The organism is Burkholderia sp. Bp9031 (genome assembly GCF_003857965.1).
Classification (GTDB): Bacteria; Pseudomonadota; Gammaproteobacteria; order Burkholderiales; family Burkholderiaceae; genus Burkholderia; species Burkholderia ambifaria_A.
Genome location: NZ_QTPW01000019.1, coordinates 1 through 113,199 on the forward strand (window position 1 = coordinate 1; position 113,199 = coordinate 113,199).

Consider the following 113,199-nt stretch of genomic DNA (forward strand, 5'->3'; position numbering starts at 1 on the left):
GACAGGTTCGCGTCGTCGAGCACGAGCAGTTCGCCCTGCGTCTTGTTGAAGCCGCGGTTCACGTGCTCGACGCGCAGGATTTCCTCGCCGAGGCGCGGCGGCTGGGACGTCTGGACGGGGGCGTTTACAGCATTCGGATTGTGCATCGCGTTTCGCTCTCAATCGGTCTCAGTCGAGCCGCAGCTTCGCTTCGGCGAAGGCATACAGCGGGCGCCACAGCAGGCGGTTGAACAGGGTAACGAACAGGGACATCACGGCGATGCCCAGGATGATCTTCGGGAAGTCGCCGGCGGCTGTGGTCTGTGCGATATACGCGCCGAGGCCGTGCGCCTCGATCTTGGTCGTGCCCCACTGCACTGCTTCCGACACGATGCTCGCGTTCCACGCGCCGCCCGACGCGGTGATCGCGCCGGTCACGTAATACGGGAAGATGCCGGGCAGGATCGCCTGGCGCCACCACTGCCAGCCGCGGATCCGGAAATTCGTCGCGGCTTCGCGGTAATCGTTCGGATAGGACGTCGCGCCGGCAATCACGTTGAACAGGATATACCACTGCGTGCCGAGCACAATCAGCGGCGACAGCCAGATGTCTGCGTTCAGGTGGAAGCGCGCGATCACGATCACGAACACCGGGAACAGCAGGTTGGCCGGGAACGCGGCGAGGAACTGCGCGAGCGGCTGCAGCTTCTCGGCGAGCTTCGGGCGCAGCCCGATCCACACGCCGACCGGCACCCAGATCACCGATGCGATCGTGATCAGCACGACCACGCGCAGCAGCGTGATGAGCCCGAGCATGATCACATGGCCGACCTCGGCCATCGTCACGCCGGTCGACACGAAGCTGACGACGCGCCACACGATATAGGCTGTGCCGAGCAGCACGAGCGCCGCCCACGCGATGTCGACCGTGCGCGACGCCTTCTTCTCGACTTTGGGCAGCGTGAAGCGCATCGCGCCCGACAGCGGCAGGCGCAACGGAATCCGCGCGGCCTTCGCGAAGAACCAGCCGGCCGGCACAAGCAGCTGATGGATCAGGCGCGTACGGCGCACGAGGTCGAGCAGCCAGGATTGCGGCGCATCGCCCGACGCGGTGTTCTCCATCCGGAACTTGTCGGCCCACGCGATCAGCGGGCGGAACAGGAACTGGTCGTACGCGAGGATCACGACCGTCATCGTGAGGATCACCCAGCCGATCGCGCCGAAGTTCTTGTCCGAGATCGCTTGCGCGAGATACGCGCCGATCCCCGGCAGCGTGATCGTCTGGTTGCCGACGGTAATGGCCTCCGATGCGACGACGAAGAACCAGCCGCCCGACATCGACATCATCATGTTCCAGATCAGCCCGGGCATCGAGAACGGCACCTCGAGCTTCCAGAAGCGCTGCCACGACGTCAGGTGAAAGCCGCGCGACACTTCGTCCAGGTCGCGCGGCACCGTGCGCAGCGACTGGTAGAAGCTGAACGTCATGTTCCACGCCTGGCTCGTGAAGATCGCGAAGATCGCGGCGAGCTCGGCGCCGAGCACGCGGCTCGGGAACAGCGCGAGGAAGAACGTGACCGTAAACGAGATGAAGCCGAGCACCGGCACCGACTGCAGGATGTCGAGGATCGGGATCAGCACCATGCCGGCGCGGCGGCTTTTCGCGGCGAGCGTGCCGTAGACCAGCGTGAACGCGAGCGACGCGACCATCGCGGCGAGCATCCGCAGCGTGGTGCGCAACGCGTATTCGGGCAGGTTCGACGGATCGAGCGAGATCTTCTGGGTCTGAAGGGTCCCGATCGGCGCCATCGTTTCATGAAAGCCGACGACCGCCATCGCGATCAGGCAGATGATCAGCGGAAACGCGATGAAATCCCACCGGTTCGGCAGGACGCGCCACGCGGACGCGTTGGCGGTCCGGTTCGGATTGAAGAATCCGACGTCCATCAGGCGCCCTCCCCGGTAAGGCCGAACGAAGCCGGCAGACGATGTTGATTCATGGCAAAGCGCACGGGCGCGGTAATTCGACGCGGTAATTCGATTGATTCACGATCTCACGCCGGCGCGATACGCCGTGCGTGCAAGCTGCGGCCCGGCGCGGCGAGTCGAACCGCGACGGCACGACACTACACCAACCTGTATTTCAGGCTCAACCGTCCGGGGCCGGTGCGGCGCCGCGCGACGCGTGGGCGGTGCACGGATCGTGCCCGGCGCGCGGGCGGACGGCGGGCGCGGTGCGGAGCAAGCCCGGCCGCAGTCGTTCGGCCGGCGTGCAGGCCCCGAATTATGCCGTGATCCGGGCCGGCCGGGAACCCGCCAGCCGCATACGGGCGCAAACCATGCCGGACGTCAGCGGACGATTGCGGCGAAGCAGGTATGATCGGGGCTAGCCCCCGGGGTCTGCCGACAAACAGCCCCCGGGGATCGACCGACCAGCGGGAGGAAGGGAATGGCAGGAAACTTGGTGATCGTCTGCCGCGATCAGGACGCCGATGCGTTCTACGAGCTGATGCAGGAGTACGGGTCGTTCCAGACCCGCCTGTCGTCGACGGCGTGGTACCTGAACATGAACGTCGTGCCGGAATCGCTGCAGGAGGAAATCCTGGAGCGCCTCGGCCGCTATACGACCGTCTATATCTTCGAGGCCACGAGCGTGACCTACAACACCATCGACAGCAACGCCGCCGAGACGCTCGGCACGCTGTTCGGCGAATGATGCCGCGCGGCGCCTGCCCGGCAGGCGCCGCACGCGCCGCTTACGCGGCCTGTGCGTGAAGTTCGTCCTTCGGCACCACGTCGAACGGGAACGTCATCGCCACGCGCAGGCCGCCCTCGGGACGGTTGCCGATCTCGCACGCCCCGCCCAGCCTCAGCACGAGCCGCTCGACGATCGCGAGCCCCAGCCCGCTGTGGCCGTTCCCGCCGCGCGCGGGGTCGAGCCGCACGAACGGCCGCGTCGCGGCCGCCAGGTCGCGCGGCGCAATCCCGCCGCCACTGTCGCTGACCGCCAGCACGTAACCGGTCGGCGTACGCGCCGTCTCGACCAGCACGGGCGGCGCGCCGTATGCATGCGCATTGTCCAGCAGGTTCGACAGGATCCGGTCGAGCGTCGCGGTCGGCAGGCGGAAGCCTTCGTCGGCCGCGAGATGCGTCTGGACCGTCGGCGCGTTCGGTGCGACCGCACGATAGCTGCGCGCGATCCGCTCGCAGGTCTGGTCGACCGGCACGGGCTCGCTGCGGTCCGCCCCGCCGTGCGCAAACACGAGGAATTGGTCGACGATGTGCGACATCGAGTCGACATCGCGCACCACGCCGTCGCGCAGCCGCGCGTCGTCCATCATTTCAGCGCGCAGGCGCATCCGCGCGAGCGGCGTGCGCAGGTCGTGCGCGACGCCGGCCAGCATCACCGCGCGATCGTTTTCGGCCTGCGACACCTGTTCCACCATCTGGTTGAAGCCGTGCGTGAGCTGGCGCAGCTCGCGCGGGCCGCGCTCGCGCACCGGCGGCACCGGCTGGCCGCGGCCGAAGCGCGCGACCGCACGCGCCAGCGAGCGCAGCGGCTGCTGCAGTTGCCAGGCCGCGAACAGCGCGGCGATCACGCCGGCCGAGAAGATCGTGCCGAGCCACAGCAGCATTCGGTCGAGCGAGCGCGGCGGGCGCAGCGGCTGGACCGGCACCACGATCCAGTTGCGGTCGGTCGGCTCCTTGACCCACAGCACCGGCGGATGGCCCGGCGCGCCGATCTCGACCTGAGTGCCGGCCGGCATCCGGTCGCTCACGTCGTCGCGAAAACGCTTGAGCGGCGCCGGCAGGTTCGTCTCGGCGCCCTTCGGCACGTCGGGACTGTCCGGCGACACGAGCCGCACCCGCGACGGCAGCGGCTGATCGGGCGTGCGCTCGACGTGCTGGCGCACCGCGTCGACGAGGAACGCGGCCTCCTCGACCGCGTAACGCGTCTGCATCTGGCTGCGCTCCAGGCGCATCGCGAAAAACCACGCGAAGTGCGACAGGAGCAGGACGCCGATGACGAGCAGCGCCAGCCGCCCGAACAGTGAATCAATGGGTTTGCGCATGGGCCTCGCCGTCGGGCACGAACACGTAGCCGCGCCCGCGGACCGTCTGGATGAAGCGCGGCGTCGACGGGTCCGTTTCCAGGATGCGGCGCAGGCGCCACACCTGGACGTCGATGCCGCGGTCGGTGCCGTCGTACTCGGGCCCGTGCAGCAGCTCGAGCAGCCGCTCGCGCGTGAGCGTGCGCAGCGCATGGTTCACGAAGATCTTCAGCAGCGCGAATTCGCTGCTCGACAGCGTCGCGGGCTTGCCGTCGACCGACAGCGTGCGCGCCTGGAAGTCGAGCAGGAAGCGGCCAAACGCGAACGGCTCGCGCTGCTCGGGCGCAGCCGCCGACGGCGTCGCGCGACGGCGGCGCAGCACGGCCTGCACGCGCGCGAGCAGCTCGCGCGGGTTGAACGGCTTGCCGAGGTAGTCGTCCGCGCCGAGCTCGAGCCCGACGATGCGGTCAACATCGTCCGCGCGCGCGGTCAGCATGATCACGGGGATGTCGTCGCCGGCCGCGCGCAGCTGGCGCAGCGCGGTCAGGCCGTCCACGCCCGGCATCATCAGGTCCAGCACGATCAGGTCGGGCCGCTCGCGCTCGAGGCGCTTCTCGAGCGTCGCCGCGTCGTGCAGCACGGACACTTCCATCCCCTGGCGCACGAGATAGTCGCGCAGCAGGTCTCGGAGTTCTTGGTCGTCGTCGACGATGAGGATCTGGGTAGTCATGGCTCGAAGTTTACCGCGCGAGCGCGGAGTCGCAGAACGATACAAAGGGACGAAAGGGTTACTGCGGGTTACGGCGCAAGGGAACTGTAATGCGCCGTAACCCGGCCGCCTCCCCGCGTAACACCGGCCGGAGCACGCGCCGCTAACCTGCGTCTTACCGGATGCGGCACACGGATCACCCCGCGCACCGCATCGCCGGACCTTTTGGATACAAGGAGTTTCTGAAATGTATAAGAAGACTTCCCGCGTGGCCATTGCGGCCGCCACCGTGCTCGCTCTCGCATTCGGCACCGCGCATGCGGCGCAACCCAACGACATGCCGCCGCCGGGCGGCCCCGGCATGCACCACATGCACGGCAGCCATGACGGCGGCCCGTTCGGCGCGATCATGAAGCTGCACGACCAGCTGAAGCTCAACGCGTCGCAGGAACAGCAATGGCAGACGGCCGTCAATACGATGAAGCAGAACCATGAAGCGATGCGCAAGAGCCACGAGCAGATGCGCGAGCAGTTCAAGGCGCAGCAGAACCAGCCGATCCTCGACCTGAACGCGATGCACGCCGCCCGCCAGCAGGCCGAGCAGCAGAATGCGCAGCTGCGCGAGCAGAGCTCGGCCGCCTGGCTCGCGTTCTACAACGGGCTGAACGACCAGCAGAAGACGACGGTCAGCACCGCACTGAAGCAGCAGTTCGCGAGGATGGAACAGCGTCACGAGAAGATGAAGGAACGCTGGCAGCAGCACCGCGCGGCCAAGGGCGCGTCGGCGCCGGCGCAGTAAGCCGGCAGGCCGCCTCGCCGGGCGGCATCACGGGGGACGCGGGCATCCGGCCCGCGTCCCCTGTTTCATTTCAGGCGACGTCGAACAGCAGCACCTCGGCCGCCCGGCCGCGTGCGAACGCGACCGCGTCCGCACCCGCGATGCGCGCGCCGTCGCCCGCGGCCAGCGCGTGGCCGTTGACCTCCACCTCGCCGCGGGCCACATGCACGTACGTGCCGCGTCCGGCCGGCACGCCGAAGGTCGCCTCCTCGTCGCCGTCGATCAGCCCCGCGAAGATCCGCGCGTCCGCACGGATCGACAACGCGCCGTCGTCCCCGTCCGGCGCTGCGACGAGCCGCAGGCGGCCGCGCCTCTCGTCGTCGGCGAAACGCCGCTGCGCATAGCCGGGCCGCCCACCGCGCTCGGCCGGCTGCAACCAGATCTGCAGCAGATGCAGCGCCCGGTCGCGCGACGCATTGGTTTCGCTGTGCATGAGCCCCGTGCCGGCGCTCATCCGCTGGACGCCGCCGGCGCGCACGATCGCGCCGTTGCCGAGGCTGTCGCGATGCGCGAGCGCGCCGTCCAGCACGTAGGTGACGATTTCGACGTCGCGGCGCGCCTGCATCCCGAAACCGCGCGTCGGCGCGATCCGGTCCTCGCTCAGCACACGCAGCGCACCGAGCGGCGCAGGCGCGGCCCCGGCATGGCCGGCAAGCGGAAAGCTGTGGCTCGACTCGAGCCAGCCCTGATGCGTGTGGCAGCGGTCGGCGGCGCGGCGAATCTGGAACATGGGGCGGGCACTCCGGCAGGCAGATCTTCTTTCTCGGGGTTTACCTGCACTGTAGAGGCGCGCCGGGCGCGCCACAATCCGGCGCCCGCGCACCGCATCGTTGCGCCCACGAACCCAATCGACGCAATACTCGTTGCGAATACCGCGATTGTCGCAACGCCCGGTTCGAGGAATCGATCGGTCGCGCCGGATTGCCGTTTTCCGGGTATCGCGTTCGGGTAAAATACCGCCCTTTTGGCGTTCGCCCGTCCGGCGAGCGCCGTTGCCAGGGCGCCGAAACACGAATTTTGGCCGTCTAGAATACGCCCGGCCCGACCGGCCGCGAGCGTCTCCCGGAAGTGAGCGACAAAAGGATGGAAATGAAGAAGGCCGCCCTGTGCGCCGCCCTCGCCCTCGTGGCGGGCAGCGCCTTCGCGAAAGAGTGGAAGACCGTGCGGATCGGTGTCGATGCCAGCTACCCGCCGTTCGAGTCGACCGCGCCGAGCGGCGAGATCGTCGGTTTCGACGTCGATCTCACCAAGGAAATCTGCAAGCGGATCAACGTGAAGTGCGTGTGGGTCGCGCAGGATCTCGACGGGATCATTCCCGCGCTGAAGGCGAAAAAGTACGACGTCATCGTGTCGTCGCTGACCGTCACGGACAAGCGCCGCGAGCAGATCGACTTCTCCGACAAGGTATACGACGCACCCGCACGGATGATCGCGAAGGCCGGCTCGCCGCTGCTGCCGACGGTCGCGTCGCTCAAGGGCAAGCACGTCGGCGTCGAACAGGGCTCGACGCAGGAATCCTACGCGAAGGCGTACTGGGAACCGCAAGGCGTGACGATCATTCCTTACCAGAACCAGGACCAGGTCTATGCCGATCTCGGCTCGGGCCGCCTCGACGCGACGCTGCAGGATGAACTGCAGGCCGACTACGGCTTCCTGCGCACGCCGCGCGGCAAGGGCTTCGCGTTCGCCGGGCCGGAAGTGAAGGATCCGAAGACGATTGGCGACGGCACCGCGATCGGCCTGCACAAGGAAGACACGGACCTGAAGCTCAAGATCAACAAGGCGCTGGCCGACATGCACAAGGACGGCACGTACGACCGGCTGTCGCACAAGTATTTCTCGTTCAGCGTCTACTCGGCTCGCTGAGCGCCGACAATGACGGGAAACGGATGCGGGGCAGCCCCGCGTCCGGCGGTACAGGCAGTCAACCACACGCCGCCCGCCCCCTCGCCCGCCGCTCGCGCGACGGGCTGGCCCGGCACCGTTGCCGGGGCGGACGGTCATGATATGCACGGGGCGTTCCGCGCAACTTGGCGGGCGCGTCTTTCGCGGCGCACCGCGTGCGCCCTCAGGGACCACACCAGGGACCACATATGTTTCTAGAAGGCTACGGCCCGCTGATCCTCGCAGGCACCTGGCAAACCGTCAAACTGGCGGTGCTTTCGCTCGCGCTGTCGTTCCTGCTCGGCCTGCTCGGCGCGGGTGCGAAGCTGTCGCGCAACCGCTTCACGAACGGCGTCGGCACCGTCTACACGACGTTGATCCGCGGCGTGCCCGACCTCGTGCTGATGCTGCTGCTGTTCTACAGCCTGCAGATCTGGCTGAACTCCGCGACCGACGCGCTCGGCTGGGACCAGATCGACATCGACCCGTTCCTCGCCGGCGTACTCGTGCTCGGCTTCATCTACGGCGCGTACTTCACCGAGACCTTCCGCGGCGCGTTCCTGTCGGTGCCGCGCGGCCAGCTCGAGGCCGGCAGCGCGTACGGGATGACCAACTGGCAGGTGTTCACGCGGATCATGTTCCCGCAGATGATGCGCTTCGCGCTGCCGGGCATCGGCAACAACTGGCAGGTGCTCGTGAAGTCGACCGCGCTCGTGTCGATCATCGGCCTCGCGGACGTCGTGAAGGCGTCGCAGGACGCCGGCAAGGGCACGCTGCGGTTCTTCTTCTTCACGCTGATCGCCGGTGCGGTCTACCTCGCCATCACGACGATCTCGAACTTCGTGCTGATGTGGCTCGAAAAGCGCTACTCGACCGGTGTCCGCAAGGCTGACCTATGATCGAACTCATCCAAGAATACTGGCGCAACTATCTCTACACCGACGGCTTCCGGATCACCGGCGTCGCGATCACGCTGTGGCTGCTGGTCGTGTCGATCGGCCTCGGCTTCTGCCTGTCGGTGCCGCTCGCGGTAGCCCGCGTGTCGAAGAAGAAGTGGCTGTCGGGTGCCGTGTGGCTCTACACGTACGTGTTCCGCGGCACGCCGCTCTACGTGCAGCTGCTGCTCTGCTACACCGGCCTCTACAGCCTGCAGGTCGTGCGCGGCACGCCGCTGCTCGACGCGTTCTTCCGCGACGGGATGCACTGCACGCTGCTGGCGTTCACGCTGAACACCTGCGCGTACACCACCGAGATCTTCGCGGGCGCGATCAAGGCGACGTCGTACGGCGAAATCGAGGCCGCGCGCGCGTACGGGATGTCCACGTTCACGATGTATCGCCGCGTGATCCTGCCGTCGGCGCTGCGCCGCGCGCTGCCGCTGTACAGCAACGAAGTGATCCTGATGCTGCACGCGACCACCGTTGCGTTCACCGCGACCGTGCCGGACATCCTGAAGATCGCCCGCGACGTGAACTCGGCGACCTACATGTCGTTCCATGCGTTCGGCATCGCCGCCCTGCTCTACCTCGTGATCTCGTTCACGCTCGTATGGCTGTTCCGCCAGGCCGAGCGTCGCTGGCTCGCGTATCTGCGCCCGCAAGGCAAGTAAGTTTTCGCAGGACTATATGAATTCCCAGACTCAGAAGCTTTTCGTCGACGATCTGCACAAGCGGTACGGCGACAACGAGGTGCTCAAGGGCGTGTCGCTGAAGGCGAACTCGGGCGACGTGATCAGCGTGATCGGCTCGTCCGGTTCCGGCAAGAGCACGATGCTGCGCTGTATCAACTTCCTCGAGCAGCCGAACGCGGGCCGCATCGTCGTCGACGGCGAGGAAGTGCGCACTACCCCCGACAAGACGGGCGCGCTGCGCGCGGCCGATTCGAAGCAGCTGCAGCGCGTGCGCACCAAGCTGTCGATGGTGTTCCAGCACTTCAACCTCTGGTCGCACATGAACGTGATCGAGAACGTGATGGAAGCGCCCGTCAACGTGCTCGGCATCCCGAAGAAGGAAGCCGAGGATCGCGCGCGCGAATATCTCGAGAAGGTCGGCCTCGCGCCGCGCGTCGAGAAGCAGTATCCGTCGCACCTGTCGGGCGGCCAGCAGCAGCGCGTGGCCATTGCTCGCGCACTGGCGATGCATCCGGACGTGATGCTGTTCGACGAGCCGACGTCGGCGCTCGACCCGGAGCTCGTCGGCGAAGTGCTGAAGGTGATGCAGAAGCTGGCCGAGGAAGGTCGCACGATGATTGTCGTCACGCACGAGATGGGCTTCGCGCGCAACGTGTCGAATCACGTGATGTTCCTGCACCAGGGGCGCGTCGAGGAAGAAGGCGTGCCGTCCGAGGTGTTCGCGAACCCGAAAAGCGAACGCCTGCGCGGGTTCCTGTCGGGCAGCCTCAAGTAACGCGCGCGACGCGTTACGACACGCGAACGGGCGCCATGCGGCGCCCGTTTTGCGTTTACGCGGCGTCCACCGGCGCGCCGTCCGCGAACGCGCGCAGCGCATCGCCCGCGAGCCGGTAGCGCACCCATTCGCTCTGCGGTGCCGCGCCGACGCTTTCGTAGAAGCGGATCGCCGGCTCGTTCCAGTCGAGCACGCTCCACTCGAACCGCCCGCAGCCGGTGTCCACCGCGATGCGCGCGAGCGCCTTGAGCAGCCGCAGCCCGGCACCCGCACCGCGAAAGCGCGGCGATACGTACAGGTCCTCGAGATACAGCCCCTGGCGGCCAAGCCACGTCGAATACGAGAAGAAATACACGGCGAAGCCGGCCGGCTCGCCGTCGACCTCGCAGATCAGCGCGCGCGCCGGCGTGTCTTCGCCGAACAGGCTGCGCTCGAGCGACGCGGGCGTCGCGACCACTTCATGCTCCGCCTTTTCGTAGATGGCCAGCTCGGTGATGAAACGCAGGATCTGCGGCACGTCGGCGACGGTGGCGGAACGGATGTCGATTTGCACGGTAGGGAGCCCTCCTTCGGCCCGGACTGGAAACGGCATGCTGCGGCGCCCGCGCGAATGCACGTGGCGCCGCTCAGATCGACATGCTACGTTCAGCGTTCAACTGCAGGAAGTGCAGTTTCTTCATCCGGACATGAACATGATGCATCCAGACCTGCGCCGTCTCGACCTGAACCTGCTGCTCGCGTTCGACGCGCTGTACCGGCACCGGTCGGTCGCCGCGGCCGCGCACGAGCTGGCGATGAGCCCGTCCGCGCTGAGCCACGCGCTCGCGCGGCTGCGCGAAGCGATCGGCGATGCGCTGTTCGTGCGGCTCGGCAACGAGATGCAGCCGACCGTGCGCGCCGACGACATCGCCACCTGGGCCGGCGACGCGCTCGACGCGATGTCGAAGGGGCTCGCCCGCGCGCGCCGCTTCGATCCCGTGCAAAGCGACCGCACGTTCGTGTTCGCCGCGAGCGACTACACGGCGTTCGCCGTCTTGCCGGCATTGCTCGCGCGCATCGAGCAGGTCGCGCCGCGTCTGCGGATCCGCGTCGTGCACTCCGACCGAAAGATCTCGATCGACGAGCTCGCGGCCGGCCGCATCGATTTCGCGCTCGGCTATCACGAGGAGTCGGCCGCCGACGCGCCGGGCATCGAGGATTTCGACTGGTTCTCGGACGACTACGTGGTGATCGCGAGCGCCACGCATCCCGACATCCGCCGGCGGCTGACGCTCGACCAGTATCTCGCGGCGCGCCACGTGGTCGTCACGCCGTGGAACGAGTCGCGCGGCGTCGTCGACTACGTGCTCGACCGGCTCGGCCTCGCGCGGCAGGTCGCCGTGCAGTTGCCGAGCGTGCTGGCCGCGCCGTTCGTGATCGCGGAATCGGCGCTGCTGATGACAGTACCGAACCGCGCCGCGCAGGCATTGCGCCACGCGGCGCCGATCCGCGTCTTCCCCGCCCCGTTCGAGATCCCGCGCTACACGGTGAAGGTGTACTCGCACGCGAAGCACGCACGCACCGACGCGCACCGGTGGCTTCGCGCACAGCTGCTCGAAGCCCGACCGGCGCCCGGTTGATCCGGGCGCGCTTGCCCGGAGGTCACGGCGCCTTGTCGCACAAGCATTTCGGGCTCGGCCCGGCGACGGTGAATCGCCGCCAATTCATTACGAAATACTTACCAATTTCACCTCTTCGGCGCCTACGCTTGCGCTTCGACAACGTCAATAGTGGCAATCCTTGACCCACGGCCTCCGAATCCGTGTCTCCCTTGCCGGAGAAGGGTTTTACCGGAATCGGCTGCGCCTTGGGCACTCGCTGCGCACTCTGTTGCATGGCAATTTGGCGACACGTGTTAGTCAAACAACGATTTCCGTCGCCACAAAATTGTATTTTTGCTAAATTAGTAACCAAAGTAGCAAAACGAAGTTCGTGAAATGTAGTTTAGCTTCACGACACAACAAGGAGACCCGCAAGCCGACCCGGCAGCGCGGGACCGCTCAACGGTGTTCCGTCCGCTTGCCCGCGTGCCACGCTTACCGGCCCTGCACGAGGTCTCCCTGGTTATCCCGCTTTTCGCTTTTGCCCGGCGCTCGCCGCTCCGGGCATCTCGTGCAGTCTGGGTTGACTTTTTGACAGGATATGGAGGAGATGATGAAGAAAGCTTTGGTCGCGGCCGCGCTGATGGCTGCTGGGGTGGTTACGGCGCACGCGCAGAGCAGCGTCACGCTGTATGGTCGCCTGGATGCCGGCCTTGAGTACCTGAACGGCCTGCAGAACGGCCACCAAGTGCGCGCGGAAAGCGGCGACTGGGGCACGAGCCTGTGGGGCTTGAAGGGCAGCGAAGACATCGGCGGCGGCAACAAGGTCCTGTTCCACCTGGAAGGCGCGTTCAACACGATGAACGGCGGGCTCGGCACGAGCGGCTCGATCTGGGATCGTTTCGCGACCGTCGGTATCTCGAACGACCACTACGGTACGCTGCTGCTGGGTCGCGAACTCGCGATCGCGAACGGCGTGTGGGACTTCGATCCGCTGGGCCAGTCGAGCTGGTCGTCGGCATCGCTGGTACGCGGCCGCAACTGGAACAAGACCAGCAACAACGTGTCGTACCAGTCGCCGCAGTTCTACGGCCTCGACTTCTACGGCCAGTTCGCATTCTCGAACTCGACCAGCTTCAACGGCAACACGACGGCCGGCCAGCCGGGTCGTGCAGCCGGCGCACAGATCACGTACACGAACTCGCTGTTCCAGTTGCGCGGCATCTACGACGAGACGCGCGACAGCAACGGCCGCTTCTCCGACGTGTTCAACTACTCGCGTGAATACTTCGCCGGCGCGAACGTGTTCCTCGGCCAGTTCAAGCTGCAGGCCGCCTATCAGGCGTCGCACGCGGACGGCAGCGGCGGCCCGGCCGTCAACAACGGCATCACCGGCACCCAGCAGGTCTGGGGCGGCGTGACGTGGCAGGCAACGCCGGCAGCAGCGCTGATCGCGGCCGTCTATCACGTGAACGCGAACCACGGCGGCGGCAACGCGAACATCTATACGGTCGGCGGTTCGTACAACATCTCGAAGCGCACGCTGTTCGACGTGCAGGTCGCGACGGTGCGCAACAGCAAGACCGCGAACTTCGGCCTGAACGCGAACGGTGCCGGCACCGCCGTGTCGACGGGCAACCCGCATCCGGGCGGCAGCCAGACCGGCGTCTACGCCGGCATCCAGCACCTGTTCTGATCAGGCGCCGTCCAGAGAACGATTCGACAACACTTTCCACGCTGCTGCGAGAGGCGCGTATCGGTGCGGTACCCATCCGGGTATCCGCACCGTTTTTTATTGGCGGGCGGAAATCGTGCGACTCCGGCCCGACCGACCGGATCGGCCGGGTGCGGCGCTCAGACCGCCGCTTCGTTCTCTTCGCCGGTGCGGATGCGGATCACGCGCTCGACGTCCGACACGAAGATCTTGCCGTCGCCGATCTTGCCCGTGCGCGCCGCGCCGATCACCGCGTCGATCACCTGGTCGACCTGCGCTTCCGCGACAACCACCTCGATCTTCATCTTCGGCAGGAAATCGACGACGTATTCGGCGCCGCGGTACAGCTCGGTATGCCCCTTCTGGCGGCCGAAGCCCTTCACTTCCGTCACGGTCAGGCCGGTGAGGCCGACTTCGGCGAGCGCTTCGCGGACTTCGTCCAGCTTGAACGGCTTGATGATGGCGGTGATGCGTTTCATGATGGTTGTCCCTCAATGCTCGTTTGGATGCAAAATCGCGATCCCGATTGTAAGCCGGCCGGTCGCGTACGGCCCAGCACGGCTCAGTCGAGACGTTCGGTAAAGCGTGACGTGATCGGATAGCGCCAGTCGCGCCCGAACGCGCGATGCGTGACGCGAATGCCGATCGGCGCCTGGCGGCGCTTGTATTCGTTGATCTTGATGAGCCGCGTCACGCGTGCGACGTCGGCCTCCGCATACCCGGCCGCGACGATCTCCGCGAGCGGCCGGTCCTCCTCCATGTACATCCGCATGATCGCGTCGAGCACGTCGTATGGCGGCAGGCTGTCCTGGTCCGTCTGGTTCTCGCGCAACTCGGCCGACGGCGCGCGTGTCAGGATCCGCTCGGGGATCACGTCGCGCAGCCCATAGTCGGCGCTCGCATTGCGATAGCGGCACAGCCGGTAGACCAGCGTTTTCGCGATGTCCTTGATCACCGCGAAGCCGCCGGCCATGTCGCCGTACAGCGTGCAGTAGCCGACCGCCATCTCGCTCTTGTTGCCGGTCGTCAGCACGATCGAGCCGAACTTGTTCGACAACGCCATCAGCAGCGTGCCGCGGATGCGCGCCTGGATGTTCTCTTCCGTCGCGTCCTCCGCGCGGCCCGCGAATTCGCCCGCGAGCGCCGCCCGGAACGCGTCGAACATCGGCGCGATCGCGATCTCGTCGTATTGCACGCCGACGCGCCGCGCCATTTCCGCCGCGTCGGTGGTCGAGATGTCGGCCGTGTAGCGCGACGGCATCATCACCGCGCGCACGCGTTCGGGCCCGAGCGCGTCGCATGCGACCGCGAGCACCAGCGCCGAATCGACGCCGCCCGACAGCCCGATCAGCACGCCGGGAAAGCCGTTCTTGCCGATATAGTCGCGCACGCCGGTCACGAGCGCGCGATAGACCTGCGCGTCGACCGGCAGCTCGGGCGCGATCGCGCCGGGCAGCGGGCACGCCCCGTCGAATTCGACGATCGCGTGCCCTTCGTCGAACTGCGGCATCCTGGCGACGAGCGTGCCCTGCGCATCGAGCACGAACGAGCCGCCGTCGAACACGAGTTCGTCCTGCCCGCCGACGAGGTTCACGTACACCATCGGCAGCCCGGTTTCGCGGATCCGCGCGCGCAGGATGTCGATGCGCAGCGCTTCCTTGTTCATGTGGTACGGCGACCCGTTCGGGATCAGCAGCACCTGCGCGCCCGCGGCCTTCGCGATCTGCGCGGCCGACGCATGCCATGCGTCCTCGCAGATGATCACGCCGAATTTCACGCCGTTCAGCTCGAACACGAGCGGTTGGGTGTCGGTCGCGAAATAGCGTTTCTCGTCGAACACGTCGGCATTCGGCAGGTCCTGCTTGCGGTAGGTGCCGACGATCTCGCCGCCGACGATCAGCGACACCGCGTTGTAGGTGTCGGTCGGCGGCACGCCGCGCTCGATCGGGCGGTTTGCATTACCATCGACGGCTGGCGCGTGCGCATCGCCGGCAGCGCTGCTGCCCGCACCGCGCAACGGATGGCCGACCAGCACCGCGAGCCCGTCGAACGCGCGCAGCGCATCGGCGAGCGCGTCGAGCGCGGCGGCCGCCGCCGTGTAGAACGCAGGCCGCAGCAGCAGGTCTTCCGGCGGATAGCCGGACAGAGCGAGTTCGGGGGCGATCATCAGCTGCGCACCATCGTTGTGCGCGGCGCGAGCGGCCGCGACGATCCGCGCGACGTTGCCGGCGAAATCGCCGACGGTGACATTGATCTGGGCGAGAGCGAGTCGGGTCTTCATGACGGGATCGGCGCAGCCCGGCGGCACGCCCTGAACGGCTGACGAAATCGCCCCGGACGCGGGCCACGACGGCACGCATCCGGCGGCATCCAACAGTACGGATTCACGCTTGAAACACGAACGCATCGATTATCGCACGGGCATCCTGTCGTCCCCCGCCGAGGTGCCGGCCGACGAATGGAACGCGCTGCTCGAGCTCGACGCGCAGCCGACACCGTTCCTGCGCCACGAATTCCTCGACGCGCTGCACGTCGCGCGCTGCGCGGTCGACGATACCGGCTGGTCGCCGCACTTCGTCACGCTGGCCGATGCGCGCACGGGCCGGCTCGCGGCGGCCGCCCCCGTCTATGCGAAGCAGCATTCGTACGGCGAATACGTGTTCGACTGGGCATGGGCCGACGCGTATCAGCGCAACGGCCTGTCCTACTACCCGAAGCTGCTGTGCGCCGTGCCGTTCACGCCCGTGCAGGGCACGCGCCTCCTCGCGGCCGACGACGACGCGCGTCGCCGGCTCGCGGCGACGCTGCTCGCGTTCGCCGAGCAGAGCGACGTGTCGTCGCTGCACGTGCTGTTCCCGACTGGCGACGAAGCGCGGCTGCTCGAATCGATGGGGATGATGCTGCGCGAAGGCGTGCAGTTCCACTGGCTCAACGACGGCTACCGCGACTTCGACGACTTCCTCGGCACGCTCGAGCAGAAGAAGCGCAAGAACATCCGCGCGGAACGGCGCAAGGTGCGCGATGCCGGCGTCACGTTCCGGCGGCTCACCGGCGACCGGATCACCGATGCCGACTGGCGCTTCTTCTCGCGCTGCTACCGGCAGACCTACCGCGAGCACTATTCGAGCCCGTACCTGAATCTCGACTTCTTCCGCACGATCGGCGCGACGATGCCGGAGAACCTGCTGCTCGTGATCGCCGAAGCCGACGGCCAGCCGATCGCGAGCTCGCTCGCCGTCTACCGGCGCGGCGCAAACGGCGGCGGCACGCTGTACGGCCGCTACTGGGGTGCACTCGAACACGTGCCCTGCCTGCATTTCGAAACGGCGTACTACCAGCTGCTCGAGTTCTGCATCGAAGCCGGGCTCGACACGTTCGAGGGCGGCGCGCAGGGCGAACACAAGCTCGCGCGCGGCTTCCTGCCGACCGTCACGCATTCCGCGCACTGGCTCGCGCATCCGGCGTTCTCCGATGCGGTCGCGCACTTTCTCGCACGCGAGACCGAGCATATCCACGCGTACGTCGACGAGTTGCGCGAGCACGACCCGTTCCGGCGCAGCACGTGACGACGCTCGCGCATCGCGTCTTTCGCGGCGGCCGCCGCCATTTCTGAGACACTGGCGGCTTCGCATCCCGCCGCCTTCCCATGTCCTGGTTTCTGTATCTGATCGAGTGCGCCGACGATAGCGTCTACACGGGGATCACGACCGACGTCGCCGCGCGCTTCGACGAGCACGCATCCGGCAAGGGCGCGCGCTATACGCGCTCGCGCAAGCCGCGCGCGGTGCTCGCGTCGTTCCCGCTGCCCGACCGGTCGATCGCATCGCGTGCCGAGTACTGGGTGAAGCGGCTCACGGCCGCGCAGAAGCGCGAGCTGGCGGCCGGGATCCGGACGCTCGAGTCGGTGTTGCCGGCCGGCATGTCGATCGACGGGAGTGTGGAGGCGACCGGCGCGCAGGGCGGCTCGCGCGGGCGGAAGAAGACGAAGGGGAAGGAAAAACCCGCCGACGATGCGACGCAGCCTGCCGAAACGGAACGGCCCGTCAGGAAAGCCGCGAAGTCCGGTCGCGACGGGAAAGCGTCCGGATCGGCCAGGACCATGAAGTCGGGACAAGCCGCGCAGCAGGCGCCGGCGAAGGCCAAGGCCGCGCCCGCCAGCAAGCGTGCAAGGACCAGCGATGCTGCCGAAGTGAAGAAGACCGCATCGCGCGGCAAGTCGGCCACGAACGCGGCGCCGCAACGGAAAACACCGGCTCCAGGCGGGAAGTCCGTTACGGCCGGACGCACCGACACCACTTCCGCACCGGCGCGCGGCCGAGCATCGACAAGCAAGGGCGCCGTCGAAGCCGTCGAAGCCGTCGACGCCGCAGCGGCGAGCGTCGCCGCTCCACGCCGCGCAACCGGCGCGAAATGGGCGAAGTCCGCACCGCGCGCTGCCGCCCTGCCCGCCCCCGCTCGAAAGAAAGCCGCCGCACGCGCCGCACCGCGCACAAAACAAAACCGCGCGGCCTCCTGAGGAGACACGCGCGGTTTCCGTTCCGAACGAACCGGCGCGAGGCCGGCCAGCCGGCTTACTTCTTGTAGTTCGCGGCGCCGTCGGCAATTTCCTTGTGCGCGGCATCGATGCCGGCCCAGCCTTCGACCTTCACCCACTTGCCCTTCTCGAGCGCCTTGTACTGCTCGAAGAAGTGCTTGATCTGATCCTTCAGGTATTCGGGCACGTCGTCGATCGACTTCAGGTTCGCCGTCATCGGGCAGACCTTATCGTGCGGGACGGCGACGAGCTTCGCGTCGACGCCCGATTCGTCGGTCATCTGCAGCATGCCAAGCACGCGCGAACGCACGATCGAGCCGGCCAGCAGCGGGAACGGCGTGATCACCAGCACGTCGACCGGATCGCCGTCGCCCGACAGCGTCTGCGGAATGTAGCCGTAGTTCACCGGGTAGCGCATGCCGGTACCGATGAAGCGGTCGACGACGAGGAGACCCAGCTCCTTGTCTGCCTCGTACTTCACCGGATCGCTCTGCGCGGGGATCTCGATGATCACGTTGAAATCGTGCGGCAGGTCCTTGCCGGCCGGAACATGATTGAAGCTCATAGCGCTCTCTGTTGGTCGATGGGAATTCGGGACAGGGCACCCGCGCCGATGCACCGCCGCGGGCGTCCCCGCAGGGAATGCGCCATTATAGCCAATCGACCGGTGGCGTCCGGATGACGATCGGCGCGATAATCGTTCCGGATGTCCGGCCACCGAACCACGGGCGACGTTGCATGTCGACCGCGAAGCATGGGACCCGAGTAAGCGCTAAAGCGCTAACTCGGGGTCGACCGCGAAGCATGGGACCCGAGTAAGCGCTAAAGCGCTAACTCGGGGTCGACAGGAGCAGGCATGGAAGAAGCGAAGCACTTCATCGCGGGCGAATGGACGTTGCCCGTGCAACTGGAGACGATCCCGGTCGTCGATCCCTCCGACGGCCAGCCGTTCGCGACGATCGCACGCGGCACGGCGCCCGACATCGAGCGCGCGGTCGCCGCGGCCCGCGACGCATTCGCAGGCCCGTGGGGCGCGGCGAGCGCCGCCGAGCGCGGTCGCGTGCTGATGCGGCTGTCGGCGCGCATCGCCGACCATCTCGAGGAACTCGCGACGATCGAGGCGCGCGACACCGGCAAACCGCTGAAGCAGGCGCGCGCCGACGACGCCGCGCTCGCACGCTACTTCGAGTTCTACGCGGGCGCCGCCGACAAGCTGCACGGCGAGACCCTCCCCTATCAGGCCGGCTATACGGTGCTGACCGTGCGCGAGCCGCACGGCGTCACCGGCCACATCGTGCCGTGGAACTACCCGATGCAGATCTTCGGGCGCAGCGTCGGCGCGGCGCTCGCGGCGGGCAACGCATGCGTCGTGAAGCCGGCCGAGGATGCATGCCTGTCGGTGCTGCGCGTCGCCGAGCTGGCCGCCGAAGCCGGGCTGCCGGCCGGTGCGCTGAATATCGTCACCGGCTACGGCCATGAAGCGGGCGCCGCGCTCGCGCGCCATCCCGGCATCGACCACATCTCGTTTACGGGCTCGCCCGCGACCGGCAAGCTGGTCACGCAGATGGCCGCCGAGAACCACGTGCCCGTCACGCTCGAGCTCGGCGGCAAGTCGCCGCAGATCGTGTTCGCCGACGCCGACCTCGAAGCGGCGCTGCCCGTGCTCGTGTCGGCGATCGTGCAGAACGGCGGGCAGACCTGCTCGGCCGGCAGCCGCGTGCTGATCGAACGCGCGGTCTACGAGCCGCTCGTCGAACGGCTCGCCACCGCCTTCAACGGGCTGCGGGTCGGCCCGAGCCGCGCGGATCTCGACTGCGGCCCGCTGATCAACGCGAAGCAGCAGCAGCGCGTGTGGGATTTCCTGTCCGACGCGCAGCACGACGGCATTCCGATGGCCGCGCACGGCCAGGTCGTCGCCGATGCGCCCGAGAGCGGCTTCTACCAGGCGCCCGCGCTGCTGCGCGACGTGCCGCCGTCGCACCGGCTCGCGCAGGAAGAAGTGTTCGGCCCGGTGCTCGCCGCGATGCGGTTCGTCGACGAAGACGAAGCGGTCGCGCTCGCGAACGGCACACCGTACGGCCTCGTCGCGGGCATCTGGACCCGCGACGGCGCTCGCCAGCTGCGTCTCGCGCGGCGCCTGCGCGCAGGGCAGGTGTTCATCAACAATTACGGCGCGGGCGGCGGCGTCGAGCTGCCGTTCGGCGGCGTCGGCCACTCGGGCCACGGCCGCGAGAAAGGCTTCGAGGCGCTGTACGGCTTCACCGCGCTGAAGACGATCGCGATCCGGCACGGCTGAACCAGGCGAACCCGGCCGGCAACCGCCGGCCGCGCGCCGAAACACCATGCACTCTTCCAACACAGGAGACACACCATGCGGTTGAGCGGCAAGACGGCCATCGTCACGGGCGGCGGTTCGGGCTTCGGCGAAGGCATCGCGAAGACCTATGCGCGCGAAGGCGCGAACGTCGTCGTCAACGATCTGAACGGCGCGGCGGCCGAGCGCGTCGCGAGCGAGATCGCGCTGGCAGGCGGCAAGGCGATCGCGGTCGCGGGCGACGTGTCGAAGGACGCCGACTGGCGCGCGCTGCTACAGGCCGCGCTCGACGATTTCCATTCGGTGCAGATCGTCGTGAACAACGCGGGCACCACGCACCGCAACAAGCCGGTGCTCGACGTGACGGAAGCCGAGTTCGATCGCGTGTACGCCGTCAACATGAAGAGCCTGTTCTGGAGCGTGCAGACCTTCGTTCCGTATTTCCGCTCGCAGGGCGGCGGCGTGTTCGTGAACGTCGCGTCGACGGCCGGCGTGCGGCCGCGCCCGGGCCTCGTCTGGTACAACAGCACGAAGGGCGCGATGATCACCGCGAGCAAGTCGCTCGCGGCCGAGCTCGGCGCCGACCGGATCCGCGTGAACTGCATCAACCCGGTGCTCGGCGAGACGGGCCTGATGACCGAGTTCATGGGCTGCGAGGACACGCCGGAGAATCGCCGACGGTTCCTGGCGACGATTCCGCTCGGCCGCTTCTCGACGCCGCAGGACATCGCGAACGCGGCCCTTTACCTCGCATCCGACGACGCCGAGTTCATCACCGGCGTCTGCCTCGAAGTCGACGGCGGGCGCTGCATCTAGCCGCACGACCGCAATCGCGCCGCGCCGGCATCGCCGGCCGGCGCCGCATCCACGCATCGGCATTGCTCGCACGACACCGGATCGGGCGCCTGCGCATCCGCTCCGGCCCATGACAAGACAAGATATAAGGAGACAACATGGCAACATCGACGCAATCGCTGCCGGGCTCGTCCGGCGCATTCGAGGAAGCGACCTACCGCAAGGTGTCGTGGCGGCTCACGCCGCTCCTGTTGCTGTGCTACGTGGTCGCGTATCTCGACCGCGTGAACGTCGGCTTCGCGAAGCTGCAGATGGCGAGCGACCTGAATCTCAGCGACACCGTCTACGGGCTCGGCGCCGGGATCTTCTTCTTCGGCTACTTCCTGTTCGAAGTCCCGAGCAACATCATCCTGCACAAGGTCGGCGCGCGCGTGTGGATCGCGCGGATCATGGCGACGTGGGGCGTGATCTCGATCCTGACGATGTTCGTCACGACGCCCGCGATGTTCTACGTGATGCGCTTCCTGCTCGGCGTCGCCGAAGCCGGCTTCTTCCCCGGCGTGATCCTGTACCTCACGTACTGGTATCCCGCGCACCGGCGCGGCCGGATGACGACGTTCTTCATGACCGCCGTCGCGCTGTCCGGCGTGATCGGCGGACCGATCTCGGGCTTCATCCTGAAGGCGTTCAACGGCGTGAGCGGCTGGCACGGCTGGCAATGGCTGTTCCTGCTCGAAGGAATCCCGTCGGTGCTGGCCGGCGTGCTCGTGTTCTTCTCGCTCGACGACCGGATCTCGAAAGCGAATTGGCTCACCAACGAAGAAAAGGCGCTGCTCGCGCGCAACGTCGACGCCGAGGAAGCGACCAAGGAAGACCTGCCGCTCGGCGCGGTGATGGCGAGCCCGCGCGTGTGGCTGATGGCGCTCATCTATTTCTCGTTCGTGATGGGGCTGTACGGCGTCGGCTTCTGGCTGCCGACGATCATCAAGGCAACCGGCGTGACCGATACGTTCACGATCGGCCTGCTGTCCGCGATTCCGTATGCGGCGGCCGTGGTCGCAATGATCCTGATCGCGCGCAGCGCGGACAAGCGGCGCGAGAGACGCTGGCACCTTGCGATTCCGGCCGCGTTCGGTGCGCTCGGGCTCGTGCTGTCGGTGATCTGGGCGCACCAGACGGCGCTCGCGATGCTCGGCCTCACACTCGCGACGATGGGCATCCTGACGACGCTGCCGCTGTTCTGGAGCCTGCCGACCGCGTTCCTCGGCGGCGCGGCGGCCGCGGCCGGCATCGCGATGATCAACTCGATCGGCAACCTCGCAGGCTTCCTGAGCCCGTACATGATGGGCTGGCTCAAGCAGGCGACGGGCGCCAACGACGCGGGCATGTACATGCTCGCCGGTTTCCTCGTGCTCGGCGGGCTGCTCGCGCTGTCGGTGCCGAAGCGGCTCGTCGACAAGTGACGCGACGCACCGCGATGTCGTTCTTCGCGAGCGAGGACGACCTGCGCCGGCTCGGCGCGTAGCGCATCCGGGCCGGCCAGCAAGGCTGGCATCGGACAAAAAAATGCCCCGAAGGCCATCCGGCGTTCGGGGCATTTCCGCGTGCGGCGCACGAGCGCCGCCGCGTCAGACCACGGTGATCGCGAGCGCGCTTTCGCGGTAGTGCTTCGCCGCCTTGTCGGTTTCGCCGAGATGCTCGAACAGGCGTGCGAGCGCGCGATGCGCACGCACCTTCAGCGCCTCGTTGTCGGCCTGCTTCAGCGCCGCCTCGAGGAACGACTGCGCCTTGCCCCACAGCTGCTGCTGCTGGCAGAGGCGACCGAGCGCGAACAGCAGGTCGGCATCTTCCGGGTGATCCTTCTTCCACCCCTCGGCCTTCTGGATCAGCGGCAGCGCATCGCCGCCGGCCGTATCCGGATAGCGGCGCAGCAGCCGCGCATCCCAGTTGTGCGCGAGCGCTTCCTCGACGATGCGGCGCGCTTCGGTGCGGCGCTCGAGCGGCACCAGCAGCTCGGCCGCGAGATCGGCGAGGCGCGGCGACTGCCGCTCGAGCGGCGACAACGACTGCCACACCTCGAGCAGCGCGTCCGGGTCGTGCCGGCGTTCGCGCAGCAGGTTCTCCGCCGCCTGCTGGCGCAGCCGCACGGCCGCGGCCGGATGCAGCGCCTCGCGCTTCTCGAGCGCCTTCGCGAGCTTCAGCACCTCGGCCCAGTTCTTCAACTGCTGCTGCGCACGCAGTGCGACCTGCTGCGCATGGATGCGCTTGCCGCCCGCCTGCAGGTCGGCCAGCGCGGCGAGCGCGCCGTCGGCATCGCGTGCATCCGCGCGCATGTCGGCCGCGGCAAGCAGCCGGGCATCCTGCCATTCGGGCGCGTCGACCTTCGACAGCCAGTCGTCGCGGCGCGTGTACTCGTGCATCCGGTGCGCAGCGGTCGCCGCGACGAGACTCGCGGCGCCCTGGTTCGCATCGACCGCGAGCGCGTCGCGCGCGGCCTTCTCGGCGCGCGAGAAACGCCCTGCGTACAGGTTCGCGATCGCATCGCGCAGCGACGCCTGCGCCTTCTCGTTGCGCGAACGCGCACGATACGCGGCGACCCGCTGCGGCATGCGCCAGATGTTGCGCATGATGCGCAGCAGCGCGTACATGACGATGAACAGCACGACGATGGCGATCACGAACAGGTTCAGCGACACGTCGATCCGGTACGGCGGATAGACGAGCAGCACCTGCCCCGCGTCGAAACGGCCCACGGTGGCGAGTCCCGCGGCGATCGCGAACAGGATCGCGAGCCAGACGATTCCTCGAAGCGTCATCGTTACCCCCGGCTCTTGAACTGCTGAACGGCGTTCAGGCTCGTGTTCAGGTTCGGCACCGCGACCGTCAGCGATGCGCCGTCGACCTGCTTGAGCAGATCCTCGACGGACTGCGTGTCCTTCGAGGCCTGGTCGAAATACTTGCCGAGCGAGGCCTGCGCGGCGTGCAGGTCGGCCTTCATCGCGCCGTCGTTGCGCGCGAGCAGCGACAGCCGTGCGGTAAGCAGGCGCAGCTTCACGTTCTCACGCACGAAGTAGCCCTGGTCGGGCGATGCGAGCATCGCGTCGGCATTGTCGATCCGGCGCACCTGCACGAGGCCCTTCAGCTGCTGGCCGAGGCCGGCCGAAAAGTCATGCCACCACACCTTCCAGCGCGGCTCGCCAGCCGTGGCCGCAGCCGACGACGCGGCGGCATCGGGCTCGGCCTTCGGCGCCGCGTGCGGAACGATCGCCTCGCCCGACAGCGGCAGCGCGTCGATCTTCGCGATCGCGTCGTCGAGCTTGATCGCGAGGCCGGTGAGATCGGCCGACGGTGCGGCCTTCAGCTTCTCGATGTCCTGCGCGAGCGCCTTGCGCACCGTGACGGCCTGCGCGCTCTGCGACGTCGCGAGGCGCGCGTCGGCATTCTGCAGCGCGATCAGCGCGAGCTGCGTGTTGCCGGTCAGCTGCAGCTGCTGGCTCGCGCTCGACAGCATCTGGTCGACTTCCTCGAGCATCCACGCGTCGCGGTTGCGCGACAGGTCCTGGTATTGCTGCTGCAGCGCCTGCTGCGCGCTTTGCGCGTCGGCGAGCTTGCCGTCGAGCTGCGCGAGCTGCGTGTCGACCTGATGCGTGCTCGCGAGCGCCTGCTCGGTCTTCATGCGGGTTTCGGCCGTTTGCGCGTCGAGCGCCTTCTGGCGCGCGACGAACGAATCGTCGAGCCGGTCGACCTTGCGGTTCAGCGCGTAGCCGCCGACGCCCGCCGCGCAGCCGAGCACGACGACGACGAACCACAGCACCGCGCTGCCGCCGCGGCGCGCGGGCGGTTCGGACGCCATGTAGGCGGGGCGGGACGGCGGTGCGGATGCAGCGGCCGGCTGGGAAGCGACGCTTTTGGAATCGTTGGTATCTGTCATGCGTTTAGTCACCGGTGCGGCTGTCGCCGGTTGGACGGCCTCGTCGGCCATCGTTCGAAACGCGCGGACGATGCGCTCATCGCCCGCGCCGGTCAGCGTAATCCTATCAAAACCCAATGCGCGCGCGGTCTGCTCGATGCGCGGGTGCGGCGTCACGAGCGGCGCATGCTTGAGCGCTTCGATCTCGGCGTCGTTCAGGTGCGTGCGTGCGAGTTCGTGCAGGTTGCGCACGCCTTCCGAGCTCGTGACGAGCCACGCGTGCGGCGCGCCGGCGAGCAGCGCGTGCACGCGCTCCCACGTGCCGACGCGCGGCTCGGGCACGACGCGCCGGTACGCGGCGACCAGCGTGACGTCTGCGCCGGCTTCGCGCAGCCGCTCGGCGAGCCATTCGCGCCCGCCGTCGCCGCGCACGATCAGCACGCGCTTGGCCGCAAGCGCCTGCGCGCCGCCGAACGCGGCCTCGATGCTCGCGAACAGGTTTTCCGAATCGTAATGCGGGACGCCGCCGTCGGCGGGCGCCTGCGGCGCGATCACGCGATACGCGGGCGCCGCGATCCCGTGGCGCTCGAGCGCCGCGACGCTGCCGGGACCGACGACGCCGACCGGCAGCGCATTCGGCCAGATCGCGCCGTACAGCGCGAGCGCGCGGTCGATCGCGTTCGGCGACACGAAGATCACGAGCGCGTAATCCGCGAGCGCAGCGAATGCGGCGTCGAGCGGCGCCGGATCGTCGACCGGCGCGATGTCGATCAGCGGGAATTCGAGCACGTCGCAACCAGCCTCGGCCAGCTGCGCCGCGAGCGCGGCCGACTGGCCGTCCGGGCGCGTCAGGACAGCGGTGAACGCGCGCGCGCGGCCCGCCATCAGGCGTCGCCCTTGCCGGCCCGCGAGCCGGCGAGCAGGGCGTTGACGATGTCGAGCGCGCCCTGCGCCTCGAGCTCGTCGGACACCGCACGGCCGAGCGCGAGCGCATCGGCGACGGTGACGACGGCAGCGCACTCCTCGGCCGTCAGCACGCGCTGGCCGTCGGTCGTCGACACGCGGCCCGTCAGGTACAGCTCGCCTGCACGCCACACCGCGTGCGCGGCGAGCGGCACCTCGCAGCTGCCGCCGAGCGCGCGCGACACCATCCGCTCGGCTTCGACCGCGAGCGCGGTCTGCGAATCGTGCAGCGGCGCGAGCCACGCGGCGACGTCCGCGCGGTGCGCGGCGATTTCGATGCCGAGCGCGCCCTGGCCGGCGGCCGGCGGGCTGTCCTCGACGTCGATCAGTGCACGGATTCGCGTTTCGAGACCGAGGCGCTTCAGGCCGGCGGCCGCGAGTATGATCGCCGCGTAGTCGCCGCGATCGAGCTTCGACAGGCGCGTGTCGAGGTTGCCGCGCAGCGGCAGCACGTTCAGGTGCGGATAACGCGCGCGCAGCATCGCCTCGCGACGCAGGCTCGACGTGCCGACGACGGCGCCGGCCGGCAGCGCGTCGAGCGACGCATAGTCGTTCGACACGAACGCGTCGCGCGGATCCTCGCGCTCCATGATCGCGGCAAGCGCGAAGCCGTCGGGCAGCGCCATCGGCACGTCCTTCAGCGAATGCACGGCCAGGTCGGCGCGGCCGTCGGCGAGCGCATTCTCCAGCTCCTTGACGAACAGGCCCTTGCCGCCGACCTTCGACAGCGTACGATCGAGAATCTGATCGCCACGGGTCGTCATCCCGAGGATTTTCACGTCACAAGCTGGATATAATTTGCGCAGCGCATCACACACATGTTCGGCTTGCCACATCGCCAGGCGGCTCTCGCGCGAAGCAATCGTCAGCGTAACGGGGGCTTGTGCCGAACGCGGCCCGGCCGAAAAGGTCTCGGAATTCATTGCTGGAACATCGAAGGACGGGATTGAAGATCGAACAATGGTAGCACGCACGCTTCGGCCCGCCCCGGCCCGGAGCCTGCTCCCGCCGCGCTTTCGCGCGGGCGGCGATACCGGTGCGCGGATGTGCCGCACGTAGCTGGTTGCTTGAACGCAGTTCCCGTAGTCCCCGCAGTCCCTTTTGACTCGAGCTTTCCCAAGGAAACCCATCGTGAAGTCTTCCGGATCGGCGCGTACGACGCGCCGCAATGCTGCCTTGCCCTCCTCCGACGCCCAGACGGGCACCCTCGCCACCGCCGCGAACGGCCGTGCGAAAACGGCAACGAAACCGAAAGACCCGATACGCCAGACAAAACGCGCGACCAAGACCGCCGGCCCGGCTGCCCGCACGGCCGGTGCATCGAAGCCCGGCGCACGCACGCGCGAGGACAAGGACGGCCCGCTGTTCGAGGACATCCGCTTCCTCGGCCGCCTGCTCGGCGACGTGGTGCGCGAACAGGAAGGCGACACCGTGTTCGACGTCGTCGAAACGATCCGCCAGACCGCGGTGAAGTTTCGCCGCGAGGACGACAGCGAAGCCGCGCAGACGCTCGAGAAGAAGCTGCGCAAGCTGACGCCGGAGCAGACGGTGAGCGTCGTGCGCGCGTTCAGCTATTTCTCGCACCTCGCGAACATCGCGGAAGACCGCCACCACAACCGTCGCCGCCGCATCCACGCGCTGGCCGGCTCCGCGTCGCAGCCCGGCACCGTCGCGTACGCGCTCGAACAGCTGAAGACGACCGGCAACGCGTCGAAGCGCCTGCTGCAGCGCTTCTTCGACGATGCGCTGATCGTGCCGGTGCTGACCGCGCACCCGACCGAAGTGCAGCGCAAGAGCATCCTCGACGCGCAGCACGACATCGCGCGCCTGCTCGCCGAACGCGACCAGCCGCTGACCGCGCGCGAACGCTCGTACAACGAATCGATGCTGCGTGCGCGCGTGACCGCGCTGTGGCAGACCCGCATGCTGCGCGACTCGCGCCTGACGGTCGGCGACGAGATCGAGAACGCGCTGTCGTACTACCGCGCGACGTTCCTCGACGAGCTGCCGGCGCTGTACGGCGACATCGAGGCGGCGCTCGCCGAACACGGCCTGTCCGCGCGCGTGCCGGCGTTCTTCCAGATGGGCAGCTGGATCGGCGGCGATCGCGACGGCAACCCGAACGTGACCGCCCCGACGCTCGAAGAAGCGATCAACCGTCAGGCCGCGGTGATCTTCGAACACTATCTGGAACAGGTGCACAAGCTCGGCGCCGAGCTGTCGGTGTCGAACCTGCTGGTCGGCGCGAACGACGCGGTGAAGGCACTCGCCGCCGCATCGCCCGACCAGTCGCCGCACCGCGTCGACGAACCGTATCGCCGCGCGCTGATCGGCATCTACACGCGGCTGGCCGCAAGCGCGCGCGTGCGGCTCGGCGAAGGCACGGTGCCGGTGCGCAGCGCGGGCCGCGGCGCACCGCCCGTGCGGGCGATTCCGTATGCGGATTCCGAAGCGTTCGTCGCGGACCTGAAGGTATTGACCGCGTCGCTCGAAGAGCACCACGGCGCGTCGCTTGCCGCACCGCGCCTCACGCCGCTCGTGCGCGCGGCCGAGGTGTTCGGCTTCCATCTCGCGAGCATCGACCTGCGCCAGAGCTCCGACATCCACGAGGCCGTGGTCGCCGAACTGTTCGCGCGCGCCGGCGTACAGGCCGACTATGCCTCGCTCTCCGAGGACGACAAGCTGATCGCGCTGCTTGCCGCGCTTGCCGATCCGCGCCCGCTGCGCTCGCCGTACATCGAGTACTCGGCACTCGCGCAAAGCGAGCTCGGCGTGTTCGAGAAGGCACGCGAGGTGCGGGCGCAATTCGGCCCGCGTGCGGTGCGCAACTACATCATTTCGCACACCGAGACGGTCAGCGACCTCGTCGAAGTGCTGCTGCTGCAGAAGGAAACGGGCCTGCTCGAAGGCGCGCTCGGCAGCAATGCGAAGAACGGCCTGATGGTGATCCCGCTGTTCGAGACGATTCCCGACCTGCGCGACGCCGCTCGCATCATGCGCGAATACTTCGCGCTGCCGGGCATCGACGCGCTGATCGCGCACCAGGGCGCCGAGCAGGAAGTGATGCTCGGCTACTCGGACAGCAACAAGGACGGCGGCTTCCTGACGTCGAACTGGGAGCTGTATCGCGCCGAACTCGCGCTCGTCGACCTGTTTCGCGAACGCAAGATCACGCTGCGCCTGTTCCACGGCCGCGGCGGCACGGTCGGCCGCGGGGGTGGCCCGACCTACCAGGCGATCCTGTCGCAGCCGCCGGGCACCGTGAACGGCCAGATCCGCCTGACCGAACAGGGCGAGGTGATCGCCAGCAAGTTCGCGAACCCCGAGATCGGCCGTCGCAACCTCGAGACGGTGGTCGCCGCGACGCTCGAAGCGTCGCTGCTGCCGCAGTCGAACGCGCCCGCGCAACTGCCCGCGTTCGAGGCCGCGATGCAGACGCTGTCCGACGCCGCGATGGCGTCGTATCGCGCGCTCGTCTATGAAACGCCCGGCTTCACCGACTACTTCTTCTCGTCGACGCCGATCACCGAGATCGCCGAGCTGAACATCGGCAGCCGCCCGGCCTCGCGCAAGCTGCAGGATCCGAAGAACCGCAAGATCGAAGACCTGCGCGCGATTCCGTGGGGCTTCTCGTGGGGTCAGTGCCGGCTGCTGCTGACGGGCTGGTACGGCTTCGGCAGCGCGGTGAGCGCGTATCTCGACGGCGCGCAGGACGCGGCCGAACGCACGAAGCGCGTGACGCTGCTCAGGAAGATGAACAAGACCTGGCCGTTCTTCGCGCACCTGCTGTCGAACATGGACATGGTGCTCGCGAAGACCGATCTCGCGGTTGCGTCGCGCTATGCGCAGCTGGTCGCCGACCGCAAGCTGCGCAAGCACGTGTTCGAGCGGATCGTCGCCGAATGGGAGCGTACGTCGCAGGCGCTCGCGGAAATCACCGGGCACGAAGGCCGCCTCGCGACCAACCCGCTGCTCGCGCGCTCGATCAAGAACCGCTTCCCGTATCTCGATCCGCTGAACCACCTGCAGGTCGAGCTGATCAAGCGTCACCGCGCGGGCGATACGAACGCGCGGCTGCGCCGCGGGATTCACCTGACCATCAACGGGATCGCGGCCGGCCTGCGCAACACGGGCTGATCCGCACGCGGCGCGGGGCTGCCCCGCGCCGCGCCGGCATCGCAAAACGAAAGCCGTGAAACGAAAGCCGCGATACGCAATTCATGCGTATCGCGGCTTTTTTCATCGAGAGGAGCGAAAGCAGCGGCCGACGCGCCGCATGCTCACTGCGCGTCGATCAGCAACGCGTCATGCTCGAACGACCCGTCCGGCTGCACCGCGTAGTAGCCGCGTACCTCGTCGGGTGCATGCGCCCACAGCGCGCGGATGCCCGCGACGCTGTCGGCCGGCGTGCGGATCCGCTCGACCCACGTATCGAAATCGATCGGCAGGCGCCAGCGGCGCTGCACCTTCGCGTCGAACCCGGCGCCGCGGAACATCGCGAGCCATTCGTCGGCGCGGTAGTCGCGCACGTGCGACGCGTCGCGCAGCACTTCCGCGGCCTGCAGATACGTGTCGAGCAGCGGGTGGTCGTTGCCCGCGATGTCGATCATCAGCACGCGGCCGCCCGGCTTCAGCACGCGGCGCACTTCGGCGAGCGCCGCGCGCACGTCGTGCCAGTGGTGCGCGCTCATCCGGCTGACCACCCAGTCGAAGGTGCCTGCGTCGAATGGCAGCCGCTCGGCCGGGCCTTGCTGCGTGCGGATGTTCGCAAGCCCGCGCTCGCGCGCGGCGGCGTCGACGGTCGCGAGCATCGGCGCGGCGAGATCGTAGGCGACCACGTCGCGCACGTGCGGCGCGACCGCGAAGCTCGCGTGGCCCGCGCCGCAGCCGAGATCGAGCACCGCGCCGTCGGGCGTCGCGCGCACGGCGTCGCCCAGCGCCTGCAGGTCGGCGCCCGTCGCATGGACCGTGCTCGTCAGGTAGGCGGCGGCCGTCGTGCCGAATGCGTCGGCGACCTGGTCGTGGTGTTTCATCGTTCGCTCCTTCGTTGGGTGGGGCGCTCGCTGCCTGCCAGCGCGCGAATCGCTACAATAGGGCCGCGCTTGTACCAGTACAAGTCAAGCAGTTATTCTGGTATTTGTTACACCTGCCTGATCGCTGCCCCGATCCGTGTCGTGCATCCCGTGCATCCCGCGCGTCCTTTTTTGTCGTTTCAGCCGTTTTCGCATGAACCAGCCGTCTTCCGCCCCCACCCCGCCGCTCGACGCCACGCCCGCCCGCGCGCTCGGCGAATTCATCCGCGCGCACCGCGAACGGCTGTCGCCGCAGGCCGTCGGCCTGCCGCCCGGCCCGCGCCGCCGCACGCCGGGCCTGCGGCGCGAGGAAGTCGCGCAGCTGTGCGGAGTCAGCCCGACCTGGTACACGTGGATCGAACAGGGTCGCCCGGTGTCGGCGTCGGCCGACGCGCTCGCGCGGATCGCCGTCGCGCTGCAGCTGTCGAAGGCCGAACGCGCGTACCTGTTCGAGCTGGCCGCGCAGCGTGATCCGGCCGAGCCCGACGTCGCGGCCGGCGACTTGCCGCCGACGCTCGCGGCAACCGTCGCCGCGATCGCCACGCCCGCTTACGTGCTCGACCGGCAATGGAACGCGCTCGCGTGGAACGCACCGGCCGCCGCGCTGTTCGCGGGCTGGCTCGACGGCGAGCACGACCGCAATCTGCTGCGCTTCACGTTCATGGCACCGGCCGCGCGCACGCTGATCGTCGACTGGGAAACCCGCGCGCGGCGGCTCGCGGCCGAATTCCGCGCGGACTCGATCCGCCACCTCGCCGACGCGCCGACCCGCGCGCTGATCGACGCGCTGATGGCCGGCAGCGACGCGTTCGCGCAATACTGGGCGTCACAGGACGTGTTCGAGCGCGAAGGCGGCCTGCGCGAGTTCGACCATCCGGCCGACGGCCGCCTCGTGTACCAGCAGATCACGCTGAAACCCGCGCACCGCGAGGACCTGAAGCTCGTCGTACTCGTGCGCGACTAGGGCCCGTTCCCGCCGGTAACGGGGACAGGCGCCGCGGACGGCCCGCGCCGGCGAAGGCCGGCGGCCGGGCCCGCGAATGTTAGAATCGCGGGATTCCCTCGGCGGCGTACGCCGCCCAACTCCCCTTCGAAGAATCGCCATGACGTCCCAACTGCACAAAAAGGGCGAGGCCTGGTCGGCCCGCTTCTCGGAACCGATGTCGGAGCTGGTCAAGCGCTACACGTCGTCGGTGTTTTTCGACAAGCGCCTCGCGCTCGTCGATATCGCCGGCTCGCTCGCGCACGCGAGCATGCTCGCGGCGCAGAAGATCATCAGCGCCGACGACCTCGCCGCGATCGAACGCGGGATGACGCAGATCAAGGGCGAGATCGAGCGCGGCGAATTCGAATGGCAGCTGGATCTCGAGGACGTCCACCTGAACATCGAGGCGCGCCTGACCGCGCTGATCGGCGACGCCGGCAAGCGCCTGCACACGGGCCGCTCGCGCAACGACCAGGTCGCGACCGACATCCGTCTGTGGCTGCGCGGCGAAATCGACCGCATCGGCGGCCTGCTGAACGACCTGCGCGGCGCGCTGGTCGACCTCGCGGAAAAGAACGCGGACACGATCATGCCGGGCTTCACGCACCTGCAGGTCGCGCAGCCGGTCACGTTCGGCCATCACCTGCTCGCGTACGTCGAGATGTTCACGCGCGACGCGGAACGCATGCGCGACTGCCGCACCCGCGTGAACCGCCTGCCGCTCGGCGCGGCCGCGCTCGCGGGCACCAGCTACCCGATCGACCGTCACGCGGTGGCGAAGACGCTCGGCTTCGACGGCATCTGCGCGAACTCGCTCGACGCGGTGTCGGATCGCGACTTCGCGATCGAGTTCACGGCCGCGTCCGCGCTCGTGATGACGCACGTGTCGCGCTTCTCCGAGGAACTCGTGCTGTGGATGAGCCCGCGCGTCGGCTTCATCGACATCGCCGACCGCTTCTGCACCGGCAGCTCGATCATGCCGCAGAAGAAGAACCCGGACGTGCCCGAGCTCGCGCGCGGCAAGACGGGCCGCGTGAACGGCCACCTGATGGCGCTCCTCACGCTGATGAAGGGCCAGCCGCTCGCGTACAACAAGGACAACCAGGAAGACAAGGAACCGCTGTTCGACACGGTCGACACCGTTGCCGACACGCTGCGGATCTTCGCCGAGATGGTCGCCGGCATCACCGTGAAGCCGGACGCGATGCGCGCGGCCGCGCTGCAGGGCTTCTCGACCGCCACCGACCTCGCCGACTACCTCGTGAAGCGCGGGCTGCCGTTCCGCGACGCGCACGAAGCCGTCGCGCACGCAGTGAAGATCTGCGACGACCGCGGCATCGACCTGGCCGACCTGACGCTCGACGAAATGAAGCAGGAACTGCCGAACGTCGCGCATCTGATCGGCGACGACGTGTTCGGCTACCTGACGCTCGAAGGTTCGGTCGCAAGCCGCAACCACCCGGGCGGCACCGCGCCCGATCAAGTGCGTGCGGCCATCAAGGCTGCCCGCGCCGCGCTCGGCAAGTAAGCCTGCCGTCACGGACGGACACCTTCGGCGTCCGTTGTTCATTCGTTCATTCGGGCGGCCGCCGTGCCGCCCGTCGCCTTCCCCGCATCCCGGATACCGCCGATGACCTTCTCCGCCGCGCTCTTCGACATGGACGGCCTGCTCGTCGATTCCGAGCGGACCATCATGAACACGTGGATCGACGTGTCGAACGCACACGGCGTCACGTTGACCGAGATCGACTACCTGCAGATCGTCGGCCGCTCGTTCGCCGAAGGCCAGGTGATTCTCGCGCGGCTGATCGGCGACGCCGACACGTTCGACGCCGTGCGCATCCGCGTGCGCGAGCACCTCGCCGCGCCCGAACCCCATCCGAAGTTTCCGCTGAAGTCCGGCGCGCTTGCGCTGCTCGAGGCGCTCGCGCAGGCCGGCATTCCGTGCGCGGTCGCGTCGTCGTCCGCGCAGGACGTGATCCGTGCGCGGCTCGACGCGGTCGGCGTGCTGCCGTTCTTCCGCGCGATCGCGGGCGGTGACGAAGTCGCGCGCGGCAAACCCGACCCGGCCGTGTACCGGCTCGCGGCCGAACGCCTCGGCGTGCCGGCGCGCGCGTGCGTCGCGTTCGAGGACAGCGACTTCGGCGCGCAGTCGGCCGCCGGCGCCGGCGCATCGGTCGTCACCGTGCCCGACCTGAAGGCACCGACGCCCGAGATCGTCGCGCTGAGCCTGCACGTGCTCGCGTCGCTCGACGATGCGGTCGCGCTTGTGCCGTCGTGGTTCGGCCGTCTGGACACGCAGCAACCCGCGTAAGCGCCGCACGCGGCGCACCCAATGCAAACGGGCACCCGAGGGTGCCCGTTTTGCGTTGCCGCGCCGGATGACCGGCGTCGCGGCGATCCCTACTTGTTGCCGGCCGTCTCCGACAGCCGCTTCATCGTCGCGATGCGCGCGCCGATCAGGTCGACGCGTCCGTCCTCGCCGACGAGCGGCGCCGTCGCATCGCGGAACGCGACCCACGCGCGTTGCGCGCGCGCGAGCGTCGCGGCCGAATGAGCGGGCATCTTGCGACGCAGCTTCTGGTAGTAGCGGTTCAGATCGAACAGCGCATGCTCACACGCGGCATCCTGCACGCACGGCCGCACGCGGCCGATCGCCGGATCGCGCGGTGCGGCGCTCGCCGATTTCGCGCCGGCAGCGGCGGCCGCGCCCGGCGCCGCATTCGCGCCGCCCTGGGCACCACCCTGCGCACCGCTCGTGGCCGCGACCGGCACGGCGACAGGCGGCGGCGCATAGCGGTCGGCCGCCGCGCGCAGCGCCAGCGCGCGATCGCGCACCGGCTGCAGTTGCATGTCGGCGCTCGACATCGCGTACGAGGTGCCGCGCGTCGTGTCGTACACGGCCTTCAGTAGCTGAATTTCATCCTTGCGCCACGTGACCCAGTGGCGCTGGCTGTCCTGCCAGCCGCGCTTCGCATCGGCCGGCGCATTGTTCGACAGGCGCTGGTACGCGCCGTCCATCACCGCCTGCCACTGCTGCTGCGTCTCGCCCATGCACTGGATCTGGCCGGCCGGCGACGACCGGTCGCGCCGCGCGAGGCACTGCCGCATCGCGACGTCGATCGGGTCGGCCGCCGCCACTTCCGCATGCGCGACATTCAGCCCCGCCGGCCCTGCCGACCAGCTCGCCCAGACGACGAGCGCGGCCAGCGCCGTGCGCATCGCCCGGATTCGTCTCTGCGTCGCCATCAGTCGCGCACGCAATCGACGAAGTACTCGACGCGACCGTTCACTTCTTCCGCGACGAGACCGTGGATGTCGGTATGGAAACCCGGGAAGCGCTCGTTGAAGTCGCGCGCGAACCGCAGGTAGTTCACGATCGTCTTGTTGAAGCGCTCGCCCGGGATCAAGAGCGGAATGCCCGGCGGGTACGGCGTCAGCAGGATGCTCGTCACGCGGCCTTCGAGCTCGTCGAGCGGCACGCGGTCGATCTTGCGGTGCGCGAGCTTCGCGAACGCGTCCGACGGCTTCATCGCCGGCTCCATGTCCGACAGGTACATCTCCGTCGTCAGGCGCGCGATGTCGTTCGCACGGTACACGTCGTGGATCTGTGTGCACAGGTCGCGCAGGCCGACGCGCTCGTAGCGCGGATGCTGCGCGACGAATTCCGGCAGCACGCGCCACAGCGGCTGGTTGTTGTCGTAGTCGTCCTTGAACTGCTGCAGCTCGGTCACCATCGAGTTCCAGCGGCCCTTCGTGATGCCGATCGTGAACATGATGAAGAACGAGTACAGGCCGGTCTTCTCGACGATGATCCCGTGCTCGGCCAGGTACTTCGTGACGATCGCGGCCGGAATGCCCGTCTCGCCGAACTCGCCGTCGACGTCGAGCCCCGGCGTGATGATCGTCGCCTTGATCGGGTCGAGCATGTTGAAACCTTCCGCCAGCGGGCCGAAGCCGTGCCAGTGGTCGTTCGGCTTCAGCATCCAGGCCTCGCGCGAGCCGATGCCCTCTTCCGACAGTTCGTCCGGGCCCCACACGCTGAAGAACCAGTCGTCGCCGTACTCGGCGTCGACCTTGCGCATCGCGCGGCGGAAGTCGATCGCCTCGGCGATCGATTCCTCGACGAGCGCGGTGCCGCCCGGCGGCTCCATCATCGCGGCCGCGACGTCGCACGACGCGATGATCGCGTACTGCGGGCTCGTCGACGTGTGCATCAGGTACGCCTCGTTGAAGCGGTGCTTGTCGAACGTGCGGTTCTCGGAATCCTGCACGACGATCTGCGACGCCTGCGAGATGCCCGCGAGCAGCTTGTGCGTCGAGTGCGTCGCGAACACCAGCGCGCCCGTGCGCGGACGGCCGTCGCCGATCGCGTGCATGTCGCGGTAGAAATCGTGGAACGTCGCGTGCGGCAGCCACGCTTCGTCGAAGTGCAGCGTGTCGAGCAGGTCGCCGAGCAGATCCTTGATCATCTCGACGTTGTAGACGACGCCGTCGTACGTGCTCTGCGTGATCGTCAGGATCCGCGGCTTCATCTCCGGGTTCTGGCGCATTGCCTCGCGCGCGAACGGGTTCGCCTCGATCTTCTTGCGGATGTTCTCCGGCTTGAATTCATCGCGCGGGATCGGGCCGATGATGCCGAAGTGGTTGCGCGTCGGCGTGAGGAACACCGGGATCGCGCCCGTCATCGTGATCGCGTGCAGGATCGACTTGTGGCAGTTGCGGTCGACCAGCACGATGTCGCCGGGCGCGACCGTCGCGTGCCAGACGATCTTGTTCGACGTCGACGTGCCGTTGGTCACGAAGAACAGGTGGTCCGCGCTGAAGATGCGCGCCGCATTGCGCTCGGACGCCGCGACCGGGCCCGTGTGATCGAGCAGCTGGCCGAGTTCGTCGACCGCGTTGCAGACGTCCGCGCGCAGCATGTTCTCGCCGAAGAACTGGTGGAACATCTGGCCGAGCGGGTTCTTCAGGAACGCGACGCCGCCCGAGTGGCCCGGGCAGTGCCACGAGTACGAGCCTTCGTCCGCGTACTTGACCAACTCCTTGAAGAACGGCGGCGCGAGCGAGTCGAGATAGACCTTCGCCTCGCGGATGATGTGGCGCGCGACGAACTCCGGCGTGTCCTCGAACATGTGGATGAAGCCGTGCAGTTCGCGCAGGATGTCGTTCGGCAGGTGGCGCGACGTGCGCGTCTCGCCGTACAGGAAGATCGGGATGTCCGCGTTGCGGCGGCGCACTTCGGTGACGAACGCGCGCAGCTCGATGATCGCGGTCGCGAGCTCGGGCAGCTCGCCGTCCGGACCCGTTTCGCCGAGCATGAGTTCGTCGTCGTCGATCGACAGGATGAAGCACGACGCGCGGCTCGACTGCTGCGCGAACGACGTCAGATCGCCGTAGCTCGTGAGGCCGAGGACTTCGACGCCCTCCTTCTCGATCGCTTCGGCCAACGCCCGGATGCCGGAGCCCGAGATGTTCTCGGAGCGGAAATCTTCGTCGATGATGACGACGGGGAAACGAAACTTCATGGGCGATTCTCCAAAAAGAACGACCGCGGCGCGTCACGCGCAGCGGTCACCCGGAAACTGGTGAGACGTTATGCAACCAGATCAGGTTTTCGGCAGCGTGACACCGCGCTGACCCTGATACTTGCCGCCGCGATCGGCGTACGACACGTCGCACACTTCGTCGCTTTCGAAGAACAGCACCTGCGCGACACCTTCGTTCGCGTAGATCTTCGCGGGCAGCGGCGTGGTATTCGAGAACTCCAGCGTGACGTAGCCTTCCCACTCGGGTTCGAACGGCGTCACGTTGACGATGATCCCGCAGCGCGCGTACGTCGACTTGCCGAGGCAGACCGTCAGCACGGTGCGCGGGATGCGGAAATATTCGACGGTGCGGGCCAGCGCGAACGAGTTCGGCGGGATGATGCACACGTCGCCCTTGAAATCGACAAACGAACCCTCGTCGAAGTTCTTCGGATCGACGATCGTCGAGTTGATGTTCGTGAAGATCTTGAATTCGTCCGCGCAGCGGATGTCGTAGCCGTAGCTCGACGTGCCGTAGCTGACGATCCTGCGACCGTCCTCGGACGCGCGAACCTGATCGGGCACGAACGGCTCGATCATCTTGTGCTCTTCGGCCATGCGCCGAATCCACTTGTCGGACTTGATACTCATGCCAGCCTCCGCCGGGCCGTCCCAAGGAGGCTGGCCGTCCCCTCGGGGGACAGCGAACGAAGTGAGCGTTGGGGTCGTTTCATATCGGGGCGCCTGGAAACGCTGCGTGACAGTCGGTAAGGGCCACTGGCGTGACGCAGCGACCCGGAAAGGCGCACATTTTACGCGATCATCGGGCCGCGCACGCGGCGGCCGTCAACGGATCACGCCGCAAGCGAGCGCGGGGCCCGCGCCATGCTGCGGAAACGCGGGGTCGCTCGAGTCGCGGTGCACCAGCACTGCGCGGGTCAGCGCGGAGCGCACGCCGTCGAGGGCCAGATCGGGCGCGACGATGAAACCGGCCGCGACGCCGTTCGCATCCGCATGGATGTTGCCGAGATCGCCGGCGACACGCGCGCCCGCACGCAAGCGGTCGGCCGCCGGCGCGAACACCTGGCCGGCGCTCGAGCCGTCGCCCGCGTTGCAGTCGCCGCGCTCGTGCACTTGCAGCGCGTGATCGCTGTTCGGCGGCAGGCCGACCAGGTTGTACGTGACCTGGACGCCGTCCGGACGTTCGACGAACGTCACCGCGCCGCGTGCCTGCGAGCCGACGGTCGGCTGCAACTGCGCATCGGCGCGCTTTTCGTGCGACGAGGAAAAAGAGGTACAGCCGGCCAGGAGGCCCAGCGCGGCGGCGGCCAGCAGCGCGCGCCGCGCGCGGCCGGCGCGCACGCCGTGATGTCGTTGGTTCATTCGATCCTCATGCCGGCTGGCGGCCGTTTGACACGGCGGCCATGCCGGGCGGGTAAAGGGACCCGGGAAAAGTCGCCATGATACCGCGCCTCGCGGCGCCGTAAACAGCGTGAGGCCCCGCCCCGCAAGGGTTTTACGTATTTTGAACAACGATCGACGGGAACTTCGACGTCATGTCGCGCGCGCGCTCGGCGATCGCCAGCGCGACCCCGCGCGCGATGTCGCGGTAGCGCTGCGCCAGCGCACCTTCCGGATCGGCCACGACCGTCGGCGTGCCGCTGTCGGCGCGCTCGCGGATCGCGATGTCGAGCGGCAGGCTGCCGAGCACGTTCACGCCGTAGTCCTGCGCCATCCGCTCGGCGCCGCCCGCGCCGAAGATGTGCTCCTCGTGACCGCAGTTCGAGCAGATGTGGATGCTCATGTTCTCGACGATACCGAGGATCGGAATCCCGACCTTCTCGAACATCTTCAGGCCCTTCTTCGCATCGAGCAGCGCGATGTCCTGCGGCGTCGTCACGATCACGGCGCCCGTCACCGGCACGCGCTGCGCGAGCGTGAGCTGGATGTCGCCCGTGCCCGGCGGCATGTCGACGATCAGGTAGTCGAGCTCGCGCCAGTTGGTCTGGCGCAGCAGCTGCTCGAGCGCCGAGGTCGCCATCGGGCCGCGCCATACCATCGGGTTGTCTTCCTCGATCAGGAAGCCGATCGAGTTCGCCTGCAGCCCGTGGCCGACCAGCGGGTTCATCGACTGGCTGTCGGGCGACTCGGGGCGCTGGCCGTGAATGCCAAGCATGGTCGGCAGCGACGGGCCGTAGATGTCGGCATCGAGGATGCCGACCGACGCGCCCTCCGCGGCGAGCGCGAGCGCGAGGTTGACGGCCGTCGTGCTCTTGCCGACGCCGCCCTTGCCCGACGCGACCGCGACGATGTTCTTCACGTTGGGCAGCAGCTTCACGCCGCGCTGCACCGTGTGCGCGACGATCTCCTGCGACACGGCGACACGTGCGTCGCGCACGCCCGGCACGGCCTTCAGCGCATCGGTGATACGTGCGCGCACGTCGTCGTGCTGGCTGCGCGCGGGATAGCCGAGCACCACGTCGACCGCCACGGCGTCGCCGTCGATCGCGACGTTGCGCACGCCCTTGTTCGCCGCGTACGGGCGGCCGGTATTGGGGTCGACGACAGCCGCCAGCGCGGCGTCGACTTGTGCCCGGTCAATGCTCATCGAAACTCCATGAAAACGTTTTTCTCTCGCGCAAACGTCAAAAAATATCAAATTACGCGGCGAAAATCGGGAAAAGTGAAAGAATCTGTTGCACGCCATTGCGCGAACGCGCGCGGCGGCGCACTCTTCGCGTGCGGTATGCTATGGGGCCAAATCGGCCGTCAACCGCCTATATTGTAGAGGCTGACGCGTCACCCTGTCCGGAACAGCCACGCTGGCAAACAGGGCATGCGGCCGTCTCGGCGGCTGCCGCGAGCACGGGCCTGCCCTCCTTTTTCGGGCGCCCGTGGAGGGAGCCGTAATTGTTGTTTGTCGTCGTTGTCGACTCGTTCAACCAAGAGAGGAATCCAAGATGAACATGAAAATCGCGACCCGCCTGTCCGTCTTCGCATTGGCCGGCGCATTGCTGGCAGGCTGCGCCACGCAGCAAGGCAACAACACGGCCGTCGGTACCGGCACGGGTGCAGCGCTGGGCGCGGGCATCGGCGCACTGGCCGGTGGCGGCAAGGGCGCGGCGATCGGCGCGGGCGTCGGCGCACTGGTCGGCGGCGTGACGGGCTACAACTGGCAAGCGATCAAGAACAAGCTCGCACCGTCGGCAGCGAAGACGGGTACGCAAGTGACCGAGCAGCCGGACGGCTCGCTGAAGCTGAACGTGCCGAGCTCGGTGACGTTCGCGACGAACCAGTACGCGATCACGCCGGCCTTCACGCCGCTGCTGAACGACCTGGCGACGACGCTGAACCAGAACCCGCAAGTGACGGCCTCGATCGTCGGCTACACGGACAGCACCGGCTCGGCACAGCTGAACCAGACGCTGTCGCAGAACCGTGCGCAGAGCGTCGTGAACGCGCTCGCGCAGCGCGGCGTCGCCGGCGGCCGCCTGTCGGCACAGGGCATGGGCCCGTCGAACCCGATCGCGGACAACGCGACCGAAGCCGGCCGTGCGCAAAACCGCCGCGTCGAGATCTACCTGCGCGCAGCACAGCAGTAAGCATCGCCACGAGAGGAAACGGGGCCGTGCGCCACGCGCACAGCCCCGCCGTACAGGGCTTCCAGCGGGACCCGTAACAAATCGAAAAAAATTTCGAACTTCTGTCGCGGCCCGCGGTCTCTCATTACGGTACGCGGCTGGCGCTGCCGGCGCGTCACCATTCTCCTCTTGTCGTTGTTGCTCCGGGGCCGTATCCGCCCCGGTTTTTTTTGCCCGCCATTCGTCTGCCGCACCGCAACATCACACCGCCGGGCACGCCGCCCGGGCGACCCCGCCCCTTCCGGCGCCCGATCCGGAATACCCGCCCCGACTGACCTGCGCGCGCCCCTGCTAGAATCGCAGTTTCCGTCGTTTCCGCCGTTCTTCTACAGACCCTATGTCCGCATCCGACCTCACTTCCGTGCAGGCTGCGGCGCCGCAAGGTAGCCGCCAGATCCTCGTTACGTCCGCACTGCCCTATGCCAACGGCCAGATCCACATCGGCCACCTGGTCGAGTACATCCAGACCGACATCTGGGTGCGGACGCTGCGAATGCACGGCCACGAGGTCTACTACATCGGCGCCGACGACACGCACGGCACACCGGTCATGCTGCGCGCGGAGAAGGAAGGCCTCACGCCGAAGCAGCTGATCGACCGCGTATGGATCGAGCACAAGCGCGACTTCGACAGCTTCGGCGTGTCGTTCGACAACTTCTACTCGACCGACTCGGACGAGAACCGCGTGCTGAGCGAGAAGATCTACCTCGCGCTGAAGGAAAACGGCCTGATCGCCGAGCGCGAGATCGAGCAGGCGTACGACCCCGTCAAGGAAATGTTCCTGCCGGACCGCTTCATCAAGGGCGAGTGCCCGAAGTGCCACGCGAAGGACCAGTACGGCGACAACTGCGAAGTGTGCGGCTCGACCTACTTGCCGACCGAACTGCTGAACCCGTACTCGGTGGTGTCGGGTGCGACGCCGGTGCGCAAGACGTCCAAGCACTACTTCTTCCGCCTGTCCGACCCGCGCTGCGAGTCGTTCCTGCGCGAATGGGTCAGCGGCCTCGCGCAGCCCGAAGCCACCAACAAGATGCGCGAATGGCTCGGCGACGCCGGTGAAGCCAAGCTCGCCGACTGGGACATCTCGCGCGACGCGCCGTACTTCGGCTTCGAGATCCCCGGCGCGCCCGGCAAGTACTTCTACGTGTGGCTCGACGCACCGGTCGGTTACTACGCGAGCTTCAAGAACCTGTGCGACCGCAAGGGCATCGACTTCGATGCGTGGATCCGCTCGGGCTCGACCGCCGAGCAGTACCACTTCATCGGCAAGGACATCCTGTACTTCCACACGCTGTTCTGGCCGGCAATGCTCGAGTTCTCGGGCCATCGCACGCCGACCAACGTGTTCGCGCACGGCTTCCTGACGGTCGACGGCGCGAAGATGTCGAAGTCGCGCGGCACGTTCATCACCGCGCAGAGCTACATCGACACGGGCCTGAACCCCGAATGGCTGCGCTACTACTTCGCCGCGAAACTGAACGCGACGATGGAAGACATCGACCTGAACCTCGACGACTTCCAGGCGCGCGTGAACAGCGACCTCGTCGGCAAGTACGTGAACATCGCGAGCCGCGCGGCCGGCTTCCTGATCAAGCGTTTCGACGGCCGCGTGCAGGACAGCGCGATGAACCATCCGCTCGTCGCGAAGCTGCGCGATGCGATTCCCGCGATCGCCGCGCACTACGAAGCGCGCGAATACAGCCGCGCGCTGCGCCAGACGATGGAACTCGCGGACGAAGTGAACGCATACGTCGACGGCGCGAAGCCGTGGGAACTCGCGAAGGATCCGGCCAACGCGGTCGCGCTGCACGAAACCTGCAGCGTGAGCCTCGAGGCGTTCCGCCTGCTGTCGCTCGCACTGAAGCCGGTGATGCCGCGCGTGGCCGAAGCCGTCGAGACCTTCTTCGGGATCGCACCGCTCGCGTGGACCGATGCCGCGAAGCCGCTGTCGTCGGCGCAACCGATCAAGGCGTACCAGCACCTGATGACGCGTGTCGATCAGAAACAGGTCGACGCGCTGCTCGCGGCGAACCGCGATTCGCTGCAGGCCGAGGCCGCCGGCGCCGCGGCCGCCGGGGCGACCGCCGCCAACGCCGCGAAGGATGCGAAGAACGCCAAGGCGAACGCGAAGGTCGCGGCCGCGAATGGTGCTGACGACAGTCCGATCTCGATCGACGATTTCGCGAAGGTCGACCTGCGCATCGCGAAGATCGTCGCGTGCCAGGCCGTCGAAGGCTCGGACAAGCTGCTGCAGCTCACGCTCGACATCGGCGAGGAAAAGACCCGCAACGTGTTCTCGGGCATCAAGTCGGCTTACCAGCCCGAGCAGCTCGTCGGCAAGCTGACGGTGATGGTCGCGAACCTCGCGCCGCGCAAGATGAAGTTCGGGCTGTCCGAAGGGATGGTGCTCGCCGCGTCGGCTTCCGACGAGAAGGCCGAGCCGGGCCTCTACATCCTCGAGCCGCACAGCGGCGCGAAGCCCGGCATGCGCGTGAAGTAAGCGTCACCCGCCTGCGCTCGAGCACGAAAGCCTCGCACGATACGTGCGGGGCTTTTTTTCATGACGCGGCGCGCGCAGCACCGCCCGGCGCTTCGCATGGCTCGCGTTGCGCGAGCCAGCCGCCTGCGACAGCCGCCGCCGGCATGTCCATGCCGTCGCAGGTCGAACGATCCACTTCGCGCCGCCGCTCACATTCACGCCGTCCACCGCGACGCCGCGACGCGAGAAGGCTTCGACACATGCGTGCGCGCCAACCCGAGACCGGGTGCGACGGTCTGAGCGAGGCCGGACAGCGCCCCTTCTTCATCACCGCTGGCTGAACCAGCGATCGAAGCGCCGCGTGTAGTTCAAGTCGACGCCCTGGAACGTGCCGCCGTACGCGGACACCGACCAGAAGCGCGTCAGGTTGATCGTCGCCTTGAACGCGTTGCTCGCCGACTGCAGCCCCTGCTCGAAGCCCAACACGAAGCGCTCGTTGATCGCCTTCGAGACCTGGATGACCTGCGGGTCGGTCAGGCCGACGTCGCTGCGGCCGATCGAGAATTCGTCGAGACCAATGCTCTGCGCGACGCGCTTGCCGGTCGCGCTGCCGAGCAGCGCGAGCGCGGCCGTCATCGCGTTTTGCTGGCCGACGTTGTTGCCCTGGTCGGTGCCGTGGCCGAACAGCAGCCACGACAGCTTCTCGTTGTCGGTGACGTTCGGCTCGGACACGAGCTTGACCGTCGGCGACTGGATCGTGCCGGTGACCTGCACGCCGGCCTCGACCTCCTGGTTGCGCCGCATCGCGAGGATGTTCACGCCCGGATTCGACACCGGGCCGTTGAACGTGAAGAAACCGTTCTCGACCGCGAGCTTGCGGCCGAACGACGTATACGTCGACCCTTCCGTCACGCGCACGTTGCCGACCGCGCGCAGCGGCACGCCCGGCGCACTCATCACGGTGATCGTGCCGCGCAGCCCGAGATCCGCGCCGTGGCCCCTGAAGCGGAAGTTGTTGCCGAGGCCGATGTCGATGTTCGCGCGCGGCGCGAGCGACGGCGCCGGCTTCTCGTCGACCTTCTGCGGCTTCGTGGCTGCAGTGCCGGTCGGCGTCTCGCCGCGCACCGTGCCGTCCGGCCGCACGATCACGACGTCGTCGGACAGGTGCGGCGCCGATTCCTCCGGCAGGTCGAACAACGCGCGGTCGACGACGAACTTGCCGTCGATCGACAGCGCGCCGCGCGGCCCGTCGTTCGCGACAGTCGCCTTGCCCGACAGCGACAGCTTGCGGTCCGGCGCCGCGAACAGCTCGAGCTTGTCCGCGACGATGCTCGCGGTCAGGTCCGGCGCCTCGCCATCGAGACGCACGCGGCCGAGCGCGCGCAGCGTGCCGTCGCCGCCGTGGAACTCGACCTGCTGGAATTCGACGAGGTTCTCCGCGAGCTTCACGCGCACGATGCCGTCCTTCAACTGCACGCCCTGGTCGACGAGCGTCGCGGACAGATCGTCGCCCGTCAGCATCCCCGACACGTTCGGCTTCACCGGCGTGCCCGCGATCGTCAGGTGCAGCGCTGCGCGCCCGCCGAGCAGGTAGCTCGGCCCGAGCAGGTTGCCGGTCGCCTTCAGCGACGGGACGTCGGCGTCGATGCGGCCCGACAGCGGGCCGTCGTCGACGACGCCGAACACGCCGTCGCGCAGCGCGAACGGCACGGTGACGTTCGCGTCGAGCGAGCCGATCCGGTTTGCCTTCGCGAGCGCCACCACGTTGAGCCGGTTGCCCGGCGCGAAGCGCGCGCGCGCGGACAGGTCGGTCAACCCGAGTGATGCGATGCCGCGCCCGGACTCGATCGTCACGTCGCCGCCGCGCCGTTTCATCTGCACGTAGCCGGTCGCGTTCGCGCCGAGCGAGAAGTCCCAGTCGGCATCGAGCACGACGTCGGTGCGAAGCGGCGGCCGCTGGCCGGTCAGCTCCTGACGAACCTCGAGGAAACGCGCGACCGATGCGTCGCGCACGGAGCCTGCCGAGCGCATCTGACCGTGATCGAACACGAACGACTTCAGGTCGATCGCCGCGCCTTCGAGCGTGAGCCGCGTCGCGCCGAGCGTCACGCGGCCAGCGCCGGCCGACACGGCGAGCGGCGACTGCAGCGCCACCGCCGGCGTGCCTCGGTTCGCGAGACGCGTGACGGTGCCGTCCCAGCGCATCCCGTCGCGGCTCTCGACCACGCCGCCGTTCGCCGCGAGCGTCAGGTCGATCACGCGGCCGCCGGCCATCCCGATCGCCGACGCGTCGAGCGTGTGCTTCGCGCGCGTGCCGTCGAGGTTCGCGCGCAGCGACTTCAACTGCAGCGAGCCGAGCGCGATGTCGGTCGCGTCGGCCGTGAACACGAGCGCGCCATGCGCGCCGTCGCGGATGTCGGCACGGCCCTGCGCCGCGCCGATCCGGTTCGAGCCGACCACGACGTGCTGGGCCTTGTAGGTGGCCGTCACGTTCGGATGCGCGAAGCTGCCGGTCAGGTCGCCCTGCGCCTGCACGAGGCCCTGCATGCCGAAACCGAGCCGATCGAGCTCCGGCGCGTCGATGACGAAGCCCAGCCGGTCGCCAGGCGCGCCGAAACTGCCGCGCAGGTCGACGTGGTTGCCCGCGATCGACAGAGTTGCGTTGCTCGGCAGGACCCGCGTGCCGGCCAGTTGCACGACGCCGGCGCCGGTCAGCGGCACGCCGTCGTACAGGCTGTCGCCGAGCTTGAAGGTCGCCTTCGTCGACACCTGCGGTGCGAACGCGCCGGAGGCCGTCAGCGTGCCCGACACGCGCGTCTCGCCGCGCGGGGCCTGCGCCTTGGCTGCCGCCTTCGCCGTTTTTGCCGCCGGCTTGCCGCCGCCCGCGCCCGGCGCCTTCATCGCGGCGAGCAGCAGCGGATCGAACGCGGCCAGCGTCGCCTTCGCGTCGTAGCTCGAATGTGCGTCGTGACGGAACACGCCGGTCAGGTCGATGCGACCCTTGCCCGCGGTCACGCGCGCGTCGGTCAGCACCGTCTGCTGCGGCGTCAGCGCGACCTTCGCACGCGCGCCGAGCGCGAGCTTCGGATCGTTCAGGTTGAAGTCGACCGTCGTCACGTCGCTGGCGAGCGTCACGCCGAGCGGGCCGCCGAGGCGCATCGGCCGCAGTTCGGCGACGAATGCATTGAGGTCGAGATTCGCGACCTTCAGGTCGAAGCGGCCCTTGCCGCCCGTCAGCGTGCCGCGGCCGGTCACGCTGCCGTCGCGGATCAGTTTCAGCGCGAGGCCGTCGATCCGCTGCGCGTGCGCGTCGAGATTCACCGTCGCATGCGCGTCGACGACCGGCAGCAGGTGCTCGCCGAGCGTGCCAGGCTTCGCGTTGACGATCGACACCAGGCCCGTCACCGCGAACCCCTTCGCCGGTGCGGCGCCGGCCGGCGCGCTCACCGGCGCCAATTCCGCACGCACCGCGAGATCGGCGGCCGGCGCGCCCGGCGCAATCGCCTGCGGATTCACGTGATCGAACGCGAGCGACGCGCGCGTGAGCGGCACCGCGCCGAACGGCGCGGCCTCGACGTGCGCGCGCCCGTTCAGCTTCATCCCGCTCGCGGCAACGTCGGCAACGAGCGCTTCGAGCGAACCCGATACGTTCGCGCTCGCGTTGACCGGTTCGTCGGCGAGCTTGCCCACGTAGGTCGCGTTGCCCGTCAGCGCGAACGGCTTCACGCCGTCGAGCTTCGCCCGCGCGGTCAGCGCGCCGTATGGCGTGTCGACGCCATCGAGCGCAAGTTCGTGGTGACGGCCGTCGCTGCGGCCGTTCAGTGCAAGGTGGTCGAGCTGCGTCGTCGAGCCGCCTTCGTGGATCGCCAGGCGATCGACGCGCAGGTCGTCGATCCGCAACTGCAGCGGCAGGCTCAGGTCCTGCGGCGTCGTGGCCGGCGTCGACGGCCCCGGCGCGATCCGCACGTCGATCGTGCCCGCGCGCAGATACGCGATCGACAGCCGCCACGGCGCGCGGGTCAACGCCCAGCGGCCGTCGAGCCGGTCGATCCGCACTTCGGTGCCCGTGCCGCCGGGGCTCGTCCACGCGAAGCCGCGCAGCCGTACGCCGGTCGCGAGCGCGCCACCTTCCAGCGTGCCCGCGAGCCGACCGCCCAGCACGCGCACGGCCGCCTGCCACGCGAGCCGCGTGCCGGGCTCGGTCGCCGCGGCGGCCAGCACGAGCCCGGCCGCCAGCACGACGAGCAGCACGACCGTCGCGAGCGTCCACGCGACGACCCGGCCCGCCCGAGCGCGGCGCGGCGCGCGCGGCGGTGCATCGGGCGCGGGCGAGTCCGGATCGTGAGGCGGCGGCGTGTCGTTCGGGTCCTTCGTCATGCGGTTCGTCGTGGAGCGGGCAATAAGGTCAGAAAGCGATGCCGAGCGTCAGGTACGGGCGCACGCTGTGATTGCGCAGCCCGTACGCGACGTCGACGTTGATCGGGCCGACGGGGCTGCGCCAGCGCGCGCCGATGCCGACACCCGGGTAGAACACGCGCTCGCCCCACGCATCGGTCGCGGTGCCGATGTCGAAGAACGTCGCGGCCCCCCAGTCGCGGTTGAACCAGTGCTGGTATTCGGCGGTGCCCGTCATCAGGTACTTGGTCGGCAGCACGGAGCCGTCGACGTTGTTGCCGATGCTCTGGTAACCGTAGCCGCGCACCGAGTTCGAGCCGCCCGCGCGGAACAGCAGCGACGCCGGCACGCCGGCCGAGCTGCCGCTCGTGAACACCCCGCCCAGTTCAGCGCGGAACACGAACAGGTCGCGCTTGCCGATCGGCACGTACTGCTGGCCGCGCGCGTAACCGCGGATGAAGGTCTGGTCGGTCAGCGCGCCCTTGATCGCGAAGCCGGCCTCCGCGTGGATCAGGTTGCCCGAGCGCGGGAACAGCGGATCGTCGACGTTGCGGCGCGTCCAGGCCCACTGCGGCACCAGCGCGCGGCTCGTGGTGGGGCTCGCGCCGTTCTGGTCGAGCCGGTCCTGGTAGTACATCAGCGAATAGGCGTAGTCGATGAACTGACCGGTGCGCGTGCGCTGCACGCCGACCCGCGCGCTGTAGATGCGCGTGTCCGACACGTTGGTGTTCGTGTACGACGCGAGCACGCTGTTGGTCCACCCTTTCGCGCCGGGCGGCATCGACAGCTGGACCTGGCCGTACTGCTGGATCTGGTCGAGCCGGCCCGACACGGTGAGCGGCCACGCGGCGCCGAACGTGTCGAGGTACGTGTAGGAGCCCTGCACGTGCGGGCCCGTATCGGTCGCGTAGCCGACGCCGCCGCGAATGCTGTTGTACGGGAACTCGCTGACCTTCACGTGCACGGGCGTGCGCGCGGGCTTCGCGATATCGTCGCCGACATCGATCGCGACGCTCGCGTAGTACGGCGTGTTCTGCAGTTGCCGCTGCAGCTCGGTGATCCGCCGTGCGTCGTAGATCTCGCCTTCCGACAGCGGATTGACGTTCGTGACGATCTTCTCCGGATAGCGGCGCACGCCGTCGACGTCGACCTTGCCGATCGTAAACGTCGGACCGCTGTCGAACGTGACGGCCAGCGTCGCGCGCTGCGTGCGCGGATCGATGCGCGCCTCCGACGACGCGATCTTCGCGCCCAGGTAGCGGCGCGACTGCAATTGCCTGAGCGCCGCCCCCTTCGCGCCGTCCCAGTCGGACTGCGTGAACGGGTCGCCCGGCTTCAGCGAGAACGCGAAGCGGGTCGCGGCCTCCTGCTTCGGATCCTCGGTATCGACCGGCCCCTTGAACGTCAGGTCGACCGTCGACACGACGGTCTGCGGCCCGGGATCGACGGCGACGCGCACGTCGCGCCTGCCGTCGCGCGTGCGCACGTCGGTGCGCACGACCGGCGAGAAATAGCCGGCCGTCGCGGTCAGGTCGCGCACCTGCTGCGGCGTGGCGGTCACGAGGAAGTCGAACTGGTCGTCGCTGATGTCGTCGCGCTTCGCGAAGCGCGCGATGTCGAGATGGGTCTTGAGGAGCTTGCGGATCGAGCGCGGCGCGTCGATGTCGACGTCGTACTTCGCGTAGGCCGGCAACACGACGCACGCGGCGAGACAGCCCACGAGGGCAGTCCGGGCCGCGGCACCGGCGCCGCGCCGTGCGCGATCGCCGGGATCACGGGCCGCGCGCGGATTCGCCTCACGCGCCGGATGTGCTTGCTGGTTCGCCTGACCCGCCAAATATGACCTCGTCCTCGGTTGTCTCGGTTTCGTGGAAAACCCTGTATTTGACCACAGGGTGCAGGCGTCGAAGCTTAATGTTTGCAAACCGCGCCGCGGGCGGACGTGACCGCGGCGCAGCGCTTGCCGGCCCCCGGCGCTGGCGCCGGCCGTGCCCCGGCCAGCGGATTCGACGCGCGATTGCCGCCGGCTGTTCCCCGCGATGCGGTAAAATCCCGCCATCGAGAATCCGGCGCACCGTGCGCCGCCCGAAACGGAAAGCCAAGCCATGCCGTACCAGTCCGACGTCACGCAATTCCTGAACCAGCTCAAGCAACAGAAGCCGACGCTCGAAGAAGAGCAGCGCAAGGGCCGCTCCCTGCTGTGGGACAAGCAGCCGATCGACCTCGACGAGCGCGCCGAGCAGCAGGAATCGCGCGTGAAGCAAACGTCCTACGTCTACTACCAGAACTTCTGACGACGTGAGCGCCGCCGACGAGGCCAGCGCCGCCCGGCAGGACGACGCGATCGCCGCGCCCGCGGGCGCCGACTCGACGCCCGACACGGTAGACGGTGTCGCGGCGTTCGCACGCCTGTACGGCGAGCCGCTCTTCAAGCTGCCGCAGGATCTCTACATCCCGCCCGATGCGCTCGAGGTGTTCCTCGAGACGTTCGAAGGCCCGCTCGACCTGCTGCTGTACCTGATCCGCAAGCAGAACTTCAACGTGCTCGACATCCCGATGGCGCAGGTCACCGCGCAATATCTCGGTTACGTCGACCAGATCCGCACGTCGAACCTCGAGCTGGCGGCCGAATACCTGCTGATGGCCGCGATGCTGATCGAGATCAAGTCGCGGATGCTGCTGCCGGTCAAGAAGGCCGACACCGGCGAGGAAGCCGAGGATCCGCGCGCGGAACTCGTGCGCCGCCTGCTCGAATACGAGCAGATGAAGCTCGCCGCGCAGCGCCTCGACCAGCTGCCGCAGCTCGGCCGCGACTTCCTGCGCGCCGAGGTCTACATCGAGCAGAGCGTCACGCCACGCTTCCCCGACGTGAACTCGGACGACCTGCGCGCCGCGTGGGCCGACGTGCTCAAGCGCGCGAAGCTCGTCCAGCACCACAAGATCTCCCGCGAGGAGCTGTCGGTGCGCGAGCACATGAGCCTGATCCTGCGCCGCCTGCAGAACGCGCGCTTCATGGAGTTCGCCGACCTGTTCGACACGTCGCGCGGCGTGCCGGTGGTCGTCGTGAACTTCATCGCGATGCTCGAGCTCGCGCGCGAATCGCTCGTCGAGATCACCCAGGCCGAACCGTTCGCGCCGATCTACGTGCGCCTCGCCTACCTGCCCGCGTAAGGCGGGCCGCCGCGCCCGCGTCGCCCCTGCACACTCGACACACCGCATTGCGCCGCCGGCCCCGCCCGCGCGGCTCGCCAGCGACGCGCCCGATTAAAAAGTGAACGATCGTTCTTTTTTCGATGCGCCCGGCGGCCAAATCCTCTACAATCCGCCGACGCCCGATGCGCGGCCCGCGCGCCGGCGTTCTCCGCTTCGACCCCGACGCCGCAGTTGCGGCGCCAACGCGCGCATGCGCGAGGAACCCGCTACCCGATCATGAAAGTCATCAGCTCGATCCAGGAACTGCGCGACCAGTTGCGCGGCCAGAACCGCACGGCGTTCGTGCCGACGATGGGCAACCTGCACGAAGGTCACCTGTCGCTGATGCGCCTCGCGCGCCAGCACGGCGATCCGGTCGTGGCGAGCATCTTCGTCAACCGGCTGCAGTTCGGCCCGAACGAGGATTTCGACAAGTATCCGCGCACGCTGCAGGACGATATCGAGAAGCTGCAGAAGGAAAACGTCTACGTGCTGTTCGCGCCGACCGAGCGCGACATGTATCCGGAGCCGCAGGAGTACCGCGTGCTGCCGCCCGACGACCTCGGCGGGATTCTCGAGGGCGAGTTCCGCCCCGGCTTCTTCACGGGCGTGTGCACGGTCGTCGCGAAGCTGATGTCCTGCGTGCAGCCGCGCGTCGCCGTGTTCGGCAAGAAGGATTACCAGCAATTGATGATCGTGCGCCGCATGTGCCAGCAGCTCGCGCTGCCGGTCGAGATCATCGCGGCCGAGACCGTGCGCGACGAGGACGGCCTCGCGCTGTCGTCGCGCAACCGCTACCTGACGCCCGACGAGCGCAAGGAAGCGCCCGAACTCGCGAAGACGCTGCAGCGCGTACGCGAAGGCGTGCTCGGCGGCGAACGCGACCTCGGCAAGCTCGAGCAGACCGCATGCATGCACTTGGCCGAGCGCGGCTGGGCGCCCGACTACATCTCGATCCGCCGCCGCGCGAACCTGATCGCGCCGAGCGCCGCCGAGCTCGAAGCCGGCGAACCGCTCGTCGTGCTCGCGGCCGCGAAGCTCGGCGCGACGCGCCTGATCGACAACCTGGAAATCTGACGGGCCGCCCGCCCTCGCCTCTCACGCATCACGGAGATACCATGCAGCGCCATATGCTCAAATCGAAGATCCACCGCGCGGCCGTCACGCACTGCGAGCTGCATTACGAAGGCTCGTGCGCGATCGACGAAGACCTGCTCGAAGCAGCGAACCTCGTCGAAAACGAACGGATCGACATCTGGAACATCAACAACGGCGAGCGCTTCTCGACGTACGCGATCAAGGGCGAGCGCGGCAGCGGGATGATCTCGCTGAACGGCTCGGCCGCGCGTCGCGCGCAACTCGGCGACCTCGTGATCATCGCGGCGTTCGCGATGGTCGACGAAGCCGAGCTGCAGGCCGGCTGGAAGCCGAAGCTCGTGTTCATCGACGAAGGCAACAAGATCAAGGGCCATCGCGATCACGTGCCGACGCAGAACTGGACGTAATACGGCCGGCCATCGGCGTGTCACGACACGCCGGGTAGCTGTCGCGGCGCCCCGCGCGTCATGGCGGCCGGAGCCGCGCAACCGTATGAAAACAAAGGGCCTGATCCGGCGCGATGCCGGATCAGGCCCTTTGTCATTCACTCTGCCTTGCTCACCGTGCCCCGGCTTCGCCCGGTTCGGCCAACGCGGATCAGGACGCCTTCGCGACCTTCTCCGCTTTCGACGCACGGCGCTCGGCCCATTCGACGATCGGCCGCCACTGCTCGAGATCCTTCTCGACACGGTTCTTCGCGACGTCCCACAGCGTCAGGCCGTGCGCGGCGATCTGCACGTAGTTCTGCGTGTCGCGCACGTAGCCGAGCACCGGCAGCCCGAGCCCCTCGACGAAACGGTGCAGTTGGTCGGACGAGCGCGTACGCGCGTCGACCCGCATCCCGACGATCCCGACCTCGACGCTGCCCTTGCGCACCGCCTTCTCGCCGGCGAGGCGCTCCAGAAACTGCTGGGTCGCGAGAATATCGAACATCGACGGCTGTAGCGGCACGATCACCTTGTCCGCGAGCTGCAGCGCGACGTTGAGCCGGTTGCCGTGCAGCCCGGCCGGCGTGTCGATCACCGCATATTCGAGGCCGCGCGGCGGCTTCGTCGGCGCGTCCGGATCGAGATCCCATGCCTCGATCGCCGGCAGGCCAGCCGGCCGCAGGTCGAGCCATGCATGCGCGGACTGCTGCCGGTCCAGATCGGCGAGCGCGACCCATGCGCCCTGCGCCGCGAAATAGCCGGCAAGATTGGTGGACAGCGTGCTCTTCCCCACGCCGCCCTTCGGATTCGCCACCACGATGACCGTCATGAATTCCCCCGAGAAGGCCGCGCGGCGCGTGCCGCATGGCAGGCGCCGCTCGATTGCGGATACAGGGAGCGATGATATCGGCAAACGGGGTGTCACCGGAACGGGTTGCGCCGATGCCTGCCCCGTTTATGCGGGTCGCGTCGCCGCGCGCGGCGCGCCGAGCGCGAAGGCGCCGCCGCCCAGCAGCGCCTGCACGGCCAGCGTGACGGCCCAGAACGCCGGGTATTCCCAGCCGCCGTGCGGCGATGCGAAGCCCCAGCCGTTCGGCAGATGCGCGGACACCGCGCCGAGCATGAACGGCAGCAGCACGAGCGCGGCGATCCGCACGCGGAAGCCCGCGAGCAGCGCGAGGCCGCCGGCCAGCTCGACGAAGGCCGTCACATACGCGAGCCAGCCCGGCAGGCCGATCGACGCGAAGAACTGCGCGGTGCCGGGCAGCGTGAAGACGAATACCTTCTGCGCGACATGCGCGAGGTACAGCACGCCGAGCGCGACGCGCAGCAGCGTCGCGCCGAGATCGTTCAGACGATTGGGGTTCATGGCGAATTCCTTCGTGAGTGGGTGAGAATGGATCGCACTCTATTCGAATGGATTCGACCGATAAACACGCCGCAAGGCTTTAACTGATTCCTACAAGGAACGAATCGAGCTGTAAAAAAGGGCATGACCGATCATGCCCTGACGCTCCATTTCCAATACGCTCGTCAGCCGCCGCTCTTGCCCTGCCCGGCGTCGCCGGAGCCAGCCGGACCGCCGCCCGGTGCGTACGAATCACACGCGTGCGCAACCGCCGACGCGCCCAGCAGCACCGCGAGCAGCACGCTCAACCACCATCGAGCCTTCATCGTCGCGCTCCTTCGGGCGGACCTCCGCCCACCTGAGTTGTACGCGATCCTCCGCAAAATACCAGGCCGGCCGCGCCGTACGTCAGCGGAACTCGGCGTACAGCGCGCGCAGGTCGAGATGCTCGGCGAACGAATCGGCCAGCCGCTCGAGCGACGCCTCGCGCAGCGCCGGATAGTCGATGCGTTCCGCGCCGTCGAGCCCCGCCCACGCGAGCAGGGCCGCGCACGCGTCGGGCGCGTCGAACAGCCCGTGCACGTAGGTCGCGAGGATCTGCCCGTCGGGCGATACCGCGCCGTCCGTGCGCACGCCGCCCGGTGCGTCGCCCGTTGCCAGTTCCAGCGCAGGCGCGGCGAGCGCGGGCCCGCGCGTGTCGCCCATGTGGATCTCGTAGCCGTGCACGGCGGCCGCGCCGGGCAGCGCGAGATGCCCGGCCACGTTCTTTAGCGTCTTGTCCGGCTGCAGCGTCGTGTCGAAGTCGAGCAGGCCGAGCCCCGGCACGCTGCCGGGCGCACCCTCGAGGCCGAGCGGATCGTCCAGCGTGCGGCCGAGCATCTGCATCCCGCCGCAGATGCCGATCACCTTGCCGCCATAGCGCAGGTGCCGGCGGATCACAGCGTCCCAGCCCGCGTCGCGCAGCCACGCGAGATCGCGCTGCACGCTCTTCGAGCCGGGCAGGATCAGCAGGTCGGCGTCCGGCACCGGGCCGCTTTTCCAGTACGTGAACTCGACCTGCGGATGCGCGCGCAGCGGATCGAAATCGGTGTGGTTGCTGATCCGCGGCAGTGCAGGCACCACCACGCGCAGCACGCCGGCGTCGCCGCGCGCGGCGGCGCTGCGCGCCTGCGACGGCAGCATGTCCTCGGCGTCGAGCAGCAGCCCGTGCAAGTACGGCAGCACGCCGAATACCGGCTTGCCCGTCTGCGCGCGCAGCCAGTCGAGGCCCGGTTCGAGCAGCTTGATGTCGCCGCGGAAGCGGTTGATGACGAAGCCGCGCACGCGCGCGCGCTCGCTGTCCGACAGGCACGCGAGCGTGCCGACCAGGTGCGCGAACACGCCGCCGCGGTCGATGTCGGCCACCAGCACGACCGGGCAGTTCACGCGTTCGGCGAAGCCCATGTTCGCGATGTCGCCGTCGCGCAGGTTGATCTCGGCCGGGCTGCCCGCGCCTTCGACGAGCACCGTGTCGTAGCCGGCGCGCAGCCGCGCGTACGACTCGAGCACTGCGTCGAACGCGACCGGCTTGTAGTCGTGGTACGCACGCGCATCGAGGTTCATGCGCGCCTTGCCGTGAATGATCACCTGCGCGCCGCGATCGCTCGTCGGTTTCAGCAGCACCGGGTTGAAATCGGTATGCGGCGCCACACCCGCGGCGAGCGCCTGCAGCGCCTGCGCACGACCGATCTCGCCGCCGTCGGCCGTCACCGCGCTGTTCAGCGCCATGTTCTGCGGCTTGAACGGCGCAACGCGCGCGCCCGCGCGGCGCGCGAGGCGGCACAGGCCCGCGACGAGCGTGCTCTTGCCGGCGTCGGACGTCGTGCCCTGGATCATCAACGTGCCGCGCGGCTGCGGTTCGGGTGCATTCATCGTGTGCAAGGTCGTGGCGAAGCAAAGGCCGCATTATCGCCCGCGCCGCCGCACGCGCGCCGTTACAATCACGCGATGATTCCGCACGACCTCACCTTCGTCCTCGGCGGCGCGCGCTCGGGCAAGAGCGCGCACGCCGAGCGGCTCGCCGCCGACAGCGGCCGCCCCGTCACCTATATCGCGACCGCGACGGCGACCGCCGCCGATGCCGAATTCGAACGGCGCATCGCGCATCACCGCGCGCGCCGGCCGGCCGACTGGGGCTTCGCCGATGCGAGCGTCGACCTCGCCGGCACGTTCGCGCGGCTCGACGATCCGCGCGCGTGCCTGCTGGTCGACTGCCTGACGCTGTGGCTCACGAACCTGCTGTGCCCGCTTGACGGCGAACCGCTCGACGATGCGCAGTACGCGGCGCAAGTCGAGCGGCTCGAGCACGCGTTGCGCAACGCACGCGCGCAGGTGATCGTCGTCAGCAACGAAATCGGGCTCGGCGTCGTGCCGCTCGGGTCGGTCACGCGCCGCTACGTCGACGAGCTCGGACGCCTGAACCAGCGCATCGCCGCGCTCGCGACACGCGTGACACTGCTGGTGGCCGGGCTGCCGCTCGAGCTCAAGGCCGGAGCGCCGTCATGCTGATGCTGTCGCTGCCGGTCGTCGCGATGCTCGCGGTCGCGGCCGCGCTCGTCGATCGCCTCGTCGGCGAACCGGCCGGCTGGCATCCGCTCGTCGCGTTCGGCCGGCTCGCCGGCCGCATCGAAGGCGCACTGAACACGGGCCGGCGCGGCCGCGCGGTTGGCGTTGCCGCATGGGTCGCGGCGGTGTTGCCGCCGGTGGCCGTCGCCGCATGGCTCGCGGCCGTGCTGCCGTGGCCGCTCGCGGCCGCGCTGCACGTCGCGCTGCTATGGTTCGCGCTCGGCGCGAAGAGCCTCGCCGACCACGTCGCGCCGATCGCCGCCGCGCTGCTGCGGCACGATCTCGACGCCGCACGCGCGCTGACCGCGCGGATCGTGTCGCGCGACACGAGCGAAGCCGACGAAGGCGCGCTGTCGCGCGCGGCCGTCGAATCGGCGCTCGAAAACGGCAACGATGCGATCTTCGGCGCGCTCTTCTGGTTCGTCGTCGCGGGCGGCCCCGGCGCGCTGCTGTTCCGGCTCGCGAACACGCTCGATGCGATGTGGGGCTACCGCACGCCACGCTTCCTGACCTTCGGCTGGGCCGCCGCGCGCCTCGACGATGCACTCAACTGGATTCCCGCGCGCCTCACCGCCGCGAGCTACGCGCTGCTCGGCGACACGGCCGCCGCGTGGCGCTGCTGGCGCACGCAGGCACGCCACTGGGACAGCCCGAACGCGGGTCCCGTGATGTCTGCAGGCGCCGGCAGCCTGAACGTGCAGCTCGGCGGCCCGGCCGTCTATCACGGCGAAATCGAAGAGCGCCCCGCGCTCGGCACCGGCGCGCCCGCAACGGCCGTGCACGTCGTCGCCGCGCTGTCGCTCGTCACGCGCACGCTCGCGCTGTGGCTCGCGCTGCTCGTCGCGAGCGGCGCACTCATCCTCGCTACCCATCATGTCTGACGCACGCATCCCGCACGGCGGCAACCTGCACGAAGCCGCGCGCCGCCACGGCATTCCGTACGACGCCTGGCTCGACCTGTCGACCGGCATCAATCCGGTCGGCTATCCGGTGCCGCCGGTCCCGGCCGACGCATGGCGCCGGCTGCCCGACGACGGCGATGCGCTCGCCGCGCGCGCGGCCGGCTACTATCACGCGCCCGATGCCGAGCACGTGCTGCCGGTCGCCGGCAGCCAGGCCGCGATCCGCGCGTTGCCCGCGCTGCTGCCGACCGGCGACGCCGGCGTCGCGACACTCGCGTATGGCGAATATGCGCCTGCCTTCGCGCGCCACGGCCATCGCGTCGTACCGCTCGACATCGACGCGGACGTGTTGCCTGCGACGTTGCGTCACGTCATCGTCGGGAATCCGAATAATCCGACCGCCGAATCCGTGCCAACCGAACGGCTGCTCGGCTGGCATGCGCAGCTGTCGACACGCGGCGGCACGCTGATCGTCGACGAGGCATTCGCGGATACCGGCGCCACCCCATCGCTCGCGCAGTACACCGATCGTCCGGGTCTCGTCGTGCTGCGCTCGGTCGGCAAGTTTTTCGGGCTTGCCGGCATTCGTGCAGGCTTCGTGCTCGCGCATCCCGACCTGATCGCCGCATTGCGCGACGTGCTCGGCGCCTGGACCGTCAGCGGCCCCGCGCGTCATGCGGTCGCCGCCGCGTTCGCCGATCGCGCATGGCAGGCTGCCGCGCGCGATCGGCTCGCGGCCGACGGCGAACGACTCGCCACGCTGCTGCGCATGCACGGCTTCGCAGTACGTGCGACACCGCTCTTCAGCTGGACCGACGACCCGCGCGCCGCCGCGCTGCATGCGGCGCTCGCCGCGCGCGGAATCTGGACACGGCACTTCGCGCGACCGTCGAGCATACGCGTCGGCCTGCCGGGAAGCGAAGCCGAATGGCAGCACATCGCCGACGCGCTCGCGCAGTGCGTCCCGGCGCTGCAACGGGCATCCGCATGAACGTTCGCCTGTTCCGCCGGCTACCGCCGCTCGTAACACTCGTCGCGCTCGCGCCTTTCGCTCATGCCGACGTCACGGCACACGACGATGCCGGCAATACCGTCACGCTGCCTGCGTCGGCGCAACGCGTGATCAGTCTCGCGCCGCATGCGACCGAGCTGGTCTACGCGGCTGGCGGCGGCGCGAAGCTGGTCGGCACCGTCACGTACAGCGACTATCCGCCCGCCGCGCAGGCCGTGCCGCGCGTCGGCGACAACAAGGCACTCGACCTCGAGCGGATCGCCGCGCTGAAGCCGGACCTGATCATCGTCTGGCGGCACGGCAATGCCGAACGGCAGACCGATGCGCTGCGGGCGCTGCACATCCCGCTGTTCTTCAGTGAACCGAAGCATCTCGACGATGTGGCGACGTCGCTGCGCCGGCTCGGCACGCTGCTCGGCACGGAACCGGTCGCCGACGCGGCCGCGGCATCGTTTTCGCGCGACATCGCGGCGCTGCGCGCGCGTTACGCGACGCGTCCGCCCGTCACGATGTTCTTCCAGGTATGGGACCGGCCGCTGACGACGCTCAACGGCGCGCACCTGTTCAACGACGTCATTGCGCTGTGCGGCGGCCGCAACGTGTTCGCGGCGCTGAAGCCGCTCGCGCCGACCGTCACCGACGAGGCCGTGCTCGCGGCGAATCCTGAAGCGATCGTGACGACGAGCGCCGGCGCGACGCGCTCGGATGCGCCGCTGCCGAGCCTCGCGCGCTGGCGTGCCTGGCCCGCGCTGACGGCCGTGGCGCACAACAACCTGTTCGCGATCGACGGCGACCTGCTGACCCGTCCGTCGCCGCGGATCGCGCAAGGCGCGGCTGCGCTGTGCGAGGATCTCGACGCCGCGCGGGCGCGGCGGCCGGCGCGCTGATTCCGGCCTTCGGCGCCCTGCGGCGCGTCGGAGGCGGACGCGAGCGCCTACGCGTCCCAGTGGACGACTTCCCACGGGCGGGCGGCATCATCCATGCGCAGCCACACGACGCCGCCCGTCGGTACCGGTCGCGACAGCACCGTATCGAGCGGCACGCGCAACGCGTGCGACGCGAGCGCGCGAATCACGCCTGCATGCGTGAGTGCCCATTGCGGCGCATCGGTCTGCGCGACCGTGCCCGCGATCCGTGCGACACGCGCGGCGAACCGTGCGACGCTTTCGCCGCCGTGCGCGCATGCGTGCATCAGGTCGGCCGCCCACGCGTCGAGCGCGGCGCGGTCGATGTCGTCCCAGCGCTGCAGCTCCCACGTGCCGAAGTCCATTTCCCGCCAACCCGCGTCGCACCGCAGCGGCACGTCGAGCGCTTGCGCGAGCCGTTCGGCGACCGACGCGCAGCGCGCAAGCGGGCTTGTCCAGACCTGTTCGGGCAACGGCGCTGCGAGCGCCGCCAGACGCTCGCGCACGGCCTGCGCGCCCGCATCGGCCGATGCCGCGAGCGGCACGTCGCTTCGCCCGTAGCAGACGCCCGGCTCGACATCGACGGCCGGATGGCGGATCAGGACGAGGTCCATCCGAGCACCACCAGATAGATCGCCAGTTCACTCAGTTGCTGCGCGAAGCCGAGACAGTCGCCGGTATAGCCGCCGATCCGCTTCACGAAATAGCGGGCCGCCCATGCACGCACGATCACGAGCGCGACGAGGGCCGCAATGCCCGCGCGCCAGTCCGGCCAGATGAGCCACGGCAGCCCGAATGCGGCCGCGACCGACGCCGAGCGTGCACCCATGCGCTGCGCGACCGGTTTCGCCTTGCCCTCCGGCCGGACGTAGTCGAGCGACATCAGCAGGCTCACGGCCGCCGCGCGGCTCGCCGCATGTGCGGCGATCATCGTCCACGCGGCGCGCAGCGGCGGCATGGCCGCGAGCGCCTGCCATTTCAGGCCGAGCGCGATCACGAGCGCGACCGCGCCGAACGTGCCGATTCGCGAGTCGTGCATGATGCGCAGCACGTCGTCGCGCGCATAGCCGCCGCCGAACGCATCGCAGCTGTCGGCGAGGCCATCCTCGTGGAACGCGCCGGTCGCGAGCAGCGTCGCGGCCATCGACAGCCCAACTGCGATCGACGCGGGCAGCACGCGCAGCGCCGCGAGATAGACGAGCGCGCCCCACGCGCCGACGCATGCGCCGATCAGCGGGAAGTAACGCGCGGCCTGGTCGAGATCGCCCGCCGCGTAGCCGATCGCGCGCGGCACCGGCACGCGCGTGAAATAGCCGAGCGCGACGAAGAAGTAGCGCAGTTCGGCGCGTACGCCGCGCGCGTGCTCAGGCGTCACGATTGTCGACGCCCGCGGATTCGAAGCTCGCCATCTCGGTGAGGAACGCGGCCGCCGCGCGCACCAACGGCAGCGCGAGCGCGGCGCCCGTGCCTTCACCGAGCCGCAGGTCGAGCGCGAGCAGCGGCTTCGCGCCGAAATGCTCGAGCATGCGCCGGTGGCCGGCCTCGTGCGACGTATGCGAAAACACGCAGTAGTCGCGCACACCGGGCGCGATGCGCTCGGCGACGAGCAGCGCGGCCGTCGCGATGAAACCGTCGACGAGGATCGTCATCCGCTCGCTCGCGGCCGCGAGATACGCGCCCGTCATCATCGCGATCTCGAAGCCGCCGAACGTCGCAAGCACGTCAAGCGGCGCGATCGCGTGCGAATGCCGGACGAGCGCGCGGCCGAGCACCGCGCGCTTGTGTGCGAGCCCCTGGTCGTCGAGGCCCGTGCCGCGCCCGACACACGCGTCGATCGGCACGTCGAGCAGCCGGCTCATCAGGCATGCGGCCGACGACGTGTTCGCGATCCCCATCTCACCGAAGCCGATCACGTTCGTGCCGAGCGATGCGTGCAGGCGTACGCGTGCGGCGCCGGCCGCGAGCGCGGTGTTCGCCTCGTCGCGCGTCATCGCGGGCTCAACCGCGAAGTTGCGCGTGCCGCGCGCGATCGGCAGCGACACGAGCCGGTCGGATACCGGCAGCGGCGACGCGACGCCCGCATCGACGATCTCGAGCACGCTCTGCGCGACACCCGAGAACGCATTGATCGCCGCGCCGCCGGCCAGGAAGTTCGCGACCATCTGCGCGGTGACCGACTGCGGATACGGGCTCACGCCCTCGGCCGCGATCCCGTGGTCGCCGGCGAACACGATCGTGACGGGGCGCTGCAGCTGCGGCCGCTCGGTATGCTGGATCAGGCCGATCTGCAGCGCGATCGCCTCGAGCTGGCCAAGACTGCCCGGCGGCTTGGTCTTGTGATCGATCACATGCTGCAGGCGCTTGCGCAGCGTGTCGTCGAGCGGCGCGATCGCGGGCGGGAAGTCGGTCGGTTTCGTCATCGGAAGGTTGCCTCGTTGGCGCGGCCGCTGCCGCGCATCGAAAGAAGGGAGTTCATCGCCGCTCGGGCCACGCAGGCAGCAGCGCGTCGCGGCCGTTCTCGCGAATCAGCACGAGCGGATAGCCGAACGCGTCGCTCGCGCGCGCCGGCGTCAGCACGTCGTGCACGGGGCCCGCCCACGCATGGCCGCGGCCGTCGAGCAACAGCGCGTGCGTCGCGAAACGCCGCGCGAGATTCAGGTCGTGGCACGAGAACAGCACCGTGCGCGGGCCCGCGTCGAGCCACGCGCCCAGCGCGGTCAGGCCATCGATCTGGTGATGCAGGTCGAGATGGGCGAGCGGTTCGTCGAGCAGCATCAGCGGCGCGTCCTGGCACAGGGTCGCGGCCAGCGCGACGCGCTGCCGCTCGCCGCCCGACAGCGACAGCACGTCGCGCGACGCGAGCTCGGCGAGCCCGAACGTCGCGAGCGCGGCGCGCGCGGCCGCACGGTCCTCGTCACGCTCCCAGCCCCAGCCGCCAAAATACGGAAAGCGGTTGAGCAGCACCGTGTCGAATACCGTCGCGCTGAACGCGTCGTGCAGTTGTTGCGGCATCAGCGCGCGGCGCCGCGCGAGCGCTTCGGGCGACCACGCGGCGAGCGGCCGGCCGTCGATCTCGACGTGGCCGCCGGCCGGCTGCTGCAGGCCCGCGAGCGTCGCGAGCAGCGTCGTCTTGCCTGCGCCGTTCGGCCCCGCGACGCACCAGATCTCGCCGGGCCGGAACCCTTGCGTGAAGCCGTCGAGCAGCGTCCGTGCGCCGGCCTTCAGCGTCAGGTCGACCGCCGCGCAGGCCATGTCGCCGCCGGTGTGCGATACGGTGTGCGTCATCGCATCGGTCTCCTCAGCAACATCCACAGGAACACCGGCACGCCGATCAACGCAGTCATCACGCCGACCGGCAATTGCGCGGGTGCGATCGCGGTGCGCGCGAGCAGGTCCGCCGCCATCACGCCGCCGCCGCCCGCGAGCATCGCGGCGGGCAGCAGCATGCGCTGGTCGTTGCCGAATGCGAGCCGCAGCGCGTGCGGCACGACGAGGCCGACGAAGCCGATCGTGCCGGCCGTCGTCACCGCGGCCGCGGCGGCCAGCGACGCGACGAGGTAGATCCGCATGCGCAGTCTCGCGACCGGCACGCCAAGCGCATGTGCAGTCGCGTCGCCGCGCAGCAGCACGTTGAGTTGCGGCGCGGCCGGCAGCGCGACGCAGGCGGCCACCAGCAGCGCACCCCATGCGAACCAGGGCGCCGTCACGCCGTTCAGGTCGCCCGTCAGCCAGAAGATGATGCCGCGCAGCCGCGCATCGGGCGCGAGCGACAGCAGCAGCGTGACGAGCGCGCCCCACCCGGCCGCGATCACGACACCGGTGAGCAGCAGCCGCGGCGACGCATCGCGCGAATCGCCGCGCCACAGCTCGCGGCGAGCCAGCCCGAGCACGAGCGCGACCGACGCGAGCGAGCCGGCGAACGCGGACGCATCGACGAGCCACCACGCGGCGCCCGCGATCATCGCGACGAGCGCGAAGCCCGCCGCGCCGCCCGACACGCCGAGCACGTACGGCTCCGCGAGCGGATTGCGCAGCAGCACCTGCAGCAGCGCACCGGCGAGCGCGAGCAGCGCGCCGCAGGCGAAACCCGCGAGCGCGCGCGGCAGCCGCAGCGTGCGCACGATGTCGGCGAACAGCGCGTCGCCGCCGTGCGGCACGAGCGACGCGAGCGCCTGCCACGGCGACATCGGCACGCTGCCGATCGACAGCGACGCGACGAACAGCAGCGCGACCACGGCCGCAAGCACGGCCCAGATCGCGGCGGCACGCGCGGCGCTCATGCGGCGTACGGCATCGCGCATGACGCGCGACAGGTCGGCTGACCACTATTGCCGACCGAGCGCGGCACGGGCGTCGCGCTTCGGCGCGTTGTAGGCATACGCAAGCTCGTTATCCTTGTCGAACGGGTTGTTGCGCCGCACGCCGGCCATACCGGCATGCAACGGCCGCGATCCGCCGGGCCGCACCTTCGCGCGACCGGCGTTCTGCGCAATATAGTGGAAGGTGCCGCATCGGGTCGATCGGCGTGGTGACGACGAGCGTCGGCGCCGATCCCGGACGAATCGGCGTCCGCCGCGGCCTGCGCGACGGCGGCAAGCGGTACGCCGCGGCGTGCGCCGAATGCCGTGCGGACGATTGGGGTCAGCATCGAAGACAAGTCCCGTGAAGCACTGCGCGCCCCGCTTCCCCGCAGGCCGCGCGTCATGAAGCCGTGCTGGCTCCTCGCCTCGGCCGGTATCCGGGCTGGCGGCGTACCGGCTCGCCTTCCCGCGCGTGTCACGCGCAGTGGCCCGCGCCCGCGTGCGACCTGCACGCGAAACGCGCCCGAGCCGGCCTGCGTCACGCGACGCGGCCGCTTACCGTTGCGGGGGCAGCGCAGGTTGGCGATCTCCGGGCGGAGCGCGCGGCCTGCTTCCCGTTTAACCGCGCGACGCACGCGCGAGCACCGAGGCGGCGCCAGTTTAGGAGCCGGCCGCGCGAGCGTCAAGAAAGCGGCCGAACGCGTGCCTGGCGCGCGCCGCGAACACGCCGGAGCCGTGTATTCGCGGCAAGAAGCCGGGGTGTTACGACTGGAAACGTTACAGATGTCGGAATGCGCGTTATTCCGCGCTAAAATGCTGGGTCTTTAGAGGACGCAGCAGATGCTCAACGAACTCGAAACTTTATCTCAAAATATTGGCCGTCTGATCTCGCTGAACAAGCGCTATCACTCGGAACGGCTCGCGCTCGAGGAGCAGGTCGCGCAAATGCGCGCGGAAGCGGACGCGGTCCGCGCGGAACTTGCGCAACTGCGCGACGAACGCAATGCGCTCGCGGCCGAGCGCGACACGCTGTCGGCAAAGATCGACGACGCCCAGGTCAAACTGAACGCGATTCTCGAAAAGCTGCCGCGCACGAAGAATGCGGAGCAAACCGACAACCAGCTCGACCTGCTGGATGCGCAGGCGCGCACGGATAGCGACGACGCGGCCAGCCACGGAGAACATGCATGAGCACCAAGCAGATCGAAGTCTCGATTCTCGGTCAGCCCTATCGGCTCGCCTGTTCGGCCGAGACCGAAGCGGCGCTGCTCGAGGCCGTCGCGCGCGTCGACGCCGAAATGTCGAAGATCCGCGCGAACAGCTCGGTGCGCGGCACCGATCGCATCGCGGTAATGGCGGCATTGTCGCTCGCATCCGAATTGCTGCGGCTGCAAACGAGCGTGCGGCACGGTGAAGCATTTCCGGCGGAAGAAATCCGTCGTACAATGCATCAGATGAACGAACAGCTCGGCGCGGTGCTCGCACAGCACGAGACGCAGTAACGTTTGATCGATGCGTCGATTCCCCTTGATCTCGGCGATCAACGGTGGTCAAATTGGCGCAACGAAACACAGTTCAGTCAGCTTCCCTGCCTGGTTCGCCAAGGTCATATATTCCTTGAACCAATGCCATGTGCACGGTTGCGGAAATTTGTAGCACGGGCGCGCGCGTCACTCTGTCTGATGTACCCGATGTGCTGCTAACTGCGACCAATTCTGAACCCCAGGTTCAGGATGCCGGCCTAGCGGCCAAGGCGGGGGCCTATCCAACGGCATCGGGCGAGTCCCGATGCCGTTTCCTTTTGTAGCAGCCTCTTTCTGCGTCGATCACGACCATGCAATACTGGCTGATGAAGTCCGAACCGGACGAAGCAAGCATCGACGACCTCGCGCACGCGCCGCAGCATTCGCTGCCCTGGACCGGCGTGCGCAACTATCAGGCGCGCAATTTCATGCGCGACACGATGAAGATCGGCGACGGTGTGCTGTTCTATCACTCGAGTTGCCCCGAGCCAGGCATCGCGGGCCTCGCCGAAGTCTCGTCGACACCCTACCCCGATCCCACCCAGTTCGATCCAAAAAGCCCGTATTACGATCCGAAGTCGACGCAGGAAGCACCACGCTGGCTGCTCGTCGACGTGCGCTTCGTGAAAAAATCGCCGCTCGTGCCGCTCGCCGCGCTGCGCGAACACGACGAACTCGCCGACATGCGCGTGCTCGCGCGCGGCAACCGACTGTCGATCACGCCCGTCACGCGCGCCGAATGGCGCTTCATCACCGAAAAGCTGATGAAGTAGGCGCACGCAGTAAGGCGCGTGCAGCTCGCGCACGCCAAAGGTCAAATCCGGTCAACACGCGCCACAATCACGGAACTCGCGGAGCGTTCGCGCGGCCTAAGCAACCGCTGTCGTCCGATCGGGCGACGGCCGTTTTTTGTCGCGCGGTACGCCCGCGTCGCGCACGCGTGATCCGCGTGCGCGCCCTCGCACAAGGAATCCAACAATGACCAAGAAATCCGCACTCGCGCTGTCGCTCGCCCTCGCCGTCGCCATGCCCGTCGCGCTGACGCTCGCGTCGCCGGCCGCGCACGCGCAAACCGCGAACCCGCACTTTCCGGAGCCGGCGGGCGTGCTGTCGCTGTCGTCGCAGGCCAGCGCCGACGTGCCGCAGGACATCATCCACATCACGCTGTTCTACGAACAGCAGGCGAAGGACCCGGGCAGCCTGACGTCCGCGCTGAACCAGCGCGCCGATGCGGCGCTCGCACAGGCGAAGGGCGTGTCGGGCGTTACCGCACACACCGGCGCGTTCTCCGTATATCCGAGCACCGATCGCGACGGGAAAATCTCCGCATGGCGCGGCCGTACCGAAGTCGTGCTCGAATCGCGCGACTTCGCGGCGGCGTCGAAACTCGCGGGCCAGTTGTCGAACCAGATGCAGGTCGCGAACGTCGAGTTCTCGCTGTCGCCCGAAGCGCAGCGTGCGGCCGAGCAGAAGCTCACGACCGAAGCGATCAAGTCGTTCCGTGCACGCGCGGACGAAGCCGCGAAGGCCTTCGGCTACAGCAGCTACTCGATTCGCGACGTGAACGTCGGCGGCGGCCGCAATGTGCAGCCGTACACGCGCATGATGGCGATGGCCGCGGCGCCGATGGACAACGCGAAGATGAGCGCGCCGATCTCGGTCGAAGGCGGCAAGGCGACCGTGTCGGTGACGGTCAACGGCTCGGTGCAGATGAAGTAACGCGCATCGCGCGACGCTCGGCAGATGCGAAAACGCCGGCCCGAAGGCCGGCGTTTTCATTTGTGATCCTGCGCTTTGCGATCCTGCGGTCGGTGCGCATGCCGATCGTGCGCATCGGCATCGCATCACGCGTCATACGTCACACGGAGCGCGCATGACACAACTCCATTACGCAACCGCATTCGCCGCGCGGCGGCGATACGCCCACACCATCAGCGCAATGCCCGTGAGAATCATCGGCAGCGACAGCCACTGCCCCATCGACAGGCCGAGGGCGAGCAGGCCAAGGAAATCGTCCGGTTCGCGCGCGAATTCGACCGTGAAGCGCGCGAGCCCGTAGCCGATCAGGAACAGCGCGGACACCGCCCCCATCGGCCGCGGCTTGCGCGAGAAGAAGAACAGCGCGAAGAACAGCGCAATGCCTTCGAGCGCGATTTCGTAGAGCTGCGAAGGATGGCGCGGCAGCATCTGGTATTGCATGAACACGTCGGCGAGATGCCACTTCTCGACGAGCGCCGGATGCTTCGGCAGCCATGCTGCGTCGTCGCGCATCGCGCCCGGGAACATCATCGCCCACGGCGAATTCGGATCGGTCACGCGACCCCACAGCTCGCCGTTGATGAAGTTGCCGAGCCGCCCGGCCGCGAGCCCCGTCGGCACCATCGGCGCCACGAAATCGGTGACCTGCAGCCAGTGGCGCTTGCGCTGCCACGCGAACAGCGCCATCGCGAGCGTCACGCCCAGGAAGCCGCCGTGGAACGACATCCCGCCCTCCCACACCTTGAACACGTCGAGCGGATGCGAGAAGTAGAAGTCAGCCTTGTAGAACAGCACGTAGCCGAGCCGGCCGCCGAGCACGGTGCCGAGCACGCCGTAGAACATCATGTCGTCGATGTCCTTCGCGGTCCAGCCCTGCGCCGCGACATGCGGCAGCTTCAGGCGGATCCGGCCGACGACGATCGCCGCGATGAAGCCGACGAGATACATGAGGCCGTACCAGCGCACGGCCAGCGGCCCGAGGTGGATCGCTACGGGGTCGAAATTCGGGTGAATGATCATGGGTTAGCGATGAAGTTTTCGAATGCGGTACGGCGCTCGCACCGGCGCCGCACCACGCATTGGACGGCGCCGGCGCGCCATCGTTCGCATCACGCGGCGAGACCGTGTGCGCGCACGACGTCGATGAAGCCGGCAAGCACGGGGCTGACATCCCCCGTGCGCCACACGAGGCCCGTCTCGACGACCGGCGCGTCGCCGGCGAGCGGCCGGTAGACCACGCCGGTGCGCCGCAGGTTACGCAGCGACTGCGGCACCAGTGCGACACCCATGCCGGCCGACACGAGGCTGACGATCGTCTGCATCTGGATCGCCTCCTGGCCGATGCGCGGGGTTTCCCCCGCCGCGCCGTAGCAGCCCGTAATGATGTCATAAAAGCCGGGCGCCAAACGGCGCGGGAAGATCACGAGCGGCAACGCGGCCAGCTCGGCCAGATGCACGGGTTCGTCTTCGGGCACGTCCGGCGCCGCGGCCGCCGGCATCGCGACCACCAGCGGCTCGCGCACGACCGGCAGGTACGACAGCCCGGCCGCGTGGCGCGGCGGCACGGGCGGAATCACGAGCCCCGCGTCGATGCGGCCCGCGACGAGTTCGTCGATCTGCACGTCGCTCGTCGCCTCCGCGAGCTGCAGCCGCACCTGCGGATAGCGCGCGCCGAACGCGCGCAGCAGCGACGGCAGCAGCCCGTAATCGGCGGTCGACACGAACGCGAGCGACAGCGAACCGGCTTCGCCGCGCGCGAGGCGCCGTGCGAGCGGCGGCAGCGCGTCGGCCGACGCGAGCAGCCTGCGCACGTCGGGCAGCAGCGCGGCACCCACCGCCGTCAGCGCAACCGAGCGCTTGGTGCGCACGAACAGCGCGACACCGAGCGCATCCTCGAGCGCCCGGATCGCCTGCGACAGCGGCGGCTGCGTCATCGACAGGCGCTCGGCTGCGCGGCCGAAATGGCGCTCGTCGGCGACGGTCACGAAATAGCGCCACTGGCGCAGGTCGGGTGTCGGGTCGGCCATGCCTCACTCATTCGCAAAACGACTTAATAGGCGACAAATAATATATTGGACATCCCAAACCGGAAACTCCATTCTTGACTGATCCGAACCGGCGCGCCGTTCGCGGGCGTCGCCAATACAACGATGGAGCTCCCCATGCCGTACAACCGTCGCTCGAAGCACATCACGCAAGGCGTGGCCCGTTCGCCGAACCGCTCGATGTATTACGCACTCGGCTATCAGAAGGACGATTTCGACAAGCCGATGATCGGCATCGCGAACGGCCACTCGACGATCACGCCGTGCAACTCGGGCCTGCAGCGGCTGTCGGACGCGGCCGTCGCGGCAGTCAAGGCGGCCGACGCGAACCCGCAGATCTTCGGCACGCCGACGATCTCCGACGGCATGTCGATGGGCACCGAGGGGATGAAGTACTCGCTGGTGTCGCGCGAAGTGATCGCCGACTGCATCGAGACCTGCGTGCAGGGCCAGTGGATGGACGGCGTGGTGGTGGTCGGCGGCTGCGACAAGAACATGCCGGGCGGGATGATCGCGCTCGCGCGCCTGAACGTGCCGGGCATCTACGTGTACGGCGGCACGATCCGTCCCGGTCACTGGAAGGGCCGCGACCTGACGATCGTGTCGTCGTTCGAGGCGGTCGGCGAGTTCACCGCGGGCCGGATGTCGCAGGAGGATTTCGAGGGAGTCGAGCAGAACGCGTGCCCGACATCGGGGTCGTGCGGCGGGATGTACACCGCGAACACGATGAGTTCGTCGTTCGAGGCGCTCGGTATGTCGCTGATGTACTCGTCGACGATGGCGAACCCCGACCAGGAGAAGGTCGATTCGGCCGCCGAATCGGCGCGCGTGCTGGTCGAGGCGGTGAAGCGCGACCTGAAGCCTCGCGACATCATCACGAAGGCGTCGATCGAGAACGCGGTGTCGCTGATCATGGCAACCGGCGGCTCCACCAACGCGGTGCTGCACTATCTCGCGATCGCGCACGCGGCGGAGGTCGACTGGACGATCGACGACTTCGAGCGCATCCGCAAGCGCGTGCCGGTGATCTGCGACCTGAAGCCTTCGGGCCAGTACGTCGCGACCGACCTGCACGCAGCCGGCGGCATTCCGCAGGTGCTGCGGATCCTGCTCGATGCAGGGCTGCTGCACGGCGACTGCATGACGATCACCGGCCGCACGATCGCCGAGGAGCTGAAGGACGTGCCGGGCGTGCCACGCGCGGACCAGAACGTGATCTTCCCGATCGATCGCGCACTATACAAGGAAGGCCATCTCGCGATCCTGAAGGGCAACCTCGCGGAAGACGGTGCGGTCGCAAAGATCAGCGGCCTGAAGAACCCCGTGATCACGGGCCCGGCGCGCGTGTTCGACGACGAGCAAAGCGCGATGGACGCGATCCTCGGCGACCGGATTCGCGCCGGCGACGTGCTGGTGCTGCGCTATCTCGGCCCGCAGGGCGGCCCCGGCATGCCGGAAATGCTCGCGCCGACGTCGGCGATCATCGGCAAGGGGCTCGGCGAATCGGTCGGCTTCATCACGGACGGCCGCTTCTCGGGCGGCACCTGGGGAATGGTGGTCGGCCACGTCGCGCCCGAGGCGTTCGTCGGCGGCACGATTGCGCTCGTGCAGGAAGGCGATTCGATCACGATCGATGCGCACCGGCTGGTGCTGCAGCTGAACGTCGACGACGCGGAACTCGCGCGCCGGCGCGCTGCGTGGAAGCAGCCGGCGCCGCGCTACACGCGCGGCGTGCTCGCCAAGTACGCGGCCCTCGCGCGTCCGGCGAACAAGGGCGCCGTCACCGGCTGACGCGGCGCGCGGGGCATGCGACCCCATTGCAGGCGGCCGCCGGGAAAACGCGCAAAACGTGCTTTCCCTTTGCTTTTATAATGCGCGAATCGTGAAGCCGGCCGTCCCCCGCCGGCGGAGAACTGCATGAAACAGACGATATTGCGCGCGCTGCTCGTGGCGCTGCTGACCGGCAGCGCGGCGGCGGCCCACGCCGACCAGGCCGGCAACGGGCTCGCGCTCGCACAGCGCAAGAACTGCATGGCCTGCCATGCGGTCGGCAAGCTGCTGATGGGCCCATCGTTCCATGACATCGCCGGCAAGTACGCGGCACGCGCCGACGCCGTCGATTACCTCGCGCAATCGATCGTGAAGGGCAGTGTCGGGGTGTGGGGCAGCGTGCCGATGCCCGCCAATACGCAGCTGACGAGCGCCGAAGCACACACGCTCGCGCAGTGGGTGCTGTCGCTGCATTGAATTGGACCGGATGAGCGGGCGGCGTGCATGCACGCCGCGCTTCCCGTCGGGCACTGTCCCGCTCTCCTCGACATGACCGGCTCGGCGACCCGTCATTGACGATGAACGGAACCGCACCCGCGGTTCCGGCGCACGAACGATCGTGCGCTCAGCCAGAATGACCGGTCTGGCGACGGGCGATCTCTTCGTCGACCGCGTCGCGAACCCACTCCATCACTTCGGTTTCGAGCGCCAACGCCACTTCGCGCGTGATCTGGCCGACCAGCCAGGCCGTATGGTCGTGCAGCGCATCGCGGCAGCGGGCCTCGATCGCCTCGCGCCCTTCCCCGGTCAGATAATTCGTCAGCCGATTGCGCAGACGCTCGGCAATACGCTGCGCGTCCTCCGGCGTCAGCGCGGCGGCCGCAGGCGTGTCCGGCTGCGATACGCCGGCGAGCTGATCCGTAGCCAGCCCGTCGGCAGCCGGTGCGAGCCCATGCGGCAGCACCGCTTCGTCGGCCTCGCGCGGCGCCGCCGCGGCAAAGGCGGGCTGCTGCGTGTCATCGGTGGCCAGTGCGGAGCGCAGCGGCGCCTGCATCCCACCAGACTCTTCGGCGACGATGTGTCCGGCGGCACCGGGTTGCGCCGGTGCGTCGCTGTCGCCGGGCAATTCGACGGTCGGGACGTCCGGCGTCGGCACCGGCTCGACCACCACGGATTCGGGGTCGGGTCCCACGTGTTCCGATGCGGCGGACGGCGTGGCCGGATGGCCCGGCGCGACCACGTCGGTCAGCGCCGGCACGGCGGCATCGTCGCTCGGCGGCGCATCGGCCGCGGACGAACGCTCCGGCGCCGGCTTGCCCGGCACCAGCACGTCGGTCAGCGTCGGAATCGAAGAAGATTCGGCTTGTGTCACGGGGATGCTCCGTCGACGGTTTCGGCTAGCTGCCCTGCTTGTAGTTGTTCAGCGCGTATCCGCGATCGCGGTAGAAGCGGTAGCGGTCGCGGCCCGCGGCCAGTTCGTCCGGCGCGTTGCCGACCACTTCGAGCAGGCGCTCGAAACGGGCGAACTGCGCGGGCACGGCCGCACCGAGGTTCAGCAGCACATGGTGATGCGGCGCCTGGTCGAGATCGGCGGTCAGCACGATCGGCGTGCCGGCCGCGTGCGCGCTGTCGACGCCGCAATGCGGGATGAAATCGAGCGGCGAGAACGTCCAGAGCCGCTCGTCGAGCGCGCGCAGGCGCGCGGGTTCCGCGAGCACGACGACCGGCTGCCCGGCCTGATAGGCCTTGCGCAGCAGCCGGCATGCATACGCGAGCGAATCGCCGACGTTCGAATGGAAATCGATTCGCGTCATTGCCCGCGTACCCGCATCGTCGTAAGACCTGCCATCACTATCACTGGCCGGCGCGGTCGATCAGGAACTGCGCGAGCAGCGGCACCGGACGGCCGGTCGCGCCCTTCGCCGCGCCCCCCTTCCATGCGGTACCGGCGATGTCCAGGTGCGCCCACGGATAGCTTTCCGTGAAGCGCGACAGGAAGCACGCCGCCGTCACGGCACCGGCCGGACGCCCGCCGATGTTCGCGATGTCCGCGAAATTCGACTTCAGCTGATCCTGGTACTCGTCGTCGAGCGGCATGCGCCATGCCGGGTCGTTCGCTTCGCGCGATGCGTCGAGCAGTTCGCCCGCGAGTGCATCGTCCTTCGAGAACAAGCCGCTGTTATGGGCGCCGAGCGCGATCACGCATGCGCCCGTCAGCGTCGCCACGTCGATCACCGCGGCCGGCTTGAAGCGCTCCGCATAAGTCAGCGCGTCGCACAGGATCAGGCGACCCTCGGCGTCGGTGTTCAGCACCTCGATCGTCAACCCCTTCATGCTGGTGACGATATCGCCCGGCTTCGTCGCGTTGCCGCCCGGCATGTTCTCGCAGGTCGGCACGATCGCGACCACGTTGATCTTCAGGCCCATTTCGGCGACTGCACGCATCGTGCCGAGCACCGAACCGGCGCCGCACATGTCGTACTTCATCTCGTCCATGCCCTCACCCGGCTTCAGCGAGATGCCGCCCGTGTCGAACGTGATGCCCTTGCCGACCAGCACGACCGGCGCGGCCTTCGCGGCGGCACCCTGGTAATGGAGCACGATGAACTGCGGCGGCTCGACCGACGCGCGCGCCACCGACAGGAACGAGCCCATCTTGAGCGCCTGGATCTGCTTCAGGCCGAGCACCTCGGCCTTCAGACCCCAATCCTTCGCGATCTTCTTCGCGGTGTTGCCGAGATAGGTCGGCGTGCACACGTTGCCGGGCAGGTTGCCCAGATCGCGCGTGAGATCCATCCCGTTCGCGAGCGCGACGGCCTGCTTGACCGCCAGCTTCGCCGCCTTTTCATCGGCCGGATCGACGCTGAACACGACTCGCTTGAGCGTATGCGACGCCGGTTCCGGCTTGCTCTTCATCTGCGTGAAGCGGTAGGTTTCGTTGCGCAGCGCGAGAATCGCCGCACGCACGCCCCAGTCGGAGCCGCGCTCGTCGACCGGCAGCTGCGCGAGCGTGAACGTGACCTGGACGACCTTGGTCGCCAGCAGCGCGCGCCATGCGGCCGTCGCTGCATCGTTGTAGGCTTTCTGGTTGAAAGCATCCTGCTTGCCGAGCCCGACGAGCAGCACGCGCGACGCGCCGATGCCCGATACCTCGGGGAGGAACAGCGTCTTGCCGCGCTTGCCGTCCATGTCGCCGGCCTTCACCACGCGCGAGATCAGCCCCTTGGTGGCCGTGTCGATGTCGAGCGCTGCGCCTGAAAGGGTCTGCGCCTCGAAGATGCCGAGCACGATGCAATCGGACTTCCCGGTCAGGAACCCCTTGGCCTCGCCTTTGCTCCAATCACAGCCTTTTATGCTAAAGTCCATCGCGCTTGTCCTCGGATAAAATCTGGGCTAAGGATGAAAGCCGCAATTATCCGCTATTTTTCCCGTGGCGGCGCGAGCGCTCCACCACGCGTGCGCAGCCTCCCGCCCTCTTCTCATCAAGAATGATCTTCGAACGCTCCCTCCAGCGCGAGCTTGCGTATACGGCTGGCGCCGTGTTCATGGTGCTGCTCACGATCATGCTCACGACGATGATGATCCGCATCGTCGGTTACGCTGCGTCCGGCGAAATCGATCCGCGGGACGTCCTCGTGCTGATCGGCCTCACCGTGATCGGCTATCTCGCCGTGATGCTCGTCGTCACGCTGTTCGTGTCGATCCTGTTCGTGCTGACTCGGTGGTACCGGGACTCCGAAATGGTGGTCTGGCTCGCGTCGGGCGTGAGCCTCACGCGCCTGATCAAGCCGATCGGCGTGTTCGCCACGCCGATCGTCCTGCTGATCGCGTTCTTCGCGTTCGTCGGCTGGCCGTGGTCGAACCAGCAGAGCAAGATGATCAAGGCACGCTTCCAGCAGCGCGACGAGATCTCGCTGCTCGCACCCGGCCAGTTCCGCGAATCGGCCGCGAATCATCGCGTGTTCTTCATCGAGAAGATGTCGCCGGACCAGAGCAAGGTGCAGAACGTGTTCGTCACGTCGACCGAGAACGGCAAGGTCAATATCGTCGTATCGCACACGGGCCATACGGAAACGAAGGACGGCGATCGCTTCGTCGTGCTGGAAGACGGCCGCCGCTACGACGGCACGCCGGGCCAGCCGAACTTCAAGATCATGGAGTTCCAGCGCTACGGCGTGAAGATCACAAGCACGCCGGTCACCAACGTGCCGACCACCAACAGCACGCCCACGCCCGACCTGCTGCGCAACCCGACGCGCGACAACCTCGCGGAATTCGCGTGGCGCGCGGGGCTGCCGCTGATCGCGATCAACCTGATGGTGCTCGGGATCCCGCTGTCGTACCAGAACCCGCGCCGCAGCCGCACGATCAACCTCGTGATGGCCGTGCTGATCTACCTCACGTACTCGAACCTGCTGAACGTCGTGCAGGCACAGATCGAGCAGGGCAAGATGTCGTTCGGCGTCGGCCTCGTCGGCCTGCACCTGGTCGTCGCGGTGATCGTCGCGTTCATCTTCTGGTTGCGCGTGCGCAATCGTCCGCTGTTTACACGCGCGCTGTTCGGCCGCTCGGGAGCATGATCGATGCGGCTCTATGAAAAATATTTCGCGCGGCAGATCTACGTCACGTTCGTCTTCATCCTGTTCGCGTTCTCGGGCCTGTTCTTCTTCTTCGACCTGATCAGCGAACTGAACTCGGTCGGGCACGGCAACTACAAGTTCGGCTACGCGGTGCTGCGCGTTGCGCTGCAAACCCCGTCGCGCTTCTACGAGATCATCCCGGTCGCCGCGCTGATCAGCGCGATCTACGTGTTCGCGCAGATGGCCGCGAACTCGGAATTCACGATCTTCCGCGTGTCGGGCCTCGCGACCAACCAGGCGCTGCGCTCGCTGCTGAAAATCGGCATTCCGCTCGTGATCATCACCTACCTGATCGGCGAATTCGTCGGCCCGTACGCCGACCAGCTGTCCGAACGCGTGCGGCTGCAGGCGCTCGGCGCGTCGGTGTCGTCGAACTTCCAGTCGGGCGTGTGGGTGAAGGACACACTCGCGGCCCGCGAGAACGGCGAGCAGGTCACGCGCTTCGTCAACGTCGGCAGCCTGTCGCCCGACTCGACGATCAGCAACGTGCGCATCTACGAGTTCGACTCGAAATTCCAGCTGCAGAACGTGCGGATCGCGCAGACGGGCCGCTACGAGCCGCCCGGCCACTGGCTGCTCAAGGGCGTCACCGAAACCGAACTGACGCCGATCAAGCCGATCAGCGGCCAGCCGACGGATGCGCTGAACCCCGTGTACCGGTCGCAACAGGTGACGCTGCCCGAATACCGGCTGCGCTCGGACCTGACGCCGCAGATCCTGTCGGTGCTGCTCGTGTCGCCGGAACGGATGTCGCTCATCAATCTGTTCCGCTACATCCAGCACTTGCGCGAGAACCAGCAGGACACGCAGCGCTACGACATCGCGCTGTGGCGCAAGCTGCTCTACCCGTTCGCGGTGTTCGTGATGCTCGTGCTGTCGCTGCCGTTCGCGTACCTGCATACGCGCGCCGGCGTGGTCGGCGTGAAGGTGTTCGGCGGCATCATGCTCGGCATGAGCTTCCAGCTGCTCAACACGCTGTTCTCGCACATCGGCACGCTGAATACGTGGCCCGCGCCGCTGACCGCGGCGACGCCGGGCCTCATCTATCTCGCGCTCGGCCTGTTCGCGCTCAAGTGGGTCGACCGGCACTGAGCGCCGTCACGACGGAGGCTTCGACATGAGTTCGCATGGCATCGTCCTGTTCGGCCACGGCGCACGCGATCCGCGCTGGGCCGAGCCGTTCGAACGGCTGGCCGCACGGCTGCGCGGCGCCGGCGCCTCCCCGCCGCACGTGTCGCTCGCGTTCCTCGAACTGATGACGCCGTCGCTCGACGCAGCCGTCGCCGCGCAGGTCGCGGCCGGCTGCACGCGTATCACCGTGGTGCCCGTATTCTTCGGCCAGGGCGGCCATGTCCGTCGCGACCTGCCGCAACTCGTCGACGCCTGCCGCGCCGCGCATCCGGGGGTCGAGATCCGTTGCGCGACGGCCGTCGGGGAAGACGACGGCGTGCTCGACGCCATCGCACGCTACTGCATCGACCAGGTCGGCCGCGACGCGTAAGCGAATCGGCGGCCCCAAAACAAAAAAGCGCTGGCTTCGGTGAAGCCAGCGCTTTTTTTCAGCCTGCGGACCGGCGTCAATCCGGCGGCCATCGATGCATCGCTTGCCGCACGGACCGCGCCTTCGACTCAAGCCGCGTCCCGCAACGCGTCGCCCTCTTTCGCGAGCCGCACGCGTTCGGCGAACGCATCGCCGATCATCAGCAGGCTCGGTTCCGCCGGGTCGAGCCACGCCTGCGCGTCGCCCGCCGCCATCTGCGCAAGCGTCAGCGTCAGCGTGCGTTCGCGCGCGGTGCTGCATGCCTCGACGATCGCCACCGGCGTCGCGGGCGCGCGGCCCGCGTCGATCAGTTCCTGCGCGATGCCGGGCGCGCTGTCGCGGCCCATGTAGTAGACGATCGAATCGGCGCGCGCCGCCTCGCGAATCTCGTCGCTGCCCGGTGCGCGGCTGTGCGTCGCGAACGCGACGCTGCGCGACACGCCGCGCAACGTCAGCGAGCGCTTCAGCGTCGCCGCGCCGGCCAGCGCCGCGGTGATGCCCGGCACGACCTCGTAGTCGATGCCGGCCGCCTCGAGCGCGCGCATTTCCTCTTCGGCGCGACCGAACAGCATCGGGTCGCCGCCCTTCAGCCGCACGACGCAACCATGCTCGCGCGCCGCGTCGACGATCTGCTTGTTGATGAAGTGCTGCGCGGTCGAACGCTGCCCGCAGCGCTTGCCGACCGCGATCTTCCGCGCGTTTGGCGCGTAGTCGAGCATCGCCGGCTCGACGAGCGCGTCGTGCAGCACCACGTCGGCTTGCTCGAGCAGCCGCGCGCCACGCACCGTGATGAGGTCCGCGGCGCCCGGCCCTGCTCCGATCAGATACACCTTGCCCATGTTTGTCGCTTCGCTTGTCCTGCTCGTGCGGACGGCGGCCGGCCCGCGCCGCCGCGAGGGCGGCGCTAACCGCCGGTTATGCCGGTTATGCCGGTTACGCCGAGAACGCCCGGATCATGCCGGCGGCGACCGTGTGGTGCGTCGCCTCGTCGATCAGCACGAACGCGCCCGTGCCCGGATGCGCGTCGTACGTGTCGCAGACGATCGGCTTCTGCAGCGTCAGCGCGACGCGGCCGATGTCGTTCATCTTCAGCTCCTGGCGGTCGGTCGCGTGCGACAGCGTATGCACGTCGAGCACTTCCTTGACCGCGCCGATCTTCGCGAACACCGTGCTCGTGGTCTGCTTGAGCAGGTACTTGCGCTGCGGCGACAGCGGCGTCTCGTCGAACCAGCACAGGTCCGCCTCGAGCTTCTTCGCCGGCGCGACCGGCTCGGCGGTCGTGACGAACATGTCGCCGCGCGACACGTCGACGTCCTCTGCGAGGCGAATCGTCACCGTCTGGCCCGCGAATGCATGCGCGACGGACGCGGTGCCGCCCGGCACCGGCGCGACGATCTCGGCGACCGTCGCGGTGCGGTTCGACGGCAGCACGATGATTTCGTCGCCGACCTTCACCTCGCCCGACTCGATCCGGCCCATGTAGCCGCGGAAATCGTCGGCCGAGCTGCCGTCCTGGCGTGCGACCCACTGCACCGGGAAGCGCAGCGCGTCATGCGCCTGCGTCTCGACCGGCAGTGATTCGAGCACGTCGAGCAGCGGCTCGCCCGCGTACCACGGCATGCGCTCGCTCGCGCCGACGATGTTGTCGCCCTTCAGCGCCGACACCGGCACGAAACGCACGTCGGTCAGGCCGAGCTGCTTCGCGAGCGCGACGTACGCGTCGCGAATCTCGTTGAAGCGCGCTTCGCTGTAGTCGACGAGGTCCATCTTGTTGATCGCGACGATCACGTGCTGCAGCGCGAGCAGCTTCACGATCGCGCTGTGGCGCTTCGTTTGCGGCAGCAGTTCCGCGACGCCGTTCTCGATCGTCACGCGCGTCGCGTCGACCAGGATGATCGCCGCGTGTGCGGTAGACGCACCCGTCACCATGTTGCGCGTGTACTGCTCGTGGCCCGGCGTGTCGGCGATGATGAACTTGCGCTTCGCGGTCGCGAAATAGCGGTATGCGACGTCGATCGTGATGCCCTGCTCGCGCTCGGCCTCGAGCCCGTCCGTCAGCAGCGCGAGGTCGATCTCGTCGCCGACGGTGCGCTTGTTCTTCGCGCGCGACAGCGCGGACAGCTGGTCGGACAGCACGGCCTTGCTGTCGTACAGCAGGCGGCCGATCAGCGTGCTCTTGCCGTCGTCGACGCTGCCTGCGGTGATGAAGCGCAGCACGCCGAGGTCTTCGGTGTTCTCGATGATGCTCATGATGTGAATGTCCTCGTGTGCTTCAGAAATAACCTTGCTTCTTGCGCTGTTCCATCGCGGCTTCGGAGGCCTGGTCGTCCATCCGGGTCGCGCCGCGTTCGGTGATCTCGGTCACCGCCGTCTCGGCGATGATCTTCTCGACGTCGTCCGCATCGCTCGCAACCGGGCACGTGCAGGAAATGTCGCCGACCGTGCGGAAACGCACCTGCGCAAGCTCGCTCGTCTCGCCGTCACGCATCGGCGTGAGCGGCGTGACCGGCACGAGCAGCCCGTTGCGGCGCACGATCTCGCGCTGGTGCGCGTAGTAGATCGACGGCAGTTCGAGGTTCTCGCGCGCGATGTACTGCCACACGTCGAGTTCGGTCCAGTTCGAGATCGGGAACACGCGCAGGTGCTCGCCCTTGTGCAGGCGGGCGTTGTACAGGCTCCACAGTTCCGGGCGCTGCGCCTTCGGATCCCACTGGCCGAATTCGTCGCGGAACGAGAAGATCCGCTCCTTCGCACGCGCCTTCTCTTCGTCGCGGCGCGCGCCGCCGATCAGCGCGGTATAGCCGTGCTGTTCGATCGTCTCGAGCAGCGTGACGGCCTGCGCGGCGTTGCGCGAATCGGTTTCGCGGCGCAGCACGACCGTGCCGCGCTTGATCGAATCCTCGACATGGCCGACCACGAGCTCGGCGCCGAGCTCCTGCGCACGACGGTCGCGGAAGTCGATCACTTCCTCGTAGTTGTGGCCCGTGTCGATGTGCACGAGCGGGAACGGCAGCGTGGTCTTGCGGTTCGCGCCGAGGCCGAATGCCTTCAGCGCGAGGTGCAGCACGACGACCGAATCCTTGCCGCCCGAGAACAACAGCGCCGGCTTGCTGCACTCGGCGACCAGCTCGCGCAGGATGTGGATCGACTCGGCTTCGAGCCAGTCGAGGTGGCCCATGCGGCTGTCGGCACCGGTGGGCGGGGCAAAGGCGGATTGCTCGAGCGTCGTGCTCATGATTTCAGTCCTTCTCTTCTGGGTTCGTGCCGCCCGCTGTCGCAGGCGGCGCAATATTCGGTTTCTTGTCGGCTTTCAGTTCGCGGCGCCGGCAACGGCTGTCGCGGGAATCGGCGTGATCGTGATGTGCAGCCCGCATTCCTTCGTGTCGCGCGACTCCCACCACCAGCGGCCCGCCCGGCTGTCCTCGCCGGGACGGATCGCGCGCGTGCAGGGCTCGCAACCGATGCTCGGGTAGCCACGCGCATGCAGCGGGTTGACCGGCACGTCGAACGCCTTCAGGTAAGCCCACACGTCGGTTTCCGTCCAGTCGGCGAGCGGGTTGTACTTCGCGATCCCGCGCGCTTCGTCCTGTTCTTCCTCGTGCAGCTCCGCACGCGTGACCGACTGCTCGCGACGCTGGCCCGTGACCCACGCGCCGACGTCGGCCAGCGCGCGGTTCAGCGGTTCGACCTTGCGGATGTGGCAGCACGACTTGCGCAGCTCGACGCTTTCGTAGAACGCGTTCAGGCCGTGCTCGGCGACGTACTGGTCGACCGCGTCCTGCTGCGGGTGAAACTGCTCGATCTCGTAGCCGTAGCGCTCGCGCACGCGGTCGATCATGCCCAGCGTTTCCGCGTGCAGGCGGCCGGTGTTCAGCGAGAAGATGCCGATCGACACGCCCTTCGACAGGATCGCGTGCGTGAGCAGCATGTCTTCCGCGGCGAGGCTGCTCGCGAACTTCACCTTCTCGTGCCGTGCGCCGATCTGCGCGAGCAGCGCGTCGAGGCGCTCGACCTTCGCGGCGAGTTCCGGGCTCAGTGCGGTCGCGCTGCTCATGCGCTCACCTTGGTGTCGACTGCCGCGGTGCGGCGGCGGAACAGCGGCGCCGGCTCGTCGAATGCGCCCTGGTAACGCTGCGTGAACTCGCCGAACGCATTCAGCGCGTCGTGGATGTCCTTGTCGGCACGCACCGCGAACGCGTCGAAGCCGCAACGCGACATATACAGCAGCTGGTCGCGCAGCACATCGCCGATCGCGCGCAGCTCGCCGTTCCAGCCGTGGCGCTCGCGCAGCAGGCGGCCGATGCTGTAGCCGCGGCCGTCCGCGAAGCGCGGGAATTCGACGGCGATCAGCGAGATCGCATCGAAATCGGCCACGAGATCGGCCGGCTCGCCGTCCGGCGCGAGCCACACGCCGAGTTCGTCCTTCGTCTTCGTGGCGACGAGCGCCGCGCGCTCGGCCTGCCACAGGGTGAACGGCACCAGCACCTTGCCGGCCGGCAATGCGTCGACCGCGGGCAGCGCACCGTCTTCCGCCGCGCGCACGACCTGCCATGCGTCGTCGATCACTGCGCGGTTCTTGATAATCGAAGCCATCTGCAAATTCCCTCTACCCGGTTGGTTACGCGTTCACTGCCTGGCGCGCCGCATACACGCGCTCCTTGAACGGTGCGATGCCGATGCGGTCGTACGTGTCGATGAAGCGCTCGCCGTCGATGCGCGTCTCGACGAACGTGTCGATCAGCTTCGCGATCACGTCCGGCACTTCTTCCGCCGAGAACGACGGCCCGATCACGCGGCCGAGACGCGCGCCGTTCTGGCCCGTGCCCTGCTCGCCGCCGAGCGACACCTGGTACCACTCGGCGCCGTCCTTGTCGACACCGAGGATGCCGATGTTGCCCACGTGGTGATGGCCGCACGAGTTCATGCAACCGGAAATGTTCAGCGACAGGTCGCCGAGGTCGTACACGTAGTCCAGATCGTCGAAACGCTGCTGAATCGCCAGCGCGATCGGGATCGACTTCGCGTTCGCGAGCGAGCAGAAGTCGCCGCCCGGGCACGCGATGATGTCGGTCAGCAGGCCGATGTTCGGCGTCGCGAAACCGGCCGCCTTCGCCTTTTCCCACACCGCGAACAGGTCGCGCTTCTTCACGTTCGCGAGAATCAGGTTCTGCTCGTGCGACACGCGCAGTTCGCCGAACGAGTACGCGTCGGCCCAGTCGGCCACCAGGTCCATCTGCGCGTCGGTCGCATCGCCCGGGGCCACGCGATGGTCCTTCAGCGACAGCGTGACAGCGGCATAGCCCGGCACCTTGTGCGGTGCGACGTTGCGCTCGACCCAACGCGCGAACGCCTTGTTCTCGAGCAGGTGCTGTTCGAACGACGCATCGGTGTCGGCGAGCTTCTCGTAGACGGGCGGCTGGAAGTATTGCGACACGCGGTCGAGTTCGGCCTGCGTGAGCGTCGACGGGCCGTCCTTCAGGTGCTGCCACTCTTCCTCGACCTGCTGCGCGAACTTCGCGGGCGACAGCGCCTTCACGAGGATCTTGATACGCGCCTTGTACAGGTTGTCGCGGCGGCCGTAGCGGTTGTATACGCGCAGCACGGCTTCGCAGTAGGTGATCAGGTGCTGCCACGGCAGGTCTTCCTTGATCACCGCACCGACGATCGGCGTACGGCCGAGGCCGCCGCCCACGAGGATGCTCGCGACCACTTCGCCCTGCGCGTTCTTCTTCAGGTACACGCCGAGGTCGTGAATCTGCACGGCCGCGCGGTCGTCCTTCGAGCCGGACACCGCGATCTTGAACTTGCGCGGCAGCCATGCGAATTCGGGATGGAACGTCGACCACTGGCGCAGGATCTCGGACCACGGACGCGGATCGATCTCCTCGTCCTGCGCGACACCGGCGAACTGGTCGGCCGTGATGTTGCGGATGCAGTTGCCCGACGTCTGGATCGCGTGCATCTGCACCGACGCGAGCTTCGCGAGGATCTCGGGCGTGTCTTCCAGCTCGACCCAGTTGAACTGGATGTTCGAGCGGGTCGAGAAGTGGCCGTAGCCGCGGTCGTGTTCGCGGGCGATGCGCGCCAGCATGCGGAGCTGCTCGCTGCGCAGGTTGCCGTACGGAATCGCGATGCGGTGCATGTACGCGTGGCGCTGCATGTACAGGCCGTTCTGCAGGCGCAGCGGACGGAACTCGTCTTCGCTCAACTCGCCCGACAGGCGGCGGCGCACCTGATCGCGGTACTGTGCGACTCGCTCGTCGACGATCGTCTGGTCGTACTGGTCGTACTGATACATTCGGGGACCCCAGGGTTTTCGTGGTGACTGCGCGACGTCCTAGCCACGTCGCGCCCGAATCTCCGTTCCGCCGCCACCGCCGGCCTTCCGCTGCCTGGCTGGATTGCTAATGACGAAAACAGATATCCATATTTGAAAAACTCCGGTGAATCGTAATAAACTCGCCTTATATTTCAAACGACTAAAAAATTCTGTTGATATGCGGAAGGGTTATAAATGAACCTGCACCAATTTCGCTTCGTGCGCGAGGCCGTCCGGCAGAATTTCAACCTCACCGAGGCCGCCAAGGCGCTGTACACGTCGCAACCGGGGGTATCGAAGGCGATCATCGAGCTCGAGGACGAGCTCGGCGTGGAGATCTTCACGCGGCACGGCAAGCGCGTGCGCTCGCTCACCGAGCCGGGCAGGATCATCCTCGCGTCGGTCGAGCGGATACTGCAGGAGGTTGAAAGCCTAAAAAGGGTCGGAAAAGACTATGCAGCACAGGATCAGGGCAACCTGACGATCGCCGCCACTCACACGCAGGCCCGCTACTCGCTGCCGGCCGCGATCGCCGAGTTCAAGAAGCGCTTCCCGAAGGTGCACCTGTCGATCCTGCAGGGCAGCCCGACGCAGGTCGCCGAGATGGTGATCCACGACCAGGCCGATCTTGCGATCGCGACCGAGGCGATCGCCGACTACAAGGAACTCGTGTCGCTGCCCTGCTTCCAGTGGCATCACGCGGCCGTGGTGCCTGCCGACCACCCGCTGCTCGAGCGCAAGCCGGTCACGCTGGACGATCTCGCGCAGTACCCGCTGATCACGTACGACGACGCGTTCGCCGGCCGCAAGAAGATCAACCACGCGTTCGCGCTGCGCGGGCTGTCGCCGGACATCGTGCTCGAGGCGATCGACGCCGACGTGATCAAGACCTATGTCGAGCTCGGCCTCGGCGTCGGGATCATGGCCGACATCGCGTTCAATCCGGAGCGCGACCGCAACCTGCGGCTGATTCCGGTCGGCCACCTGTTCGGCAGCAATGTGACGCGCGTCGCGCTCAAGCAGGGCGCCTACCTGCGCAGTTATGTGTATACGCTCGTCGAGCTGCTGTCGCCGACGTTGAACCGCAAGCTGATCGAGCAGGCGCTCAAGGGCGAGTCCGAATCGTACGAGCTTTGACCCGCGTGTATAAACGCAGGGGCGCCCGCTCCCCGCTTGGCGCCCCTTTTTGCTGCCCGACGGAGATTCCCGCATGACGCTTCCCGCCCTGTTGCGCCGCGCCGCCGGCGCCGCCCTCGTACTCGCGTGCGCGGCCGCGCACGCCGACCTGAAGGTCGGCGTCGACCTGTCGTCGACCGGCCCGGCCGCCGCGATCGGCATCACCAGCAAGAACGCGATCCTGATGTGGCCGAAGACGATCGCCGGGCAGCCGGTGCAGGTGACGGTGCTCGACGACGCATCCGACCCGGGCACCGCCGTGCGCAACATCCGCAAGCTGGTCGACGAGGATCACGTCGACGTCGTGGTCGGTCCGAACATCACGCCGGCCGCGCTCGCGGCGCTCGACGCGGTGGCAACCGCCCAGACGCCGATGATCACGCTGGTCGGCTCCGGCGCGATCGTCGAGCCGCAGGAAGGCGCGCGGACCTGGGCGTTCAAGATGGCGCAAAGCGACAGCGCGATGGCCGACGTGATGACGCGCTATATGGCCAACCACGGCGTGAAGACGGTCGGCTTCATCGGCTTCGCGGACAGCTACGGCGACAGCTGGCTGAACGAGTTCACGCGCTTCGCGCAGGTGCGCAAGATCCGCGTGATCGCGACCGAGCGCTTCAACCGCACCGACGCGAGCGTCACCGGCCAGGCGCTGAAGCTGATCGCGGCGAAGCCCGATGCGATCCTGATCGCGGGCTCCGGCACGCCGGCCGTGCTGCCGCAGCGCACGCTGATCGAGCGCGGCTACAAGGGCGCGATCTACCAGACGCACGGGATCGCGACACCGGAATTCATCAAGCTCGGCGGCAAGGACGTTGACGGGACGCTGTTCCCGACCCAGCCGGTCGTCGTCGCGCGCACGCTGCCCGCCGACCATCCTGCCCGCAAGGCCGCGCTCGCGTTCGTCGACGCGTATGAGGCGAAATACGGCGCCGGTACGGTCACGCAGTTCGCGGGCGACGCGGCGGGCGTGTACCCGCGCCTCGCCGACGCGATCGGCCGCGCGCTGAAGACAGCGCAACCCCGCACGCCCGCGTTCCGCGCGGCGCTGCGACGCGAGCTCGAGCGCGCGCACGAGCTCGTCGTGCCGAACGGCGTCGTCAACACGAGTGACAAGGATCACGTGGGGCTCGATCAGCGCGCGAGCGTGATGGGGATCGTGAAGCAGGGCCGGTTCGTCTACCTGAGCCAGTAACGCGCGAACGGTCGCCGGACAGCTTGCCCGGTGGCCCGTTTTCCGCCATAATCCGCGTTTCGCCGCGCACAATCGCATGCGCGGTCAGGAACACAAGCCCAGGTGGTGAAATTGGTAGACGCAGGGGACTCAAAATCCCCCGCCGCAAGGCGTGCCGGTTCGATTCCGGCCCTGGGCACCAGCTTTCGCAGCGTCATGCGCTGCACTCGAAACCCGCGCAAGCACATCGCTTCGCGGGTTTTTTGTTATTCGCCGCCCGCGCCGCAACGCACGCCGCTCCCCGCCGGTCCAAGCATCATGATCGACGCGCAGCACGGAGGCAGCCATGCCCATGCGCACGATATCATCCCCGCTCTGCCGCGGCGTGCTCGCCGCGGTGCTCTCGCTGGTGCTGGGCGGATGCGACGTGCTGACCGCGCCGCCCGTACCCGAATGGCCGGGACCGCATGCGCCGTATCCGTTCCCGGACAACGTCCCGCATCGCACCGAATGACCGGTCGCCTTGCGCCGCATGCGCTCAACCCGTCAGCTCCCGCACGAAGTCGAGAAACACACGCACCTTCGCCGAAACGAGGTTCGACGCGTGGTGATACGCATACAATGGGAAGGTCTCGTCCGCCCACTCGGGCAGCAACTGCACCAGCCGGCCTTCAGCGACGATGTCTCTCGCGTAGAGTTCGAGCAACTGCGCGACGCCCTCCCCGCCGACACACGCGCCGAGCAGCGCGCCCGTATCGTTGACCGTCAGCCGGCCGGCGGCGTCGAACGGCACCACCTCGTTGCCGCGATGGAATTCCCATCCGTACGGCCGCCCCGTCACCGGGTCGCGGATCAGCACGCAGCGGTGCCCGTCCGCGAGATCCCGCGGGTGCCTCGGCTCGCCGTGACGCGCGACATAGGCCGCCGACGCGCAGGTGAGCACGTGCGTCTCCAGCAGCAGTCGCGCCCGGTATGACGACGGCTCCGGAATGCCGAAACGCACCGCGACGTCGAACCCGTCGGCGACGAGGTCGCCCATCCGGTCGCGCACGCTGATCTCGACGGACAGCTCGGGGAAGCGGTCGAGGAATTCGGCCATCCTCGGCGCCAGCACATAGTGGCCGAAGGTGCCGTCCACGTTGACCCGCAACCGCCCCCTGACACGCGCCCGGGAACGGCCGGCGTCGACCGCCGCCTCCTCGATGCCGGCCAGCAGCGGCGCGACGGCCTCGTAGAAGCGCCGCCCTTCGTCGGTCAACGTGATCGCGCGCGCCGTCCGGTTGAAGATCCGGATACCGACACGCTCTTCCAGCCGCGCGACCGCGCGGCTCACCGCCGGCTGCGTCAGTCCCATCGCCTCGCCCGCGCGCGCGAAGGTACCGGCCTCGATCACCGCCGAGAGCACGCCGATCCCGCTCAGGAGCCTGCTGTCGAATCCCATGAGACATACTTTTAGTCATTCTTGATCTGATCATTATTCATTATTTTTATTGGTCGAGGAAACCTACATTAGTCCTGTCGCCGGATCGTCCGGCACTTACGAACCAAGGAGCAGGACATGAACGCATCGAAACAGGTCGCCCTCGTCACGGGCTCGTCGCGCGGCATCGGCGCGGAAATCGCCCGCCGTCTCGCCCGGGACGGCTTCCGGGTCGTCGTGAACTACGCCGGCGGCACCGCCCCGGCCCGGGAAGTAGTCGACGCGATCGCCGCCGACGGCGGCGAAGCCATCGCGGTACAGGCGGACGTCGCCGACCCGGCGGCGGTGGCCGCACTGTTCGATGCGGCCGAGCAGGCGTTCGGCCGCATCGACGTGGTCGTCAACAGCGCTGGCGTCATGAAGCTTGGCGCGCTCGCCGAGTTCGACGATGCGGCCTTCGACCAGACCGTCGCGATCAACCTGAAGGGGGCGTTCAACGTCAGCCGCGAGGCGGCGAAACGGGTGCGCGACGGCGGGCGCATCGTCAATCTGACGTCGAGCGTGATCGGCATGCGCCTGCCGACCTACGGCGTGTACATCGCGACCAAGGCGGCCGTCGAAGGGATGACGCAGGTGCTCGCGCAGGAGATGCGCGGCCGCGGCATCAGCGTGAACGCCGTCGCACCGGGGCCGGTCGCCACCGAATTGTTCCTGCAGGGCAAGAGCCCCGAGCTGGTCGATCGCATGGCGAAGCTGAACCCGCTCGAGCGGCTGGGCCAGCCCGAGGACATCGCCGGCGTCGTCGCGTTCCTCGCCGGCCCCGACGGCGCGTGGGTCAACGGCCAGATCCTGCGCGCCAATGGCGGCATGTGCTGACCAGCGCAGGGAATCGCATTCGCCGCGAGAGGTTCAGGAACATCAGACTCGCCGACCTGCTTGCGCCCCGCGTCGGCGGCGGATCCGCCGCCCGCCGGCCGCAATACATGGCGAATGCCGCCGGCACCCGCCGATCGCAGTCAGCGCATTCGGGCGCAGCGGCCTTCTTCAGTCACCGCTCGCACTCGTGCCCGTGTCGTTCAGCGCATCCGCCATCAACTCCCCGAACCACTCGATAAACGCGTTGAGCCGCCGCGACCGGTGCCGGCGATGCGGATACACGGCCGACACGTCCATCGGCGCGGCCCGATGGCCGGGCATCACCTCGACCAGCGCACCGCTGTCGAGCAGATGCATGACGTCGAACCGCGGAATCTGGATCAGCCCCATCCCGGCAATGCAGCTCGCGATATAGGTTTCGGCGTTGTTGACGATCACGCGGCTCGGCAACGCCAGTGTGTGCCGCCCACCGTCCGCGCAGTATTCCCAGCCGAGCTCGCGCCCGGTCGTCGGCGACGCATAGCCGATCGCCCAGTGGCCGTGCGCGAGCGCATCCGGATGCTCGGGCACGCCGCATTCGCGCAGGTAGTCGGGGCTCGCACAGTTGATCAGCGCAAACTGCCCGAGCGGCCGTACGACGAGACTGCTGTCCGCGAGCCGCCCGACCCGGATCGCGCAGTCGACGCCTTCCTGCACGAGGTCGATCGACCGGTCGGTCGAGCCGAGCGAGAGCTGCAGCTTCGGATACTGGCGAAACAGCGAAGGCAGCGCGGGCGCAACCACGCGACGCGCGATCCGGCTCGGCACGTCGACGTTCAGCCGCCCGATCACGTCGCGGTCGCGGCGGCGGAACAGGCGATCGAGGTCGTCGGCCTCCGCGAGCAGCCGCCGGCCGCGCTCGAGCAGCAGCGCGCCGTCGGCAGTCAGCTGGACCTGCCGTGTCGTGCGGTGCAACAGGCGCGTGCCAAGCGCCGTCTCGAGCTGCTGGACGGCCGCCGACACGGTCGCGCGCGGCACGTCGAGCGCATGCGCGGCCTTGATGAAGCTGCCCATCTCGGCAACCTGAAGGAAGATTCTGACCTGGTCCAGCTTGTCCATCGGCGGGTGGAAAAAGTGGGTTCGGACGACCGTCACCGGCAAACGCCGGGCGTCGCGGCCGATGCCTGCGGCACAGAAGAAACGGGCGCGTAGCTTCGTGCCCGCGCGCCCGTCCATTGTCCATGCAAACGGTCCATTGCGGGTTCCCGCGCGCACACGGCGCCCGCCGACACGGCCCGTTACTTCGTCGTATAGCCGCCGTTGATCAGGATCGTCTGGCCGGTGATCCACCAGCCGTCGGTCACGAGGTGACGGATGAACGGCACGACGTCCTCGATGTCGGTGAGGCCCGTCTTGCTGAACGGCGACAGCGCGGCCGCCGTCTTGTGATACGCGACCGCGTCGGCGCCTTCGGCCGGATAGAAGAACGGCGTGTCCATCGGACCCGGCCCGACCGCCGTCACCGAGATGCCGCGCGCGCCGTACTCCTTCGCCGCTGCGCGCGTGAAGTGCTCGACCGGCGCCTTCGACCCTTCGTAGGCCGCATAGAACGGCGTGAACGCGCCGAGCAGCGACGTCACGAGCGTGACGAGCTTGCCGTGATCCTCGAGGTGCCGCCCCGCTTCCTTGATGAAGAAGAACGCCGACTTGCTGTTCACCGCGAACATCTCGTCGTATTCGGCCTCCGAAATTTCCGTGAACGGTTTCTTCAGCACCTTGCCCACGGTGTTGATCGCGATGTCGATCTTGCCGAAGCGCTGCTTCGCGTCGTCGAACAGTTTTTCGACCGCGGCGGCCGTCGTCAGGTCGGCCTGGAACGTCGCGGCTTGCGCGCCGGCCGCGCGCACGGCGGCGGCCGTCTCCTCGGCCTGCGCCTGCGACGCCGCGCTGTTGTAGTGAATCGCCACCGCCTTCGCGCCGTGGCCGGCCAGGTCCCGGGCGATCAGGCCGCCGAGATTCTTGGCGCCGCCTGCGATCAGGACGACCTTGTCTGCGAGCGTGTGAGTAGCCACGGTTGACTCCTTTTAGCGTTGAATGAAGCTAGGAGTGTAGGCACGCGCAACGCACCGGTCAGCCCGGCGCGGCTGGATGGATTATCCAGAAAAGCGCTCCAATCGAGCGGCGGGAATGGCGGGCTGCCCCACCGACAGCGGCCGCGAAATCGGCTCGGCGCGATATGATGCGCGGCCCCGGCGCCACGCGAATCACCGTGTGTACAGCACCGCGTCGATCTTGCCGAGCAGCCACTGCATGCCGGCCAGATGCTGCTGGTCGTGGCTGCACAGGTAGTGAAGGAGGCCGCGCACGGTCACCGCGCCATAGCCTTCGAACTCGCCGGTGCGTGCAAACTGATCGGGCGTGAGGCGCGCCACGAGGTCGAGCGTCTCGCGCCGTGCGTCGCGAATCGCCGCGAGCACGTCGGATGCGTACGCGGCGTCGTAGCGGCGCGCGATCGCGAGCGCGTCGCCGTCGACCGACACGAGCAGCGGGTGGTCTTCCTCGAGCATCCGCCGCAGCCGCACGTGATAGCCGTCGATCTCGATGTCGCGCACGTGGCAGAGCTGCCCGAGCGGCGAGAAGTGCTCGCTCGGGATGCCGCTCCAGTCGTCGGGCGTCCAGCGCGCGTAGCCGTCCGGCACGGCGGCGAAATGGGCTTCGAGCTGGCGGGGAAAATCGGCGAGTGCATCGAGCGTCGTCGGATTCATGCGGCAAACTCCGTGGCGGATGAAGACGGCGGCAGCTCTGGCACGGGCCTGCCGCCGCCGTGGCACGACTTCTCGCTGAAGCCGAACGTCCCTTGCGTGCGACGGCCGTCGGTCGCGAAGGATGAGCGCGCGCAGCGCTCCGGCAGCTTACCAGCGCGGGCGGGTTCGTGCCGGTGCCGGCACGCGGCTTGATAGAATGCGCGCGCTATGGATCTCGAAAGCATTCTCTACACGCAGGGCTTCGGCTCGCGCCGCCAGTGCCGCGGCCTGATCGAAACGGGCCGCGTCACCGTCGCGGGTGCGAGCGCGACCGACCCCGACGCGTCGTTCGACACCGACGGCCTGGTGTTCACGGTCGACGACACCGCGTGGCCGTTCCACGCCCGCGCGTATCTCGCGCTCAACAAGCCGGCCGGCTACGAGTGTTCGCGCGAGCCGCAACACCACGCGAGCGTGTTCAGCCTGCTGCCCGCGCCGCTCGTCGCGCGTGGCGTGCAGTGCGTCGGCCGCCTGGACCAGGACACGACGGGCCTGCTGCTGCTGTCCGACGACGGCCAGTTCGTGCATGCGTACACGTCGCCGAAGCGCAAGGTGCCGAAGACCTACGTCGCGACCGTGCGCCACCCGCTCGACGACACCCAGCTGGACGCGCTGCGCGCCGGCGTGCAGCTCCACGGCGAGCCGAAGCCGATCGCGGCGGTCGCCGCCGACGCGCGCGACACGCATGCGCTCGCGCTGACCGTCCTCGAAGGCAAATATCATCAGGTGAAACGCATGGTCGCCGCGGCCAGCAATCGCGTCGAGGCACTGCACCGCGAAAGCATCGGCGGCTTCACGCTGCCGGATGACCTGGCGCCCGGCGCGTGGCGCTGGCTCGGGGAAAGCGACCTTTCAGCCCTGCGCAATCCCGTCAAAACCCTGTAAGGGAAAATCCGCACGACCGTTCGAAGTCCGGCCGCATCGCGGCCGAACGTTCCCCCGCTATACTGAAATCACAAGCTGTAAGAGCAGCAATGCAGGGGAGACATCATGAACATCAACCATTCGTTCGAACTGTCGTACGTGACGATCGCGTTCGCGGTCATGGGCGCCATCGTGATCGGCGCGCTGCTGGCCACGATGCACATGAAGCACAAATATCATCCGAACCTGATTGGCGCGCTGATCGGCGCGTTGCTGTGCTTCCTGCTGATCGAGGCGTTACCGGCGCTGACCTGACGCGCTGCGCGGCGCGAGCGTTTGAAGGAATTCGTCTACGGTTGGATAGCGCAACGTCACGCACAATTCGGTCTTGAGCCGTGCATTGGACAGGCGCCGCGACTCGCGCATGAACGACAGGAGCGTTGGCTCGAGCTGATGCTCGGCGTCCGCGCGGCTGATACGCGGCGGCGGCGGCAGGCCGAATGCCTGTGCGACCCGGTCGAAATACTCTCCCATCCGCAGTTCGCTGTCGTCCGACGCGTGCACGGCGCGCGCCGGCTTGCCGCGCACGGCCGCGCGGCGCAGGATCGTCGCGAGATCGTCCGCATGGATGTGATTGGTGTAGACGTCGTCGGCCGGCTCGAGCGCCGGCGTGCCGCGTTCGAGCCGCGCGAGCGGCAATCGGTTCGCCGCGTAGATGCCGGGAATGCGCACGATGCGCGCGGACAGCACGCCGCGCACCGTCGCCGCCCGCAGCTGGCGCTCTGCCGACACGCGCCGGAACGCGCGCGGATTCGCGGGGCGCAGCGGCTGCGTTTCATCGATTCGCGCCCCGCCGCAATCGCCGTATACGCCCGTCGTACTGGCATAGACGAGCGTCGGCGCGCGAAGGGCGTCGGGTACAATACGCGCTGCCTGAAGCGGCATGCCGGCCTGTCGGGTCGCGGCGCGCAGCGTGCGAAGCCGGCCCACCGAAGACACCGACGGTGCGCGGGGTCGCCGTGCAGGCACGGACAATGCGGCGATCAACGCACGGGTGCGGCGATCGTCGCGGCCGTCGGATGGCGGCGGTGCGAGATGCAGGATCGTGCGGGCAAGCCCGGCGATCCGTACGAGTGTCGCCCGGTGATCCAGGTTGCCGACGATCGGCGTCGCGCCGGCCGCGCGCAATTCGTCGCAGCGGCCCGGATGGCTCGTCAGCGCGACGATGCGCAGGTTGCGGCGCGCGGCGCGCCACTGCGCGACGCAGCGCAGCCCGACGTCGCCGCAGCCGACGATCAGTGCGCGCGGCCGGCGCAGGATTCGAGTCGCGATCATGTTGGTTGCGAAATCAGTAGCCACCGTTGCGCGGCGCGCAACGGGTTTGCATTGTAGCTGCCGTGCGCGACATGCACGGTCCCCACATTTTGTTCTATTTGGTTCTATGGCATTCAACGTTACTCTCAAGCAAAGCGGCCGGCAGTTCCAGGTCGAGTCGGACGAAACCGTGCTGGCGGCGGCGCTGCGCCAGAACGTCCATCTGCCGTACGGGTGCAAGAACGGCGCGTGCGGCTCCTGCAAGGGCCAGATCGTGTCGGGCCAGATCGAACAAGGCCCGCACGCCGCGTCGGCATTGTCCAACGACGAACGCACGCGCGGCCTCGCGCTGCTGTGCTGCTCGAAGGCGCAATGCGACCTCGAGATCGACGTGCGTGAAATCGCCGGCGTCGACGGCGTGCAGGTGAAGAAGCTGCCGTGCCGGATCGCCGCGCTCGAGCGCCGCGCCGACGACGTGATGGTCGTGAAGCTGCAGCTGCCCGCCAACGAGCGCCTGCAATACCTCGCGGGGCAGTACGTCGAATTCATCCTGAAGGACGGCTCGCGTCGCAGCTACTCGATGGCGAACGCGCCGCACGAGGAAGGCCCGATCGAGCTGCACATCCGCCACATGCCGGGCGGCAAGTTCACCGACCACGTGTTCGGCGCGATGAAGGAGCGCGACATCCTGCGCTTCGAAGGCCCGCTCGGCACGTTCTTCCTGCGCGAGGACTCCGACAAGCCGATCGTGCTGCTCGCGTCGGGCACCGGCTTCGCGCCGATCAAGGCGATCGTCGAGCACGTGAAGCACACGGGCATCACGCGCCCGATGACGCTGTACTGGGGTGCTCGCCGCAAGCAGGACATCTACCTCGGCGAGCTCGCCGAGCAATGGGCGCGCGAGATCCCGAACTTCACGTACGTGCCGGTGCTGTCCGAACCGGACGACGCCGACCAGTGGACCGGCCGCACCGGCTTCGTCCACCGCGCGGTGATCGAGGACCTGCCCGATCTGTCGGGCCATCAGGTGTACGCATGCGGCGCGCCGGTGATGGTTGAATCCGCGCAGCGCGACTTCACGCAGCACCACGCGCTGCCGGCCGACGAGTTCTACGCGGATTCGTTCACGAGCGCCGCCGATCTCGCGCATCCGGTCTGAACACCGGGCGCGCCCGCGTCCCCCGCTGCGCGCCGCCGTGTCACATCCGTGGCATCGCGGCGGTTTACAGTGGGGCGCGGGATGCCTTATGCTTGCGCACATGAACCGCTTCCTGTCCGCTCTCCGACGTCGCCGCTCGCCGCTCCGCCCGGATGCCGCCGGCTCGTCACGGACTCGCGCGTAACCCTTCTCCGCTTCACCGGTTACGCACAAGCTGTTCGATCCACCAGCCACGGCCTTCCGTGGCTTTTTTATTGCCCGTTTCCCTTTCAACGCCCGCTGGAGTCTGCTGCCATGCCCCTGAACGATTACCCGATCGACTCGCTGATGTACATCACGAACCGCCCCGACATCGTGTTTACGCACGGCAAGGGTTCGTGGCTCTACGATCACACGGGCAAGCGCTATCTGGACTTCATTCAGGGCTGGGCCGTCAACAGTCTCGGCCACTGCAACGACGGCATCGTCGAAGCGCTGAAGACGCAGGCCGAGAAGCTGCTGAACCCGTCGCCCGCGTTCTACAACGAACCGATGGCGAAGCTCGCGGACCTGCTCACGCAGCACAGCGTATTCGACAAGGTGTTCTTCACGAACAGCGGCGCGGAAGCGAACGAAGGCGCGATCAAGCTCGCGCGCAAGTGGGGCCGCAAGTTCAAGAACGGCGCATACGAGATCATCACGTTCGACCACAGCTTCCACGGCCGCACGCTCGCGACGATGTCGGCCAGCGGCAAGCCGGGCTGGGACACGATCTACGCACCGCAGGTGCCGGGCTTCCCGAAGGCCGAGCTGAACGACATCAACTCGGTCGAGAAGCTGATCACCGGCAAGACCGTCGCGGTGATGCTCGAGCCGATCCAGGGCGAAGGCGGCGTGATTCCGGCGACGCGTGAATTCATGCAGGCGCTGCGCGCGCTGACGAAGCAGCACAACCTGCTGCTGATCGTCGACGAAGTGCAGAGCGGCTGCGGGCGCGCCGGCACGCTGTTCGCGTACGAGCTGTCCGGCATCGAGCCGGACATCATGACGCTCGCGAAAGGCATCGGCGGCGGCGTGCCGCTCGGCGCGCTGCTGTCGAAGGCCAACGTCGCGGTGTTCGAGGCCGGCGACCAGGGCGGCACGTATAACGGCAACCCGCTGATGACGGCGGCCGGCTATTCGGTGATCTCGCAGCTCGTCGCGCCGGGCTTCCTCGAAGGCGTGCGCGCGCGCAGCGAATACCTGAAGCGCAAGCTGCTCGAACTGTCGGAGGAGCGCGGCTTCGAAGGCGAACGCGGCGAAGGCCTGCTGCGCGCGCTGCTGCTCGGCAAGGACATCGGCCCGCAGATCGTCGAGAAGGCGCGCGACATGCAGCCCGACGGCCTGCTGCTCAACGCAGCCCGCCCGAACCTGCTGCGCTTCATGCCCGCGCTGAACGTGACGACCGAGGAAATCGACCAGATGATGGCGATGCTGCGGTCGATCCTCGATACGCTCTAAGGAGACCCCCGCGATGGATGCCGCCGCCGATGCTGTCGCCATCCGCCCGTTCGAACGCGCCGACACCGATGCCGTGCTTGCAGTCTGGCGCGACGCGTTCCCGCAGTACGACGAAGCCGGTGCGCCGCCGCACCGCGATCCGCTGCGATCGATCGAGCTGAAGTTCGCAACGCAGCCGGAGCTGTTCTTCGTCGCGACCTGCGGCGCGCGGGTCGTCGGCACGCTGATGGCGGGTTTCGACGGACATCGCGGCTGGCTCTACTCGTTCGGCGTGTCGCACGACGCGCGGCGACTCGGCATCGGCCGCGCGCTGATCGCGCATGCGGAACGCGCGCTCGCCGCGCGCGGCTGCCTGAAGATCAACCTGCAGGTACTGCCCGGCAACGACGATGCGTGCCGCTTCTATGCGGCGCTCGGCTATCGCGTCGAAGAACGCATCTCGTTCGGCAAGACACTGCCGGCCGCCTGACGCCGGCAGTCGCCACCCTCAGCGCGTGATCGGCACCGCGCCCGGCAGTGGGTTGCCGAGCGCGTCGGTCGGCACGGCCTGCTGCCCGAACGCCGCGCAATACGCGGCCCATTGCGACTCGCTCACGCGCACGATCAGCGCGCCGTCCTGCCACACGTCGTTGTGATCGTTGTGGTCATCGCCCGCGCGGTGCAGGTAGTTCGAGCCCGTCGAACCCTGGTTCATGTGCGTGTCGTGAATGCCGTTGCCCTCCGAATACGCGGCACGAAAAGCACGAAAAAAAAGCTGTCACGGCATCCCGTGACAGCTTTTCGAACGTCCTTGCGCGGCACGCCGGCATCCGCCGCCGCGCCGCACCAGATCCGCTGTTTTACTCGCCCAGATACGCGGCCCGCACCTTCGGATCGTCGAGCATCTTCTTCGCGTCGCCTTCCATCGTGACCGTGCCCGAGTCCATCACGTAGCCGCGGTCGGCCGCCTGCAGCGCGAGGCGTGCGTTCTGCTCGACCAGCAGCACCGTGATCCCCTCCTTCGAGATCTCGCGCACCACTTCGAAGATCTTCTCGACCATGATCGGCGACAGGCCCATCGACGGCTCGTCGAGCAGCAGCAGCTTCGGCTTGGACAGAATCGCGCGCGACATCGCCAGCATCTGCTGCTCGCCGCCCGACAGCGTGCCCGCGAGCTGCGTCGCACGCTCCTTCAGGCGCGGGAAGAAGCCGAACATCCGGTCGACGTCCTTCTTGATCTGCTCCTTGTCGTTGCGCAGGTACGCGCCCATCTGCATGTTCTCGACGATCGACATCCGCGCGAAGATCCCGCGGCCTTCCGGCACCATCGCGAGGCCGCGCTTGAGCAGTTCGTGCGCAGGCACGCCCTTGATCGACTTGCCGTCGTACTCGATGTCGCCCGCCGAGTACGGCTTCAGGCCCGTGATCGCCTTCATCGTCGTGGTCTTGCCTGCGCCGTTCGCGCCGATCAGCGTCACGAGCTCGCCCTGGCGGACTTCCATGTCAACACCCTTGACGGCCTGGATGCCGCCGTAGTTGACCTGCAAGCCCTTGATTTTCAACATTGCCGCTGCCATCAGTGCACCCCTGCGCCGAGATATGCCTCAATCACCTTCGGATTCTTCTGCACGTCCTGCGGCAGACCCTCGGCGATCACCTTGCCGTAATCGAGCACCGTCATCCGGTTGCATAACCCCATCACGAGCTTCACGTCGTGCTCGATCAAGAGGATCGTGCGACCGTCCGAGCGGATCTTGTCGAGCAGGCGCGTCAGTTCGACCTTCTCGGTCGCGTTCATCCCGGCCGCCGGCTCGTCGAGCGCGAGCAGCTTCGGGTCGGTCGCAAGGGCCCGCGCAATCTCGAGACGGCGCTGGTGGCCGTACGACAGGTTGCGCGACGTGTAGTCCGCGTACTGCAGCACGCCGACGTATTCGAGCAGCTCGATCGCGCGTTCCTTGATCTCGCGCTCTTCCTGGCGTTCGGCCGGCGTCTGGAACACCGCGCCGAGCAGCCCGTGCTTGGTGCGCACGTGGCGGCCCACCATCACGTTCTCGAGTGCGGTCATCCCGCCGAACAGCCGGATGTTCTGGAACGTGCGCGCGATGCCCGTCTTCGCGACCTGGTGCACCGCGGTCGGCTGGTATTGCGTGCCGTCGAGCCTGAACTCGCCGGAGTCCGGCGTGTAAAGACCCGTGATCACGTTGAAGAACGTCGTCTTGCCGGCACCGTTCGGGCCGATCAGCCCGTAGATCTCGCCTTCCTTGATCTCGAGGCCGACGTCGGACAGCGCCTGCAGGCCGCCGAAGCGCTTGTTCACGCCTTTGACGGACAGTCGGATTTGTTTGTCGCTCATGTGTGATATCCCCTTGTCCGTCGGTTAAGCGCGCACCGGCTTCTTGCTGTTGCGCTTTGCCAGTTTCGCGATCTTGTCCTCATGCTTCGGCGCGGGCCACAGGCCTTCCGAGCGATACAGCATGATGACCACCATCGCGAGTCCGTACAGCGCCTGACGGATCACTTCGGTATCGACGATGTCGTGGCCGAAGATCGCATGCTGCAGCGGGCTCATCGTCGAGCGCAGGAATTCCGGGAAGATCGCGAGCAGCACCGCACCCAGGATCACGCCCGGGATGTGGCCCATGCCGCCGAGCACCACGCAGGCCAGCACCACGATCGATTCCCAGAACGTGAACGACTCCGGCGACACGAAGCCCTGGAACGAACCGAACATCGCACCCGACAGGCCACCGAACGACGCGCCCATCGCAAACGCGAGCAGCTTCACGTTACGCGTGTTGATGCCCATCGCCTTCGCCGCGATCTCGTCTTCGCGGATCGCCGCCCATGCGCGGCCGATACGCGAATGCTGCAGGCGCGTACACACCCAGATCACCAGCAGCGAGCACAGCACGAACAGGTAGTAGTACATGTACACCGACGGCAGCTGGATGCCGAACAGCGAGTGCGTCTGCGACAGGTTGAAGCCGCCGACGTGCACCGGATCGATGCCCGTGATCCCCTTCGGGCCGTTGGTGATGTTCACCGGACGGTCGAGGTTGTTCATGAAGATCCGGACGATTTCACCGAAACCGAGCGTCACGATCGCCAGGTAGTCGCCGCGCAGGCGCAGCGTCGGCGCGCCGAGCAGGATCCCGAAGGTCGCCGCCAGCGCCATCGCGATCGGCACGATGAGCAGGAACGGCACGTGCAGCCCGTTCGGCGCGAGCGCCGCGATCCACTCGAACTGCGAGCTCAAGTGCGGCGAGCTCAGCAGCGCCGCCGTGTACGCGCCCACCGCGTAGAACGCGATGTAGCCCAAGTCGAGCAGGCCGGCGAAGCCGACCACCACGTTCAGGCCCAGCGCGAGCATCACGTACAGCATCGCGAAGTCGAGCACGCGGACCCAGTAGTTGCCGCCGGCCGAGCCGATGATGATCGGCGCGGCGATCACGAAGGCCGCGGTCAGGATGCCGATGATGACGGTCTTGGCGGTGTTGCGCTCTTCGACGAGCGACGTCGAGGATTCGATCGGTTGAATGGATGTCATGTTGTTTGCTCCCCTTCCGTTACGCGCGATCCGCGACACGTTCGCCCAGCAGGCCCGACGGACGGAACACCAGCACGATGATCAGCACGATGAATGCGAACACGTCCTGGTAGTTACTGCCGAATACGCCGCCCGTGAGGTTGCCGATGTAGCCCGCGCCGAGCTGCTCGATCAGGCCGAGCACCACGCCGCCGACCATCGCGCCGCCGAGGTTGCCGATCCCGCCGAGCACCGCCGCCGTGAACGCCTTCATGCCCGGGATGAAGCCCATGTAGAAGTGCACGTTGCCGTATTCGGACGCGATCATCACGCCGGCCAGCGCGGCGAGCGCGGAGCCGATCATGAACGTCGCGGAGATCACGAAGTTCGGGTTCACGCCCATCAGGCTCGCGGTGTTCGGGCTTTCGGCAATCGCACGCATCGCGCGACCGAGCTTGGTCTTGTGCACGAGCAGCAGCAGGCCGGCCATCACGATGAACGCCACCGCGATGATCACGATTTCGGTCACCGAGATCACGGCGCCGGGCGTCGTGTCGGTCGCCTTGATCACGTTGATCGGGTCGGTCGGCAGCAATTGCGGGAACGGCAGCGGGTTGCGCGACCAGATGATCATCGCGGCGGTCTGCAGCAGGATCGACACGCCGATCGCGGTGATCAGCGGGGCGAGGCGCGGTGCGCGGCGCAGCGGCCGGTACGCGACGCGCTCGATCGTGTAGCCCACGCAGGCGCAGACGATCGCGGCGATGCCCAGGCCGATCGTCAGCGTCGCGACGTTGCCGAGTTCGGGGAAGTGGTTCTGCAGCACGGTGATCGCCGACAGGGCGACCATCGCGCCGATCATCAGCACGTCGCCGTGCGCGAAGTTGATGATGCCGAGAATGCCGTACACCATCGTGTAGCCCAACGCGATGATGGCGTACACACTGCCGAGCACCAGCCCGTTGAGAACCTGCTGGACGAAAATATCCATTTAAAGCTCCTTGGCCCGTGCTGCCGGAGGACGTTGCGCCCCGCGGGTAAGCGAGGAATCGCGCCTTCTCGGCGACACTGCGGGTACTAGTCGATACCGGTAAGGGTGGATCGTCCCGGCGCGCGCCGCCCGGCCTGTACGGCCGGACTTGCCGCCGGAGCGGATACAAAAACAGCACCGCACTGTTCCGGTGCCATCAAGAGTCCCGTCGCTAAATCGTCACGACATCGAGGACGGTGTACTTGGCCTCCTTGAAGTCGTAGGGCAGCGTGCTGAAGCGGCCGGTCTCCGGTTTCCCGAATGCCATGCCTTTTTCCGTCACGGCCGGTGCGAACCCCGCGTCCGGACAGATCAGGTTCCGCGCCGCGTCGCCCGCGAGCTCGACCACCTTGACGGCGCACATGCCGTTGTCGCCAAGGATTTGCGCTCCGATGCCGGACGCCGTCGCCTGCGTTGCAAGCGGGCCGTCCGCCGCCGCCCGCGCGGCGCCCGAACCGGCATCGCGAAGGTGGCACCCGACTTTCGTCAGGACTGCGTCGGAATTCGTGAAACGAAGCAGACTGCCCGCCGCGACGCGGTGAGCCGCGGCGACACGCTGTTTCGTCGAATCGAAATGAAAGGGGACCAGTGACATCTGCACGTTGCCTGCGTTGCCCCGAAACCCGGCCGTCCGTCGTTCAACGCGCCCTGCTGCCGCATCACGGTCGGCGGCCCGTCGTCGGGCCAACCGCGTGCCCGTCGCCCGGTTGGTCGCCATGCCGCCGGCGCGTCTTGCCCGCCGTGACGAATGCATGCCGATCTTCGGGCCCTGCGCGTTGAATTCCTCGATCGCCAAACGTGCCCCGTTATCCTTGTCACTGTCCGATTGCGCAATGCGGCACGCCGACGGCGCCGCACGACCGGTTCTGGCAGCGCGCACGTCGCTGGCCGCCGGTACGGCGTATGCCGCAGCCTCCCTGCCCGCCCCGTCGTCGCTCTTTTTTCTGCAACCGGTAAGCATTGCAACCGGTGCGGCGACAGACATGGCGTAAGCCAACTTCACATGCATCGAGTGGTCTCCCGCGCCTTGCCAAAACCTTGTTTCAAAGCCATTCCGGCCTGAAAACGGGCGCATTGTAACTCCATTTACAGGACGCCAATAATCCTGATTCGATGGGGTTTTCCTGCATTGCAACCAATTTTGAGAGACGGTTAAGCAAGGGTATAGCAACCGGGTTGCACTATTAATGTGAATAATGGTTGCGATTTCGTTTTCGTGACGCAAAAAAAAGCGCGCCGGGAGGCGCGCTTCGGGGTACTGCGGTGTGATGCGGCAATCAGGCGGCAGGCGGCAGGTTCAGCCCGCGCGGCAGCGGAAACGACACGTTTTCCTCGATGCCGTCGAGTGCGCGGACGTTGCGCACGCCGAGTTCGCGCAGCCGCGCGATCACGGCCTGGGCGAGCACTTCGGGCGCCGATGCGCCGGCCGTCACGCCGATGCGGCGCTTGCCGGCCACCCACGCCGGATCGATCTGCTCGGGTGCGTCGACCATGTACGCGGCCACGCCGCGCTTCTCGGCCACTTCGCGCAGGCGGCTCGAATTCGAGCTGTTCGGGCTGCCGACGACGATCACGACGTCGCACTGCGGCGCCATGAACTTCACCGCATCCTGGCGGTTCTGCGTCGCGTAGCAGATGTCCTGCTTCTTCGGCTCGCGGATCTTCGGGTATTTCGCCTTCAGCGCGCCGATGATCTCGGCCGCGTCATCGACGGACAGCGTCGTCTGCGTGACGAGCGCAATGCGCTCGGGATCGGCAAGTTCGAGTTTCTGCACGTCCTCGACGCTTTCGACGAGGTGCATGCCGCGCTCGACCTGCCCCATCGTGCCTTCGACTTCCGGGTGACCCTTGTGGCCGATCATCACGATGTCGACGCCGTCCTGGCGCATCTTCGCCACTTCGACGTGCACCTTCGTGACGAGCGGGCAGGTTGCGTCGTAAATGCGCAACCCGCGCACGTCCGCCTCGTCGCGCACGGCCTTCGACACGCCGTGCGCGCTGAAGATCACGGTGTTGCCGGCCGGCACTTCCTCGAGCTCCTCGACGAAGATCGCGCCCTTCTTCTTCAGATCCTCGACCACGTACTTGTTGTGGACGATCTCGTGACGGACGTAGATCGGCGCACCGTGCATCGCGATCGCGCGCTCGACGATCTCGATTGCGCGATCGACCCCCGCGCAGAAGCCGCGCGGCTGGGCCAGCAGGATTTCGGCATCGGCGGCGACGGTCTGCCCGGACAGCGTATCGGTGGTGCTCATGATTACAGGATTCCGATGATTTTCACTTCGAACGTGAGCGCTTGGCCCGCGAGCGGATGATTGAAGTCGAACAGCGCCGAGGTTTCGCTGACTTCCTTCAGCACCCCTGCATAGCGGCCGCCGTCCGGCGCGTTGAACTCGATCAGGTCGCCCGGCGTGAAATCGTCGCCGACCATCCCGTTCTCGCGCAGCGTCGACAGCGTCACGCGCTGGAGCATGTCGGGATTGCGGGGACCGAACCCCTGTTCGGGCGTTAGCTGAAAAGTCGAATGGTCGCCGACCCTGAGCCCGATCAGAATCTGTTCCAGCGAGGGCGCCAGTTGCCCCGCGCCGAGCAGCAGCGTGGCGGGCTTGTCGGAGAAGGTGTTGACGATGTCGGCGCCGTCGGCCAGCGCAAGCCGGTAATGCAGTGTGACATGGGAACCGGGCTTCACTTCGGATAGATCGATGATGCTCATGAATGACTCGTGTTCGTCGGCGCCCGAACTGGCCGAAAGGCCCGGCGCAAAGCCAATATTGTAAGTCACCTGAGCGCGCAAGGCTGAAAGTGCGACGACGTCGCGCACACGCACGCCGCCAATGGAGTTTCGATCATGCTGTCACCCTGCCCCGTCGCCCCGGCGACCGAATGTCGCGACACCGCCGAAGCCACGGCCGCTGCGGCCCGCCGTATCGGCACCGCCGAGCTGCCGCGCAAGCGCCGCCCGCGGAATTGGCGCCCCGACCTGCCGCGCGAGCGGCTGCTGGAGCGCGGCCCGGACTCGCTGACCGACGCCGAACTGATCGCGCTGCTGCTCGGCACCGGCGGCGGCGGCCGCGACGTGTTCGCCAGCGCCCGCGCGCTGCTCGCCCGGTTCGGCGGCTCGCTGCGCGACATGCTCGACGCGGAGCCGCACGTGTTCGCGACACACCCCGGCATCGGCGCGGCGCGCTCCGCGCTGCTGATCGCCGTGACCGAGATCGTGCGACGCGCGCTGGCCGAAAAGGCACGCACGCGCACGCTGATCGATTCGCCGGGCGCCGTCGAGGACTATCTGCGGCTGCGAATCGGCACGCGTCCGTACGAGGTGTTCGTCACGCTGTACCTGGATGCCCGTCACTGCCTCATCGACGTGGAAGAAAGCGCGCGCGGCTCGCTGACGCGCATGGCCGTCTATCCGCGCGAGATCGTGCGCCGCGCGCTCGCGCTGAATGCCGCCGCGCTGATCATCGCGCACAACCACCCGTCCGGTGCCGTACAGCCGAGTGCGGAAGACCGCCGCCTGACGCGCGCGCTGCACGACGCGCTCACGCTCGTCGACGCAAAGCTGCTCGATCACGTCGTCGTCGGCACAGCTGATACATTTTCGTTCGCACGCGCCGGTTGGTTGTAGACTGTGGCCCGGCACCCCACCCCGGGGGCGCCGCAACGACGAAGCGAAATTGGGTTTGATTTTTCGGAACTTTTTCTGCTAGAATCGTCGTCTGTCTTTTTTCCAACCAGTTCTAGCCATCGAAGGGCCTTGTCTGTAAAGGCTTCGGCGTTCTGAGTGCAGCCATGGATCACGTGGCGGTGCGATGGAACCTTCATCGGCGATCGAACCCCGAATTTAGCGTATTAGGAGTGCTCTCATGGCACGCGTATGCCAAGTAACTGGGAAAGCGCCGATGAGCGGCAACAACGTTTCCCACGCAAACAACAAGACGAAGCGCCGCTTCCTGCCGAACCTGCAAAACCGCCGGTTCTGGGTGGAGAGCGAAAACCGCTGGGTGCGCCTGCGCGTTTCGAACGCCGGCCTGCGCCTGATCGACAAGAACGGCATCGATTCCGTGCTCGCTGACCTGCGCGCACGCGGCGAAGCCTAAGCCCAAGGAGCATAATCATGGCAAAAGGCGCACGCGACAAGATCAAGCTCGAGTCGACCGCTGGTACGGGTCACTTCTACACGACCACGAAGAACAAGCGCAACATGCCGGAAAAGATGGCGATCAAGAAGTTCGATCCCGTCGTCCGCAAGCATGTGGAATACAAAGAAACCAAGATCAAGTAATCTCCGGTTTCTGCTAGCCTGACGGCGACCGAAAAGCCCCGCACATGCGGGGCTTTTTGTTTTGCGCGCACGCGCGAGCCCGACGCGGTATGCTCTCCCCTTTCCGCGGTCACGGCCGACGGAACGCACAAGATCTAAAGCGTAACGATGGAGATGCAGCATGAAATTCGACGTGGCGATCGTCGGCAGCGGCCTGGCAGGGCTGTCGGTCGCACTCAACCTGGCCAGCACGCGACGTGTCGCGCTGATCGCGAAACGTTCGATGATGGAGGGGGCGAGCGATAACGCGCAAGGCGGCATCGCGGCCGTCCTCGACTCGGCGGACAGCATCGAGAACCACGTCGACGACACGCTGGTCGCCGGCGGCGGACTGTGCGACGAAGGCGCGACGCGCTACATCGTCGAGCACGGCCGCGAAGCGATCGAATGGCTGATCTCGCAGGGCGTGCCGTTCACGAAGGACGATGCGGCCGAACTCGGCTTCCACCTGACGCGCGAAGGCGGCCACAGTCACCGCCGGATCATCCACGCGGCCGACGCGACCGGCCATGCGGTGCTCGCGACGCTGTCCGACCGCGCTCGCCAGCATCCGAACATCACGTTCTTCGAAAACCACCATGCGATCGACCTGATCACGTCGGATCGGCTCGGCCTGCCCGGCCGCCGCTGTCACGGGCTGTATGCGCTCGACGTCGACAACGACCGCACGATCACGATCGAAGCGCCGCACACGGTGCTCGCAACCGGCGGCGCCGGCAAGGTCTACCTGTACACGACGAACCCCGACACCGCGACCGGCGACGGCATCGCGATGGCGTGGCGCGCGGGCTGCCGCGTGTCGAACATGGAATTCATCCAGTTCCACCCGACCTGCCTGTTCCATCCGTATGCGAAATCGTTCCTGATTTCGGAAGCCGTACGCGGCGAAGGCGGCCTGCTGAAGCTGCCGGACGGCACGCGCTTCATGCCCGCGCACGATCCACGCGCGGAACTCGCACCGCGCGACATCGTCGCGCGCGCGATCGACTTCGAGATCAAGAAGCGCGGGATCGACTGCGTGTATCTCGACATCAGCCATCAGCCGGAAGCGTTCCTGCGCGAACACTTCCCGACGATCCATGCGCGCTGCCTCGAATTCGGCATCGACATCGCGAAGCAGCCGATTCCAGTCGTGCCGGCCGCGCACTACACGTGCGGCGGCGTCGTCACCGACCTCGCGGGGCGCACCGATCTCGCTGGCCTGTATGCGGTCGGCGAAACGTCGTACACGGGGCTGCACGGCGCGAACCGCCTCGCGAGCAACTCGCTGCTCGAATGCCTCGTGATCGGCCGCGCGGCCGCCGAGGCGATCGAAGCGGCCGGCTTCGACGCCGAAGCGCCGGCCACGCTGCCGGCGTGGGACGAAAGCCGCGTATCGGATGCGGACGAGGAAGTCGTCGTCGCGCACAACTGGGACGAACTGCGCCGGCTGATGTGGAACTACGTCGGCATCGTGCGTACCGACAAACGCCTCGAACGCGCGAAGCACCGGCTGTCGCTGCTGCGCGACGAGATCCACGAGTACTACGCGAATTTCCGCGTGACGCGAGACCTGCTCGAGCTGCGCAATCTCGTCGACGTCGCGACGCTGATCGTGAAGAGCGCATACTCGCGCCGCGAAAGCCGCGGACTGCACTACAGCCGCGACTGGCCGCACACGCTACCGAAGGCGCTGCCGAGCGTGCTCACGCCGCGCTTGCGCCGCCGCTGACCGGTACACCCTCCCCGGCTGCCACACACAGAAAAAAAGCCGTTGGCGGTTGCGCGCCAACGGCTTTTTCGTCAGACGGTATGACACGCGGTCAGTCGATGATCCGCATCGAATAGTCGGTCGCGCGCACGTCCTTCGTCAGCGCGCCGATCGAGATGCGGTCGACGCCCGTCTCCGCGAACGTGCGCACCGTATCGAAATTGACGCCGCCCGACACCTCGAGCACGGCCTTGCCGGCCGCGACGCGCACCGCTTCGCACATCATGTCGAGCGTGAAGTTGTCGAGCAGCACCGACTGCGCGCCATGCGCGAGCGCCGTGTCGAGCTGCGCGAGCGTCTCGACTTCGACCTGCACCGGCACGCCCGAATCCAGCGCGAACGCCGCATCGAGCGCTTCGCCGACGCCGCCGGCTGCCGCGATGTGGTTTTCCTTGATCAGGATGCCGTCGTACAGCGCGAGACGCTGGTTCTCGCCGCCACCGACCCGCACCGCGTACTTCTGCGCGAGCCGCAGGCCCGGCAGCGTCTTGCGCGTATCGAGAATCTTCGCGCGCGTGCCTTCGACGCGATCGACGTAACGGCGCGTCGCGCTCGCGACACCCGACAGCAATTGCAGGAAATTCAGCCCGTTGCGCTCTGCCGTCAACAGCGCGCGCGCCGGCCCTTCGAGTTCGCAGACCGTCGAATCCGACGTCATCCGGTCGCCTTCGCGATAGTGCCATTGCACGGTGATCGACGGATCGATCCGCGCGATGACGGCCTCGAACCACGGCACGCCACACAGCACCGCTTCCTCGCGCACAATGATGCGCGCACGGCGCCGCTCGCCGGCCGGCACGAGGCGCCCGGTCTGGTCGCCGGTGCCGACGTCTTCGGCGATCGCATCGGCGACGTTGCGCGCGATCGCTTCGTCGAATGCAACGCCGTATTGTGCGCGGACGGCCTCGAACAACGGGGAGACTGCGCCAGTCATGCAGCCCCCACGTTCGCGAACAGTTGCTGGTCGCGCTGCAGATCGCCGCTCGCCTGCACGCGCTTCTTGTGCGCCGCTGCGAAATCGAGCATCCGGTCGATCGGCAGACGCGCGCGCACGCCGATCGCGGGATCGACGAAGATCTCGTTGTGACCGCGTTCGAGCACGTCGGCGAGGTTCGCGAGGCCGTTCATCGCCATCCACGGGCAATGCGCGCAGCTCTTGCAGGTCGCGCTGTTGCCGGCCGTCGGCGCGGCGATGAAGGTCTTGCCGGGCGCCGCGAGCTGCATCTTGTGCAGGATGCCGAGATCGGTCGCGACGATGAAGTGCGTCGCGTCGAACTTCACGGCTGCGTCGATCAGCTGCGTCGTCGAGCCGACGACGTCCGCCTGTGCGACGACGTTTTCCGGCGACTCGGGATGCACGAGCACCTTTGCGTCCGGGTATTCCGCGCGCAGCAGGTCGAGCTCGATGCCCTTGAATTCGTCGTGGACGAGGCACGAACCCTGCCACAGCAGCATGTCCGCACCGGTTTTCTTCTGGATGTAGCTGCCGAGATGGCGATCGGGTGCCCAGATGATCTTCTCGCCGCGCGCGTGCAGGTCGGCGACGATCTCGAGGCCGATCGACGACGTGACCATCCAGTCCGCGCGTGCCTTCACGGCGGCGCTGGTGTTCGCGTAGACGACGACGGTGCGGTCGGGATGCGCATCGCAGAACGCGGAGAATTCGTCGACCGGGCAGCCGAGATCGAGCGAGCAGGTCGCATCGAGATCGGGCATCAGTACGCGTTTGCCGGGGCTCAGGATCTTCGCGGTTTCGCCCATGAAGCGCACGCCGGCGACGACGAGCGTCTGCGCGTCGTGGTCGCGGCCGAAGCGAGCCATTTCGAGCGAATCGGCGACGCAACCGCCGGTTTCGTCGGCCAGCTCCTGCAGTTCGGCATCCACGTAGTAGTGAGCGACGAGCACGGCCTTTTCACGGGCGAGCAGTGCCTTGATGCGCGCCTTCAGTGCGGCGCGTTCTTCGGCGGACGGTGCATCGGGCACTTTGGCCCACGCTTGCCCGACGCCACAGACGGTCCCTGCCGAGACCGGCCGGTCGTACTCGACGGATTTGATCGTCGATTGCATCTCCATATCTCCTGTCGACCAGAGTTAGCGCTTTAGCGCTTACTCTGGTCCCATGCTTCGCGGTCGACCAGAGTTGGCGCTTCCGCACCACCCCCAGCCCCATCCTCTACATTCGCCCCGGGGCGCCACGTCGACACGCCCCCAATCCTCACACGACTTCCGGCACCTCCGGCCGTCCTTCGAAAACCGGCCGCCCAAAAGAAAAAACCCCGCCAACGCGGGGTTTGTGACGTCCTGAGATTCTAATCGATTTCGAATCAGGCGTAGCGACGCAGGCGCGTCGCAAATTCCTGCAGCGACTTGATGCCGCTTTGTTCCGCGCGATGACACCAATCCTGCAATTGCGCGAGCAGCTGTTCGCGCGACGCGGTCGAGCGATCCCAGATCGCGGCCAGATCCTGGCGCAGCTGGAAGTACGTATGCAGCTTCTGGCTGTTCGCGAAGATCTCCGGCAGCAGCTTCTTCTGCGGCTCGTCGAGGCCGTCGGCATCCTTGTGGAACCACTTGCGCGCGCCGCGCATCAGCTGGTACTTCTCGCCGCCGATTTCCTTCAGGTGCGCGAGTTCCTGGCGGTACGCACGCTTCACGGCCTTGCCGTAGCGCGCCATCACTTCGTAGCGGTTCGACAGCACGGCCTGCAGCGTTTCCTGGTCGAGCACCGTCTTCGGCTTGTTCAGGCGCGGCGTCGGCGCGACCTTCTTCACCTTCGCGAGGCCAAATGCCGACATGATGCGGATGTACATCCAGCCGATGTCGAACTCGTACCACTTGTTCGACAGCTTCGCCGACGTCGCGAACGTGTGGTGGTTGTTGTGCAGCTCTTCGCCGCCGATCACGATGCCCCACGGGAACAGGTTCGTGCTCGCATCGGCCGAGTTGAAGTTGCGGTAGCCCCAGAAGTGGCCGAAGCCGTTCACGACACCGGCGGCCCAGAACGGAATCCAGACCATCTGCACGGCCCACACGGTCAGGCCGATCACGCCGAACAGCGCGACGTCGATTACCATCATCATGCTGATGCCGAGAATCGGATACTTCGAGTAGAGATTGCGTTCAAGCCAGTCGTTCGGCGTGCCGTGACCAAACTTGCGCATCGTCTCTTCGTTCTTCGCTTCCGCGCGATACAGTTCCGCGCCTTCGAGGAACACCTTCCAGATGCCGCGCGTCTGCGGGCTGTGCGGATCTTCCTCGGTCTCGCACTTCGCATGATGCTTGCGGTGAATCGCGGCCCACTGACCCGTCAGCATGCCGGTCGTCATCCACAGCCACAGGCGGAAGAAGTGGCTCGCGATCGGATGCAGCTCCAGCGCGCGGTGCGCCTGGCAGCGGTGCAGATAGACCGTCACGCCGATGATCGTCACGTGCGTGACGGCCAGCGCGAACAGCGCGACCTGCCACCACGAAAAATGCAGGAGCCCGTGGGAAAGAAAATCGAGCAGGGAATTCAACAAGGCAGTTACCTGTGATGAGAGCGACGCCGGCTCGCGCAGGCGTCAGAAAAATGAAAGCATACCGCGTGTAGACCGGAATTTTACTTCAACCGTTCCAAGTCTTTGTAAAAAATGAATATTTTCTTGTCTTGACGCAACGCGGACAGTCCATCGACGGACCCGGAAGGCTCCACGATCCGGTTCTGGCCGCCGAACTTGCCCGATTCGGGCTCGCGCGCCGTGCCTAAGCCGCCGACGCCTGCCCGTCCACCGGGCCGCCGCCGGCCACGGGCACGCCCTCGGCCACCACGCCGGTCGTGGCAAAGCCCTCCGGCAGGCCGACCACGCGCACTTCGCGCTGCGGAAACGGGATCGAGATCCCGTGCTCGCCGAAGAGCCGCCAGATGTTGCGGTTCACGGCCGAACGCACGCCCGACGTGCCCTTCGCCGAATCCTCGATCCAGAAGCCGAGCTCCAGATCGATCCCGTCGGCGCCGAAGCCGACCAGGTACGGGGTCGGCGCCGGCTCCGCGAGCACGCGCGGCACGCCCTCCGCGGCTTCCGCGAGCACCGACAGCGCCTGCTCGACGTCGCTCGTATAGGCAACCTGCACGGCGACCTTCGCGTAACCGCGCGTCAGGTACGACGACTGGTTCTGCACGACGTCGGTAATCAGCTTCTCGTTCGGGATCAGCGTCTCGTTGCCGTCGAGGCCACGCACGACCGTATAGCGCGTGCGGATCTGCGTGACGACGCCCTGCAGCCCGCCGACGCTGATCGCATCGCCGAGCCGCAGCGAGCGATCGAGCAGGATGATGAAGCCCGACACGTAGTTGCTGGCGATCTTCTGCAACCCGAAGCCGAGGCCGACGCCCACCGCGCCGCCGAACACCCCGAGCACCGTCACGTCGATGCCGACGAGCGACAGCCCGATCAGGATCGCCGCGAACACCAGCAGCGCGCGGCCGACCCGCGACAGCACGACCTTCAGGTTCGCGTCGAGCGTGCTCGCGCGCGCGAGGCGCTCCTCGAACACCGAGCCGAGCCACATCGCGACCATCAGCGTCACGCACACCCACAGCGCGCCGGAGATCACCGACAGCAGCGTGAGATGCGCATTGGCAACGCGGAACTGCACGCTGTCGAGCCAGCCGAGCACGTCGCGCTGGATGCCGAGCACGGTCAGCACCATCGCGGCCCACACGACGGTCGACACGATCTTCTCGACGATCGACAGCCACGCATGCGAGTGTCCGTCGCGCGCGAACACACGCCGCGCAAAGAAGAACAGCACGTAGATCAGCCCGATGCCGAACAGCGGCACGAGCGCGAGCGACAGCAGCGACGTCGACATGAACGGGTCGAACGCGAGCTGCGCGACGCCGACGAAAATGCCGCCGAACAACGGGAACAGCGCGCGCTTCAGGCTTTGCGCACCCGCACCGGGCACGCGCCCGGCCGCCCTGCGGCGCGCATCGATCCGGCCGTGCACGAAGCGCGCCGCCACCCATGCGAAACACAGCGCGCCGACGAGGATCGCCGCCTGCCAGATCATCACCGGCTGGTGGAAATCGCGAATCACCGAGGCCAGCCGGTGCGACAGCAGGCGGCTTTGCAGACTCTCCATCGTCCGTCCGGGTCGCTGTTACTGCGCGCGCCGTTCCAGCACCGCGGCGAAGAAGCCGTCGGTCGCATGGCGGTGCGGCCAGAGCGACAGGTAGTCACCGGTCTCGATTTCGATGCGCTGGTCGGCCAGCACCTTCTGCGCGGGCACCAGCACGAAGTCCGGATGGTCGGCCAGGAACTGCTCGACGATCGCCTCGTTCTCCGCGTCGAGCACGCTGCAGGTCGCGTACACGAGCCGGCCGCCCTTCTTCACGAGACGCGCGGCGCTCGCGAGGATCGACGCCTGCTTCGGCGTGAGTTCCTCGATCGACGTGCGCGTCTGGCGCCACTTGAGGTCGGGGTTGCGGCGCAGCGTGCCGAGGCCACTGCACGGGGCGTCGACCAGCACGCGATCGATCTTGCCGGCAAGCCGCTTGATCTTCGCATCGTGCTCGCTGTCGATCAGCACCGGGTTCACGTTCGACAGCCCGCTGCGCGCAAGGCGCGGCTTCAGTTTCGTGAGTCGCTTCTCCGATACGTCGAACGCATACAGGCGCCCGGTCGAGCGCATCATCGCGCCGAGCGCGAGCGTCTTGCCGCCTGCGCCCGCGCAGAAATCGACGACCATCTCGCCGCGGCGCGGCGCGACCAGTGAGCACAGCAGCTGGCTGCCCTCGTCCTGCACTTCGATCTGACCCTCCTCGAACAGCTTCAGGCGCGTGAGCGCCGGCTTGCCGACGACGCGCACGCCTTGCGGCGCGAACGGCGTCTCGCCCGCATCGATCCCGTTCGCGCGCAGCGCGTCGATCACCTGGTCGCGCGTCGCCTTCTGCGCGTTGGCGCGCAGGTCAAGCGGCGCCGGGTAGTTCAGCGCGGCGGCGAGCTGCGCGAGTTCCTCGGCGTCGAAGCGGGCCGACAGCGCCTGGTAGATCCAGTCCGGCAGGTTGGTGCGCACGCGCACCGGCAGGCTCGCCGGATCGATCTTCGACACGTGCTCGAGCCACGCGGCCTCGGTGTCGGATACGAACGGCTTCAGCGCATTGCGGCCGAGCGTCTGCATCAGGCCGAGCAGCGTCAGGCGCCGCGCGGGGCTGCCCGTGCCGCTCTCGGCGAGGTGCGAAAACTCCATCTTCCGGCGCAGCACCGCGAACACCGCCTCGGCGATCACGCCGCGCTCGGCGTGGCCGAGCTTCGGGTGCGCGCGGAAGAACCGGCTCGTCGTCGCGTCCGCGGGGCCGGTGAACTTCAGCACCTCGGCCAGCAGGGTCTCGGTCTGGCCAATCAGGAATCCGTGCAGCTTCATACGCCCTCGCTCTTTTCGGTATGCGGTTGATCCGCGAAAATCCAGCGCGCCTCTTCCGGCGCCACCACTGCCCGGCCGTTCTCGAGGCGCAGGCGCCCCTCGACGAACCAACGCACCGCACGCGGATACAGCACGTGCTCGACCGTCAGCACGCGCTGCGCGAGCGCCGCCGCGTCGTCGCCCGCACGCACGGGCACGGCGCCCTGCGCGACGATCGCGCCGCTGTCGAGTTCGGGAATCACGAAATGCACGCTCGCGCCATGCAGCGCGACGCCGGCATCCAGCGCCTGCTGGTGCGTGTGGATGCCCTTGAAGCTCGGCAGCAGCGACGGGTGGATGTTCAGCAGCCGGCCCTCATATCGTCTGACGAAATCGGGCGTGAGGATGCGCATGAAGCCGGCGAGCACGACGAGATCGGGCGCGAAGCGGTCGATCTCGGCGGCGAGCGCCGCATCGAAGCTGTCGCGGCCGTCAAACGACCGATGGTCGACCACCGCGGTCGCCACCCCGTGCGACGCGGCAAAAGCCAGGCCGGCCGCGTCGGGCCGGTTGGCGATCACGGCGGCGACCTCGGCCGGCCAGCGTTCCTGCGCGCACGCGCGGACGATGGCCTCCATGTTGCTGCCGCGACCGGAAATCAGGATCACGAGTTTTTTCATCCGCGAATTTTACCATTCGCCCCCGCGTTTCCCCCCTTCTCGGCCGCCGGGCCGCCCGAACGTTTATAATCTTCTGCTTTGCGGCATCCCACCGCCCATTCCCCGACGCTGCATCCGCT

General features: G+C 67.7%; 106 protein-coding genes, 1 tRNA gene, 1 other RNA gene, 2 pseudogenes and 1 riboswitch. Of the genes and pseudogenes, 51 read left to right on the forward strand and 59 right to left on the reverse strand.

The annotated features are described in order from the left end of the window. Both DIE15_RS22795 and DIE15_RS22800 read right to left on the reverse strand, forming a co-directional pair. Positions 1-146: pseudogene (locus DIE15_RS22795) on the reverse strand (ABC transporter ATP-binding protein); the annotation flags it as partial. Between the two features lie 22 nt (positions 147-168). Further along, a complete protein-coding gene (locus DIE15_RS22800) occupies positions 169-1,926 on the reverse strand; it encodes an ABC transporter permease subunit (protein WP_057925991.1) in 1,758 nt (585 codons plus the stop codon). A gap of 502 nt (positions 1,927-2,428) precedes the next feature. Between DIE15_RS22800 and DIE15_RS22805 the strand changes: the two genes are divergently transcribed. After that, positions 2,429-2,695, forward strand: coding sequence for a hypothetical protein (locus tag DIE15_RS22805; RefSeq protein ID WP_027786765.1), 267 nt, complete (start codon positions 2,429-2,431; stop codon positions 2,693-2,695). Positions 2,696-2,735: 40 nt separating this feature from the next. Here DIE15_RS22805 and DIE15_RS22810 read toward each other — a convergent pair whose 3' ends face one another. Next, positions 2,736-4,052 carry an ATP-binding protein gene (locus tag DIE15_RS22810; RefSeq protein ID WP_057925992.1) on the reverse strand — a complete coding sequence of 439 codons (1,317 nt, stop codon included), beginning with the start codon at positions 4,050-4,052 and terminating at the stop codon, positions 2,736-2,738. After that, the gene (locus DIE15_RS22815) at positions 4,036-4,761 is read right to left on the reverse strand and encodes a response regulator (RefSeq protein WP_006493394.1); all 726 of its coding nucleotides are present in this window, start codon (positions 4,759-4,761) and stop codon (positions 4,036-4,038) included. Before DIE15_RS22815 ends, DIE15_RS22810 begins: the two co-directional genes overlap by 17 nt. 226 nt (positions 4,762-4,987) lie before the next feature. On the opposite strand from DIE15_RS22815, the gene DIE15_RS22820 reads away from it, so the two are divergent. After that, positions 4,988-5,539 carry a Spy/CpxP family protein refolding chaperone gene (locus tag DIE15_RS22820; protein ID WP_057925993.1) on the forward strand — a complete coding sequence of 184 codons (552 nt, stop codon included), beginning with the start codon at positions 4,988-4,990 and terminating at the stop codon, positions 5,537-5,539. Positions 5,540-5,609: 70 nt separating this feature from the next. On the opposite strand, the gene DIE15_RS22825 is transcribed toward DIE15_RS22820, so the two are convergent. Next, positions 5,610-6,308 (reverse strand): pirin family protein, encoded by a 699-nt coding sequence (locus tag DIE15_RS22825; protein WP_124834414.1) that lies wholly within the window; start codon positions 6,306-6,308, stop codon positions 5,610-5,612. A gap of 359 nt (positions 6,309-6,667) precedes the next feature. On the opposite strand from DIE15_RS22825, the gene DIE15_RS22830 reads away from it, so the two are divergent. From DIE15_RS22830 to DIE15_RS22845, 4 genes are all read left to right on the forward strand, one after another. Then, positions 6,668-7,444, forward strand: a complete 777-nt coding sequence (locus tag DIE15_RS22830) for an ABC transporter substrate-binding protein (protein WP_124834415.1) — start codon at positions 6,668-6,670, stop codon at positions 7,442-7,444. A gap of 227 nt (positions 7,445-7,671) precedes the next feature. Further along, a complete protein-coding gene (locus DIE15_RS22835; protein ID WP_057925996.1) occupies positions 7,672-8,361 on the forward strand; it encodes an ABC transporter permease in 690 nt (229 codons plus the stop codon). Beyond that, positions 8,358-9,071, forward strand: coding sequence for an ABC transporter permease (locus tag DIE15_RS22840; RefSeq protein ID WP_057925997.1), 714 nt, complete (start codon positions 8,358-8,360; stop codon positions 9,069-9,071). Before DIE15_RS22835 ends, DIE15_RS22840 begins: the two co-directional genes overlap by 4 nt. 16 nt (positions 9,072-9,087) lie before the next feature. Then, positions 9,088-9,867, forward strand: a complete 780-nt coding sequence (locus DIE15_RS22845; RefSeq protein ID WP_057925998.1) for an ABC transporter ATP-binding protein — start codon at positions 9,088-9,090, stop codon at positions 9,865-9,867. A 55-nt stretch (positions 9,868-9,922) separates the two neighbouring features. Here the strand turns inward: DIE15_RS22845 and DIE15_RS22850 are convergent, their stop codons facing one another. Beyond that, positions 9,923-10,420, reverse strand: coding sequence for a GNAT family N-acetyltransferase (locus tag DIE15_RS22850; protein ID WP_124834416.1), 498 nt, complete (start codon positions 10,418-10,420; stop codon positions 9,923-9,925). A gap of 139 nt (positions 10,421-10,559) precedes the next feature. Between DIE15_RS22850 and DIE15_RS22855 the strand changes: the two genes are divergently transcribed. Both DIE15_RS22855 and DIE15_RS22860 read left to right on the forward strand, forming a co-directional pair. After that, positions 10,560-11,486, forward strand: a complete 927-nt coding sequence (locus DIE15_RS22855; RefSeq protein WP_124834417.1) for a LysR family transcriptional regulator — start codon at positions 10,560-10,562, stop codon at positions 11,484-11,486. A 571-nt stretch (positions 11,487-12,057) separates the two neighbouring features. After that, entirely contained in the window at positions 12,058-13,143 is a 1,086-nt protein-coding gene (locus tag DIE15_RS22860; protein ID WP_057926207.1) for a porin, read from the forward strand. Between the two features lie 158 nt (positions 13,144-13,301). Here the strand turns inward: DIE15_RS22860 and DIE15_RS22865 are convergent, their stop codons facing one another. Both DIE15_RS22865 and DIE15_RS22870 read right to left on the reverse strand, forming a co-directional pair. Then, positions 13,302-13,640, reverse strand: coding sequence for a P-II family nitrogen regulator (locus tag DIE15_RS22865; RefSeq protein ID WP_006398637.1), 339 nt, complete (start codon positions 13,638-13,640; stop codon positions 13,302-13,304). 83 nt (positions 13,641-13,723) lie between these two features. Continuing rightward, positions 13,724-15,442, reverse strand: coding sequence for an NAD+ synthase (locus DIE15_RS22870; RefSeq protein ID WP_124834418.1), 1,719 nt, complete (start codon positions 15,440-15,442; stop codon positions 13,724-13,726). 109 nt (positions 15,443-15,551) lie between these two features. Here DIE15_RS22870 and DIE15_RS22875 point away from each other — a divergent pair, with 109 nt between their 5' ends. Then, entirely contained in the window at positions 15,552-16,727 is a 1,176-nt protein-coding gene (locus tag DIE15_RS22875) for a GNAT family N-acetyltransferase (RefSeq protein ID WP_124834419.1), read from the forward strand. Between the two features lie 80 nt (positions 16,728-16,807). Continuing rightward, a complete protein-coding gene (locus tag DIE15_RS22880) occupies positions 16,808-17,677 on the forward strand; it encodes a GIY-YIG nuclease family protein (RefSeq protein WP_124834420.1) in 870 nt (289 codons plus the stop codon). Between the two features lie 55 nt (positions 17,678-17,732). Here DIE15_RS22880 and ppa read toward each other — a convergent pair whose 3' ends face one another. Beyond that, positions 17,733-18,260: an inorganic diphosphatase gene (ppa, locus tag DIE15_RS22885; protein ID WP_011885693.1), complete on the reverse strand. Its 528-nt coding sequence runs from the start codon at positions 18,258-18,260 to the stop codon at positions 17,733-17,735. Positions 18,261-18,551: 291 nt separating this feature from the next. On the opposite strand from ppa, the gene DIE15_RS22890 reads away from it, so the two are divergent. The 3 genes from DIE15_RS22890 (at position 18,552) to DIE15_RS22900 (ending at position 22,267) form a co-directional block, all read left to right on the forward strand. Next, the gene (locus DIE15_RS22890; protein ID WP_124834421.1) at positions 18,552-19,991 is read left to right on the forward strand and encodes an aldehyde dehydrogenase family protein; all 1,440 of its coding nucleotides are present in this window, start codon (positions 18,552-18,554) and stop codon (positions 19,989-19,991) included. 75 nt (positions 19,992-20,066) lie between these two features. Further along, positions 20,067-20,825 (forward strand): SDR family oxidoreductase, encoded by a 759-nt coding sequence (locus DIE15_RS22895; protein ID WP_057926003.1) that lies wholly within the window; start codon positions 20,067-20,069, stop codon positions 20,823-20,825. Between the two features lie 137 nt (positions 20,826-20,962). Next, positions 20,963-22,267, forward strand: a complete 1,305-nt coding sequence (locus DIE15_RS22900; protein WP_124834422.1) for an MFS transporter — start codon at positions 20,963-20,965, stop codon at positions 22,265-22,267. Between the two features lie 165 nt (positions 22,268-22,432). Here DIE15_RS22900 and DIE15_RS22905 read toward each other — a convergent pair whose 3' ends face one another. The 3 genes from DIE15_RS22905 to hemC are packed head-to-tail and all read right to left on the reverse strand — an operon-like array spanning position 22,433 to position 26,600. Beyond that, positions 22,433-23,620 carry a heme biosynthesis protein HemY gene (locus tag DIE15_RS22905; protein WP_124834423.1) on the reverse strand — a complete coding sequence of 396 codons (1,188 nt, stop codon included), beginning with the start codon at positions 23,618-23,620 and terminating at the stop codon, positions 22,433-22,435. 2 nt (positions 23,621-23,622) lie between these two features. Continuing rightward, entirely contained in the window at positions 23,623-25,599 is a 1,977-nt protein-coding gene (gene hemDX, locus DIE15_RS22910; RefSeq protein WP_057926006.1) for a fused uroporphyrinogen-III synthase HemD/membrane protein HemX, read from the reverse strand. Continuing rightward, complete coding sequence (gene hemC / locus DIE15_RS22915; RefSeq protein ID WP_124834424.1) at positions 25,599-26,600, reverse strand: hydroxymethylbilane synthase; 1,002 nt, start codon at positions 26,598-26,600, stop codon at positions 25,599-25,601. Before hemC ends, hemDX begins: the two co-directional genes overlap by 1 nt. A 208-nt stretch (positions 26,601-26,808) precedes the next feature. Between hemC and ppc the strand changes: the two genes are divergently transcribed. Further along, complete coding sequence (gene ppc, locus DIE15_RS22920) at positions 26,809-29,814, forward strand: phosphoenolpyruvate carboxylase (RefSeq protein WP_124834425.1); 3,006 nt, start codon at positions 26,809-26,811, stop codon at positions 29,812-29,814. 143 nt (positions 29,815-29,957) lie between these two features. Here ppc and DIE15_RS22925 read toward each other — a convergent pair whose 3' ends face one another. Then, positions 29,958-30,710, reverse strand: coding sequence for a class I SAM-dependent methyltransferase (locus DIE15_RS22925; RefSeq protein ID WP_057926009.1), 753 nt, complete (start codon positions 30,708-30,710; stop codon positions 29,958-29,960). 193 nt (positions 30,711-30,903) lie between these two features. On the opposite strand from DIE15_RS22925, the gene DIE15_RS22935 reads away from it, so the two are divergent. The 3 genes from DIE15_RS22935 (at position 30,904) to DIE15_RS22945 (ending at position 34,048) form a co-directional block, all read left to right on the forward strand. Next, positions 30,904-31,713 carry a helix-turn-helix transcriptional regulator gene (locus DIE15_RS22935; protein WP_124834426.1) on the forward strand — a complete coding sequence of 270 codons (810 nt, stop codon included), beginning with the start codon at positions 30,904-30,906 and terminating at the stop codon, positions 31,711-31,713. 139 nt (positions 31,714-31,852) lie between these two features. Next, on the forward strand, positions 31,853-33,262 hold the full coding sequence (gene argH, locus DIE15_RS22940; RefSeq protein WP_057926011.1) for an argininosuccinate lyase: 1,410 nt from the start codon (positions 31,853-31,855) through the stop codon (positions 33,260-33,262). 102 nt (positions 33,263-33,364) lie between these two features. Beyond that, positions 33,365-34,048, forward strand: coding sequence for an HAD family phosphatase (locus DIE15_RS22945; protein ID WP_124834427.1), 684 nt, complete (start codon positions 33,365-33,367; stop codon positions 34,046-34,048). Positions 34,049-34,137: 89 nt separating this feature from the next. On the opposite strand, the gene DIE15_RS22950 is transcribed toward DIE15_RS22945, so the two are convergent. From DIE15_RS22950 to apbC, 5 genes are all read right to left on the reverse strand, one after another. Next, the gene (locus DIE15_RS22950; RefSeq protein ID WP_409364313.1) at positions 34,138-34,956 is read right to left on the reverse strand and encodes a lysozyme inhibitor LprI family protein; all 819 of its coding nucleotides are present in this window, start codon (positions 34,954-34,956) and stop codon (positions 34,138-34,140) included. A gap of 26 nt (positions 34,957-34,982) precedes the next feature. Beyond that, positions 34,983-37,262: an arginine/lysine/ornithine decarboxylase gene (locus tag DIE15_RS22955; RefSeq protein WP_057926014.1), complete on the reverse strand. Its 2,280-nt coding sequence runs from the start codon at positions 37,260-37,262 to the stop codon at positions 34,983-34,985. 81 nt (positions 37,263-37,343) lie between these two features. Then, on the reverse strand, positions 37,344-37,913 hold the full coding sequence (dcd, locus tag DIE15_RS22960) for a dCTP deaminase (RefSeq protein WP_006398615.1): 570 nt from the start codon (positions 37,911-37,913) through the stop codon (positions 37,344-37,346). Positions 37,914-38,108: 195 nt separating this feature from the next. Next, positions 38,109-38,645 (reverse strand): superoxide dismutase [Cu-Zn], encoded by a 537-nt coding sequence (gene sodC / locus DIE15_RS22965; RefSeq protein ID WP_057926015.1) that lies wholly within the window; start codon positions 38,643-38,645, stop codon positions 38,109-38,111. Between the two features lie 133 nt (positions 38,646-38,778). Next, positions 38,779-39,870, reverse strand: coding sequence for an iron-sulfur cluster carrier protein ApbC (apbC, locus tag DIE15_RS22970; RefSeq protein WP_124834429.1), 1,092 nt, complete (start codon positions 39,868-39,870; stop codon positions 38,779-38,781). Positions 39,871-40,222: 352 nt separating this feature from the next. Here apbC and DIE15_RS22975 point away from each other — a divergent pair, with 352 nt between their 5' ends. Further along, the gene (locus tag DIE15_RS22975) at positions 40,223-40,864 is read left to right on the forward strand and encodes an OmpA family protein (RefSeq protein WP_057926017.1); all 642 of its coding nucleotides are present in this window, start codon (positions 40,223-40,225) and stop codon (positions 40,862-40,864) included. A gap of 376 nt (positions 40,865-41,240) precedes the next feature. Further along, positions 41,241-43,403 (forward strand): methionine--tRNA ligase, encoded by a 2,163-nt coding sequence (gene metG / locus DIE15_RS22985; RefSeq protein WP_057926018.1) that lies wholly within the window; start codon positions 41,241-41,243, stop codon positions 43,401-43,403. 306 nt (positions 43,404-43,709) lie between these two features. On the opposite strand, the gene DIE15_RS22990 is transcribed toward metG, so the two are convergent. Continuing rightward, a complete protein-coding gene (locus DIE15_RS22990) occupies positions 43,710-47,759 on the reverse strand; it encodes a translocation/assembly module TamB domain-containing protein (protein WP_124834430.1) in 4,050 nt (1,349 codons plus the stop codon). 28 nt (positions 47,760-47,787) lie between these two features. Beyond that, entirely contained in the window at positions 47,788-49,614 is a 1,827-nt protein-coding gene (locus tag DIE15_RS22995) for an autotransporter assembly complex family protein (protein ID WP_124834431.1), read from the reverse strand. Between the two features lie 268 nt (positions 49,615-49,882). Here DIE15_RS22995 and DIE15_RS23000 point away from each other — a divergent pair, with 268 nt between their 5' ends. The 4 genes from DIE15_RS23000 to panD all read left to right on the forward strand — a co-directional run bounded on the left by DIE15_RS23000 (position 49,883) and on the right by panD (position 52,474). Further along, positions 49,883-50,071: a DUF3460 family protein gene (locus tag DIE15_RS23000; protein WP_044849219.1), complete on the forward strand. Its 189-nt coding sequence runs from the start codon at positions 49,883-49,885 to the stop codon at positions 50,069-50,071. A gap of 4 nt (positions 50,072-50,075) precedes the next feature. Further along, the gene (locus tag DIE15_RS23005; RefSeq protein ID WP_057926021.1) at positions 50,076-50,948 is read left to right on the forward strand and encodes a ScpA family protein; all 873 of its coding nucleotides are present in this window, start codon (positions 50,076-50,078) and stop codon (positions 50,946-50,948) included. 258 nt (positions 50,949-51,206) lie between these two features. After that, positions 51,207-52,046 carry a pantoate--beta-alanine ligase gene (gene panC, locus DIE15_RS23010; protein ID WP_057926209.1) on the forward strand — a complete coding sequence of 280 codons (840 nt, stop codon included), beginning with the start codon at positions 51,207-51,209 and terminating at the stop codon, positions 52,044-52,046. A gap of 41 nt (positions 52,047-52,087) precedes the next feature. After that, the gene (gene panD / locus DIE15_RS23015) at positions 52,088-52,474 is read left to right on the forward strand and encodes an aspartate 1-decarboxylase (protein ID WP_006754524.1); all 387 of its coding nucleotides are present in this window, start codon (positions 52,088-52,090) and stop codon (positions 52,472-52,474) included. A 190-nt stretch (positions 52,475-52,664) separates the two neighbouring features. Here the strand turns inward: panD and DIE15_RS23020 are convergent, their stop codons facing one another. From DIE15_RS23020 to DIE15_RS23030, 4 genes are all read right to left on the reverse strand, one after another. Further along, a complete protein-coding gene (locus tag DIE15_RS23020; RefSeq protein WP_057926022.1) occupies positions 52,665-53,324 on the reverse strand; it encodes a ParA family protein in 660 nt (219 codons plus the stop codon). Between the two features lie 126 nt (positions 53,325-53,450). Further along, the gene (locus DIE15_RS23025) at positions 53,451-53,864 is read right to left on the reverse strand and encodes a DoxX family protein (RefSeq protein ID WP_057926023.1); all 414 of its coding nucleotides are present in this window, start codon (positions 53,862-53,864) and stop codon (positions 53,451-53,453) included. 164 nt (positions 53,865-54,028) lie between these two features. After that, on the reverse strand, positions 54,029-54,169 hold the full coding sequence (locus tag DIE15_RS37110; RefSeq protein ID WP_162840555.1) for a hypothetical protein: 141 nt from the start codon (positions 54,167-54,169) through the stop codon (positions 54,029-54,031). An 82-nt stretch (positions 54,170-54,251) separates the two neighbouring features. Then, positions 54,252-55,754 (reverse strand): cobyric acid synthase, encoded by a 1,503-nt coding sequence (locus tag DIE15_RS23030; protein ID WP_057926024.1) that lies wholly within the window; start codon positions 55,752-55,754, stop codon positions 54,252-54,254. 75 nt (positions 55,755-55,829) lie between these two features. Here DIE15_RS23030 and cobU point away from each other — a divergent pair, with 75 nt between their 5' ends. The 4 genes from cobU to DIE15_RS23050 are packed head-to-tail and all read left to right on the forward strand — an operon-like array spanning position 55,830 to position 59,248. Continuing rightward, the gene (gene cobU, locus DIE15_RS23035) at positions 55,830-56,390 is read left to right on the forward strand and encodes a bifunctional adenosylcobinamide kinase/adenosylcobinamide-phosphate guanylyltransferase (protein ID WP_057926210.1); all 561 of its coding nucleotides are present in this window, start codon (positions 55,830-55,832) and stop codon (positions 56,388-56,390) included. After that, complete coding sequence (gene cbiB / locus DIE15_RS23040; RefSeq protein ID WP_124834432.1) at positions 56,384-57,328, forward strand: adenosylcobinamide-phosphate synthase CbiB; 945 nt, start codon at positions 56,384-56,386, stop codon at positions 57,326-57,328. The genes cobU and cbiB overlap by 7 nt, the downstream gene beginning before the upstream one ends. Continuing rightward, the gene (gene cobD, locus DIE15_RS23045; protein WP_124834433.1) at positions 57,321-58,340 is read left to right on the forward strand and encodes a threonine-phosphate decarboxylase CobD; all 1,020 of its coding nucleotides are present in this window, start codon (positions 57,321-57,323) and stop codon (positions 58,338-58,340) included. The genes cbiB and cobD overlap by 8 nt, the downstream gene beginning before the upstream one ends. Then, positions 58,337-59,248: a cobalamin-binding protein gene (locus DIE15_RS23050; RefSeq protein ID WP_124834434.1), complete on the forward strand. Its 912-nt coding sequence runs from the start codon at positions 58,337-58,339 to the stop codon at positions 59,246-59,248. Before cobD ends, DIE15_RS23050 begins: the two co-directional genes overlap by 4 nt. Before the next feature lie 47 nt (positions 59,249-59,295). Here DIE15_RS23050 and cobC read toward each other — a convergent pair whose 3' ends face one another. Genes cobC through DIE15_RS23075 form a run of 5 tightly spaced genes read right to left on the reverse strand, consistent with a single transcriptional unit; the run spans position 59,296 to position 63,546 of the window. Continuing rightward, positions 59,296-59,880, reverse strand: a complete 585-nt coding sequence (gene cobC, locus DIE15_RS23055) for an alpha-ribazole phosphatase (protein WP_124834435.1) — start codon at positions 59,878-59,880, stop codon at positions 59,296-59,298. Beyond that, positions 59,865-60,641 carry an adenosylcobinamide-GDP ribazoletransferase gene (locus tag DIE15_RS23060; RefSeq protein WP_057926028.1) on the reverse strand — a complete coding sequence of 259 codons (777 nt, stop codon included), beginning with the start codon at positions 60,639-60,641 and terminating at the stop codon, positions 59,865-59,867. Before DIE15_RS23060 ends, cobC begins: the two co-directional genes overlap by 16 nt. Next, complete coding sequence (cobT, locus tag DIE15_RS23065) at positions 60,631-61,686, reverse strand: nicotinate-nucleotide--dimethylbenzimidazole phosphoribosyltransferase (protein ID WP_124834436.1); 1,056 nt, start codon at positions 61,684-61,686, stop codon at positions 60,631-60,633. Before cobT ends, DIE15_RS23060 begins: the two co-directional genes overlap by 11 nt. 52 nt (positions 61,687-61,738) lie before the next feature. Continuing rightward, positions 61,739-62,551 (reverse strand): ABC transporter ATP-binding protein, encoded by an 813-nt coding sequence (locus DIE15_RS23070; RefSeq protein WP_124834437.1) that lies wholly within the window; start codon positions 62,549-62,551, stop codon positions 61,739-61,741. Beyond that, a complete protein-coding gene (locus DIE15_RS23075; RefSeq protein ID WP_124834438.1) occupies positions 62,548-63,546 on the reverse strand; it encodes an iron ABC transporter permease in 999 nt (332 codons plus the stop codon). Before DIE15_RS23075 ends, DIE15_RS23070 begins: the two co-directional genes overlap by 4 nt. 431 nt (positions 63,547-63,977) lie before the next feature. Beyond that, positions 63,978-64,231: riboswitch (cobalamin riboswitch) on the reverse strand. 176 nt (positions 64,232-64,407) lie between these two features. Between DIE15_RS23075 and DIE15_RS23085 the strand changes: the two genes are divergently transcribed. From DIE15_RS23085 to DIE15_RS23105, 5 genes are all read left to right on the forward strand, one after another. Then, positions 64,408-64,758 (forward strand): hypothetical protein, encoded by a 351-nt coding sequence (locus DIE15_RS23085; RefSeq protein WP_057926031.1) that lies wholly within the window; start codon positions 64,408-64,410, stop codon positions 64,756-64,758. Then, positions 64,755-65,069 carry a cell division protein ZapA gene (locus DIE15_RS23090; protein ID WP_011885730.1) on the forward strand — a complete coding sequence of 105 codons (315 nt, stop codon included), beginning with the start codon at positions 64,755-64,757 and terminating at the stop codon, positions 65,067-65,069. The genes DIE15_RS23085 and DIE15_RS23090 overlap by 4 nt, the downstream gene beginning before the upstream one ends. Positions 65,070-65,149: 80 nt before the next feature. After that, positions 65,150-65,331, forward strand: a non-coding RNA gene (ssrS, locus tag DIE15_RS23095) — 6S RNA. Between the two features lie 70 nt (positions 65,332-65,401). Next, positions 65,402-65,863, forward strand: coding sequence for an EVE domain-containing protein (locus tag DIE15_RS23100; RefSeq protein WP_006750008.1), 462 nt, complete (start codon positions 65,402-65,404; stop codon positions 65,861-65,863). 205 nt (positions 65,864-66,068) lie between these two features. Next, complete coding sequence (locus DIE15_RS23105; protein ID WP_124834440.1) at positions 66,069-66,809, forward strand: SIMPL domain-containing protein; 741 nt, start codon at positions 66,069-66,071, stop codon at positions 66,807-66,809. A 168-nt stretch (positions 66,810-66,977) separates the two neighbouring features. Here DIE15_RS23105 and lgt read toward each other — a convergent pair whose 3' ends face one another. Next, positions 66,978-67,868, reverse strand: a complete 891-nt coding sequence (gene lgt, locus DIE15_RS23110; protein ID WP_057926033.1) for a prolipoprotein diacylglyceryl transferase — start codon at positions 67,866-67,868, stop codon at positions 66,978-66,980. A gap of 89 nt (positions 67,869-67,957) precedes the next feature. After that, positions 67,958-68,875, reverse strand: coding sequence for a LysR substrate-binding domain-containing protein (locus tag DIE15_RS23115; RefSeq protein ID WP_057926034.1), 918 nt, complete (start codon positions 68,873-68,875; stop codon positions 67,958-67,960). Positions 68,876-69,010: 135 nt separating this feature from the next. Between DIE15_RS23115 and ilvD the strand changes: the two genes are divergently transcribed. Next, positions 69,011-70,684 carry a dihydroxy-acid dehydratase gene (gene ilvD, locus DIE15_RS23120; RefSeq protein WP_124834441.1) on the forward strand — a complete coding sequence of 558 codons (1,674 nt, stop codon included), beginning with the start codon at positions 69,011-69,013 and terminating at the stop codon, positions 70,682-70,684. Between the two features lie 126 nt (positions 70,685-70,810). After that, a complete protein-coding gene (locus DIE15_RS23125; RefSeq protein ID WP_124834442.1) occupies positions 70,811-71,140 on the forward strand; it encodes a c-type cytochrome in 330 nt (109 codons plus the stop codon). A 148-nt stretch (positions 71,141-71,288) separates the two neighbouring features. Here DIE15_RS23125 and DIE15_RS23130 read toward each other — a convergent pair whose 3' ends face one another. The 3 genes from DIE15_RS23130 to DIE15_RS23140 are packed head-to-tail and all read right to left on the reverse strand — an operon-like array spanning position 71,289 to position 74,029. Next, a complete protein-coding gene (locus DIE15_RS23130; RefSeq protein ID WP_124834443.1) occupies positions 71,289-72,035 on the reverse strand; it encodes a DUF2486 family protein in 747 nt (248 codons plus the stop codon). A 25-nt stretch (positions 72,036-72,060) separates the two neighbouring features. Beyond that, a complete protein-coding gene (locus DIE15_RS23135; protein WP_057926038.1) occupies positions 72,061-72,477 on the reverse strand; it encodes a DNA polymerase III subunit chi in 417 nt (138 codons plus the stop codon). Between the two features lie 40 nt (positions 72,478-72,517). Beyond that, positions 72,518-74,029 (reverse strand): leucyl aminopeptidase, encoded by a 1,512-nt coding sequence (locus DIE15_RS23140; RefSeq protein WP_057926039.1) that lies wholly within the window; start codon positions 74,027-74,029, stop codon positions 72,518-72,520. Between the two features lie 122 nt (positions 74,030-74,151). Here DIE15_RS23140 and lptF point away from each other — a divergent pair, with 122 nt between their 5' ends. The 3 genes from lptF to DIE15_RS23155 are packed head-to-tail and all read left to right on the forward strand — an operon-like array spanning position 74,152 to position 76,804. Then, positions 74,152-75,243, forward strand: coding sequence for an LPS export ABC transporter permease LptF (gene lptF, locus DIE15_RS23145; RefSeq protein WP_124834444.1), 1,092 nt, complete (start codon positions 74,152-74,154; stop codon positions 75,241-75,243). A gap of 3 nt (positions 75,244-75,246) precedes the next feature. Continuing rightward, on the forward strand, positions 75,247-76,395 hold the full coding sequence (gene lptG / locus DIE15_RS23150) for an LPS export ABC transporter permease LptG (protein WP_057926041.1): 1,149 nt from the start codon (positions 75,247-75,249) through the stop codon (positions 76,393-76,395). 25 nt (positions 76,396-76,420) lie between these two features. Then, positions 76,421-76,804, forward strand: coding sequence for a sirohydrochlorin chelatase (locus tag DIE15_RS23155; protein ID WP_057926042.1), 384 nt, complete (start codon positions 76,421-76,423; stop codon positions 76,802-76,804). Positions 76,805-76,932: 128 nt separating this feature from the next. On the opposite strand, the gene cobA is transcribed toward DIE15_RS23155, so the two are convergent. From cobA to DIE15_RS23185, 6 genes are all read right to left on the reverse strand, one after another. Continuing rightward, positions 76,933-77,682, reverse strand: a complete 750-nt coding sequence (gene cobA / locus DIE15_RS23160; RefSeq protein WP_057926043.1) for a uroporphyrinogen-III C-methyltransferase — start codon at positions 77,680-77,682, stop codon at positions 76,933-76,935. A 94-nt stretch (positions 77,683-77,776) separates the two neighbouring features. After that, entirely contained in the window at positions 77,777-79,093 is a 1,317-nt protein-coding gene (locus tag DIE15_RS23165; RefSeq protein WP_057926044.1) for a sulfate adenylyltransferase subunit 1, read from the reverse strand. Between the two features lie 22 nt (positions 79,094-79,115). Further along, positions 79,116-80,078, reverse strand: a complete 963-nt coding sequence (gene cysD / locus DIE15_RS23170; protein ID WP_057926045.1) for a sulfate adenylyltransferase subunit CysD — start codon at positions 80,076-80,078, stop codon at positions 79,116-79,118. A 75-nt stretch (positions 80,079-80,153) separates the two neighbouring features. After that, entirely contained in the window at positions 80,154-80,897 is a 744-nt protein-coding gene (locus DIE15_RS23175; RefSeq protein WP_057926046.1) for a phosphoadenylyl-sulfate reductase, read from the reverse strand. Beyond that, positions 80,894-81,436 carry a DUF934 domain-containing protein gene (locus DIE15_RS23180; RefSeq protein WP_124834445.1) on the reverse strand — a complete coding sequence of 181 codons (543 nt, stop codon included), beginning with the start codon at positions 81,434-81,436 and terminating at the stop codon, positions 80,894-80,896. The genes DIE15_RS23175 and DIE15_RS23180 overlap by 4 nt, the downstream gene beginning before the upstream one ends. 25 nt (positions 81,437-81,461) lie before the next feature. Further along, positions 81,462-83,141, reverse strand: a complete 1,680-nt coding sequence (locus DIE15_RS23185; protein WP_124834446.1) for a nitrite/sulfite reductase — start codon at positions 83,139-83,141, stop codon at positions 81,462-81,464. Positions 83,142-83,357: 216 nt separating this feature from the next. Between DIE15_RS23185 and DIE15_RS23190 the strand changes: the two genes are divergently transcribed. From DIE15_RS23190 to DIE15_RS37115, 4 genes are all read left to right on the forward strand, one after another. Then, positions 83,358-84,299, forward strand: a complete 942-nt coding sequence (locus tag DIE15_RS23190) for a CysB family HTH-type transcriptional regulator (protein ID WP_009689198.1) — start codon at positions 83,358-83,360, stop codon at positions 84,297-84,299. A gap of 73 nt (positions 84,300-84,372) precedes the next feature. Further along, positions 84,373-85,530 carry an ABC transporter substrate-binding protein gene (locus DIE15_RS23195; protein ID WP_124834447.1) on the forward strand — a complete coding sequence of 386 codons (1,158 nt, stop codon included), beginning with the start codon at positions 84,373-84,375 and terminating at the stop codon, positions 85,528-85,530. A 96-nt stretch (positions 85,531-85,626) separates the two neighbouring features. Then, a tRNA-Leu gene (locus tag DIE15_RS23200) sits at positions 85,627-85,711 on the forward strand. 144 nt (positions 85,712-85,855) lie between these two features. After that, positions 85,856-86,023 carry a hypothetical protein gene (locus tag DIE15_RS37115; protein ID WP_162840556.1) on the forward strand — a complete coding sequence of 56 codons (168 nt, stop codon included), beginning with the start codon at positions 85,856-85,858 and terminating at the stop codon, positions 86,021-86,023. 24 nt (positions 86,024-86,047) lie between these two features. Here DIE15_RS37115 and DIE15_RS23205 read toward each other — a convergent pair whose 3' ends face one another. After that, entirely contained in the window at positions 86,048-86,950 is a 903-nt protein-coding gene (locus tag DIE15_RS23205) for a LysR family transcriptional regulator (protein WP_057926050.1), read from the reverse strand. Positions 86,951-87,067: 117 nt separating this feature from the next. Here DIE15_RS23205 and DIE15_RS23210 point away from each other — a divergent pair, with 117 nt between their 5' ends. Continuing rightward, positions 87,068-87,805, forward strand: a complete 738-nt coding sequence (locus DIE15_RS23210) for an SDR family oxidoreductase (protein ID WP_124834448.1) — start codon at positions 87,068-87,070, stop codon at positions 87,803-87,805. A 168-nt stretch (positions 87,806-87,973) separates the two neighbouring features. Here the strand turns inward: DIE15_RS23210 and DIE15_RS23215 are convergent, their stop codons facing one another. The 3 genes from DIE15_RS23215 to DIE15_RS23225 all read right to left on the reverse strand — a co-directional run bounded on the left by DIE15_RS23215 (position 87,974) and on the right by DIE15_RS23225 (position 90,549). Next, positions 87,974-88,903, reverse strand: coding sequence for a LysR family transcriptional regulator (locus DIE15_RS23215; protein ID WP_124834449.1), 930 nt, complete (start codon positions 88,901-88,903; stop codon positions 87,974-87,976). A gap of 179 nt (positions 88,904-89,082) precedes the next feature. Further along, on the reverse strand, positions 89,083-89,856 hold the full coding sequence (locus DIE15_RS23220) for an SDR family oxidoreductase (RefSeq protein ID WP_057926053.1): 774 nt from the start codon (positions 89,854-89,856) through the stop codon (positions 89,083-89,085). Positions 89,857-90,048: 192 nt separating this feature from the next. Then, positions 90,049-90,549 carry a DinB family protein gene (locus DIE15_RS23225; RefSeq protein WP_124834450.1) on the reverse strand — a complete coding sequence of 167 codons (501 nt, stop codon included), beginning with the start codon at positions 90,547-90,549 and terminating at the stop codon, positions 90,049-90,051. Between the two features lie 207 nt (positions 90,550-90,756). Between DIE15_RS23225 and DIE15_RS23230 the strand changes: the two genes are divergently transcribed. Together DIE15_RS23230 and DIE15_RS23235 are read left to right on the forward strand one after the other, a co-directional pair. Further along, the gene (locus DIE15_RS23230) at positions 90,757-91,473 is read left to right on the forward strand and encodes a pseudouridine synthase (protein WP_057926055.1); all 717 of its coding nucleotides are present in this window, start codon (positions 90,757-90,759) and stop codon (positions 91,471-91,473) included. Positions 91,474-91,578: 105 nt separating this feature from the next. After that, positions 91,579-91,767 (forward strand): hypothetical protein, encoded by a 189-nt coding sequence (locus DIE15_RS23235; RefSeq protein WP_057926056.1) that lies wholly within the window; start codon positions 91,579-91,581, stop codon positions 91,765-91,767. Here DIE15_RS23235 and DIE15_RS23240 read toward each other — a convergent pair. After that, the gene (locus DIE15_RS23240) at positions 91,750-92,787 is read right to left on the reverse strand and encodes an NAD-dependent epimerase/dehydratase family protein (protein ID WP_057926057.1); all 1,038 of its coding nucleotides are present in this window, start codon (positions 92,785-92,787) and stop codon (positions 91,750-91,752) included. The two genes, DIE15_RS23235 and DIE15_RS23240, sit on opposite strands and share 18 nt — an antisense overlap. 106 nt (positions 92,788-92,893) lie before the next feature. Between DIE15_RS23240 and DIE15_RS23245 the strand changes: the two genes are divergently transcribed. The 3 genes from DIE15_RS23245 (at position 92,894) to DIE15_RS23255 (ending at position 95,873) form a co-directional block, all read left to right on the forward strand. After that, the gene (locus DIE15_RS23245; protein WP_057926058.1) at positions 92,894-93,925 is read left to right on the forward strand and encodes a CDP-6-deoxy-delta-3,4-glucoseen reductase; all 1,032 of its coding nucleotides are present in this window, start codon (positions 92,894-92,896) and stop codon (positions 93,923-93,925) included. 294 nt (positions 93,926-94,219) lie between these two features. Then, positions 94,220-95,404, forward strand: a complete 1,185-nt coding sequence (locus DIE15_RS23250; RefSeq protein ID WP_124834451.1) for an acetylornithine transaminase — start codon at positions 94,220-94,222, stop codon at positions 95,402-95,404. Between the two features lie 13 nt (positions 95,405-95,417). Continuing rightward, positions 95,418-95,873 carry a GNAT family acetyltransferase gene (locus DIE15_RS23255; protein WP_124834452.1) on the forward strand — a complete coding sequence of 152 codons (456 nt, stop codon included), beginning with the start codon at positions 95,418-95,420 and terminating at the stop codon, positions 95,871-95,873. An 18-nt stretch (positions 95,874-95,891) separates the two neighbouring features. Here DIE15_RS23255 and DIE15_RS23260 read toward each other — a convergent pair. From DIE15_RS23260 to DIE15_RS23295, 8 genes and pseudogenes are all read right to left on the reverse strand, one after another. After that, positions 95,892-96,143: pseudogene (locus tag DIE15_RS23260) on the reverse strand (DUF2278 family protein); the annotation flags it as partial. A 100-nt stretch (positions 96,144-96,243) separates the two neighbouring features. After that, positions 96,244-96,960 (reverse strand): ABC transporter ATP-binding protein, encoded by a 717-nt coding sequence (locus DIE15_RS23265; RefSeq protein WP_057926061.1) that lies wholly within the window; start codon positions 96,958-96,960, stop codon positions 96,244-96,246. After that, on the reverse strand, positions 96,960-97,736 hold the full coding sequence (locus tag DIE15_RS23270) for an ABC transporter ATP-binding protein (RefSeq protein ID WP_057926062.1): 777 nt from the start codon (positions 97,734-97,736) through the stop codon (positions 96,960-96,962). Before DIE15_RS23270 ends, DIE15_RS23265 begins: the two co-directional genes overlap by 1 nt. A gap of 24 nt (positions 97,737-97,760) precedes the next feature. Continuing rightward, positions 97,761-98,930 (reverse strand): ABC transporter permease subunit, encoded by a 1,170-nt coding sequence (locus DIE15_RS23275; protein ID WP_057926063.1) that lies wholly within the window; start codon positions 98,928-98,930, stop codon positions 97,761-97,763. 19 nt (positions 98,931-98,949) lie between these two features. Further along, positions 98,950-99,900, reverse strand: a complete 951-nt coding sequence (locus tag DIE15_RS23280) for a branched-chain amino acid ABC transporter permease (protein WP_057926064.1) — start codon at positions 99,898-99,900, stop codon at positions 98,950-98,952. Positions 99,901-100,111: 211 nt separating this feature from the next. Further along, a complete protein-coding gene (locus DIE15_RS23285; RefSeq protein WP_124834453.1) occupies positions 100,112-100,948 on the reverse strand; it encodes a branched-chain amino acid ABC transporter in 837 nt (278 codons plus the stop codon). 268 nt (positions 100,949-101,216) lie between these two features. Further along, the gene (ispH, locus tag DIE15_RS23290) at positions 101,217-102,197 is read right to left on the reverse strand and encodes a 4-hydroxy-3-methylbut-2-enyl diphosphate reductase (protein ID WP_057926066.1); all 981 of its coding nucleotides are present in this window, start codon (positions 102,195-102,197) and stop codon (positions 101,217-101,219) included. A gap of 2 nt (positions 102,198-102,199) precedes the next feature. After that, on the reverse strand, positions 102,200-102,655 hold the full coding sequence (locus tag DIE15_RS23295) for a peptidylprolyl isomerase (protein WP_057926067.1): 456 nt from the start codon (positions 102,653-102,655) through the stop codon (positions 102,200-102,202). 135 nt (positions 102,656-102,790) lie between these two features. On the opposite strand from DIE15_RS23295, the gene radC reads away from it, so the two are divergent. The 4 genes from radC (at position 102,791) to nadB (ending at position 105,977) form a co-directional block, all read left to right on the forward strand. Then, the gene (radC, locus tag DIE15_RS23300) at positions 102,791-103,570 is read left to right on the forward strand and encodes a RadC family protein (RefSeq protein WP_124834454.1); all 780 of its coding nucleotides are present in this window, start codon (positions 102,791-102,793) and stop codon (positions 103,568-103,570) included. Positions 103,571-103,808: 238 nt separating this feature from the next. Beyond that, positions 103,809-104,042 carry a 50S ribosomal protein L28 gene (rpmB, locus tag DIE15_RS23305; protein ID WP_004186391.1) on the forward strand — a complete coding sequence of 78 codons (234 nt, stop codon included), beginning with the start codon at positions 103,809-103,811 and terminating at the stop codon, positions 104,040-104,042. 17 nt (positions 104,043-104,059) lie between these two features. Then, on the forward strand, positions 104,060-104,227 hold the full coding sequence (gene rpmG, locus DIE15_RS23310; RefSeq protein WP_006478046.1) for a 50S ribosomal protein L33: 168 nt from the start codon (positions 104,060-104,062) through the stop codon (positions 104,225-104,227). 160 nt (positions 104,228-104,387) lie between these two features. Beyond that, a complete protein-coding gene (gene nadB, locus DIE15_RS23315) occupies positions 104,388-105,977 on the forward strand; it encodes an L-aspartate oxidase (RefSeq protein ID WP_057926069.1) in 1,590 nt (529 codons plus the stop codon). Between the two features lie 91 nt (positions 105,978-106,068). Here the strand turns inward: nadB and nadC are convergent, their stop codons facing one another. The 6 genes from nadC to purN all read right to left on the reverse strand — a co-directional run bounded on the left by nadC (position 106,069) and on the right by purN (position 113,080). Beyond that, positions 106,069-106,950: a carboxylating nicotinate-nucleotide diphosphorylase gene (gene nadC, locus DIE15_RS23320; RefSeq protein ID WP_124834455.1), complete on the reverse strand. Its 882-nt coding sequence runs from the start codon at positions 106,948-106,950 to the stop codon at positions 106,069-106,071. After that, a complete protein-coding gene (gene nadA / locus DIE15_RS23325) occupies positions 106,947-108,083 on the reverse strand; it encodes a quinolinate synthase NadA (protein ID WP_057926213.1) in 1,137 nt (378 codons plus the stop codon). Before nadA ends, nadC begins: the two co-directional genes overlap by 4 nt. A gap of 257 nt (positions 108,084-108,340) precedes the next feature. Next, on the reverse strand, positions 108,341-109,534 hold the full coding sequence (locus DIE15_RS23335; RefSeq protein WP_057926071.1) for an acyl-CoA desaturase: 1,194 nt from the start codon (positions 109,532-109,534) through the stop codon (positions 108,341-108,343). 223 nt (positions 109,535-109,757) lie between these two features. Beyond that, entirely contained in the window at positions 109,758-111,140 is a 1,383-nt protein-coding gene (locus DIE15_RS23340) for a mechanosensitive ion channel family protein (RefSeq protein WP_057926072.1), read from the reverse strand. An 18-nt stretch (positions 111,141-111,158) separates the two neighbouring features. Then, entirely contained in the window at positions 111,159-112,421 is a 1,263-nt protein-coding gene (locus tag DIE15_RS23345) for an RsmB/NOP family class I SAM-dependent RNA methyltransferase (RefSeq protein WP_057926073.1), read from the reverse strand. Beyond that, entirely contained in the window at positions 112,418-113,080 is a 663-nt protein-coding gene (gene purN, locus DIE15_RS23350; protein ID WP_057926074.1) for a phosphoribosylglycinamide formyltransferase, read from the reverse strand. The genes DIE15_RS23345 and purN overlap by 4 nt, the downstream gene beginning before the upstream one ends. Between the last annotated feature and the right edge of the window lie 119 nt (positions 113,081-113,199).

Coding starts and splice junctions, on each gene's coding strand:
- DIE15_RS22800 (WP_057925991.1), bottom strand. CDS start 1,926: ATGGACGTCGGATTCTTCAATCCGAACCGGACCGCCAACGCGTCCGCG.
- DIE15_RS22805 (WP_027786765.1), top strand. CDS start 2,429: ATGGCAGGAAACTTGGTGATCGTCTGCCGCGATCAGGACGCCGATGCG.
- DIE15_RS22810 (WP_057925992.1), bottom strand. CDS start 4,052: ATGCGCAAACCCATTGATTCACTGTTCGGGCGGCTGGCGCTGCTCGTC.
- DIE15_RS22815 (WP_006493394.1), bottom strand. CDS start 4,761: ATGACTACCCAGATCCTCATCGTCGACGACGACCAAGAACTCCGAGAC.
- DIE15_RS22820 (WP_057925993.1), top strand. CDS start 4,988: ATGTATAAGAAGACTTCCCGCGTGGCCATTGCGGCCGCCACCGTGCTC.
- DIE15_RS22825 (WP_124834414.1), bottom strand. CDS start 6,308: ATGTTCCAGATTCGCCGCGCCGCCGACCGCTGCCACACGCATCAGGGC.
- DIE15_RS22830 (WP_124834415.1), top strand. CDS start 6,668: ATGAAGAAGGCCGCCCTGTGCGCCGCCCTCGCCCTCGTGGCGGGCAGC.
- DIE15_RS22835 (WP_057925996.1), top strand. CDS start 7,672: ATGTTTCTAGAAGGCTACGGCCCGCTGATCCTCGCAGGCACCTGGCAA.
- DIE15_RS22840 (WP_057925997.1), top strand. CDS start 8,358: ATGATCGAACTCATCCAAGAATACTGGCGCAACTATCTCTACACCGAC.
- DIE15_RS22845 (WP_057925998.1), top strand. CDS start 9,088: ATGAATTCCCAGACTCAGAAGCTTTTCGTCGACGATCTGCACAAGCGG.
- DIE15_RS22855 (WP_124834417.1), top strand. CDS start 10,560: ATGATGCATCCAGACCTGCGCCGTCTCGACCTGAACCTGCTGCTCGCG.
- DIE15_RS22860 (WP_057926207.1), top strand. CDS start 12,058: ATGATGAAGAAAGCTTTGGTCGCGGCCGCGCTGATGGCTGCTGGGGTG.
- DIE15_RS22865 (WP_006398637.1), bottom strand. CDS start 13,640: ATGAAACGCATCACCGCCATCATCAAGCCGTTCAAGCTGGACGAAGTC.
- DIE15_RS22870 (WP_124834418.1), bottom strand. CDS start 15,442: ATGAAGACCCGACTCGCTCTCGCCCAGATCAATGTCACCGTCGGCGAT.
- DIE15_RS22880 (WP_124834420.1), top strand. CDS start 16,808: ATGTCCTGGTTTCTGTATCTGATCGAGTGCGCCGACGATAGCGTCTAC.
- ppa (WP_011885693.1), bottom strand. CDS start 18,260: ATGAGCTTCAATCATGTTCCGGCCGGCAAGGACCTGCCGCACGATTTC.
- DIE15_RS22890 (WP_124834421.1), top strand. CDS start 18,552: ATGGAAGAAGCGAAGCACTTCATCGCGGGCGAATGGACGTTGCCCGTG.
- DIE15_RS22895 (WP_057926003.1), top strand. CDS start 20,067: ATGCGGTTGAGCGGCAAGACGGCCATCGTCACGGGCGGCGGTTCGGGC.
- DIE15_RS22900 (WP_124834422.1), top strand. CDS start 20,963: ATGGCAACATCGACGCAATCGCTGCCGGGCTCGTCCGGCGCATTCGAG.
- DIE15_RS22905 (WP_124834423.1), bottom strand. CDS start 23,620: ATGACGCTTCGAGGAATCGTCTGGCTCGCGATCCTGTTCGCGATCGCC.
- hemDX (WP_057926006.1), bottom strand. CDS start 25,599: ATGGCGGGCCGCGCGCGCGCGTTCACCGCTGTCCTGACGCGCCCGGAC.
- hemC (WP_124834424.1), bottom strand. CDS start 26,600: ATGAATTCCGAGACCTTTTCGGCCGGGCCGCGTTCGGCACAAGCCCCC.
- DIE15_RS22925 (WP_057926009.1), bottom strand. CDS start 30,710: ATGAAACACCACGACCAGGTCGCCGACGCATTCGGCACGACGGCCGCC.
- DIE15_RS22935 (WP_124834426.1), top strand. CDS start 30,904: ATGAACCAGCCGTCTTCCGCCCCCACCCCGCCGCTCGACGCCACGCCC.
- argH (WP_057926011.1), top strand. CDS start 31,853: ATGACGTCCCAACTGCACAAAAAGGGCGAGGCCTGGTCGGCCCGCTTC.
- DIE15_RS22945 (WP_124834427.1), top strand. CDS start 33,365: ATGACCTTCTCCGCCGCGCTCTTCGACATGGACGGCCTGCTCGTCGAT.
- DIE15_RS22950 (WP_409364313.1), bottom strand. CDS start 34,956: ATGCGCACGGCGCTGGCCGCGCTCGTCGTCTGGGCGAGCTGGTCGGCA.
- DIE15_RS22955 (WP_057926014.1), bottom strand. CDS start 37,262: ATGAAGTTTCGTTTCCCCGTCGTCATCATCGACGAAGATTTCCGCTCC.
- dcd (WP_006398615.1), bottom strand. CDS start 37,913: ATGAGTATCAAGTCCGACAAGTGGATTCGGCGCATGGCCGAAGAGCAC.
- sodC (WP_057926015.1), bottom strand. CDS start 38,645: ATGAACCAACGACATCACGGCGTGCGCGCCGGCCGCGCGCGGCGCGCG.
- apbC (WP_124834429.1), bottom strand. CDS start 39,870: ATGAGCATTGACCGGGCACAAGTCGACGCCGCGCTGGCGGCTGTCGTC.
- DIE15_RS22975 (WP_057926017.1), top strand. CDS start 40,223: ATGAACATGAAAATCGCGACCCGCCTGTCCGTCTTCGCATTGGCCGGC.
- metG (WP_057926018.1), top strand. CDS start 41,241: ATGTCCGCATCCGACCTCACTTCCGTGCAGGCTGCGGCGCCGCAAGGT.
- DIE15_RS22990 (WP_124834430.1), bottom strand. CDS start 47,759: ATGACGAAGGACCCGAACGACACGCCGCCGCCTCACGATCCGGACTCG.
- DIE15_RS23000 (WP_044849219.1), top strand. CDS start 49,883: ATGCCGTACCAGTCCGACGTCACGCAATTCCTGAACCAGCTCAAGCAA.
- panC (WP_057926209.1), top strand. CDS start 51,207: ATGAAAGTCATCAGCTCGATCCAGGAACTGCGCGACCAGTTGCGCGGC.
- panD (WP_006754524.1), top strand. CDS start 52,088: ATGCAGCGCCATATGCTCAAATCGAAGATCCACCGCGCGGCCGTCACG.
- DIE15_RS23020 (WP_057926022.1), bottom strand. CDS start 53,324: ATGACGGTCATCGTGGTGGCGAATCCGAAGGGCGGCGTGGGGAAGAGC.
- DIE15_RS23025 (WP_057926023.1), bottom strand. CDS start 53,864: ATGAACCCCAATCGTCTGAACGATCTCGGCGCGACGCTGCTGCGCGTC.
- DIE15_RS37110 (WP_162840555.1), bottom strand. CDS start 54,169: ATGAAGGCTCGATGGTGGTTGAGCGTGCTGCTCGCGGTGCTGCTGGGC.
- DIE15_RS23030 (WP_057926024.1), bottom strand. CDS start 55,754: ATGAATGCACCCGAACCGCAGCCGCGCGGCACGTTGATGATCCAGGGC.
- cobU (WP_057926210.1), top strand. CDS start 55,830: ATGATTCCGCACGACCTCACCTTCGTCCTCGGCGGCGCGCGCTCGGGC.
- cbiB (WP_124834432.1), top strand. CDS start 56,384: ATGCTGATGCTGTCGCTGCCGGTCGTCGCGATGCTCGCGGTCGCGGCC.
- cobD (WP_124834433.1), top strand. CDS start 57,321: ATGTCTGACGCACGCATCCCGCACGGCGGCAACCTGCACGAAGCCGCG.
- DIE15_RS23050 (WP_124834434.1), top strand. CDS start 58,337: ATGAACGTTCGCCTGTTCCGCCGGCTACCGCCGCTCGTAACACTCGTC.
- cobC (WP_124834435.1), bottom strand. CDS start 59,880: ATGGACCTCGTCCTGATCCGCCATCCGGCCGTCGATGTCGAGCCGGGC.
- cobT (WP_124834436.1), bottom strand. CDS start 61,686: ATGACGAAACCGACCGACTTCCCGCCCGCGATCGCGCCGCTCGACGAC.
- DIE15_RS23070 (WP_124834437.1), bottom strand. CDS start 62,551: ATGACGCACACCGTATCGCACACCGGCGGCGACATGGCCTGCGCGGCG.
- DIE15_RS23075 (WP_124834438.1), bottom strand. CDS start 63,546: ATGAGCGCCGCGCGTGCCGCCGCGATCTGGGCCGTGCTTGCGGCCGTG.
- DIE15_RS23085 (WP_057926031.1), top strand. CDS start 64,408: ATGCTCAACGAACTCGAAACTTTATCTCAAAATATTGGCCGTCTGATC.
- DIE15_RS23090 (WP_011885730.1), top strand. CDS start 64,755: ATGAGCACCAAGCAGATCGAAGTCTCGATTCTCGGTCAGCCCTATCGG.
- DIE15_RS23100 (WP_006750008.1), top strand. CDS start 65,402: ATGCAATACTGGCTGATGAAGTCCGAACCGGACGAAGCAAGCATCGAC.
- DIE15_RS23105 (WP_124834440.1), top strand. CDS start 66,069: ATGACCAAGAAATCCGCACTCGCGCTGTCGCTCGCCCTCGCCGTCGCC.
- lgt (WP_057926033.1), bottom strand. CDS start 67,868: ATGATCATTCACCCGAATTTCGACCCCGTAGCGATCCACCTCGGGCCG.
- DIE15_RS23115 (WP_057926034.1), bottom strand. CDS start 68,875: ATGGCCGACCCGACACCCGACCTGCGCCAGTGGCGCTATTTCGTGACC.
- ilvD (WP_124834441.1), top strand. CDS start 69,011: ATGCCGTACAACCGTCGCTCGAAGCACATCACGCAAGGCGTGGCCCGT.
- DIE15_RS23125 (WP_124834442.1), top strand. CDS start 70,811: ATGAAACAGACGATATTGCGCGCGCTGCTCGTGGCGCTGCTGACCGGC.
- DIE15_RS23135 (WP_057926038.1), bottom strand. CDS start 72,477: ATGACGCGAATCGATTTCCATTCGAACGTCGGCGATTCGCTCGCGTAT.
- DIE15_RS23140 (WP_057926039.1), bottom strand. CDS start 74,029: ATGGACTTTAGCATAAAAGGCTGTGATTGGAGCAAAGGCGAGGCCAAG.
- lptF (WP_124834444.1), top strand. CDS start 74,152: ATGATCTTCGAACGCTCCCTCCAGCGCGAGCTTGCGTATACGGCTGGC.
- lptG (WP_057926041.1), top strand. CDS start 75,247: ATGCGGCTCTATGAAAAATATTTCGCGCGGCAGATCTACGTCACGTTC.
- DIE15_RS23155 (WP_057926042.1), top strand. CDS start 76,421: ATGAGTTCGCATGGCATCGTCCTGTTCGGCCACGGCGCACGCGATCCG.
- cobA (WP_057926043.1), bottom strand. CDS start 77,682: ATGGGCAAGGTGTATCTGATCGGAGCAGGGCCGGGCGCCGCGGACCTC.
- DIE15_RS23165 (WP_057926044.1), bottom strand. CDS start 79,093: ATGAGCATCATCGAGAACACCGAAGACCTCGGCGTGCTGCGCTTCATC.
- cysD (WP_057926045.1), bottom strand. CDS start 80,078: ATGAGCACGACGCTCGAGCAATCCGCCTTTGCCCCGCCCACCGGTGCC.
- DIE15_RS23175 (WP_057926046.1), bottom strand. CDS start 80,897: ATGAGCAGCGCGACCGCACTGAGCCCGGAACTCGCCGCGAAGGTCGAG.
- DIE15_RS23180 (WP_124834445.1), bottom strand. CDS start 81,436: ATGGCTTCGATTATCAAGAACCGCGCAGTGATCGACGACGCATGGCAG.
- DIE15_RS23185 (WP_124834446.1), bottom strand. CDS start 83,141: ATGTATCAGTACGACCAGTACGACCAGACGATCGTCGACGAGCGAGTC.
- DIE15_RS23190 (WP_009689198.1), top strand. CDS start 83,358: ATGAACCTGCACCAATTTCGCTTCGTGCGCGAGGCCGTCCGGCAGAAT.
- DIE15_RS23195 (WP_124834447.1), top strand. CDS start 84,373: ATGACGCTTCCCGCCCTGTTGCGCCGCGCCGCCGGCGCCGCCCTCGTA.
- DIE15_RS37115 (WP_162840556.1), top strand. CDS start 85,856: ATGCCCATGCGCACGATATCATCCCCGCTCTGCCGCGGCGTGCTCGCC.
- DIE15_RS23205 (WP_057926050.1), bottom strand. CDS start 86,950: ATGGGATTCGACAGCAGGCTCCTGAGCGGGATCGGCGTGCTCTCGGCG.
- DIE15_RS23210 (WP_124834448.1), top strand. CDS start 87,068: ATGAACGCATCGAAACAGGTCGCCCTCGTCACGGGCTCGTCGCGCGGC.
- DIE15_RS23215 (WP_124834449.1), bottom strand. CDS start 88,903: ATGGACAAGCTGGACCAGGTCAGAATCTTCCTTCAGGTTGCCGAGATG.
- DIE15_RS23225 (WP_124834450.1), bottom strand. CDS start 90,549: ATGAATCCGACGACGCTCGATGCACTCGCCGATTTTCCCCGCCAGCTC.
- DIE15_RS23230 (WP_057926055.1), top strand. CDS start 90,757: ATGGATCTCGAAAGCATTCTCTACACGCAGGGCTTCGGCTCGCGCCGC.
- DIE15_RS23235 (WP_057926056.1), top strand. CDS start 91,579: ATGAACATCAACCATTCGTTCGAACTGTCGTACGTGACGATCGCGTTC.
- DIE15_RS23240 (WP_057926057.1), bottom strand. CDS start 92,787: ATGATCGCGACTCGAATCCTGCGCCGGCCGCGCGCACTGATCGTCGGC.
- DIE15_RS23245 (WP_057926058.1), top strand. CDS start 92,894: ATGGCATTCAACGTTACTCTCAAGCAAAGCGGCCGGCAGTTCCAGGTC.
- DIE15_RS23250 (WP_124834451.1), top strand. CDS start 94,220: ATGCCCCTGAACGATTACCCGATCGACTCGCTGATGTACATCACGAAC.
- DIE15_RS23255 (WP_124834452.1), top strand. CDS start 95,418: ATGGATGCCGCCGCCGATGCTGTCGCCATCCGCCCGTTCGAACGCGCC.
- DIE15_RS23265 (WP_057926061.1), bottom strand. CDS start 96,960: ATGGCAGCGGCAATGTTGAAAATCAAGGGCTTGCAGGTCAACTACGGC.
- DIE15_RS23270 (WP_057926062.1), bottom strand. CDS start 97,736: ATGAGCGACAAACAAATCCGACTGTCCGTCAAAGGCGTGAACAAGCGC.
- DIE15_RS23275 (WP_057926063.1), bottom strand. CDS start 98,930: ATGACATCCATTCAACCGATCGAATCCTCGACGTCGCTCGTCGAAGAG.
- DIE15_RS23280 (WP_057926064.1), bottom strand. CDS start 99,900: ATGGATATTTTCGTCCAGCAGGTTCTCAACGGGCTGGTGCTCGGCAGT.
- DIE15_RS23285 (WP_124834453.1), bottom strand. CDS start 100,948: ATGCATGTGAAGTTGGCTTACGCCATGTCTGTCGCCGCACCGGTTGCA.
- ispH (WP_057926066.1), bottom strand. CDS start 102,197: ATGAGCACCACCGATACGCTGTCCGGGCAGACCGTCGCCGCCGATGCC.
- DIE15_RS23295 (WP_057926067.1), bottom strand. CDS start 102,655: ATGAGCATCATCGATCTATCCGAAGTGAAGCCCGGTTCCCATGTCACA.
- radC (WP_124834454.1), top strand. CDS start 102,791: ATGCTGTCACCCTGCCCCGTCGCCCCGGCGACCGAATGTCGCGACACC.
- rpmB (WP_004186391.1), top strand. CDS start 103,809: ATGGCACGCGTATGCCAAGTAACTGGGAAAGCGCCGATGAGCGGCAAC.
- rpmG (WP_006478046.1), top strand. CDS start 104,060: ATGGCAAAAGGCGCACGCGACAAGATCAAGCTCGAGTCGACCGCTGGT.
- nadB (WP_057926069.1), top strand. CDS start 104,388: ATGAAATTCGACGTGGCGATCGTCGGCAGCGGCCTGGCAGGGCTGTCG.
- nadC (WP_124834455.1), bottom strand. CDS start 106,950: ATGACTGGCGCAGTCTCCCCGTTGTTCGAGGCCGTCCGCGCACAATAC.
- nadA (WP_057926213.1), bottom strand. CDS start 108,083: ATGCAATCGACGATCAAATCCGTCGAGTACGACCGGCCGGTCTCGGCA.
- DIE15_RS23340 (WP_057926072.1), bottom strand. CDS start 111,140: ATGGAGAGTCTGCAAAGCCGCCTGCTGTCGCACCGGCTGGCCTCGGTG.
- DIE15_RS23345 (WP_057926073.1), bottom strand. CDS start 112,421: ATGAAGCTGCACGGATTCCTGATTGGCCAGACCGAGACCCTGCTGGCC.
- purN (WP_057926074.1), bottom strand. CDS start 113,080: ATGAAAAAACTCGTGATCCTGATTTCCGGTCGCGGCAGCAACATGGAG.